The sequence below is a fragment of the Streptomyces sp. NPDC003379 genome, assembly GCF_053589195.1.
In genome coordinates this window covers 56,410-171,752 of the sequence record NZ_JBSFRK010000006.1, presented here as the reverse complement: position 1 = coordinate 171,752, position 115,343 = coordinate 56,410, and the positions used below count along the sequence as shown (strand labels likewise).

The following is a 115,343-nucleotide window of genomic DNA, read 5'->3' as shown; positions in this document are numbered from 1 at the left end:
GAGGCCGTCCGATGAGCGCGCTGGGCAAGGTGGTGCGATCGGGGGTGGGACGGCGCCGGGTGCAGACGCTGGTGATCGGGCTCGCCACGATGATGGCGGTGGCCGCCTCCATCCTCTGCGGATCGCTGCTCGTGGTCTCCGGCGCGCCCTTCGCCGACGCCTTCGCCGAGCAGCACGGCGCGCATCTGTCCGTGCAGTTCGACGCGGGCAAGGTGACTGCCGGGCAGCTGGCGAAGTCCAAGGACGCCGAAGGGGTGAGCGGTGCGGCCGGGCCGTTCCGCACGGCGACGGTCACCCCGCGGGTGGACGGCAGACCCGGGTGGCCGATGACCGTGGTCGGGCGGGGCGATCCCGGCCGGGACGTGGACGAGGTGACACTGCTCGACGGGCGGTGGCCCACGCGCTCCGGCGAGATCGCGCTGTCCGCCGACTCCTCGCTCTTCCCGACCATGGGCATGGAGATCGCCTTCCCCGATCTGTCCGGCGGTCCGACGCTGACGGTGGTCGGTGTGGCCCGCTCGGTCACGCGGACCGCCGACGCCTGGGTGGTTCCGTCCCAGATGGCGGCGCTCACCGCGCCCGGCGGCGGCGGCCACCAGATGCTCTACCGCTTCACCGGCGCGGGCACCGCCGCGCGCATCACCGCGGGCCGCGAGGCCGTGACGGAGTCCCTGCCGCCGGGAGCGGCCGTCGGCGAACAGTCATGGCTCACCGTCAAGACGTCCGCCGAGCGCGACACCGCCCTCTACGTCCCGTTCCTCATCGCGTTCGGCGCCCTGGGCCTGGTCATGTCGGTGCTCATCGTCGGCAACGTCGTCGCGTCGGCCGTCGGCACGGGGACGCGCCGCATCGGCGTCCTCAAGGCCGTCGGTTTCACCCCGGCCCAGGTCGTGCGGGCCTACGTGGGCCAGGCGCTGATCCCGGCCGCCGCCGGCACGGCCCTCGGTGTCCTCGCCGGCCATCTGCTCGCCGTCCCCGTACTGGCCGAGACCGGGGAGGTCTACGGCTCCTCGTCCCTGGCCGTCGCCCCCTGGGTCGACCTGGCGGTGATCGCCGGGGTACTCGGCCTGGTGGCGGCGACGGCGTGGGCGAGTGCCTGGCGGGCCGGCCGGCTGCGTACGGTCGACGCGCTCGCCGTCGGGCGTACCGCTTCGGCGGGGCACGGCCGGTGGGCGGCCCGCCTGGCCGGACGGCTGCCGTTGCCGCGGCCGGTCGCCCTGGGCCTGGCCCGGCCCTTCGCGCGGCCCGCCCGCGCGCTGGCCATGGGCACGGCGATCCTGTTCGGTGCCATCGCCGTCACGTTCACCGTGGGGATGGGCGCCTCGCTCGGCCAGGTGATGAAAGCGAAGGCCCACGACGCCGCCGATGTCGTCGTGCCCGCGCCCTTGCCGGACTTCGGGCCCCGAGGACCCCGAGGACCCGGCGCAGGCCCCGGCTCCGATAAGCGGACCGGGGACGGGGCCGATCCCGCCGCGGTCGCCGCGGCCGTCGAGGCCGCCACCGGAACCGGCAAGCACTACAGCGCCGCGACGGTACGGGCGACCGTGTCCGGCGTGACCGGCACCGTCGACGTGATCGCCTTCACCGGTGACGCCTCCTGGGGCGGCTACACCATGGTGTCGGGCCGCTGGATCGACAGGCCCGGCGAGGCCGTGGTCCCGACCCCCTTCCTGGCCGCCACCGGCACCCGCGTCGGCGACACCGTCACCCTGAACGGCCTGGCCGAGCCGGTCACGGTCCGGATCGTCGGTGAGGTCCTCGACCCCCATAACGACGGCATGCAGGTCTTCACCGACACCTCGGCCCTCGCGGCCGCACGGCCCGACCTGACGGAGACGAGCCATCACATCGCGGTCACACCGGGCACCGACGTGGACGGCTACGTCGACGCGCTGAACAGGGACCTGGCGTCACTGGGGGCCGCCGCTCAGGTCGGCGGGCTCGACGCCGGCAGCGAGATGGTCGTCACGCTCAACGCGCTGTCCGTGATCCTCACGCTGATGCTCGTCGCCGTCGCCGCGCTCGGCGTGCTGAACGGCGTACTGCTCGACACGCGCGAGCGCGTCCGGGAGATCGGTGTGCACAAGGCGCTCGGCATGACGCCCCGGCAGACCGTCGCGATGGTCCTGACCTCGGTCGTCGTGACCGGCCTCGGCGCGGGCGCCTTGGGCGTGCCGCTCGGCGTGGCTCTGCACGGCTGGGTCATGCCCGCGATGGGTGACAGCGTGGGGCTGCGCCTGCCCGATGCCGTCATCGCCGTCTACGACGGGGCCGAACTGCTCGCGCTCGCGCTCGGTGGCCTGCTCATCGCCACCCTGGGTGCGCTGCTGCCCGCCGGCTGGGCCGCCAGGGCCCGAACCGCCACGGCGTTGCGCACCGAATAGCAGTCGGGCTGCGCTGTCGCGCACTCCGGCAGCGCAGCCCCCGCGTTCGTCTCGTCGTCCGGCATCACGATCAGGACCACCAGCAGGGCCACGCCCAGCACGATGCCGACCGTCCCGCAGATGATGCCCGCCAGTGCCTGTCCCCCGTTCGTCGCCTCGCCGCGCCGCGCCCTCGCGCGCCCCACCGCGCCGAAGATCACCGCGAGGATGCCGAGCACGACGGCCAGCGGCCACAGGCAGAAGCCGACCGTCGCGATGACCCCGAGGATCAGCCCGGCGACGCCCATGCCGTTCGCGGGCGTCATCGGCATGGCGGGCCAGCCGTAACCAGGCATCCCCTGTGCCGGGTGACCCGGATAGCCCGGGTAGCTCGGGTAGCTCGGGTAGCTCGGATAGCCCTGATGTCCCTGATGGTTCGCGTATCCGTTCGCGTATCCCGGGTGCCCCGGCTGCCCCGCGTAACCCTCGTACCCATAAGGCATCCGCCCCGGCCCGTCCGGCGAAAGCGGAGGCGGCGGCACCGGCTCTCCCGGCGGCCCAGGCCGACCGGCCGGAGGCACTGGCGGAGGCGCTGGCGGAGGCACAGGCGCAGACGGCCCAGCCACCGGCGAGGCCCAAGGCCCCTGCTTCTCCGGCGGTACCAGCGGCACCGCGTCCTCCGGCGGCGGAGCCCACGGGTCCCGCTCCTCCGGCGCGCCGTCCTCAGATCCGGCGGGCATGACGGTCACCTCTTCCCTACGTTCCGTCATGCTACGGCCCCCGATTTGCCCGCGCCGACCGCGGCCTACGATGATCCCCGACCCGTCGATCAGCCGATCAAGTCCGTTCCTGGGGAGGAAACCGTGACCGAGCAGCAGCCCGCAGCCGCGACAGCCAGAGATACGCACGCCTTCATCGCCGGGCTGCCCAAGGCGGAACTGCACGTGCACCACGTCGGTTCGGCTTCCCCCCGCATCGTCTCGGAGCTGGCCGCCCGGCACCCCGACTCCGCGGTGCCGACCGACCCCGAGGCGCTCGCCGACTACTTCACGTTCACGGACTTCGCGCACTTCATCAAGGTCTATCTGTCCGTCGTGGACCTGATCCGCACCCCGGACGACGTACGCCTGCTCACCTACGAGGTGGCCCGCGACATGGCGCGGCAGAACGTGCGCTACGCCGAGCTGACCATCACCCCGTACTCCTCCGTCCGCCGCGGCATCGACGACCGCGCCTTCATGGACGCCATCGAGGACGCCCGCAGGGCCGCCGAGGAGGAGTTCGGCACCGTACTGCGCTGGTGCTTCGACATCCCGGGCGAGGCCGGGCTCATGTCGGCCGAGGAGACGCTCCGGCTCGCCACCACCGACAAGCTGCGCCCCGAGGGCCTGGTCTCCTTCGGGCTCGGCGGCCCCGAGATCGGCGTGCCGCGCCCGCAGTTCAAGCCCTACTTCGACCGGGCCATCGCGGCCGGACTGCACTCGGTGCCGCACGCGGGCGAGACGACCGGCCCCGAGACCGTCTGGGACGCCCTGGTCCACCTGGGCGCCGAGCGCATCGGCCACGGCACCACCTCCGCCCGGGACCCGAAGCTGCTCGCCCACCTCGCCGAGCACCGGATCCCGCTGGAGGTCTGCCCGACCTCGAACATCGCGACGCGCGCGGTGCGCACCCTCGACGAGCACCCGCTCAAGCAGTTCGTCGAGGCCGGGGTGATCGTGACGATCAACTCCGACGACCCGCCGATGTTCGGCACCGACCTCAACGCCGAGTACGCGGTGGCGGCGCGCCTCCTCGACCTCGACGAGCGCGGCATCGCGGCCCTCGCGAAGAACGCCGTGGAGGCCTCCTTCCTCGACCCGGCAGGCAAGGCGCGGATCGCCGCCGAGATCGACACGTACACGGAGACGTGGCTCGCCCCGTAACCCGGCACGGCTCCACAATGGGGCCATGCGCACCGTGACAGCTGTGGCCCACCGAGGCGATCCCTACCGCGTCCGCGAGAACACCGTCCCGTCCCTGCGCTCCGCGTTCGAACGGGGCGCGGACGTGGTGGAGATCGACGTCCGTCTGAGCGGCGACGGCGTACCCGTACTGCTGCACGACTCGACGCTCAAGCGCCTGTGGGGGTACGAGCGTCCGCTCGGCGCCCTGTCCCGCGCCGAGCTGGACGGCCTCACCGAAGGCGGAGTGCCGACGCTCGAAGCGGCCCTCGCGGCCACGGAGGGGCACCGGGTCATGATCGACCTGCCGGGTGCGACGCACGACGCCGTACGTACGGTCGTCGGAGTCGTCGCGGAGTGCGGGGCGGCCGAGCGTGTGTACTACTGCGCGGGCGGGCAGACGATGCTCGCCCTGCGCGACGCCGATCCCGCCGCGGAGACCGCGCTGACCTGGACGACCCTGGCCCCGCCCCGCCGTGTGCTCCTCGACGCGGTGAAGCCGCGCTGGCTCAACTACCGCTTTCCGCTGGTCGACCGCGAACTCGTCCTCCGCGTGCACCGCGAGGGCTTCCTCGTCTCGGCGTGGACGCCCGACACCCGCCGCTCGATGCGCCGTCTGATCGACGCGGGCGTCGACGCGATCACCACCAACCGCATCGACGTCCTGGGTGCGCTGCGCACCAGCTGAACCATCGGGGTACCCGCGCCGGATGGATGAGATCGGCGAGATTCTGGTGGGGACCTGTTCGTGGACGGACCGCGCGCTGCTGGCCAGTGGCTGGTATCCGCGGGGGTACAAGGACGCCGAGGGGCGGCTGCGGCACTACGCCGGGCGTTTCCCGCTGGTCGAGGTCGACGCGAGCTATTACGCGCTGCCGGGCAGCCGCAACTGCCAGTTGTGGGCGGACCGCACACCGGACGGCTTCCGCTTCGACGTGAAGGCGTTCTCCCTGCTCACCGGCCATCCGACCCGGCAGGCCGCGCTGCCGCCCGACCTGCGTGACCGGCCGTCGGGGCCCGCGCTGCTCGACGAGGTGTGGAAGCGCTTCGCCGAAGCGGTCGAGCCGTTGTGTGCGGCCGGCCGGTTAGGGACCCTGTTGTTCCAGTTCCCGCCGTGGTTCGCCCCCGGCGCGCGGGCGGAGCGCTTCCTCGCCGAGTGCGCGGAACGCACCTCGGGCTGGCCGGTGGCGGTGGAGTTCCGGCACCCCGACTGGTGGCGCGCGGACCATCGGGCCAACACGGCGGCGCTCCTGACACGGCTGGACGCCGCCGCCGTCGCGGTGGACGTGGCCCAGGGCCTGCTGGGCTCCCTGCCCCCTGCCACCCCGGTCGCCGCGCGGCGGCACGCGGTGGTCCGCTTCCACGGCAGGAGCCCCGCCTGGGGCACCGGTTCCAAGGAGGACCGCTTCCGCCACACGTACACGGCGGCGGAACTCTCCGAGTGGCTCCCCCGCGTCCGCGCCATGGCCGAGCGGGCCGAGGAGGTCCACGTCCTGTTCAACAACTGCTGCGGCGACGCGGCCGTCCGCGCCGCCGAGTCGATGAAGGGCCTCCTGGAGCGGGAGGGACTATTGACGGCGGACGGGACCCCCTAGGGGAAACCCCGCCGACTCCCCCGTCTTCTCAGGCTCGTTGGCCCCGATGGCAACCCGGGGCGCCGCCCTCCCCACGGATGATCCGCCCCGCCTCCGTGATCACCAGACTGAGAGCACCACACATCGGCGGCATCCCACCGCGCCCCGTCGCCCCACCGAGACCGTCCCAGGAGCCACCGTGAAGGTCCCAGCCCGCGCCGCGCTCGTCGCCGCCCTCGCCCTCGCCCTCACCGGTGCCGCGGCCGCCCCCGCCCTCGCGCACGCACCGACGCCCGGAGCGGCCGTCGAAGCCCCCTCGGCCAGACCCGACGGCAAAGCCCTGCGTGAGGCGATCAGCGGACTGCCGAACGCCGACGCGACCGCCGCTCTCGTCCGCGTCGGCGGCACGCACGGCACCTGGCGCGGCAGTTCCGGCGTCCACGACCTGGTCACGCACCGCAAGGCCGACCCGAACGGACGGTTCCGCGCCGGGTCCGTGACCAAGATCGTGACCGCGGCCGTGGCGCTGCAGCTGGCCGCCGAGGGCGAGCTCGACCTCGACAAGCCGGTGCAGCACTACATGCCGGACCTGTTCGAAAAGACGAAGGCGGAAGAATTCGCCCCCATCCCCGTCCGCAGCCTCCTCAACTACACCAGCGGCCTCCCGTACGGCGACGGCTTCGACGACGAATACGCCCACCGCTACGACACGTTGGACCCACGGACCGTCGTCGACTCCGCCATCGCCAAGGGACCCGAGCACGCCCCGGGCGACGAGCAGCACTACCGCAACATCGGCTACACCGTGCTCGGCCTGCTGATCGAGCGCGTCACCGGAGACTCGTACGCCCATCAGGCCCGTGAGCGGATCTTCAAGCCACTGCACATGCGTGCCACGTACTTCCCCGGCACCGACCTCCGCATCCGCGGACCGCACAACCGCGGCTACCAGAAGAGGGAGCGGCCGGACGGGACGACCCGGCTGGTCGACGTCACCGAGTGGAACCAGTTCGACCGCTTCGCGGCGGGCGACATGATCTCCTCCACGGCCGACCTGGAGACCTTCACGCGGTCACTGTTCGGCGGAGAGACCGTGCCGCGGTCGCAGTTGAGGGAGATGTTCACGCTGCCCCGCCTCGCGCCGGGCGTCCCTGAGGCGACCTTCGGTGGTGGACCGCAGTACATAAAGATCGGCGGCAAGGGGTTCTGGGGCAAGACCGGCTCCCGCTACGGCTACACGAACATCATCGCCACGACCGAGGACGGATCCCGGACCCTCGTCTACTCGGTCAACGCGACCGACGCGAAGGGGCACGGCATGAATCCGGTGGCCGAGCGCATCGTGGGGGCCGCGTTGGGGTGAGGTAGGTTCAGCGGGTTGCTTGGGTGAGATGTACGCGACGGGGGTTGCGGTATGGCGGGGAATCGTCCACGGGACTGGCACGTTCTGGATCTGGACAAGGACCCGACCCCCGGCGATCCGGACCGGGTCCGCAAGCTCGCCAAGGACCTGCATGACTTCTCCGACGATGTCGGCAAGGTGCTGCGGGACATCAAGGGGATGGCGGGCGAGGACGCCATCTTGCGGTGGGCGGGCAAGACCGCCGAGGCCTTCACCGAGAAGTTCGAGAAGGCCCCGGACAAGCTGAAGAAGCTCAAGAAGTCCTACGGGATGGCGGGCGACGCCCTCGCCGCCTACTGGCCGGAGCTGGAGCGCGCCCAGTTCCTCGCCGACAAGGCGCTCATCAAGGGCCGCGAGGCCCAGGCCGACCTGTCCTCCGCCAAGTCCCGCCTCACCTCGGCCGACTCATGGATGGAGAAGGCGGGCAAGGAAGCCGACAAGTACAAGGAGGACGGCGGCAAAGGCCCGGGCGGCGGCAAGGACGTACCCAAGCCCGACCCGGACAAGGTCAGGGCGGCCACCCGCAACGCGACCTCCGCCGAGAACGCCCAGAAGTCCGCCCAGTCCGACGTCACCTCCGCGCAGAGCGCGCTGGACGCGGCGAAGAAGATGGCCGCCGACGCCCGCAAGATGCGCGAGGAGGCCGCCGGGACGGCCAAGCGGAAGATCGACGAAGCGTCCGACGCGGGCATCCCGAACCGCAAGTGGTGGGAGGAGATCGGCGACTGGGTCACCGACAACTGGGACACCATCATCGCCGTCTGCAAGGTCGTCGTCGCCGTCGTCGGCATCATCGCGATGATCGTCGGCGGACCCATCCTCGCCGCGATCGTCATCATCGCCGGGGCCATCGTCCTCGCCGACACCCTCAACAAATACCAAAAAGGCGAAGCAGGCCTGATGGACGTGGCCTTCGCCGCGCTCGACTGCATCCCCGGGGCCAAGGCCATCTCCACCGGCGCCAAGCTCGCCAAGGGCATGAAGGGCCTCAAGGGGATGGGCAAGGGCCTCAAGAACGGCCTGCGGCGCGGCGCCGACGACATGGCCACCAGCAAGCCCGCCAAGGGCCGCTGCAAGAACGGCGACCCCATCGACATGGTCTCCGGCGAAATGCTCATGGAGAAGACCGACGTCGACCTGCCGGGTCTGCTCCCGCTGATCCTGCGCCGCACCCACCTCTCGACGTACGCGTACGGCCGCTCCTTCGGCCCGTCCTGGGCCTCCACCCTGGACGAGCGCCTCGAACTCGACGCCGAGGGAGCCCTGTTCGCCACCGAGGACGGCATGATCCTCATCTACCCGGTGCCCGCGCCCGGCGCCTCGGTCATGCCCCTGGAAGGCCCCCGGTGGCCCCTGGACTGGGACGGCGCCCCCGGCGCCCCCATCCGCGTCACCGACCCCACCACCGGCCTCACCCGCCACTTCGCCCCCACCCGCCGCACCGCGGCCGCCGACGAGGCGTTCACCATGCCGCTGGCCGCGATCACCGACCGCAACGGCCACCGCATCGACGTCGACCGCACCACCGACGGCACCCCCATGGCCGTACGCCACTGCGGCGGCTACCACATCGACGTCGACACCCAGGAAGACCGCGTCACCGCACTACGCCTGCGCGACGCCGAAGCAGGCCCCGACGGCACCACTCTGCTGCGCTACCGCTACGACGCCGACGGCAACCTCAGCGAGGTGTACAACTCCTCCGGGCTGCCCTTCGAGCTCACCTACGACGAGCTCGCCCGCGTCACTTCCTGGACCGACCGCAACGGCTCCTGGTTCCGCTTCACCTACGACGACGAGGACCGCTGCGTACGCGGTGAGGGCGCCGACTCCGCGCTCAGCTGCACCATCCGGTACGACCCCGAGCACCGGGTCACGCGCTACACCGACTCGCTCGGCCACACCACCGAGTACCACTACGACGAGCGGCTCCATCTCGCTCGTGTCGTGGACCCGTTGGGCTTCTCCGTGCACACCGAGCGCGACGCCTTCGGGCGGCTGCTCTCCCGCACCGACGAGCTGGGCCGCACGACCCGCTTCACCCTCGACCGGCACGGACAGCCGGTGCGCATGGACCGCCCGGACGGCACCACCGTGCACGTCGAGTACGGCGAAGGCCTGCTGCCGGTCACCCTCACGGAGGCCGACGGATCACGCTGGGCGTGCGCGTACGACGAGCGGGGCAACCTGCTCACCAGCACCGATCCGCTCGGCGCGGTGAGTTCGTACACGTACGACGAGCGCGGGAACCGGATCTCCCAGACCGACGCGCTCGGCAACACCTTCCGGTTCGAGACCGACGGGGCCGGGCTGGTGCTGCGGGCGGTCGATCCGCGCGGCAGCGTCGTGACCGTGGACAGGGACGCGTGCGGCCGGGTCGTGCGCATCGAGGACCCGGTCGGCGGGACCGTCCGCCAGGGCTGGAGCCCCGAGGGCCTGCTGCTGTGGCGGAAGAACGCCGACGGCACCCGTGAGACGTGGGCGTACGACGCGGAGGGCAACCTCACGGAGCACCGCGACGCGGGCGGCTCCACCACCGCGTTCGAGTACGGCGCGTTCGACCTGCCCAGTGCCAGGACCGACCCGGACGGCACCCGCTACCGCTTCGCCCACGACACCGAGCTTCGGCTCACCGCCGTGCTCAACCCCCGGGGCGACGAGTGGCGTTATCGCTACGACGCCGCGGGCCGTCTGACCGGCGAGACGGACTTCAACGGCCGCACGCTCACCTACGTCTGCGACGCGACGGGACATCAGGTCGAGCGGACCAACGGCACCGGTCAGACGGTACGGATGAGCCGCGACGCCGCGGGCCGCGTGGTGACCCGGAGCACCGGCGACGGCACGGTCACCTCGCTCGGCTACGACCCGCTCGGACGCCTCGTCGAAGCCGTGAGCCCCGACGGCAGGGTCGACTTCGCCTACGACGCGGTCGGCAGGATCCTCGCCGAGACCGTCGACGGCCGGACCGTCACCAGCGAGTACGACGCGCTCGGCCGTCGGGTGCGGCGGTCCACGCCGTCCGGCGCCACCTCCCGCTGGTCGTACGACTCCGCGGGGCTGCCCGCCTCGCTCGTCACCGCGGGCGGCGAGCTGACCTTCACGCACGACGCGGCGGGCCGGGAGACCTCCCGGAGCCTCGGCGGGGCCGCCACGCTGACGCAGACGTGGGACAGCGGGCACCGCCTGCTCGAACAGGTCGTCCGGTCAGGGGCCGCCGAGGGCGGCACGACGGTGCGGCAGTCCCGCACGTACTCCTACCGCGCGGACGGCCACCTCACCGCTGTCACGGACCGGCTCGGCGGCGGCCGCGGATTCGACCTCGACCGCGCGGGCCGCGTGACGCGGGTGTCCGCCGAGACCTGGACCGAGTCCTACGCGTACGACGATCTCGGCAACCTCACCACTACCGCGCACCCGGCCCCCGGCGGCCAGGACGCGCAGGGCCCGGTGCGGCACTCCGGGACGCGGGTCACCTCGGCGGGCCGTAGCGCGTACGAGCACGACGACCAGGGACGCGTCACCCGCGTGATCCGGCGCACGCTGTCCGGGCTGCGCCGCGTCTGGTCGTACGCCTGGGACGCCGAGGACCGGCTCGCCGAGGCCGCGACGCCCGACAGCGGCAGGTGGCGCTACCGCTACGACGCGCTCGGCCGACGTACCGCCAAGGCCCGGGTCACCGAGGACGGTTCGGTCGCCGAGGAGACCCTCTTCACCTGGGACTGCGCCAACCTCGCGGAGCGGCAGACCCTCCGGGACGGCGTGGTGGAGGCCGACACCTGGGACTGGGAGCCCGGCACCCACCGGGCCGCCGCCCAGACGCGCAGGCGCTGGCGCGCCGACGGCCAGGAGGATGTCGACCGGCGTTTCTACGCGATCGTCACCGACCTGGTGGGCACGCCCAGCGAACTCGTCGGCGAGGACGGCACGATCGTCTGGCGGGCCGCCACCAGTCTGTGGGGGCGGCCCCTGGGCGGCGAGGACGACGGGCTGTGCCCGCTGTCCTTCCCCGGCCAGTACCGCGACGCGGAGACGGGCCTGCACTACAACCTGGTCCGCTACTACGACCCGGACACCGCGAGCTACCTCTCCCCCGACCCGCTGGGCCTGGTCCCCGCCCCGAACCACCACGCGTACGTCGACAACCCCTTCCGCTGGACCGACCCGCTGGGCCTGGAGGGCGAGCCGACCCGCGTCTACGACGACTCGGAGTACAGCAAGCACGGTTCGGGCAGCAGTTCCTCGGCCAAGGGCGAGGTCAGCCGCGCGCCCTCCAACGGCCAGGCCGCGCTGGACCGGTCCCTCGACATGGACCCGAACAACCCGAACGTCACGCGGCGCCTCGGCGTGGACCACGTGAACAACGAGATCGTGGTCCTGGACCGGCACCGCGAGATCGTCGACAAGAACGGCAACGTCGTCAAGGAGATCTACCATGGCCACGTGCAGTCCTCGTACCCGTCGAAGAGCGTCACGCAGGGCGATCTGACCAAGCTGAAGAAGGCGGGCATGATCGACAACCTCAAGAAGCAGCGGGTGCTCCCGCCGCCTCCCTGCGACAGCTGACGGGTGGCGGCAGGACGTGACGAAGGAAAGCCGAAGGTCCGGTATGGCGTCCGAGTGGGACTGGCAGAGCGGCGAGGGCCTGATCCGTATCGACGACCCCGCCGACTGGGACGCCGCCTACGAACGCGGCGAGAACCATCTCGGCACGGCGGCGATCGGCCTCGCGTTCCACTGTCCGCTGGAGGAGGCATCCCCCCGCATCCTCAAGGCGATGCGGCTGCCCGACGCCGGCCAGCGCGGCTTCGCCTTCACGGCGGCGGGCACCGCGGCCCGGCTCCACGGCGAGCTGACGCCGGAGCTGTACGCGGCGCTGCGCGCGGTGGGCCATCGTGGCGTCGCCGAGACCGCCGTCGACGACACGCTGACGTTCGTGCCGTTCCGGAAGCTGCCGCTGTGGTTCAAGTGGCGCTATCTCGCCGCCTCGGTGCGGGGCAAGCTGGACGCATGGCGGCTGACCATCGCCGACGCGGCCGAGGAAGCGTGGAAGGCTGTGCGGCGGAGATGACGGGGCGGGGGCCGGGTGTGGCGTCCGGATGGGACCGGGAAAGCGGCCAGGGTCTGATCCGTATCGACCGGCCTCGCGTTCCGGTGCCCCTTGGAAGACGCCTCGCCGCGCATCATCAAGGCGACGCGGTTGCCGGACATCGCTCAGCGCGGTTTCGCCTACACCGCGGCGGGTGTCGCCGCCCGGCTCAACGGCGCGCTGACCCCGGAGTTGTACGACGCGCTGCGCGCGGAAGGGCACAAGGGGCTCGCCGAGTACGCCATCGACGACACGCTGGTCTTTGTGCCGTTCCGGCAGTTGCCACCGTGGCTCAAGCGGCGGAAGGTGCTGACGTATGTGCGCGACAGGCTGGAGGGCTGGTGGCTGCGGTCCGTGGAGGCGGTCCTGGACGCCTGGAAGGCCGTACGGCGCCGCCCTCCTGAGGCGGCGCCGTACGGCCTTCGTCGGCAGGGTTACTTCGCGGACTCCACCGCGTGGCCGCCGAACTGGTTGCGCAGCGCGGCGATCATCTTCATCTGCGGCGAGTCGTCCTGGCGGGACGCGAAGCGGGCGAAGAGCGAGGCGGTGATCGCCGGGAGCGGCACCGCGTTGTCGATGGCCGCCTCGACGGTCCAGCGGCCCTCTCCGGAGTCGGCGGCGAAGCCGCGCAGCTTCTCCAGGTGCTCGTCGTCGTCCAGGGCGTTGACCGCGAGGTCGAGCAGCCAGGAACGGATGACCGTGCCCTCCTGCCAGGAGCGGAAGACCTCACGGACGTCGGTGACCGAGTCGGCGGCCTCAAGGAGCTCCCAGCCCTCGGCGTAGGCCTGCATCATGGCGTACTCGATGCCGTTGTGGACCATCTTGGAGAAGTGGCCCGCGCCGACCTTGCCCGCGTGGACGTAGCCGAAGTCGCCCTCCGGCTTGAGGGCGTCGAAGACCGGCTTGACGCGGGCGACGTTCTCGTCGTCGCCGCCGACCATGAGGGCGTAGCCGTTCTCCAGGCCCCACACGCCGCCGGAGACGCCGCAGTCGACGAAGCCGATGCCGCGCTCGGCGAGCTCGGCGGCGTGCTTCTCGTCGTCCGTCCAGCGGGAGTTGCCGCCGTCGACGACGATGTCGCCCTCGGCGAGGAGGTCCTTCAGTTCGTCGACGGTCGACTGGGTGGGGGCGCCCGCCGGGACCATCACCCAGACCACGCGCGGGCCTTCGAGCTTGTCGACGAGTTCGGCGAGCGAGGCGACGTCGGAGACGTCCGGGTTGCGGTCGTAGCCGATGACGGTGTGGCCGGCGCGGCGGATGCGCTCGCGCATGTTGCCGCCCATCTTGCCGAGGCCGATCAGTCCGAGCTGCATGTCAGTTGCTCTCTTTCGCGGAGGTCGTTCGCAAGGGTGGTTCGCGGAGTCGATTGTCAGGACGTACGGCCGCGCAGGGCGCGGTACGTCGCGACCAGGGACTGCGTGGAGGCGTCGAGGCCGGGGACTTCGGCGCCTTCGGTGAGGGCCGGCTCGACGCGCTTGGCGAGGACCTTGCCCAGCTCGACGCCCCACTGGTCGAAGGAGTCGATGTTCCAGACGGCGCCCTGGACGAACACCTTCTGCTCGTAGAGGGCGATGAGCTGGCCGAGGACCGACGGGGTCAGCTCGCGGGCGAGGATCGTCGTCGTCGGGTGGTTGCCCTTGAACGTGCGGTGGGCGACCTGTTCCTCGGCGACGCCCTCGGCCCGTACCTCGTCGGCGGTCTTGCCGAAGGCGAGCGCCTGGCCCTGCGCGAACAGGTTGGCCATCAGCAGGTCGTGCTGCGCGGCGAGTTCGGTGCCCAGCTCGTCGACCGGCTGTGCGAAGCCGATGAGGTCCGCCGGGATCAGCTTCGTGCCCTGGTGGATGAGCTGGTAGTAGGCGTGCTGGCCGTTGGTGCCGGGCGTGCCCCAGACGACCGGGCCGGTCTGCCACTCGACCGGGCGTCCCTCGCGGTCCACGGACTTGCCGTTGGACTCCATGTCGAGCTGCTGGAGGTACGCGGTGAACTTGGACAGGTAGTGCGAGTACGGCAGGACCGCGTGCGACTGGGCGTCGTGGAAATCGCCGTACCAGATGCCAAGGAGGCCGAGCAGCAGCGGCGCGTTGGCCTCGGCCGGTGCCGTGCGGAAGTGCTCGTCGACGAGGTGGAAGCCGTCGAGCATCTCGCGGAAGCGGTCGGGCCCGATGGCGATCATCAGGGAGAGGCCGATGGCGGAGTCGAAGGAGTAGCGGCCGCCGACCCAGTCCCAGAACTCGAACATGTTCGCCGTGTCGATGCCGAACTCCGACACCTTGTCGGCGTTGGTCGACAGGGCGACGAAGTGCTTGGCCACGGCCGCCTCGTCCCCGAGGGAAGCCAGCAGCCAGGACCGCGCGGCCTTGGCGTTCGTGATCGTCTCGATGGTCGTGAACGTCTTCGAGGCGACGATGAACAGCGTCTCGGCCGGGTCGAGGTCGCGGACGGCCTCGTGGAGGTCGGCGCCGTCCACGTTCGAGACGAAGCGGAACGTCAGCTCCCGTGCGGTGTACGGGCGCAGCGCCTCATACGCCATCGCGGGCCCGAGGTCGGAGCCGCCGATGCCGACGTTGACGACGTTGCGGATGCGCTTGCCGGTGTGGCCGGTCCACTCGCCCGTACGGACCTTCTCCGCGAAGACCGCCATCTTGTCGAGGACGGCGTGGACCTTCGGCACCACGTTCTCGCCGTCGACCTCGATCACGGCGTCCTTCGGGGCGCGCAGCGCGGTGTGCAGGACCGCGCGGTCCTCGGTGGTGTTGATCTTCTCGCCGCGGAACATGGCGTCGCGCTGCCCGAACACGTCGGTGGCGGCGGCCAGCTCCTGGAGGAGGGCGAGCGTCTCGTCCGTGATCAGGTGCTTGGAATAGTCGATGTGCAGGTCGCCCACGCGGACGGTGTAGCGCTCGGCGCGGCCGGGGTCGGCGGCGAAGAGGTCGCGCAGGTGCGTGCCGTTGGACTTGGCGCGGTGGTCCTCCAGGGCGGTCCACTGCGGGCGGTGCTTCAAAAAGGGCTTGGTGTCCTTGGTGTTGTCAGACATGTTGAACGGACTCCTTGGCGCCGGAGGCGTCCCCGTGCAGCGCGACGGCGTACATCTCGTCGGCGTCGAGACGGCGGAGCTCTTCGGCGATCAGCTCGGCGGTCGAGCGGACCTTCAGGGCGAGGGTGCGCGCGGGCTGGCCGGGCAGGGACAGGGTGGCGAGGGGGCCCTCGGGGCGGTCGATGCGGATCTCTCCGTTCGCCGTGCCGAGGCGGACCGCCGTGACGACGGGCCCGGCGGTCGTGACGCGCTCGACGGCGACGCCGAGCCGGGCGCCCAGCCACCGGGCGAGCAGCTCGGCGCTGGGGTTGTCGGCCTCGGACTCGACGGCGGCCGACGTGATGTCGGCGCGGGCCTGGTCGAGGGCGGCGGCCAGCATGGAGCGCCAGGGTGTGAGGCGGGTCCAGGCGAGGTCGGTGTCGCCGGGGGCGTACGACTTGGCGCGGGCGGCGAGGGCGGCCAGCGGGTCCTCGACGGCGTACGCGTCGGTGATGCGGCGGGCGGCGAGCGCGCCCAGCGGGTCCTTTGCGGCGTTCTCCGGCGCGTCGACCGGCCACCACACGACGACCGGGGCGTCGGGCAGGAGCAGCGGCAGGACGACGGAGTCGGCGTGCCGGCCCACCTCGCCGTACAGGCGCAGGATCACGGTCTCACCGGTGCCGGCCTCGGAGCCGACGCGGACCTCGGCGTCGAGGCGGTTGCCCTGCCGGTCGCGCGGGGAGCGGGCGGTGCGCCGGATGACGACGAGGGTGCGCGAGGGGTGCTCGCGGGACGCCTCCTCGGCGGCCTTGACCGAGTCGTAGGCGTTCTCCTCGTCGGTGACGATGACCATCGTCAGGACCACGCCCACGGCGGGTGTCCCGATGGCCCGGCGTCCTTTCACGATGGCCTTATTGATCTTGCTTGCCGTGGTGTCGGTCAGATCGATCTTCATGGCCTGCGCCAGCTCCGTCCGTCTCGTGCGAGCATCTCGTCCGCTTCCTTCGGGCCCCAGCTGCCCGAGGCGTACTGGGCCGGTTCGCCGTGGGTGTCCCAGTGCTCCTCGATGGGGTCGAGGATGCGCCAGGACTCCTCGACCTCCTCCGTGCGCGGGAAGAGGTTGGCGTCGCCCAGCAGTACGTCCAGGATCAGCCGCTCGTACGCTTCCGGGCTGGACTCCGTGAACGACTCGCCGTACGCGAAGTCCATGGACACGTCGCGGATCTCCATCGACGTACCCGGGACCTTGGAACCGAAGCGCACGGTCATGCCTTCGTCGGGCTGGACGCGGATGACGATGGCGTTCTGCCCGAGTTCCTCGGTGGCGGTGGAGTCGAACGGGGAGTGCGGGGCGCGCTGGAAGACGACCGCGATCTCGGTGACGCGGCGGCCCAGGCGCTTGCCGGTGCGCAGATAGAAGGGGACGCCCGCCCAGCGGCGGTTGTCGACCTCCAGCTTGACCGCGGCGTAGGTGTCGGTCGTCGACCGGGGGTCGATGCCGTCTTCCTGGAGGTAGCCGCTGACCTTCTCGCCGCCCTGCCAGCCCTCGGCGTACTGGGCGCGGACCGTGGACGCGGCCAGGTCGTCGGGGAGACGCACTGCCTTGAGGACCTTGAGCTTCTCCATGACCAGCGACTCGGCGTCGAACGCGGCCGGCTCCTCCATGGCCGTGAGGGCCATCAGCTGGAGCAGGTGGTTCTGGATGACGTCGCGGGCGGCGCCGATGCCGTCGTAGTAGCCGGCGCGGCCGCCGATGCCGATGTCCTCGGCCATGGTGATCTGCACGTGGTCGACGTAGCTGCGGTTCCAGACGGGTTCGTACATCTGGTTGGCGAAGCGGAGCGCCAGGATGTTCTGGACGGTCTCCTTGCCGAGGTAGTGGTCGATGCGGAAGACCTGGTCCGGGGCGAACACCTCGTGCACGATCGCGTTCAGGTCCTGGGCCGACCTGGTGTCGTGGCCGAACGGCTTCTCGATGACGGCGCGGCGCCAGGAGCCCTCGGGGGCGTCCGCGAGGCCGTGCTTCTTCAGCTGCTTGACGACCTTCGGGAAGAACTTCGGCGGTACGGAGAGGTAGAAGGCGTAGTTGCCGCTCGTACCGCGCTTCTCGTCCAGCTCGTCGACGGCGTCGCGCAGCTGCTTGAACGCGGTGTCGTCGTCGAAGTCGCCCGGGATGAAGCGCATGCCGTCGGCGAGCTGCTGCCAGACCTCCTCGCGGAAGGGCGTACGGGCGTGCTCGCGCACCGAGTCGTGGACGACCTGCGCGAAGTCCTGGTCCTCCCACTCGCGGCGGGCGAACCCGAGGAGCGAGAAGCCCGGCGGGAGCAGACCGCGGTTGGCGAGGTCGTAGACGGCCGGCATCAGCTTCTTGCGGGACAGGTCGCCCGTGACGCCGAAGATGACGAGCCCGGAGGGGCCCGCGATGCGCGGCAGACGCCGGTCGCGGGGGTCCCTCAGCGGGTTCCGCGGGTTCAGCGGGTCCTGCCAAGCGGTGGTGCTCACTTGGCGTCAGCTCCCTTTGCGTCAGTGCCCTCTGCGGCAGTTCCCTTGTCCGCGAGGCGGTTCGCCACCGTGCCGAGCAGGTCGTTCCACGCGGTCTCGAACTTGGCGACGGCCTCGTCCTCCAGCTGCTGGACGACCTCGTCGTAGGAGATGCCGAGCTTCTCCACGGCGGCGAGCTCCGCGCGGGAGGCGTCGTAGGTGCCGGTGACGGCGTCGCCGTGGATGTCGCCGTGGTCGGCGGTGGCCTTGAGGGTGGCCTCCGGCATGGTATTGACGGTGCCGGGCGCGGCCAGCTCGTCGACGTACAGGGTGTCCTTGTACGCCGGGTCCTTGACGCCCGTCGAGGCCCACAGCGGACGCTGCTTGTGGGCGCCCGCGGCCTCCAGCCTGGCGGCACGGTCGGTGGCGAAGACCTGCTCGTACGCCTCGTAGGCGAGCCGGGCGTTGGCGAGGGCGGCCTTGCCCTTGAGCGCCTTGGCGCCGTCCGTGCCGACCGCGGCGAGGCGCTTGTCGATCTCGGCGTCGACGCGCGAGACGAAGAAGGAGGCGACGGAGTGGATGGTGGCGAGGTCGATGCCGCGCTCGTGTGCCTTCTCCAGGCCCGCGAGGTAGGCGTCCATGACGGCCTTGTAGCGGTCCAGGGAGAAGATCAGCGTGACATTGACGCTGATACCGAGGCCGATGACCTCGGTGATGGCCGGGAGGCCCGCCTCGGTCGCCGGGATCTTGATCATGACGTTCGGGCGGTCGACGAGCCAGGCGAGCTGCTTGGCCTCGGCGATGGTGGCCTCGGTCTCGTGCGCCAGACGCGGGTCGACCTCGATCGACACGCGGCCGTCACGGCCACCGGTCGTGTCGTACACGGGACGCAGCACGTCGGCGGCGGCACGCACGTCGGCGGTGGTCATCATGCGGACGGCCTCGTCGACGGTGACCTTGCGGGCGGCCAGGTCGGCGAGCTGCTCCTCGTAGCCCTCGCCGGAGCCGATGGCGGCCTGGAAGATCGAGGGGTTCGTGGTGACGCCCACGACATGGCTCTTCTCGATCAGCTCGGCGAGGTTGCCGGACTCGATGCGGGTGCGGGACAGGTCGTCCAGCCAGATGGAGACGCCTTCGTCGGAGAGGGCCTTGAGACGCGACGAGGAGGGGGTGGCGGGGGCAGCGGGTGCGGCGCTGGTCATGTTCTTCAACTTCTTTCAGGTGTTACGGGAGTCAGGCGCGCGGGGCGTCCGGACGGAGCGGACGCGCAGGGCGTACGGGTCAGGCGCGGGCCGCGGCGAGGGATTCACGCGCCTCGGCGGCGACGTTCTCGGCGGTGAAGCCGAACTCGGCGAAGAGGACGTCGGCGTCCGCGGAGGCGCCGAAGTGCTCCAGGGAGACGATGCGTCCGGCGTCCCCGACATAGCGGTACCAGGTCAGACCGATGCCGGCCTCGACGGCGACGCGGGCCTTGACGGCGGGCGGCAGGACGCTGTCGCGGTACTCACGCGGCTGCTCCTCGAACCACTCGACGGACGGCATCGACACGACGCGCGTGGCGATCCCCTCGGCCTCCAGACGCTCCCGCGCCCCGACGGCGAGGTGCACCTCGGAGCCGGTGGCGATCAGGATCACGTCCGGGGTGGCCTCGGACGCCTCGGCCAGGACGTAACCGCCCTTGGCGGCTTCCTCGTTGGCCTCGTACGTCGGCACGCCCTGCCGGGTCAGCGCCAGGCCGTGCGGGGCGGGCTTGTCCGAGCCGCGGCGCAGGATCTCGCGCCAGGCGACGGCGGTCTCGTTGGCGTCGGCCGGGCGTACGACGTTCAGGCCCGGGATGGCGCGCAGCGAGGCCAGGTGTTCGACCGGCTGGTGGGTCGGGCCGTCCTCGCCGAGACCGATGGAGTCGTGCGTCCACACGTAGGTGACGGGCAGCTGCATGAGCGCCGACATCCGCACGGCGTTGCGCATGTAGTCGGAGAAGACCAGGAAGGTGCCGCCGTAGATACGGGTGTTGCCGTGCAGCGCGATGCCGTTCATCTCGGCGGCCATCGAGAACTCGCGGATGCCGAAGTGGACGGTGCGGCCGTACGGGTCGGCCTCCGGGAGCGGGTTGCCCTTCGGCAGGAACGACGACGTCTTGTCGATCGTCGTGTTGTTCGAGCCCGCGAGGTCGGCGGAGCCGCCCCACAGCTCGGGGACGACCGGGCCGAGGGCCTGGAGGACCTTGCCGGACGCGGCGCGCGTGGCGAGCTTCGTACCGGCCTCGAAGGCGGGAAGCGCCTGCTCCCAGCCCTCGGGGAGGCGGCCCGCGAGGACACGGTCGAACAGCTTCGCGCGCTCGGGGTCGGCGGTGCGCCACTCGGCGAGCCGCTTGTCCCAGGCGGCGTGCGCCTCGGCGCCGCGGTCGAGGGCCTTGCGGGTGTGGGCGATGACGTCGTCCTCCACGACGAACGACTGCTCGGGGTCGAAGCCGAGGACGCGCTTGGTGGCGGCGATCTCGTCGGCGCCGAGCGCGGAGCCGTGCGAGCCCGCCGTGTTCTGGGCGTTGGGGGCGGGCCAGGCGATGATCGTGCGCATCACGACGAGGGACGGGCGCTGCGTCTCGGCCTTGGCGGCGGCGAGCGCCTCGTACAGGGCCTTGACGTCGATGTCGCCGTCGGCCTGCGGTGCGACGCGCTGCACGTGCCAGCCGTACGCCTCGTAGCGCTTGGCGACGTCCTCGGAGAACGCGGTGTCGGTGTCGCCCTCGATGGAGATGTGGTTGTCGTCGTAGAGGAAGACGAGGTTGCCGAGCTTCTGGTGTCCGGCGAGCGAGGAGGCCTCGGCGGAGACGCCCTCCTCCAGGTCGCCGTCGGAGACGATCGCCCAGATGGTGTGGTCGAAGGGGCTCGCGCCCTGGGGGGTCTCGGGGTCGAACAGGCCGCGCTCGTAGCGGGCGGCCATGGCCATGCCCACGGCGTTGGCGAGGCCCTGGCCGAGCGGTCCTGTCGTCGTCTCCACACCGGCGGTGTGCCCGTACTCGGGGTGGCCAGGGGTCTTCGAGCCCTGCGTGCGGAACGCCTTCAGGTCGTCGAGCTCCAGCTCGTAGCCGGAGAGGAAGAGCTGGGTGTAGAGGGTGAGGCTGGTGTGGCCGGGAGAGAGGACGAAGCGGTCGCGGCCGGTCCACTCGGGGTCGGCCGGGTCGTGCCGCATGGCCTTCTGGAAGAGGGTGTACGCGGCGGGCGCCAGGCTCATGGCCGTGCCGGGGTGTCCGTTGCCGACCTTCTGCACGGCATCGGCCGCCAGGAGGCGGGCGGTGTCGACGGCACGCCGGTCGGTTCCGGTCCACTCGAAGGGGCGCTCGAAGGGGTCGAGGCCGTCCGGTGTCTGCGTGCTCATCTGTATGACTTCCTTCGCATCCGTGGTGCATCAGCGGTGCCGCGAGGCACCGGCGGTCCGGGCCAAAGGCCCTGGTCCAGCCACTTACGAACTTAAAGGTCATACTTTTACGGAGGAAGGTGCCCCCGTGTCAGCGTTCGGTGAAAATGGGACACGCGCAGGGCGTGGAGACGGCCCTGGCCGACGGAGACGCAGGGAACACGCATGACGGAGCGGGACAGCGCACATCCGAGCGCACATCTGGGAGCCGCGGAGCACATCCGTACCTACCCCTTCGACGCGAGCGCGAGCGTCTCCGGGGTCGGGATGCAGGTCGGCCCGATGGGCACGGACGGCCCCTGGGCGGGCGGCGTCGGCCTCTCGCGGCGCGTGCACCGCATCGACTTCCACGTCCTGCTCTTCTTCCGCGAGGGCCCGGTCCGCCACATGGTCGACTTCACGGAGTACGAGGCGGGGGCCGGTGACGTCCTGTGGATCCGGCCCGGCCAGGTGCACGGCTTCTCGGCGACCGACAGCTACGTCGGCACGGCGCTCACGATGCAGCCCGGCTTCCTGCCGCGCGCGATCGTGGAGGCGACGGGCCTGTACCGCTACGACAGGCCGCCACTCCTGCACCCCGAAGAGCCCCAACTGGCCGCCCTTGAGGCCTCCTTGGGTCAGCTCCAGCGTGAGTACCTGGACACGGCGACGCTGCCGCTGAGCCTGCACACGTCGGTGCTCCGGCACTCCCTGACGGCCTTCATGCTGCGGGTGGCGCACGTGTCGGCGCAGGCGGCGGCGGACGAGTGCAGACCACTGCCGGACACGACGTTCTCCCGGTTCCGCACCGCGGTGGAGCGGGGCTTCACGACCAACCACAGCGTCAGCGCGTACGCCGACGAGCTCGGCTACTCGCGCCGCACCCTCGTCCGCGCCGTGCGCGCCGCCACCGGCCAGACCCCGAAGGACTTCATCGACCGCCGCGTGATCCTGGAGGCGAAGCGGCTCCTCGCCCACACCGACCTGCCGTCGGGCCGCATCGGAGTGGCCGTCGGCTTCGCGGACTCGGCGAACTTCTCGAAGTTCTTCCAGCAGCGCACCGGTGTGACGCCGGCGGGGTTCCGGGCGGAACAGGCCTGAGCGTCTACCGCTCCCCCGCGCCCGGGGCCGACGGCGGCGTCCGTGGGCGCAGCGGGGACTTGGCCGGTGGTGCGCCGCTGACCTGGGTGATGAGGCCGACGGCGACGTCGCGGAGTTTCATGTTGCGGTTCTGGGAGGCGCGGCCGAGGATCTGGAAGGCCCGTTCGGCGGTGCACCGCTGCTGGCCCATGATGACGCCAAGGGCCTGGTCGATGACGGTGCGGGAGACCAGCGCGGCCTGCAGATCGGTGCTGAACCGCGTCTGGTTGGCGATCTTCTGGGCGACGCCCAGGGCGCCCGCCGCGTAGCTGGCGAAGACCGCCGCCTGGTCGCGGACCGCCGGGGGAAAGGCGTCCTTCTCGGAGGCGTACAGGTTGAGGACTCCGCTGGTGCCCAGGCCGGGCGGGGTCAGCGGCAGCGCGAGCAGGCTGAGGATGCCGTGCGCCTGCGCGCGGGCGGGAAAGGAGCCGAAGCGTTCCTCGGTGCGCATGTCGGTGATCGCGTGGGCCTCGCCGCTGTGGAGGGTGGCCAGGCAGGGGCCTTCACCGAGGTCGTACTGGTCCTGGTCGAAGCGGTGGACCATGTCGTCGCTGGCGGCGGCGGTGCGCAGACGGTCCTCCGGGTTGAGGGTGATGGAGCAGGACAGCCGCATCGGCAGCAGCTGCGTGGTGAGCCGGACGAGGTCCTGGAGGAAGTCGTCGAGGCGGTCGGAGTCCAGGAGCAGCGCCTGGAGTTGGGCCAGGGCCTGCTCCCCGATGCCGGACGGGTCCGGTGGTCCTTCGGCGGTCATGGTGGGTCCCCACGACGATGACGGTGTCCCGGATCGCGTACCCACAAGGGGGACCGGCATGACCGGCCGGATTCCCGAACAGGGCTTCACCCGGCGACAGCGATCGGCTACTTTCGAGATGAGGTGCGGTCAGGCAGCGGCTGAACCCCGGTTCCACACTGCCCGGGAGCAGACCATGACCATGCCGACCCGCCGTGACCTGCCGGTGTACGCGTATGTGCGCGAGGTACCCCTGGCCCGATGAGCTCGGACCCGGCTGGAACCGCGCAGCGCCGACACCGGGCGGTTCCAACCCTCCGTCCCCACCCGCCCGCCCCAACCGGGTTGCACTCCCGCGCATCCCGGGGCCGGTGTGGGGACGACGAGCGCGCGAGGCCGCGAAGGGGAGCCCCGGCCTTCTCGCGCTCCCGGCCGCCGCCGACGCCGGCACCTCCGCCTCCGGCGGCGGCCGCCCCTACTCCTGCCGCCCCAGCACTGTGACCAGGCCTTGCAGTTGACACCAGGCCACATTCCTGGCCTGCGATGACGCCAAGCAGCTTCAGCAAAAGTCCGGACTCGACACCCCCATCAGGTCCCACCCTGCCAGGTCAGGCGACGAGACAACGAGCACCCGCCTGTCACGCACATACGCAAGACGACCGCCTCAGTCGGTGCCGGTGCCGGTGTCACTGCCGGGCGCCCCGGATCTCCTCAGTTTCCAGGATTGAATCTGATCTTGAAGGTGGTCGTACAAGGCATCCCAGTGATGTGGTGAGCAGGCGGCGACGGGCGGAGTGCGGCGGACGATGCTCTGATCGCGGGAGCACCAGAACGCCCGGCTCCGTACTCCGATGAATGGCGTTCCCCGTGCCACGGCCTGCTCCAGCGTCGTGTGCTGCAGGGCAGCCGTCCCTGGATCGCGGCCGTGCCCCGCCGCTTCGGTGCCCAGCCCGAACGACGGCATGCCCACGGGCTCCTTCGTGATCTTGGTGTGACCGGGCGGTTATGAGATCGCTTCCATGCATGGGGCAACCATTTGGAGTCATGACATTCCCCACATGACCACCAGGAGCCATTGAGCCTGTTTGACCCTTTCGCCGGTTTGCTCCGTGCCCTGGGGCTACGGATAGGTTCTGCCGGTTGCTTAAGAGAATCTTCATTTTTGGGGTGGGATGTGGTGATGGGGACGCGTACGCGGGTACGCGGCACCGGGGGCGTTCTGGCTTTCGTTGTGAGTGGAGCGCTGTCATGCGGGTTGCTGCCCGGGGGCAGTGCCCCGGCGGCCGCGCGGGAGGCGGCTCCGCCCGCCGCCGCGCAGGCCGAGCGGGAAGACCCAACTGTCGGCGGGTCGCTGTCGGAGGATCAGGCGAGGGCCCAGGCCGAGCGGACCGGCGAGAGCGTGGAAATCGCGGCGCTGCGCGGTGAGAGCAGTGACGTCTTCGCCACGCCCGAGGGTGACTTGGAGGCTCGTGAGTATCTGCGTCCGGTGCGGGCGCGGATCGACGGCCGCTGGCAGCGGATCGACACCGATCTGGCCCCGGTCGCCGGTGGCATGGTCGCCCCCAAGGTGACGACAGCGCGGCTGGCGTTCTCCGGCGGCGGGGCCGACGTCCCGCTGGTGCGCATGTGGAAGGCGGGCCGCGAACTGGAGCTCTCCTGGCCAGGAAAGCTCCCCGCGCCCGAACTCGACGACGCGACGGCCACGTACCGCGACGTGCTCGACGGGGTCGACCTGCGCATGGGAGCACAGCAGGACGGCTTCTCGCAGCTGCTCATCGTCAAGTCGGCCAAGGCTGCGGCAAGCCCGGAGCTGGCCGAACTCAAGCTGAGGCTGCGCACTGAGGGCCTGGACACGCGGGAGACGGCGGACGGTGGCCTCGAGGCCACCGACAAGGGCGCCAAGGGCGTCGTGTTCGAGGCGCCGCGGCCGATGATGTGGGACTCAGGCACCGGTGACTCCAGCGAGGCGGATGCCTCCGGCGCCTCCGGCGGGACGAGCGGCTCCGGCAAGACCCGTGTCCGCACGGCCCGTGTGGCCTTCGCACCGGCGGGCGCCCCCGATGCCGGCGCCCCGGCACCCGGTGCCCCAGAGCCTGGCGCCGCCGAGTCCGCGAAGCTCGCCCCCGTCGACGTGGACCTCCCCTCCCGACAAAACGCCTTGGTCCTCAAGCCCGACCAGGATGTCCTCAAGGGCGAGGACACCCGGTACCCGGTCTTCATCGACCCGCAGTGGTACTCACCGCGCGCGTCGACCTGGACGATGGCCTCGAAGTACTGGGCCGGCGCCCCGCAGTGGAAGTTCAACGGCAAGCACGACGCGGGCCTCGGCTACTGCGGCTGGGACTACTGCGCCCCGCACGACACGAAGCGGCTCTTCTACCAGATCCCGACCTCGAAGTTCGCGGGCAAGTCGATCTTGTCGGCGGAGTTCGTCGTGCGCAATGTGCACACGGCCTCGTGCTCGAAGCGCGAGGTGCAGCTGTGGCGGACCAAGGGGATCACCGGCAAGACCACGTGGAACTCGCAGAACGCCTCTGGCTTCTGGGTCAAGAAGCTGGCAACGGAGTCGTTCGCCCACGGAGCCTCCGGTTGCGGGGCCAGGGACGCGGAGTTCGACGTCAAGTCAGGAGTGCAGGAGGCCGCCGACAAGAAGTGGCCGGACATGACCTTCGGCATGCGGGCCACGTCCGAGAGCGACAAGTACGGCTGGAAGCGGTTCTCCGACAAGGCGTACCTGCGTGTGAAGTACAACCGGCCGCCGGCGCAGATCAAGATGTCTCAGTTGACGATGGAGTACGGCGGTGTCTGCAAGCGGCCCGGGGATGCGCCGCGCGTGCGCACGCTCGGAAAGATCTACGCCAATGACGTCACCGACCCCGACAAGGACAGCGTGTCGGTGCAGTTCGAGGCCCAGTGGGACGCGGGCGACGGCAAGGGCATGGTGCCGCGCTGGAAGCCATCGCGCACCGCGGCGAAGAAGTCCGGCTCACGTTTCGTGATCGACCTGCCGAAGTCGGTTCCCGCGAACAAGCCCGTCCACTGGTACGTGCGCTCCTACGACGGCGCGCAGTACTCGCCGTGGTCGTTCGCGGGCGACCCGACCGCCTGCTACTTCGTGTACGACACGAGCGTGCCGAAGGCGCCTTCGGTGTCCTCCGGCGAGTACCCGGCGTCCGACGCGGACAACCCGGACGACCCGTGGTTCGACGGGGTCGGCCAGTACGGTGACTTCAGCCTGAAGTCGTCGTCCACGGACGTCACCCGCTACCGCTACGGCGTCAACGGGGACCCGAGCGCCAAGAACGAGCTCTCCACGTCCGGTGGCGCGGCGAGGACCGCGAAGGTGCTGCCCGGCAAGCCGGGCCTCAACTTCGTCACCGCCCAGGCCTTCGACAAGGCGGGCAATGCCTCGGAGATCCACACCTACCAGTACCGCGTGAAGGCCGGACAGCCCGAACGCGCCACCTGGCAACTGGACGAGAGCGCGGGAGCCACCAAGGCCAAGGGATCGGCCCCCGCACGCACCGCGACGCTGCACGGCGGCGCGAAGCCGGGCGTGCCCGGCAAGAAGGGCACCGCACTGCACTTCGACGGCACCAGCGGGTACGCGGACACCGACACCCCGGTGGTGAACACCGACCGCGGCTTCAGCGTCTCAACGTGGGTGAAGCTCGACAAGCAGCCCGAAGCACCGGCGATCGCCGTGACCCAGCCGGGCAACCACCGGCCGGGCTTCGAGATCTACTACTCCAAGGACCTCGACCGCTGGGTCTTCAACCAGTACACGTCCGACGGCCCCGACGCGAAGATCGCGCGCGCGATGGCGGCCGGACCCACAGGCGTGCGGGTCGGTGCGTGGACGCACCTGGTCGGCTCCTTCGACGGCGTCGCGGGACGCCTGCAGTTGTACGTCGACAACAAGCTGGCCGGTGCGGCGGACCTGCCGAATGCCTGGAATGCTCGCCGCGGTCTGCGGTTCGGCGCGGGCTCGTACGACGGCAGGCCCGGCGCCTTCTTCCCCGGCGCCGTGGACGACGTGCAACTCTTCGACAAGCCCGTCGCCGCGGAGGAGGTCGCCGCACTGCACGACCTCAGGCAGGTCGGGGACCCCGGCCGCCCGGCCGTCGCGGTCTTCCCGCTCGACGACCCCGAATCGGCCACTGCGATCCAGGGCCACGCCGATGTGCTGCCCGCCGAGTTCCACGGCGGCGTGACGCCCGGCCGCGAGGGCGTGGCGGGCAAGGCCGTGCGGTTCAACGGAACCGACGGGTACGCGAGAATCGGGCGGACCAGCGGCCCCCATGTGAACACCGCACGCAGCTTCACAGTCTCCGCCTGGGCCAGGCTCGACAAGAAGCCGGACGCCACGGCGGTCGTCGCGGCCCAGGCGGGCAAGGCGCGCCCCGGCTTCGAGCTGTACTACTCCAAGGCCCTCGACCGCTGGGTGTTCAACCAGTACGCGGCCGACAAGGTGGACGCGGGCATCATCCGCGCCATGGGCCCCAAGGCCGGCACGGCGACCGTCGGCGAGTGGGTCCATCTGACCGGCGTGCACGATGTCGTCGCCGACACTCTCACGCTGTACGTCAACGGGCGGGCGGCCGGCTCGGCCAAGCTCGGCGGCTCCTTCTATGCCGACCAGTCGATGTACATCGGCGCGAGCAGGTACAGCGGCGGGCCCGACGCGTTCTTCCCAGGCACCCTGGACGACGTACGGCTCTACGACCGGCCCGTGTCGGCCGAGGAGGTCCGGCAGCTGTTCAAGGAGCGACCACTGGTCAAGGGCCGCTGGAAGTTCGACATCGCGGGCACGGGATCCCCGGCCACCACACCGGACGACTCGGAGTGGGGTCACCGGATGACCCTCGGCGGTGGCGCCCAGGTGGGCTCCGACGGCGCGTACATGGGCGACGGCGGTCTTGTCCTGAACGGCACCACCGGTCACGCCGCGACCTCCGAAGTGCCCGTAGACACCGGCGCCAGCTTCACGGCGACCGCGTGGGCGCAGGCCGCGTCGATACCGAAGGATGGAGTAACCGTCGTCAGCGCGGCCGGTGCCGAGCAGAGCGCGTTCGCGGTGCGCTTCGTGCCCGACCCCAAGGACCCCGAGGAGCGCGGGCGGTGGGAACTCGCGATGCCGGACCGGGACGGCGCCTCGGCGACGTACGAGCGCATGGTGAACACCGAGTTCTACGACGTGCGCGAGTGGAACCACCTGGCGGTCGTCCACGACGGCTTCGCCAAGCAGGCGCGGCTGTACGTCAACGGGGTGCTGCAGGAGACCACCTGCCCTGACGGCGAAGGCGCCTGCGAGGACCGCGGTGCCACCGGTGACAACGTCGTCGGCTTCACGGCCGGTGACACCTTGCAGGTGGGTCGAGCGCGGAACGACGGGTCCTGGGGCGAGTACTTCGGCGGCTCCATCGACGACGTCTGGGTCTTCCAGGGCGCCCTGAACGACAGCCAGGTCGAGGAGCTGGCGGGCTCCTGGTTCGACCTCCCGACACAGGTACCGGCGGGTTCGTCCTCGTAGGCCCCGGCGAACTCCCGGGCCCGCGCGGCGCCACAGCAACCACCTCTCCACACCGACCACCTCAACCACCCAACGGAAACACCCATGCACCTCATATCCGCGCGACGCAAACGCATCGCGCTGGCCCTCTCGGCCCTCATGGTCGGCGGCCTGATCCAGGGCGCGGCCGCGTCCCCGGTCGCGGCGCAGGGCAACGACCGCCCGGGCCTTCCGAGAACCGACAAGCCCGTACCGGGACGGGACGGCATCAAGGTCCGCCCCCGCAAGCTGACGTCGACGCCGCGCACCCCCGCCAAGGCCCCCGAGGCCGACTGGCCCGAACCTGCGACGGCGACGGTCGACCTCTCCCGGGAGTCCCGCCCCCGTGACCTGCCCGTGGGACTCGCCCCCGCCACCGAAGCGAAGAGCGCCCTCGACGGCAAGGTCGAGGCCAAGGTCCTGGACCGCGGCCGTTCCGAACGTGCGGGGGTGGACGGTCTTCTGTTCACCCTCGCGCCCAAGCCCGAGAAGCGGGCGGCCCCTGCCGGGGATGTGTCGGTGACCGTCGACTACCAGGACTTCGCCGCGGCCTTCGGCGGCGGCTACGCCTCCCGCCTGAAGCTGGTCCAGCTCCCCGGCTGCGTGCTCACCGACCCGGGCAGGGCCCAATGCCGCACCGGCACCCCGGTCACCGCGGAGAACAACACCGCCAAGCACACCCTCACCGCCGACAGGGTGTCCCTGCGTGCGGGCCGGGCCACCGTCTTCGCCGCCGCGGCCGAGACGAAAGGCGACAAGGGCGACTACAAGGCCACTCCGCTGTCCCCGTCGGCCACCTGGCAGACGAATCTCAACACCGGGGACTTCACCTGGGCCTACGACATGCCCGTGCCCGAGGTCCCCGGGGGTCTGTCGCCCGATGTCGGCCTCAGCTACAACTCCGGCACCGTGGACGGCCGTACCGGTGAGACCAACAACCAGGCGTCATGGGTCGGCGACGGCTTCGACCTCTCGCCCGGCTTCATCGAGCGCCGCTACCAGTCGTGCGCCGAGGACGGGGAAAAGGGAACCGGCGGCAACAAGCCGGGTGACCTGTGCTGGAAGTACGACAACGCCTTCGTGTCGTTCAACGGCAAGGGCGGCGAACTCGTACCGGCCGGCGACGACGAGTGGAAGCTCCAGCAAGACGACGGCACCAAGATCAAGCGCCTGAAGTCCACCGGCCGCGACAACGGGGACGACGACGGCGAGTACTGGCGGGTGACCGACCCCAACGGCACCCGCTACTACTTCGGCTACCACCGGCTGCCGGGCTGGAAGGACGGCAAGGAGACCACGGACTCCACCTGGACCGTGCCGGTCTACGGCAACAACGCGGGTGAGCCCTGCCACGCGGACACCTATGCCAAGTCGTGGTGCCGACAGGCCTGGCGCTGGAACCTCGACTACGTCGTCGACACCCACGGAAACGCGATCTCCTACCACTACGGCAAGGAGACCAACCACTACGGCCGCGACCTCAAGGCCGAGGACGACACCCCGTACACCCGCGGCGGCTACCTCAAGCGCATCGACTACGGTCTGAAGTCCTCCACGATGTACGGCACCAAGCCGGAGGCACGCGTCGTGTTCGGCAATGCCGAGCGGTGCCTGCCCGCCGACGGCGTCACCTGTGCGCCGGACACGATCGGCAAGCAGTCGTTCCACTGGTACGACACGCCCTGGGACCTGAACTGCGAGGCGGGCAAGAAGTGCGACGGCGCGCGCCTCGCCCCCTCCTTCTGGACCCGCAAGCGCCTGACCGAGGTCAGCACCGAGGTCCTCAAGGGCGACGGCACCTACGGCCAGGTCGACTCGTGGAAGCTCGGCCACCGCTGGGGCATGGCCGACACCGACTATCAGCTGCTGCTCGACAGCGTCCAGCACACGGGACACACCGCGTCCCCGGCGGTCACGTTGCCGAAGACCACCTTCGCGTACACGCAGCTCGCCAACCGCATGGACAAGACCGGTGACGGTTTCGCGCCGTTCATCAAGTCCCGTCTGTCGACCGTGGCCGACGAGTCCGGCGGGCAGATCGACGCCACGTACTCGGCGCCCGCCTGCGACGCGGCCAAGCTCCCCGAGCCCGAGACGAACACCACCCGCTGCTTCCCGCAGTACATCGGGGGCGACGCCCGGAACGCTCCGGTGCGCCAGTGGTTCAACAAGTACGTCGTGACCTCCGTGGTGGCAACCGACCGCACCGGCGGCGCCCCGGACCAGGTGACGAACTACGACTACCTGGACGGCGCGGCCTGGCACCACAACGACGACGACGGCCTGACCAAGGAGAAGCACAGAACCTGGTCCCAGTGGCGCGGCTACGGCCACGTCCGGGTCCGAACCGGTGGTCAAGGGGGCGCCTCGGCCATGGAGTCGCAGGAGGACACCTACTTCCTGCGAGGTATGGACGGTGACCGCAAGAACGCCTCCGGCGGATCCAAGAGCGTGCGCGTGTCCCTCGGCGACGGCGAGGGCGAGCCGCTCACCGACGACGCGGCACTCGTCGGCTACACCTACCGGACCGTCCAGTTCGACGGGCCCGGCGGCAAGGCCATCGGCAAGTCCGTCAACCATCCCTGGCACCACCTGACCGCGAAGAAGGTGCGCGACTGGGGCACCGTCACCGCCGGCTTCACCGGCACGTCCGAGACCCGGGCGTGGACCTCGCTCGACGACGGCGCGGGCGCCAAGTGGCGCACGGCGACCACCGTCACCACGTACGACAAGGTGGCAGGGCGCGTCACATCGGTCGACGACCGCGGCGACACCGCCGACGGCACGGACGACAAATGCACCCGCACCGAGTACGCGACCAATACCGGCAAGAACATCCTCAACCTGCCCTCGCGGGTGGAGACGGTCGCCAAGACCTGCGGCGTCGGCGCCGACCGGGAAAAGGACGTCATCAGTGACGTCCGCACGGCCTACGACGACGGTGGCTACGGCGCGGCACCCACGAAGGGTGACGTCACCGCGACGGCGACGCTCAAGGGCCGCCACGGCACCAAGGCCACCTACCTTGAGGTCGGCGCGACCTTCGACGGCTACGGCCGCGAACTGACGGCGACCGACCTCACGGCCGACGTCACGGTCACCGCGGACGGCGCCCCGGTGCGGACCAAACGCACCGACGGCCGCACCACGACCACGAGGTACACCCCGGCGACGGGCGTGCCCACCCAGACCACGACCACCTCGCCACCGGCCAAGCGGCTCGACCCGAAGAGCGCGCAGACGACCACGGCACAGCTTGACCCCCTGCGCGGACACACGCTCAAGGAGACAGACACCAACGGCAAAGCGACGCAGTTCGCCTACGACGCGCTCGGCCGCTCCACCAAGGTGTGGCTCGCCGACCGCAAGACGTCCGGCACACCGACGTACGAATTCGCCTACACCGTGACCGAGGGCAAGCCGGTGACCGTCGCCACCAAGCTACTCGACAACAACGGCGGCCAGATCACCTCGTACAAGCTCTACGACGGCTTCCTGAGGGAGCGGCAGTCCCAGGCCCCGGGCCCGGACGGCGGCCGCCTCGTCTCGGACGTCTTCTACGACGCGCGCGGACTCGTCGGCAAGACGTTCGCGGACTACTACACGGACGGCAAGCCCGTCACCGAACTCTTCAAGCCCGCCGACGCGCTGGCCGTGGAGTCGCAGACCCGCACCACGTTCGACGGCCAGGGACGCCCCTTGCGGGCTCAGGTGATCGCCGGCAACGGCGACGGCGGCAAGGTTCTGTCCACCACGACCACCAGCTACCACGGCGACCGGACCACGGTGATCCCGCCGGTGGGCGAGACCGCCACCACGACGCTCACGGACGTCCGCGGCCACACGGTCGAGCTGCGCCGACACCACGAGCGGCGGGCCGACGCGCCCTACGACGCCACCAGGTACACGTACACGCCCTCCGGACAGCTGTCGAAGGTGACCGACCCGGCGGGCAACAACTGGACGACCTCCTATGACCAGCTGGGCCGTACCGTCGAGACGAGCGACCCGGACAAGGGCACCACGAGGAGCGTCTACGACGACCACAACCAGCTGGTGTCCAGCACCGACGCCCGCGACGTCACCCTCGTCAACGTCTACGACAACAGCGGCCGCAAGACCGAGGTCCGCGAGGGCTCGGCCACCGGGAAGCTGCGCCTGAGCTGGACGTACGACACGATCCCCGGGGCCAGGGGCCAGCTCGCGGAGTCCACCCGCCACGTGGGGGACGCCACATACACGACCAAGGTCACCGGCTACGACCGCCTCTACCGCCCCGCGCGGACCGCGGTCGTGATCCCCGAGTCCGAGGGCGCGCTCGCCGGCACCTACCAGACCGGCACCGCGTACAAACCGTCGGGCAAGATCGCCGCAATCAGCTACTCGGCAGCGGGCTCACTGGCCGGCGGGTCGGTCAACTACGGCTATGAGCCGGACACGCTGCGTCCGACGTCCGTGTTCGGACAGGGCATGACAGCTTCGACCAAGTTCAGCCACACCGGCAAGCCGTTGCAGCACGAACTGGGCTCGACCGAGGGCGGGAAGAAGACCTGGATCACGAACACCTACGAGTGGGGCACCCAGCGCCTGGCCTCCTCCCGGGTGGACCGCGAGGACGTCAAGGGCGTCGACCAGCAGGTCGGCTACTCCTACGACGAGGCAGGCAACGTCCTCTCGCTCAAGGACGTCTCGCGCACCGGCACGGACAACCAGTGCTTCCGCTACGACTACCTGCGGCGCCTGACCGAGGCGTGGACGCAGGGCGAGCAGACGTGCGACCCGGCCCCGTCCGCCACAGCGCTCGGTGGCCCGGCTCCCTACTGGCACTCGTACACCTATGACAAGGTCGGCAACCGCCTCTCGGAGACCCGCCACGACCCCGCAGGCGACAGCGGGAAGGACATCGAGCGCGCCTACACATACCCCGAACCCGGCACCGCGAAGGCCCACGCGCTGACCTCGGTCACCGCGACCGGCCCGGACGGCACACACAAGACCGGCTACGCCTATGACGAGACCGGCAACACCACCGGCCGCGGCGACCAGAAGTTGACCTGGGACGCGGAAGGCAACCTCAGCAAGGTCACCGAGCCGGTCGCAGGCAAGCCCGACAAGGTCACCGACTACCTGTACGGTGCCGACGGCCAGCGGCTGATCTCCCGTACGGGGGAGCGGACGACGCTGCACCTCGGCCACACCGAGGTCACCCTGGACAAGGGCGCGGCCAAGGCCCGAGCCACCCGCTACTTCGACCTGGGCAGCGGCAACCAGGCCGTGCGTGCGGACGACGGTTCCTTCTCCTTCACGATCGGCGACCATCACGGCACGGGTGTGCTGGCCGTCGCGGCTGCCGGGCAGACCCTCACGCAGCGCCGGGTGCTGCCCTTCGGTGGCACCCGCGGGGACGCACCGAAGTCCTGGCCGGGAAGCAAGGGGTTCGTCGGCGGCACCGACGAGACGAGGAGCACCGGTCTGACCCATCTCGGCGCCCGTGAATACGACCCGGACACGGGCCGTTTCATCTCCGTCGACCCGGTGATGGACACCTCGGACGCCCAGCAGATGCACGGATACACCTACGGGAACAACAACCCGCTGGCGTATGCGGACCCCAGCGGTAAGTTCTTCGGCTGGTTCGTCAATCTCATGAACCGCGCCGTGGACACGCTCAAGACCGCGATGAGGGTTGCCAACAAGAATCCGGGGGCGTCGAGGCCGAGGGCGGCACGACCGCACGTCAGCAATACGAAACTGGCTGATGGGCTGAAGAACATCTACGCGAAGGACGCCGCGAAGAAGGTGTACGGCAACGGCAAGGCGGCGACGGCCATCATCTATGAGTTCAACAATGGGAAGCGGCTGGACAACAAGCAGCAGTGGCACATCCAGAAGGGGTGGGGCGCGTTGAAGAACATGTCGTCGATCCTGGAGCTGGACCGAAAGGCCAGGGAGACCGGCAAGGGCATGGGCAATCTGCTGGACGACCATGACCTCGCCATCGCCAAGGCCGAGGCGGAGGAGCTGTGGGAGGCGCTCAACTCCCGTGATGTCACCGGTAACGTCGCGAAAACGGTGAAGGCGGACCCGGCGATGAAGGCCCATATGCAGAAGAACTTCGATGACGTCATGAAGACGGCGGCCGTCAAGGACCTCACGGGCCAGAAGTTCGAGCCGGTCAAGCACAAGGGACCGCAGCCGGTCGGCCAGCCCTCACGCATCCGTGGTTTCGCCAGGTCGTTCGGCATCGCGGGCGGAGTGGTCTCGGCCGCACAGGCCCCCAGCTATGCGAGGGAGTACGGCTTGCAGCGCGGTGCGTGGGAATTGTTCAAGGACGTCTTCGACCCCTTCGGCGCCTCCAAGGGGCAAGACCCTTACTACCCTGAGAATGACGGCGGCGGCGGATCCATCTGCGATCCCTCGTCCGGGAACTGCGCGTAAGGGGAAGGACGATGATTGAGGTGAGTGACCTCGACCCGCTGGAAGTGCCCGCGCTGTTGCTGCGCATGGTGCCGGAGACGGCGACGTACATCGCCGAGCTGTACGAAATGCCCGCGGCCGAGGCCGTCAGGAGCGAGGCCGCCGAGTACGACACCTACGCCCTCCTGGACGAGGCATTCACGCGACCGGTCATCCAGCCGGAACTGAGGAAGGAGTCACCGGACGCCGAGCTCTTGGACAGGTGCTTCGCGTTCGTGGACCTTCTGGTGCGCAGCTCTACGCACGCCCTTACGGGACCTGTGTACTTCCAGGTCCTGGAGGCCCTCCTCGAAGAGGAGCCGTTCGTCGAGAAAGCCGCTCCCTTCATGCGGAAGAGGACGCGGGAGGAGACGGCCAGGATGCTGACCAGCAGCGAGAACCCGGTGCCTGACGCACTGCTTCGCTGACCTATACCCCACACGCAAGGGCCCCGCTCAAAAGGAGCGGGGCCCTTGTCCGCTTAACCGGGTGGCGACGCCGAACGAGAAGCGGCGGGTGATCAGGGCGGGCTTGAATGCCTGAGCGCCTTCTTGACCTCGATGCCACGCGGACAGGCGACAAGAGCGAACGGCAGACTCTGGGGAAGTTGCCTGTCGGGTGCGGGCAGGAGAGGGTGGAGAACGAGCCCGCCAGCTGAGCGTTTACAGTTCCCTGCGGATCGATCCGGGCAGAAGCCAGCCTGAATCTCTATGCGGCGCGGCTTGCCGACGCTTGCGATCGCAGTCACAGCGGCCGCCCCTACAGCCCCTACAGCCCCGCCAACGCGTTCCACCGCTTCGCGAACTCCGTGCGCTCCTTCGGGGTGATGTCCCGCGCGATGGCGAGCCGCTTCCGCATCGCGTCGTCCGGGAAGATCAGCGGGTCCTCGGCGAGTGCGGCGAGTTCCTTGTCCTTGGAGGAGGCGAGGACGTCGCGGGCCGCCGGGACGGGGCAGACGTAGTTGACCCAGGCGGCGAGCTCCGCGGCCACCTCGGGGTCGTAGTAGTAGTCGATGAGCCGCTCGGCGTTGCGCTTGTGGCGGGCGAGGTTGGGGACCATCAGGGACTCGGCCCACAGCTCGGCGCCCTCCTCGGGGACGATGAACTCGATGTCCGGGTCGTCCGCCTGGAGCTGGATGACGTCGCCGCTGTAGGCCTGGCAGGCAAGGACGTCTCCGCTGGAGAGGTCCTTGATGTAGTCGTTGCCGGTGAAGCGGCGGATGTGGTGGCTGTTCACCAGCTTCTCGACCTTGTCGCACATCCGGTGGAAGTCGTCCGCCTTCCACTCGGTGATGTCGACGCCGTCGCCCTGGAGGAGCAGCGCGAACGCCTCGTCGAGGCCGGAGAGGAGCGTGACCCGGCCCTTGAGGTCGTCGGCCCACAGGTCGGAGACGTGCTTGATCTCGCGGCCGACCTTCCTCCTGTTGTACGCGATGCCGGTGATGCCCGACTGCCAGGGCACGGTGGACTTCCGCCCGGGGTCGAAGTGCGGTGAACGCAGCAGCGGGTCCAGGTACTTGGTGACGTTGGGCTGGCGCGAGCGGTCCATCTCCTGCACCCAGCCGAGCCGCACGAAACGGGCGCACATCCAGTCGCTGATGACGATGAGGTCGCGGCCGGTCTCCTGGTGGTTCATCAGGGACGGGCTGATCTTGCCGAAGAACTCGTCGTTGTCGTTGATCTCCTCCGTGTAGCGGACGTCGATCCCGGTCCGCTTCTCGAAGGCGTCCAGCGAGGGGCGCTTCGTCTTGTCCTCGTCGTCGGTGTCGATGTAGAGCGGCCAGTTGGCGAAGGTCAGCCTCATGTCCTTCGCCGAGCGGTCACCGGCGGAGCGCTCGTCCGGCGCGATGTACGCGGCGGGCACACCGCACCCCGCGAGCGCGGTGGCGGCCGCGCCCCCGCCGAGGGTACGCAGCAGGGACCGGCGGGACACGGAGGCTATGGGGTTCGCTCGCACCCCGGCAGCATGCGCCCGCGCGTCCCCGCCGGGCAATGGACGCTGCGTCGAGCGCGACGGTCCTGACCCGACACCCTGTCGATCGTCACGCCCCCCGTCCCGCTCACCCGACCGGCTCACCCCCGACCGGCTCACCCGACCCGCTCACCCTGCGGGCTCCAGCCACGCCGCCAGGTCCCCCGCCGTGATCCGCTCCAGCGGCGCGGCGTCGACCGGGCCGGGGTAGAGGCGGTACACCGTGCCGGACGCGGCGTCTCCCGCGGCCGCCAACTCGCCGTGCAGCAGGGCGAGAAGCGCGCGGCGGCCCGTGAGGTCGGGCTCGGCGCGGAGGGCGTCCGGCTCCCAGCCGTCGCGGATGCGCAGCGCGAAGTCGGCGCGCGGTTCGTCCGCCGCGCGGCGGTAGCCCCACAGGGCGTGCCCGCGTCCGCGCACGTACACGTCGCCGTCGGTGCGGGCCGCGGCCGTCCAGCAGGCCAGCTCCCACAGGGTGGCGCGGCCGCGCGGCTGGAAGGTATCGAGCAGGTCGTTGCCCATGCGCCGGATCTGCTCGCGGTGGCGCCATACGTCGTGGCCGGTCCCCGTCGTGGCGAGGGTGACGTCCGTCCACCAGGCGCGCCGCGTCCGCAGGTCGACGATCATCGGGACGCGCAGCTTCGCGTCGCCCGCGAGGTCGAAGCGCTGCCGTACGGTCCGCGGGTCGTAGACGGCGCGTGCCTTGCCCTCGACCGCCATGAACCCCGCGAAGGCGTCGGGGAGTTCGTCGAAGGGCACGTCGTTGTACGCGAGGACCGCGGGCACGACGAACCGCACCCCGGCGTGCGCGAGCCGCGGCAGGTCGAGGTCCAGGTACTCGGTGGCGCCGTGCGGGGCGGGCGCCGAGGTCAGGTCCCCGGAGTGCCGGGCGGCGCCGCCCGCGTACTCCAGCTGCGTGTAGTCGCACAGGCCGACGAAGCGCCACAGGTCGTCATAGAGCGCGACGGACAGGTCGAGGTCGACGCGGGTGCCCTTGGGCTGCGTCCAGTGCAGGAAGAGCCGCACGGTCTCGCTGTCCGCGGGCATGGGCAGGGAGCTGCCGCGTGGCACGGCGACCAGGGAGGCCGCCGACGCGCGCTCGGCGAACGGCACGGGCAGGTCGGCGAGGGAGGCGTCGACGACGGCCACGTCGTACCGCTCCCCCTCGCGCGCGGTGAGGCGCCGCACGGCCTCCGCCTCGATCAGCTCACCGGCGCGGCCCGCGACGCGGGAGGGCAGCGGCGGCCGGTGGTCCTCGACGGCGAACGCCTTGGTGACGCGCCCGCGCGGGAAGAAGACGCGGCGGTGCGACGGGGCGGTACGGATCTTGAGCTGTCCGTACGCGCCGAGCAGCGGGCCGGGCGCGGTGCGCGGCAGGGCGTCCGCGAGTGCCTCGCCGACCGGTTCCGGGAGGGTCTGGGCGCCGGAGCGGGCCAGCAACAGGTCGAGTCGGCGCAGGAGTTCACCGGGACGCTCACGCAGAAGCCCTGCCGCGGCCGTGACGTCCCAGCGGCCGAGGGCCTCCTCGACGCGGCTGTGCCAGGTGACGACGCGCAGCCGGTCGCCCGCGAGCCGGACGCTGTCGTGCCGCGCGGCCTCGGTGAGCAGCAGCTCGTCGAGGGCGCGGTCGCCGAGGCGTGTCCCGCGCAGGACCGCGAAGGCGAGCGCCACGCGCGCGTGCCGGTGGGCGGCCTCGAAGGGGTGCAGGATCTCGCCGACCCGCTTCCAGGCGCGCGGATGGCGGGCCATGTCCTCGGCGAGGCGACGGAAGTCCAACCGGTCCAACAGCGCCAGGAGTGCACGGCGTACGGGACGCGTCAGACCGCGCAGGCGCCGCAGTTCGAGCAGGTCCGGGTCGCCCCCGGAACGTACGACGAGGATCCGCAGGACGTCCGTGGCGGTGTCCGCGTACCGCCCGACGAGCGCGCGCGCCTCGAGGAGGTCGAGGAGCGGCGCCAGGGCGAGCGCCTTGCTCTCGCGCAGCGGAATGGCGGCCTCGGGCAGCCAGTGGGCGGCGTCGGCCGGGTCGGCGTGCCCGAGGAGCAGGACCAGGTCGTCGTGGTCCTGGGGGCTCAGGGGCGTACGGCGGGCGAGCAGGGCGGCGAGTTCGGCGGCGGCGTCGCCGGGCGCGGCGAGGCGCAGGGCGCGCAGGACGGGGCCACCGTCACCGCCGAGTCCGGCGCCGGTGTCGATCCACGGGTCGGTGGGCCCGTCCGTCTCGTAGCGGTTCTCGCAGATCTGGCAGGCGTACCAGACGCAGCAGTCGTCGCAGCAGCCCCAGTCCTTCTCCTTGCGGTGGCAGTCGTCGCACAGCAGGTGCGCGCAGGGCGCGAGCGCGCGGACCCGCGCCTTGGTGCCCGCGCAGTTCATGCAGGGCTGGTGCGGCTGGGCGGCGAGGTGGGCGACGACGGCGGAGGTGTAGTGGTCGTACGCGTGCTGGTACGGGATCTCGTCGGGGAACCGCCGGAACAGCGGGGCGTGGTGGCGGTCGGAGCCCATCAGGGCGTCGACGTCGGCGAGCAGCTTCCGCCCGGTCGCGGTGAGGTCCCCGACGGACAGCGCGGTCAGCGCGCGGCGCAGCGGTGCGGTCAACAGGTGCCCGCGGTCGCCGAGTTCGGCTTCGAGTACGACGACCCCGGCGTCCGTCTCGGCGGACCGTCCGGCACCGGAAGGCACGTACACGCTCTGCCGGCGGCGCAGCAGGAGCCCGGCGAGGTCGTCGGTCGTCGTCATCAGGTCACACCCCCGTGAAGCGGAAAGGCGGGGGCGGGGAGTGGGTGCGCTACGGATCTTTTCGCATAAGAAGGGAGAAGGAAGCACACCACGGAGCCGCCCCCGCGTACGCAACGGTACGCGGGGGCGGCGGGCCCGGCACCTGGATTAGGCGCGGGTCAACTGTGGTGGGATTCAGCCCTCGATGGACGTCATCACGTGCTTGATGCGCGTGTAGTCGTCGAAGCCGTAACCCGAGAGGTCCTTGCCGTACCCGGACTTCTTGAAGCCACCGTGCGGCATCTCGGCCACGAGGGGAATGTGCGTGTTGATCCAGACGCAGCCGAAGTCGAGGACCTTGGACATCCGCATCGCCCGCGCGTGGTCCTTGGTCCACACGGAGGACGCCAGCGCGTACTCCACGCCGTTGGCGTACTCGACGGCCTGCGCCTCGTCCGTGAAGGGCTGCACGGTGATGACCGGGCCGAAGACCTCCTTCTGCACGATCTCGTCGTCCTGCTTGAGGCCGGAGACGACGGTCGGCGCGTAGAAGTAGCCCTTCTCGCCGACCCGCCGGCCGCCCGCCTCGACCTTGGCGTGCGCGGGCAGCCGGTCGATGAAGCCGGAGACCTGCGCGAGCTGGTTGGCGTTGTTGAGCGGGCCGTAGAGCACGTCCTCGTCGTCCGGCTGCCCGGTCTTCGTGTCGGCGGCGGCCTTGGCGAGCGCCGTCACGAAGTCGTCGTGGATGGACTCGTGGACGAGCACGCGCGTGGCGGCCGTACAGTCCTGGCCCGCGTTGAAGAAGCCCGCCACCGAGATGTCCTCGACGGCCTTGGCGATGTCGGTGTCCTCGAAGACCACGACGGGGGCCTTGCCGCCGAGCTCCAGGTGGACCCGCTTGAGGTCCTTGGCGGCGGACTCGGCGACCTGCATGCCGGCGCGCACGGAGCCGGTGATGGAGGCCATCGCGGGGGTGGGGTGCTCGACCATGGCACGGCCGGTGTCGCGGTCGCCGGTGATGACGTTGAAGACGCCGGGCGGCACGATGGAGCCGATGATCTCGGCCATCAGGACGGTCGACGCGGGCGTGGTGTCCGACGGCTTCAGGACGACCGTGTTACCGGCCGCGAGCGCCGGGGCGAACTTCCATACGCCCATCATCATGGGGTAGTTCCACGGCGCGACCTGCGCGCAGACGCCGATCGGCTCGCGGCGGACGATGGAGGTCAGACCCTCCATGTACTCGCCCGCGGCACGCCCCTCCAGCATCCGGGCCGCGCCCGCGAAGAAGCGGATCTGGTCGACCATGGGCGGGATCTCCTCGGACCGCGTGAGTCCGATCGGCTTGCCCGTGTTCTCGACCTCGGCGGCGATCAGTTCCTCGGCCCGCTCCTCGAACGCGTCGGCGATCTTCAGCAGGGCCTTCTGCCGCGCCGCGGGCGTCTGGTCGCGCCAGGCGGGGAACGCGTCGGCGGCGGCCTTCATGGCGGCGTCGACGTCGGCCCGACCCGACAGCGGCGCGGTGGCGTACGCCTCGCCGGTCGCCGGATTGATCACCTCGGTGGTCCGTCCGTCGGCCGCGTCCCGGAATTCTCCGTTGATGTAGTTGCGCAGACGGCGCAGCTCGGTGCTCACTTCCGGCCCTCCAGTCAGATGTCCAGTGGATGAGACACCCACCCTAGTCGCTATACCGACGCTTTCAACATACCCAGCGGCCCAGAACTGCGGAATCCGTGAAGATTGAAGCCACAGACAACGAATTTCATCGGTCTGGTCTTGCGGAAGTGACGAGACGTCGTGCAGAGTGAGGTCGTGGCCAGTCGCAGCGCAGACCCCAGCAGCCCCCGCGGCTCCCGTACCGGAAATCCGGGCGGCAGCGGCAATGGGAACGGCTCCCCTCCGGTGGACGCCGTCTCCCTGGCGATCATCGAGCAGCTCCAGGAGGACGGACGCCGTCCGTACGCCGCCATCGGCAAGGCCGTGGGCCTGTCCGAGGCGGCCGTGCGCCAGCGCGTCCAGAAGCTGCTCGACCAGGGCGTGATGCAGATCGTCGCCGTCACGGACCCGCTCACCGTGGGCTTCCGCAGGCAGGCGATGGTGGGCATCACGGTAGAGGGCGACCTCGACCCCGTCGCGGACGCACTGACCGCCATGCCGGAAGCCGAGTACGTGGTGATGACCGCGGGCTCGTACGACCTCCTGGCGGAGATCGTCTGCGAGGACGACGACCACCTCCTGGAAGTCATCAACAAGCGCATCCGCGCCCTCCCCGGCGTGCGCTCCACCGAGAGCTTCGTCTACCTCAAGCTCAAGAAGCAGACCTATATGTGGGGAACCCGATAGCCGTGAGCAAGGACCTCAGCCAGACCGCGTACGACCACCTGTGGATGCACTTCACCCGCATGTCGGACTACGAGAACGCACCCGTGCCCACCATCGTGCGTGGCGAGGGCACCTACATCTACGACGACAAGGGCAAGAAGTACCTGGACGGCCTCTCCGGCCTCTTCGTCGTCAACGCCGGCCACGGCCGTCACGAGCTCGCCGAGACCGCGTACAAGCAGGCGAAGGAGCTCGCCTTCTTCCCGGTGTGGAGCTACGCCCACCCCAAGGCCGTCGAGCTGGCGGAGCGCCTCGCCGACTACGCGCCGGGCGACCTCAACAAGGTCTTCTTCACCACCGGTGGCGGCGAGGCCGTCGAGACCGCGTGGAAGCTGGCGAAGCAGTACCACAAGCTGACCGGCAACTACACGAAGTACAAGGTCATATCCCGCGCGGTCGCCTACCACGGCACCCCGCAGGGCGCCCTGTCCATCACCGGTCTGCCGGCCCTCAAGGCCCCCTTCGAGCCGCTCGTCCCGGGCGCGCACAAGGTGCCGAACACCAACATCTACCGCGCCTCGATCCACGCCGACGACCCGGTGGCCTTCGGCCGCTGGGCCGCCGACCAGATCGAGCAGGAGATCCTCTTCGAGGGCCCGGAGACGGTCGCGGCCGTCTTCCTGGAGCCGGTACAGAACGCGGGCGGCTGCTTCCCGCCCCCGCCCGGGTACTTCCAGCGGGTGCGCGAGATCTGCGACAAGTACGACGTGCTGCTGGTCTCCGACGAGGTCATCTGCGCCTTCGGCCGCCTCGGCACGATGTTCGCCTGCGACAAGTTCGGCTACGTCCCGGACATGATCACCTGCGCCAAGGGCATGACCTCGGGCTACTCCCCGATCGGCGCGTGCATCATCTCCGACAAGATCGCCGAGCCGTTCTACAAGGGTGACAACACCTTCCTGCACGGCTACACCTTCGGCGGCCACCCCGTATCGGCCGCGGTGGGCATCGCCAACCTCGACATCTTCGAGAAGGAGGGTCTGAACCAGCACGTCCTCGACAACGAGGACGCGTTCTACCAGACCCTGCGCAAGCTGCACGACCTGCCGATCGTCGGCGACGTCCGCGGCAACGGCTTCTTCTACGGCATCGAGCTGGTGAAGGACAAGGCCACCAAGGAGACCTTCAACGACGAGGAGACCGAGCGCGTCCTGTACGGCTTCCTCTCCAAGGCGCTCTACGAGAACGGCCTGTACTGCCGTGCCGACGACCGCGGCGACCCGGTCGTCCAGCTCGCCCCGCCGCTGATCTCCACGCAGGAGACGTTCGACGAGATCGAGGGCATCCTGCGGCAGGTCCTCACGGAGGCCTGGACGAAGCTCTGACCGGCCGTCGTCCGCGCGTGATTGTCTGATCAGCACCGGCCCGGAGGCGTCCGTTCGAGTGAGAACGGGCGCCTCCGGGCCGCGTCCTTTCCAGGCAAGTCCACCCGAATCCTTAGCGTGCCAAGTGACCGATCGGCCCCGCCTTCGTTCCCCCGTACGGGGGAGGGCAAACTGATCCGAACCGAGGTGTACGCCATGGTGGCCCCGCCTGACAACGACATGCTGTGGGCACGCGCACTGCATGTCACACACAACGGCTCCCCCGCCCTCACCGGCGTCTCGCTCGGTGTCCGCGAGGGCGAGATCCTCGCCGTCAGCGGCCCACGCGCCAGCGGCAAAACGACTCTTCTGCGGTGTCTGTCCGGCCAGTTGCTTCCCCAGCAGGGCGAGGTGTGGTTCGACAGCACCCCCGTCCACACCATGCGCCTTCTGGCGCGTGAACGCCTGCGCCGCGACCGCTTCGGGTGGATCGACCCCGAGCCGCATCTCGTGCCCGAGCTGACCGTCTGGGAGAACGTCGCCCTGCCGCTGATGCTGCGCGGCACCTCGCACCGCGTCGCCAAGCCCGTCGCCCAGGAGTGGCTGGAGCGCCTCGACGTCGGCGCCTGCGCGAGCAAGCGCCCGCACGCGCTCCTCCAGGCGGAGCGCCAGCGCGTCGCCGTCGCCCGCGCGCTGGTCACCACACCGGCCGTGATCTTCGCCGACGAGCCGACAGCGCCCCTGCACCGCGCCGACCGCGCGCACGTCCTACGGACGCTGACGACCGCGGCCCGCTCCCACGGCATCACGGTGGTCCTGGCCACCCATGACACGGAACTCACCACCCTCGCCGACCGCACGGTCTCGCTGCTCGACGGGCGGCGGGTGCATACGGTGCATCTGCCGGGGGCGGATGAGGCTGCTCAGGAGACGGACGGGACGACGGAGACGGGCGGGACGCCTGAGGCTGGCGGGGCGCCTGAGGCGGATGCCGGGGCCAAGACGGCGGGCGGTACGGCCGAGACGGGCGGCGCTTCGCGGGTCGCGAAGGCGTCCAAGGCCAGACGGGCCCTGGCGGCGCGGGCCTTGGCGGCGCGTGCTTCGGCGGCCCGGGGGGCGGAAGCGCGGGCTCCAGAGGCTCATACATCGGCGACACAGGTCTCGGAAGCTCGGCCGTCGGCGGCTGTGGCGGTCGGCGCTTCTGGGGCCACTGAGGCCCCTGAGGTCTCGGAGGCCTCCGCCCCCGGCGACACCAGTACCGACACCGACACCGACACCGACACCTCAGAGGTCTCGGAGCTCTCAGAAGCCTCAGATACTTCAGAAGCCTCAGATACTTCGGACTCCTCAACGGCCGCCTCCGACGCGGAAGGTCGGGCCGCGTGCTCGCTCTCCGTCTAGCCCGCGGGGCCCATCCGCTCGTCCAGGTGCGGCGGCTGCTCGTCGCCGCCGCGTCCGCCGGTACGGGATTCCTGCTGCTGTGCACCCTCGCGTACGCGATGCGGCAGCCGGGAGCCGCGTCCGTGCTGCGCCTGGCCTGGTGTGTCGTGCCGATCACCGCGACCGTGTACTTCGCCGTCGCCGTGGCCCGCACCGACCCGGGGACCCGGCCGCGCGCCGGGCTCTCCGCGGTGGGTCTCGGCCCCGGCCGTCTGATGGTGCTCGCCGCGATCTCCACGGCCGTGGCCTGCACCCTCGGCTCCCTGCTGGCGCTGCTCTTCTTCCTGCATCTGCGCGGCGACCTGCCGGGCGTGCCCTTCGACGGAGCCGCCGCCGAAGTGCTCGCCGCCCACCGGCCCTTGCCGCTCGCCGCCGCGCTGACGCTGCTCACCGTGGTCCCGCTCGCCGCCTCGGTCGCCAGTGCCGTCGCGCTGCGGCCGCGGTCCGCCAAGGCCGGGGCGGCGACCGGCGCCGAGGACGGTGCCGACAAGCCGGACGACGCCCCGGCCGCCCCGCCCAGCGGCCTGCCCTGGGGCTTCGCGCTGATCGCGGCGGGCCTCGCCGTGGAGACGTACGCCAGCGGTGTCGGCCAGGGAATGCGGGCCGGCTTCCGCATCCCGGGAGGCGGCGCCACCGACAACCCCGCGGGCGTCCTCGCCGGATGGGCGCTGACCGCGCTCGGTCTCACGCTCGCCGGTCCCGGCCTCACCCATCTCTGCGGCCGGTTCCTCCAGGCCGCGCGGCCCGGCGCGGTACGGCTGCTCGCCGGGCGCGTCCTACAGGCGGAGGCCCGGCGCATCGGGCGGCCGCTCGGCGTGCTGTGCGCGGTGGTGTCGGGCACGTACGCCTGCGTAGTCCTGTACGCGGGCCCGCGCCCCGGCGTCGGCCCGCTCACCGCCCTCGGCGTGCTGCTCGTCGCGGGCTGCGCCGTGCTGACCCTGGCCACGGCGGCCGTCGAGGCCAGACAGTCCCGCGCGGACATGACCGCGGCGCTGCTGCGGCTCGGGGCGCCCGTGACCCGGCTGCGCGGCTCGGTGGTACTGCGGGCGGCCGCGCTGACCGCCGTCTTCACCCCGCTGACCTGGGCCGTCGCGGAACTGGCGGCACTGCCGCTGGGGCGTTGAAGAATTCGTGCGGAAAATTCGTGCGAAAAATTGGGCGACGACCGATGAGTTCGGCGCCGGGTACGCGTCCAACCTTCCGTACACAGCAGACACGTACGGCAGGCGCGTACCGCACGCACGCACCCCTTGGGAGACACGCTCATGTACCAGCAGATGATCTTCGTGAACCTCGCCGTGAACGACGTCGACGCCACGAAGAAGTTCTTCACGGAGCTCGGCTACACCATCAACCCGCAGTTCACCACGGACGACTGCGCCTGCGTTGTCATCAGCGACACCATCATCGCGATGATGCTGGGCAAGCAGCGCTACGCGGACTTCACGGAGAAGGAGATCGCGGACTCCACCAAGACCAGCGAGACGCTGCTGTGTCTGAGCGCCGAGAGCCGCGAGAAGGTCGACGAGATCGTCGACAAGGCGATCGCCGCCGGCGGCACGGCGGGCAAGGTCCAGGACTACGGCACGATGTACGGCCGCGCCTTCGACGACCTGGACGGCCACACCTGGGAGTTCATGTGGATGGACCCCTCGGAGGTCCAGGGCTGAGTGAACCCGCCCCCAGCGGTGCTGCTTAGCATGGGCGGATGCAGCCGACTCCCGAGCCCGGACCCAGGCCCGAAACCGCATCCGCATCCGCCCCGCGACCGACCGGCGAGGCCCGTGAGATCGAATCCCTCGCCGAGTTCGACGAGGCCTTGGGACGCGACGCGCTCGCCGGATGCCGCGTCCAGGCCGTCGACCTGACCGAGCGCACCTCCGCGCTCCTGACCGCCCATGTCGCGGGCGCCGTCTTCCTCGGCTGCCCGATGCGCGAGGACGCGGCGGCGAAGGTGCGGGCCTCGGGGGCACTGGTCTTCCCGCCCGTGCCGGGGCTGCCGTTCAACCCCTACCGGGGGCTGCTCTACACCCCCGACGACCTGTTCGCGGGCCTCGCCGACGGCGGGTACGACGCGACGCCCGACGCCCACGCGTACGACTGGTTCCAGCGGACCAAGGCCGACGGCGACGTCTTCTCGTCGATGCTGCGGGCCATACACGACGACTCCATCTCCGACGCCCTGGACGAGCTGCTCGCCGGGGCACGGGTGGTGGGCGTCATGGGCGGCCACGCGATGGCGCGCGGCACGGAGGCGTACGCGGGAGCGGCGCGGCTCGGCCGCTCGCTGGCCCGCGCCGGGTTCACCGTCGCGACGGGCGGCGGGCCGGGCGCGATGGAGGCGGCGAACCTCGGCGCGTACGCCGCCGTCCGCGCCGACGGCATGCTGGACGAGGCCCTCGAACTCCTGGCGAAGGCCCCGTCGTTCACGCCGTCCGTCACCGAGTGGGCGCGGGCGGCCTTCGCGGTCCGCGAGCGCTGGCCCGACGGTGGCGCGTCGGTCGGCATCCCCACCTGGTTCTACGGCCACGAGCCGCCGAACGCCTTCGCCTCGCACCTGGCCAAGTACTTCGCCAACGCCACCCGCGAGGACGGCCTGCTGGCCCGCTCGAACGCGGGCGTCGTCTTCCTGCCGGGAGCCGCGGGCACGGTCCAGGAGGTCTTCGACAACGCCACCCCCAACTACTACGAGTCGCGCGGCGAGCCCACCCCCATGGTCCTGGTCGACCGCGCCCACTGGACGGAACACCTCCCGGTCTGGCCCCTGCTCCGGTCGCTGGCCCGCGACAGGTCCATGGAGTCGCGGATCGCGCTGGTGGACCGGGTGGAGGACGCCCCGGCCGCGCTCGACTCCGTCCTGTCGGGCGTACGTCACGGCTCCAACAGCCCCGCCAGCACCTCGTAGGACCGCCCCCAGTCCCACTCCTGACGCACCCACGCCCGCCCCTTCTCCCCCATGGAGCGGGCCTGCTCGCGGTCGCGCAGCAGTCGTACGAGGCGGTCGGCGACGGCCGCGGGCGAACGGCCGTCGACGACATAGCCGCTCTCGCCGTCCCGTACGGCGTCCGGCGCGCCCCCGGAGTCGCCCACCACGACCGGCAGCCCGGCCGCGGCCGCCTCCAGGAAGACGATGCCGAGCCCCTCCACCTCCAGGCCGCCCCTGCGCGTGCGGCACGGCATGGCGAAGGCGTCGGCGGCGGCGTAGAAGAGGGGCATCTCGGGGTGCGGATGGCCGCCCGCGAAGACGACGCCGTCCAGGACGCCCCGATCCTCGGCGAGTTGACGCAGGCGCGCCTCGTACGGCCCGGCGCCGACCAGGAGCAGCGTGGCGTCGGTGACCGCCCTGCGCACCATCGGCCAGGCCTCGATCAGGGTGTCCTGGCCCTTGCGCGGGACGAGGCGCGCGGCGCACAGGACGACCGGTCTGCCGTCGGCGAGCCCGTACCGCTCGCGCACCGGGCGGCCGTCCAGGCCCGGCGTGAACGCCTCGGCGTCGACGCCGGGCACCAGGCGCGCGAGCCGCACCCCGGGGTCCATGGCCCGGCGGACGGGCTCCCGGGTGCTCGGCCCGAGACACGTGACGCAGTCGGCGCCCGCCCCGATCCTGCGCAGCAGCGCCCGCGCGCCCGGGGTGCGGGCCCACCACACCTCGTGGCCGTGCGTCGTGGCGACGACCCTGCGCACCGCCGCCTCCCGCCGCAGCCGCCCGGCGAGCAGCCCGAGCGGTGCCGCGGCCCCGAACCAGACGCTGTCGCAGCCGTACCGCCGGGCGAGGGCGACCGCCCGCTCGCCCGTGCGGCGCGTCGGCAGCAGGGTGCGGGCCCGGTCGCGTACGACGAGGTGGGGGAAGGTCCGGTCGTACGTCACGTCGCCCGGCTCCGCCGAGGTGTACACGACGGCCGAGCCGGGCGGGAAGCGGCGGACGAGGGCGTCCACGAAGGTCTCGATGCCGCCCTGGCGGGGCGGGAAGTCATTGGTGACGACAAGGGTGCGAGGCATGCTCCGACGCTAGGAACGCGCGGTGCCGGGCGCGTCGCACGAGGCTCCGGACCCGCGGGTCAACCCGTGGCATGACATCCGGCTCCGGTCTCCACCTGGGCGCCGACGCGTCCGCCCCGTCCGGACCGGAAGAATCAGCGGCATGAGCACGACCATCCCGGGGCCGCCGGGCCGCCTGCGCAGACCCCTGCACAGACGCCTCCACGGACGCCTGCGCGCCCTGACGGCCTCCCCCGCCTACCCCTGGCTCACGGGCGCGGCCCTGACCGTGGGCGCGGCCGCCGAACTCGTGGGGTTCCCCGGCTCCGTCACCAACACGACCGCGATCCTCGTCTCCACGGCCTCCCTGATGTGGCGCCGCGTCTTCCCGCCGGTCGCCCTGGTGACCGTCGCCGCCGGGCTGCTGAGCTTCGGCGCCGACACGTCGCTGTCCATCGCCGTGATGATCAGCGGTCTCGTGGGCTGCTACGTCCTCGGCCGGCATCGCGTGCTGCACCCGGCGCTGCTCGTGGCGGGCGGCGCGCTCGGCGCCGTCGCCGCGAACCTCTGGCACATCCTGAGCTGGGCCCGCGACGACCGCCTGCCCGACGTGCCCGCGCTCGGCAACGCGGGCTCCCTCGGCCTGTTCGCCGAGGGGTTCGGCCTGTGTGCGGTGATTCTCGGCGCCGTCAGCATGGGCGACGCGGTGCGGGCCCGCGAGGAGACGCGGCGCGAACGGGCCCTGGCTCACGACCAGTTGATCGCCATGGAGCGCAGACAGGCGGCCGAGGCCGAGCGCGCGGCGATCGCCCGCGAGCTGCACGACATCGTCTCGCACTCGGTGTCGATGATCGCGGTGCAGGCGGAGAGCGCGACGTACACGACACCGGGCCTGACCCCGCAGGCCCGCGACGGCTTCCAGCAGATCGCGGGGACCGCCCGCGCCTCCATGGCCGAACTGCGCCGCCTCCTCGGCGTCCTGCGCACCCCGCAGCACGCCGAGGCCGCCGCGACCACCCCGCAGCCCACCCTCGCCCACCTCGACGGGCTCCTCGACCAGCACCGCGCGGTGGGCGGCAGGGCGGAGCTGCGGATCAGCGGGGAACGGGTGCCGCTGGCCGCGGTGTGGGAGCTGTCGGCGTACCGCATCGTCCAGGAGTCCCTGACGAACGCGCGCAAGCACGCCCCCGGCGCCCGCGCGATCGTCGAACTGGGCTACCGCCACGACCGTCTGACGCTGCGCGTCGCCGACGACGGCCCCGGCCCGCCGCCTGCCGCCTCCGGCGGGGGCGGCGCGAGCGGTCACGGTCTGACCGGCATGCGCGAGCGCGCCGCCCTGGTCGGCGGCAGCCTCACCGCGGGCGCGGGCCGGGACGGCGGCTTCTGCGTGGAGGCGGAACTCCCTTGGTGACTCCTTTGCCGTCCCCTTTGGTGACCCCTTCGGTGACCCCTTTGGTGACAACGGCTTTTGACACCCTGGAAAGGGGCGGACGCAGCGTGATCAGAACCCTCGTGGCCGACGACCAGGCCGTCGTCCGCACCGGATTCGTGAACCTCCTGAACACCCAGGACGACATCCAGGTGGTCGCCGAGGCCGAGGACGGCGTCCAGGCCGTCCGCCTGGCCGCCGAGCACCGCCCCGACCTGGTCCTCCTCGACATCCGTATGCCGCACAAGAACGGCATCGACGCGGCCCGCGACATCCTCGCCGCGTCCGGCGGCGCGACGAAGGCGCTGATGTTGACGACGTTCGGACTCGACGAGTACGTGTACGAGGCGCTGGCCGCCGGAGCCTCCGGGTTCCTGCTCAAGGACGCCACGTTCCCCGAACTCCTGCACGCCGTGCGGGTCGTGGCGGCCGGCAACGCGCTGCTGTCACCCGAGATCACCAAGCGCCTCGTCGCGGAGTTCACGCGCCAGCGGGCCGCCGCGCCCCCGGCTCCGGCGGGCGGCGTCGACGGGCTGACGGCCCGCGAGGCCGAGGTGCTCGTCCTCATCGCGCAGGGCCTGTCGAACGCGGAGATCGCCCACCGGCTCACCATCAGCGACCACACCGTGAAGACGCACATCAACCGCCTCTTCACGAAGATGGGGCTGCGCGACCGGGCGCAGGCGGTGATCCTCGCGTACGAACTGGGTCTGGTGAGAGCCGCTTCAGCTCACGGGGGCTCGGTCCAGGCCTGAGGCCGTCACCCGAACGTGGCCCGCTCCAGCCAGAAGTCGAGCAGCTCCCGCTCGCCCAGCACCTCGACGCTCCCGCCGTCCAGCGGACGCCGCCGGTAGAAGGCGAGCAGCACCTCGGTCAGCGGGCCGCGCAGCGCGACCGTCGCCTTGGCGTGCCCGCGCCGCCAGGTGAAGCCGTCCTCGCCGAACTCGATGAGCCACTCGGCGTTCAGCCCGGGCGGGGCGTCGGTCGCGTGCAGATGGATGGAGCGCCCGGCGCCCTTGAGCTCGGACGCGCTGTCTTCGGGGTCGCTGACCTGCGTGAACCGTACGAGGTCCAGCCATTCGTCGATCGCGTCGGCGGCGACGTCCGGCGCGACCTCGTAGGCGACACCGGTGGCGATGGCCGCGTCCGCGCGGTGGATCGCCAGCTCGTGGGTCATGCGCCGCGCCCAGAACCCGGCGGTGTGGTCGCCGGCCCACGACCACACCTTGGCGTCGGCCCCCGCGGCGCGGAACGTCCCCTCGCCGAGCGCCGCGGTCCGGGCCAGCCAGTCGTCGAGGGCGGCCGGGTCGTCGCCCTCGGGTCCCCCGGCGTCCGGGACCTCCTCGTCCGGGATGTTCCGCTCGGCGCGCGTCGCGACCAGGCGCTCGCTCCAGCGCACCGCCCCGCCCATGTGCCGGGCGAGCTGCGACAGCGTCCAGTCGGGGCAGGTCGGCACGGTGACGGAGAGGTCCGCTCCGTTCAGCGTGGCTCTCAGGAGGTCGATCTGCGTGGAGACTTCGGCGCAGTAGCGGTCGTGGCTCAGTGTCGTCATGGTCGAACACTAGAGTGATTTACGGGTCGGTGGCATCTGCGTTTCCGGCACGGGCCACGCCCATGACTCACGGCGCCGCCTCGCCTGTGCCTCCGAGGATGACCACGTCCCCCGCGTCGAAGCCGGCCCCGACGGCCTCCCCCACCTCCGGCGCCTGACGCAGCGCGCACGCCGCCTCCAGGCGCGGCCCCTCCTTCGGCTGGAGGTGCAGGGCGACATGGGTGCCGCGGAAGGTGCGGGCCGTCACCTCGCACGCCAGCCCCTGGTCGGCGGGGAGGAGCCGCACCCCGGCGGGGCGCACCAGGATCTTGTGCCGGCCGACGGGGGCGCCCGCCGGTACGGGGATCCTGCCCCACGGCGTGTCGGCCGTCCCGCCGGTGACCGTCGCGTCGACGACGTTGTCGAAGCCGAGGAACCGCGCGACGAACTCGTCCGCCGGGCGCTGCCACACCTCAAGAGGCGTGCCCGACTGGGCGATCCGCCCCTCCCGCATGACGACGACCCGGTCCGCGAGCGCGAAGGCCTCGCCCTGGTCGTGCGTGACGGCGAGGACGGTCGTACCCAACTCGTCGAAGAGCTCCCGCAGTTCGACGACGAGCCGCTCCCGCAGCGAGCGGTCGAGCTGCCCGAGCGGCTCGTCCAGCATCAGCAGCCGCGGCCGCGGAGCCAGCGCACGCGCGAGCGCCACCCGCTGCTGCTCGCCGCCGGAGAGCGAGGCCACCGCGCGCCGCTGCGCCTTCGGCAGCCCGACGAGCTCCAGCAACTCCGCGACGCGGTCGGCCTGTTCGGCCCGCGACGCACCGCGCATGCGCAGCCCGAAGGCGACGTTGCCCGCCACGTCGCGCTGCGGGAAGAGCTGGTGGTCCTGGAACATCAGGCCGACGCCCCGCTTGTGCGCGGGCACCCCGCGCTGGTCGCGGCCGCCGAGCTCGATCCGCCCCGCGTCGAGCGACTGGAGCCCGGCCACCACCCGCAGCAGCGTCGACTTGCCGCTGCCGCTCGGCCCGAGCACACAGACGATCTCGTGCTCGGCGACCTCCAGGTCCACGGCGTCGAGCGCGGCCCGCGCCCCGAACCGCACCGTCGCGTCACGCAGACTCAGCAAGGCGGTCGTCATCAGAACTCCCCCGAGGTGCGGTCGGTCCGGATGCGTTCCAGGAGCAGCAGGGACACCGCGCACACCACCATGAGAATCGTCGAAAGGGCCATCGCCTGCCCGTAGTTGATGTCCCCGGCCCGCCCGAGCAGCCGCGCCACGGCCACCGGCAGCGTCGGGTTGTCGGGCCGCGCGATGAACACGGTCGCTCCGAACTCGCCGAGCGACACGGCGAAGGCGAACCCGGCGGCGATCAGCAGCGCCCGCCGCACCATCGGCAGGTCCACCTCCCGCCAGGCCCGCAGCGGGGAGGCCCCGAGCACGGCCGCCGCCTCGCGGAGCCGTCCGTCGACCGCGCGCAGGACGGGCAGCATGGTGCGTACGACGAAGGGAACGCCCACCAGGGCCTGGGCGAGCGGGACCAGGATCCAGGTGGCCCGCAGATCGAGCGGCGGCTCGTCCAGCGTGATCAGGAACCCGAAGCCGACGGTCACCGCCGACACCCCGAGCGGGAGCATGAGCAGCGCGTCGAAGCCCCGTACGAGCCGACCGGCACGGCGGGTGAGGGCGGCGGCCGCAAGACCTCCGACGACGACCGCGATGGCGGTGGCCACGACCGCGTACTGGAGCGAGTTCCAGATCGCCTCGATCGGCGGCACGAGGAAGGCGCCGCCGTCCGCCGAGGTCAGCTCCTTGTAATAGGCGAAGCCGAAGCCGTCGGGACCGTCGAAGGAGCGCTGGACCAGCACCCCGAGCGGCAGCAGGATCAGCACCGTGACGGTGGCCATGACCAGGCCGAGCAGCGACCACTGCCCCGCCCCGCGCGGGCGCCGCGCGACGGCCGAGGCGTCGACCAGCTTCAGCGCGCTCTCACGCCGCCGCACCGTCCACGCGTGGACGGCGAGGATCAGCCCCACCGCCGCGAACTGCACGATCGTCAGTACGGCGGCGGTCGGCAGGTCGAGCAGCTGCGCGGTCTGCCGGTAGATCTCGACTTCGAGCGTGGAGTACGCGGGTCCGCCGAGGATCTGCACGATGCCGAAGGAGGTGAAGGTGAAGAGGAAGACCATGAGCGCGGCCGCGGCCACGGCCGGTCCGAGGGCGGGCAGCGTCACCGTCCGCCAGGCCGTCCAGCGCGAGGCGCCGAGCACCCGCGCGGCCTCCTCCTGCCGCGGGTCGAGCTGCGACCAGAGCCCGCCGACCGTGCGGACGACGACGGCGTAGTTGAAGAAGACGTGCGCGAGCAGGATCGCCCACACGGTGGTGTCCAGGCGCACGCCCCACAGCTCGTCGAGGAGCCCGCCGCGGCCGAGCAGTGCGAGGAAGGCCGTGCCGACGACGACCGTGGGCAGCACGAACGGCACGGTGACGACGGCCCGCAGCACCTGCTTGCCGGGGAAGTCGAAGCGCGCGAAGACATACGCGCCGGGGAGCGCGATCAGCAGCGTGAGCGCGGTCGACGCGAGCGCCTGCCAGGTGGTGAACCACAGCACGTGCCGGATGTCGGACTGCCCGAGCACGTCCGCGATCCGCCCGAACCGCCACACTCCGTCGATGTGCAGTCCGCGCGCGACGATCGCCGTGACCGGGTAGGCGAAGAAGACCGCGAGGAAGGCGACGGGCACGGCCATCAGACCGAGCCGCGCCGCGCTCCCGCGGTTCAGGCCCCTGCGGGGCCCCGCCTTCACTTCAGTACGAGCGAGGTCCACGACTTGATCCACGGCTCACGGTTGTCGGCGATCTTCTTCGGGTCCATGGTCTCCGGCTTGTCGACCGTCACGCCGTGCTCCGTGAACAGCTCGGGCAGCTCGGCGTCCTCGCGCACCGGGTTCACGAACATGTTCAGCGGCATGTCCTCCTGGAACTCCTTGCCCGCGAGGAAGTCAAGGAGCGCCTTGCCGCCCTTGGTGTTCTTGGCGTTGCTGAGCAGACCCGCGTACTCGACCTGCCGGAAGCACGTGCCGGTCGCGACGCCGGTCGGCGCCTCCTTGGGCTGCGGCTTCGCGTAGAGCACCTCGACGGGCGGGGAGGAGGCGTAGGAGACGACGAGCGGCCGGTCACCCTTGGCCTTCTTGCCGCCGGCGGACCCGGAGAACTCCTCGTTGTAGGCCTGCTCCCAGCCGTCGACGACCTTGACGCCGTTGGCCTTCAGCTTGTTCCAGTAGCTCTGCCAGCCCTTGTCGCCGTACTTCGCGGCGGTGCCGAGCAGGAAGCCGAGCCCGGGCGAGGACGTCGCGGCGTTCTCCGTCACGAGCAGGTTCTTGTAGGCGGGCTCGGCGAGGTCCTCGAAGGTCTTCGGCGGCGCCAGCTTCTTGTCGGCGAAGTACTTCTTGTCGTAGTTGACGCAGATGTCACCGCTGTCGACGGGCGTCACCCGGTGCTTGCCCTGGTCGACCCGGAACTCCGGCTTGGTCTTCTGCGAGCCCTTGGCCTCGTACGACTGGAAGAGGCCGTTGTCGAGCGCGCGCGAGAGCAGTGTGTTGTCGACGCCGAAGAAGACATCGCCCTGCGGGTTGTCCTTGGAGAGGATCGCCTTGTTCACGGCGGCGCCCGCGTCACCGTCCTTGAGGACGCGGACCTTGTAGCCGGACCGCTTCTCGAACTCCTTCAGTACGTCCTTGGAGACGTTGAAGGAGTCGTGGCTGACGAGCGTGACGCTCTTGGAGCCGGCCTCGGTGGCATCACTGTCGGAGCCGCCGCACGCCGAGACCGCGACGAGCCCGACGCCCACCGCGATGGCGGTGAACGTGACCTTCTTGGTAGTCCTCACTGAAAAATTCCTCCTGGGAGACCAGGAAGAGACGCGGCCCTGCCCGCCGACCGGAGAGGCCCGCAGGCAGGGCGCAACAGCTTGAGTCGTGCCCGAACTTCCTACCCAGAATGACCTGGGCGAGGTTCAGAGGGTCTGCGGCCCACCTGTCCAAGGTGCCGCACTCTCAGCGCTGTGGCGCTCCCCTGTCGGAATATGCAGATGTGTGTACGCCCGCCAGACTACCTCTCGGCCGCGGCGAGCTGACCGCACGCCCCGTCGATCTCCTGGCCCCGGGTGTCCCGAACCGTCACCGGCACACCATGGGCGGCGATGGCCTCCACGAACGCCTTCTCGTCCTCGGGCCGCGAGGCCGTCCACTTGGAGCCCGGCGTCGGGTTCAGCGGAATGAGATTGACGTGCACCGGCTTGCTCTTGAGCAGCCGGCCCAGGCGGTCACCGCGCCACGCCTGGTCGTTGATGTCGCGGATCAGCGCGTACTCGATGGAGAGGCGGCGCCCCGACTTGGCGGCGTACTCCCAGCCCGCGTCGAGCACCTCCCGCACCTTCCACCTCGTGTTGACCGGTACGAGGGTGTCGCGCAGGTCGTCGTCCGGCGCGTGCAGCGAGATCGCGAGGCGGCACTTGAAGCCCTCGTCGGAGAACCGGTGGATGGCGGGCACGAGGCCCACCGTCGACACGGTGATCCCGCGCTGCGAGAGGCCGAGGCCGTCCGGCTCCGGGTCGGTGAGGCGGCGGATGGCGCCGGTCACGCGGTTGTAGTTGGCCAGCGGCTCGCCCATGCCCATGAAGACGATGTTGGAGAGCCGCGCGGGCCCGCCGGGGATCTCGCCGTCCCGCAGCGCGCGCATGCCGTCGACGATCTGGTGCACGATCTCGCCCGTCGACAGGTTCCGGTCGAGGCCGGCCTGCCCGGTGGCGCAGAACGGGCAGTTCATACCGCAGCCCGCCTGGGAGCTGATGCACATGGTGACCCGGTCGGGGTAGCGCATGAGCACCGACTCGACGAGCGTCCCGTCGAAGAGGCGCCACAGCGTCTTGCGCGTGGTGTCGTCGTCACAGCTGATGTGCCGCACCACGGACATCAGGTCGGGCAGCAGCGCTTCCCGCAGCTTGTCGCGCGCACCGGCGGGGATGTCGGTCCACTCGGCCGGGTCGTGGGCGTAGCGCGCGAAGTAGTGCTGCGAGAGCTGCTTGGCACGGAACGGCTTCTCGCCGATGGCGGCGACGGCTTCCTTGCGCTCGGCGGGCGTGAGGTCGGCGAGGTGCCGCGGGGGCTTCTTGGCTCCGCGGGGCGCGACGAAGGTGAGTTCTCCGGGTACAGGCATGGTCCATCCAGTGTCGCAGACATACGACAAGGGGCCCGCCGCCCTGTGGACAACGAGCCCCTCACACACATCTACGCAGGTCAGACGGTCAGCCGGAGCCCACGAACACCACGAGCAGCAGCCACACCACCGGCGCCGTCGGCAGCAAGGAGTCCAACCGGTCCATGATTCCGCCGTGGCCCGGCAGCAGCGTGCCCATGTCCTTGATGCCCAGGTCCCGCTTGATCATCGACTCGCCGAGGTCACCGAGCGTGGCGCTCGCCGCGACCGCGAGGCCGATGAGCAGCCCCTGCCACCACGTCCCGCCGTCGATCAGGAACTCCATGCACAGCGCGCCCCCGGCCATCGCGAAGGTGACCGCGCCGAGCAGGCCCTCGCGGGTCTTGCCGGGGCTGATGCGGGGCGCCAGCTTGTGCTTGCCGAAGCGCCAGCCGATCGCGTACGCCCCGGTGTCGCTGACCACGGTGAGCAGCAGGAACGTCAGCACCCGCTGCGGTCCGTCGTCCGCGGTGAGCATCAGCGCCACGAACGTCGCGAGAAAAGGAACGTAGAAGGCCGCGAAGACCCCGGCCGTGACGTCCTTCAGATAGCCCTCAGGGGGCTCGGTCATGCGCCAGACCAGGACCGCGAGCGCGGTGAGCGCCATCGCCACCCAGGCGCCCTCTGGCCCGCGCACATACCCGGCGACGACCATCGCCGCGCCGCCGACCGCGAGCGGCACCAGCGGCGGCTTGATGCCCTTGCGCTCGTCGAGCCGGGAGGTGAGCTCCCAGAGGCCGACCACGACGGCGACCGCTATGACACCGATGAAGACGGCCTTGACGATGAACAGCGACGCGACGATCACCGCGCCGAGTCCCACACCGACTCCTATGGCCGCCCCGAGATCGCGGCCCGCGCTCTTCTTCGGCGGAGGCTGCGGCGCTGCCGGGGCTGGCTGTGGTGCGCTGGGCATGGGCTCCTGCGGAGGCTCGTCACGGAACGGGGGGCCGCCCGTCCGGGTGACCCCCCGGTCCTCGTCCTGAGCTGAGCCGCTCACGGGTACGTCGGGCCCGACGGGCATGGGCTGCGTCCCGGACGGAAGCAGCGCGTCCTGCGCATCGTACGCGGGACCTGCCGGGGGCGCCCCCCGACCAGGTCCCTGGTCGGACGGCCCCCAATACCCGGTTCTGGGCGGCGCCCCCCAGGAAGAGTCGTTCACGGATCGGTTTCCTGATTCCTCGGACTCGAGCCTCAGACTTCGAGCAGCTCGGCTTCCTTGTGCTTGAGCAGCTCGTCCACCTGAGCGACGTACTTCGCGGTGGTGTCCTCGAGCTCCTTCTCCGCGCGGCGGCCCTCGTCCTCACCGATGTCGCCGTCCTTGACGGCCTTGTCGATGGCTTCCTTGGCCTTGCGGCGGATGGAGCGGATCGAGACCTTGGAGTCCTCGGCCTTGGTCTTGGCGACCTTGATGTACTCCTTGCGACGGTCCTGCGTCAGCTCGGGGAACGTCACCCGGATGATGTTTCCGTCATTGCTCGGGTTGACACCGAGGTCCGAGTCGCGGATCGCCTGCTCGATGTTGCGCAGCGCGGTCTTGTCGAACGGGGTCACCACCGCCATCCGCGGCTCCGGCACCGAGAACGAGGCCAGCTGGTTGATCGGCGTCAGCGCGCCGTAGTAGTCAGCCACGATCTTGTTGAACATCGCCGGGTGCGCACGGCCGGTGCGGATCGCGGCGAAGTCCTCCTTGGCGACCACGACGGCCTTCTCCATCTTCTCCTCGGCCTCGAGGAGGGTCTCTTCGATCACCACTTGCTCCTGCGTGTCTGAGTAGGCCCGGCCGGCACGGGGCGGCCGGCTGCGTCGCGTGTCTTTCCTGCACGGTGTCCGACCGGCAGGGCTTTGTCCATCCCCTCAAGTGACGTCTCGCGTCCATCCCTTGAGACTGGGCCAGGTCCCTGGGGTCAGTCCCGGCTTCCCTGGTCGCCCACGAGAGTGCCGATCTTCTCACCCTTGACGGCCCGGGCGATATTGCCTTCGGAGAGCAGCTCGAAGACGAGGATGGGCAGCTTGTTGTCCCGGCACAGCGTGATCGCGGTCATGTCGGCGACCTTGAGGTCGCGGGTGATGACCTCGCCGTAGCCGAGGGCGTCGAACTTCACCGCGTCGGGGTTGGTCTTCGGGTCGGAGTCATAGACACCGTCCACGCCGTTCTTGCCCATGAGCAGCGCCTCGGCGTCGATCTCCAGGGCGCGCTGGGCGGCGGTGGTGTCGGTGGAGAAGTACGGCATGCCCATACCGGCACCGAAGATGACCACACGGCCCTTCTCCAGGTGGCGCACGGCGCGCAGCGGGATGTACGGCTCCGCGACCTGCCCCATGGTGATGGCGGTCTGGACGCGGCAGTCGATGCCTTCCTTCTCCAGGAAGTCCTGCAGCGCGAGGCAGTTCATGACCGTGCCGAGCATGCCCATGTAGTCCGAGCGTGCCCGGTCCATGCCGCGCTGCTGGAGCTCGGCGCCGCGGAAGAAGTTTCCGCCGCCGATGACGATGGCGATCTGGGCGCCGTCGCGGACCACGGCCGCGATCTCCCGGGCGATGGCGTGCACCACGTCGGGGTCGACCCCGAGGCCGCCCCCGCCGGCGAACGCCTCACCGGAGAGCTTCAGCAGGAAGCGTCCGGCGCCTTTGTCGTCGTCACTCTTCGAGTCGGCCTTGGTGGTCATGGTGTTCTCGCTTCTCTTACTTGACACACATACGAAGAAGGCCACTGCCGGTGGGGTGTCGTTCGCATCCCATGCTCGGCAGTGGCCTCCTCGTCAGATCCTGCGGTCGTACATCGCGTACGGAATTCCCTGGAGAGGGCCTTCCCACGCGGGCGACCGCTGTCGACCCTAGCGGGGTCTACCGTCGATCGCGGTACGGACTCAGATGCCGACCTTGATGCGCGAGAAGCGCTTCAGGGTGACACCGGCCTCGGCGAGAACCTTCTCGACCGACTTCTTGTTGTCCAGCGCGTACGGCTGGCCGAGGAGCGTGGCTTCCTTGAAGAAGCCGTTGACGCGACCCTCGACGATCTTCGGGAGCGCGGCCTCGGGCTTGCCCTCGGCGCGGGTGGTCTCCTCGGCGACACGACGCTCGCTCTCGACGACCTCGGCCGGGACGTCCTCGCGGGAGAGGTACTTCGGCGCGAAGGCGGCGATGTGCTGCGCGACACCCTTGGCGACGGCGGCGTCGGCCTTGTCCAGCTCGACGAGGACACCGATCTGCGGGGGCAGGTCGGGCATCGTGCGGTGCATGTACGCGGTGACGTAGGCGCCCGAGAACTGCGCGAAGCGGTCCAGGACGATCTTCTCACCGAGGTTGGCGTTGGCCTCGTCGACGTACGCCTGGACGGTCTTGCCGGCCTCGATCTCGGAGGCGAGCAGCGTCTCGATGTCGGCCGGGGAGGTCTTGGCGATGTGGGCGGCGAGGTTGTTCGCCACGGCCTGGAACTTCTCACCCTTGGCAACGAAGTCCGTCTCGCACTTCAGCTCGACGATGACACCGGAGGTGTTGTCGTCGGCGATGAGGGAGACCACGGCGCCGTTCTCGGCGGAGCGGCCCTCGCGCTTGGCGACGCCCTTCTGGCCCTTGATGCGGAGCGCCTCGACGGCCTTGTCGACGCTGCCCTCGGCCTCGTCGAGCGCCTTCTTGCAGTCCATCATGCCGGCGCCCGTGAGCTCACGGAGCTTCTTGACGTCAGCGGCGGTGTAGTTCGCCATGATCGAAAATTCTCTCTCGAAGTCTGAAAGATCTACGGAGGTCTACGGGTGAACGGCGGGGGCCGATCGGGCCCCCGCCGTCAACTACCGAACCTGTGAGGTCAGGCCTGCTCGGCGTCCGCGGCCGGGGCCTCGGCGGACTCGGCGGCCTCAGCCTCGGCGGCCGGGGCCTCGGCGGCCGGAGCCTCAGCGGCCGGAACCTCGGCGGCGGCCTCAGCCGGCGCCTCCTCGGCCTTGGGGGCCTCGGCGGCCTCCTCGGAGTCGGCCTTCTTCTCGCCCTCGAGCAGGTCGCGCTCCCACTCCGCGAGCGGCTCGCCGGCGGTCTTCTCGCCCGGCTTCGAGTCGCCGGTGGCGGCGCCGGAGCGGGCGATGAGGCCCTCGGCGACGGCGTCGGCGATCACGCGGGTGAGCAGCGTGACGGAGCGGATCGCGTCGTCGTTGCCGGGGATCTTGTAGTCGACCTCGTCGGGGTCGCAGTTGGTGTCGAGGATGGCGACGACCGGGATGTTGAGCTTCCGGGCCTCACCGACCGCGATGTGCTCCTTCTTGGTGTCCACGATCCAGACGGCGCTGGGCACCTTGGACATCTCGCGGATACCACCGAGGGTCTTCTCCAGCTTGGCCTTCTCGCGCGACAGCACGAGAAGCTCCTTCTTGGTGAGACCGGAAGCGGCGACGTCCTCGAAGTCGATCTGCTCGAGCTCCTTGAGGCGCTGCAGACGCTTGTAGACGGTCGAGAAGTTGGTGAGCATGCCGCCCAGCCAGCGCTGGTTGACGTAAGGCATGCCGACGCGGGTGGCCTGCTCGGCGATGGCCTCCTGCGCCTGCTTCTTCGTGCCGACGAACATGACCGTGCCGCCGTGGGCGACGGTCTCCTTGACGAACTCGTAGGCGCGGTCGATGTACGACAGCGACTGGAGCAGGTCGATGATGTAGATGCCGTTGCGCTCCGTGAAGATGAAGCGCTTCATCTTCGGGTTCCAACGACGGGTCTGGTGACCGAAGTGGACGCCGCTTTCCAGCAGCTCCCGCATCGTGACGACGGCCATGGCCGTTCTCCTTGAGATTCTCGGTTGTGCCGCGTGTGCCGGACGGCACTCGCGCCTGACGCCCGCTGTGCGCCTTGCCCGCGAGGGACCGAGGGGCGCTGACACCGGATTTTTCATGACCTGGTGTCGGGGCGTGCGAAGTCGACCCGGTGACCCGGATCGCCACAAGAAGTGTACGGGACCCGCGGGGCGCCCGGTGACGCCGCCGCCCGTGACCTGGCGACGGAGCCGTTCGGGGGGTGCCCCGAGCGGGTGACGGCACTGTCCACAACCGGCCGGTACTCCACAGATCCGGACCATGATCCCCACGGAACGCCGGGACGCGGGACGGTTCTCACATGCGCCTGGAACTGCTGCTGACGACACTGGCCGCACTGCTGGCCACCGCTCTGAGCCCGCCCTCGATCCGGACCCCGACCCCGTCCCCGGTCCCGTCCCTCGTCCCACCCCTCCCCGTGGCGACGGCGTGGCCGGTGGGCACGCACCCTCCGGTCGTACGCGCCTGGGATCCGCCCTCGACCGCGTACGGCACGGGCCACCGGGGCGTGGACCTCGCCGCGCCGCCGGGCACTCCGGTCCGGGCGGTGGCACCCGGCCGGGTCTCCTTCGCGGGCCGGGTGGCGGGCCGAGGTGTGGTCTCGGTGGAGCTGGACGGCACCGGTGATCCCCCGCTGCGCACGACGTACGAACCGGTGCGGCCCACGCTGAAGAAGGGCGCCGAAGTCACCGCGGGAGAGGAGGTCGGCGTCCTGGAAGCCCCGACCGGCCACTGCCCCGAAAGCTGCCTGCACTGGGGCCTGCTCAGGGGCGAGGCGTACCTGAACCCGCTGACGCTGCTCCCGCCCTGGCTACAGCGCCGAGGCCCGTCCCGCCTGCTCCCGCCGCACGGACAGCCACCGGGCCGATGAGCGGAGACTCAACCCCGGACTCCGCGCAGGGCCATGGAAACCGCCGCCTCGGTGATGGCAGCGGGGTCCTCCGCGGCGCCCAACTCGATCCGCCGCACGGCCGCGTCCACGATGCCCTGGAGCAGCATCGCCGCCATCCGGGGCTGCTCGTGCCCCAGCTCTTCCAACGCCTCGACGATCATCGCGATGAGCCCGCCGTGCGCGGCACGGATCTTCTCCCGGGCCCCGGCGTCCAGCTCACTGGCGGAGATGGCGACCACGGCCCGGTGCCGCCGGTCCCCCACCAGGGCCAGCTGCCGCCGCACATACGCCTCGACCTTGTCCTCGGCCGACGCCGCGCCCTCCATGGCCGCCGACACCTCGGCCGCCCAGACGGGAAAGTCGACCTCGCACAGCTCTTCCACGACGGCCGCCCGCGAGCGGAAGTACTCATACACGGACGACCGGGCGAGCCCGGTGCGCTCGGCGAGGGCGGGGAAGGTCAACGCCTCCGTACCGCCTTCGGACAACAGGGACCGCGCGGCGTCCAGCAGGGCCCCGCGCTGCATCGACCGGTGCTCGGCCACAGAGGCCGCTCGAATCCTTGGCACAGCCCCACCTTACGGACGGGACGCCCCGCGCGGGAGTCGTGGCTGTGCGCACATGCCTCGGGCAGGGACGATTCAGCTCACTCGACGCGCCACGTCAGCGGCCAAAACTCGCCAGCTTCGCCCGCAGCTGCAGCACCGACTTGGTGTGGATCTGACTCACCCGGCTCTCGGTCACCCCGAGCACATTGCCGATCTCGGCGAGCGTGAGCCCTTCGTAGTAGTAGAGCGTCACGACGGTCTTCTCACGCTCGGGAAGTGTGTTGATCGCCCGTGCCAGCAGCCTGCGCAGCTCCCGGTCCTCGGCGACCTCCACGGGGTTGTCGGCCGCGTGGTCCTCGAGCGTGTCCATCAGGCTCAGCCGGTCGCCGCCGTCACCGCCGACGTGCAGCAGCTCTTCGAGCGCCACCACGTTCGCCAGTGACAACTGGCTGAAAACCGCGTGCAGTTCCTCCAACGCGATCCCCATCTCTGCGGCGACCTCGCCCTCCGACGGAGTGCGCCGGAGCTGCGCCTCCAAGGTGGCGTAGGCCCGCTCGACGTTGCGCGCCTTCTGCCGTACGGACCGCGGGATCCAGTCGAGCGCCCGCAGTTCGTCGATCATCGCCCCGCGAATGCGGGTGATCGCATAGGTCTCGAACTTGATCGACCGCTCGATGTCGAACTTCTCGATCGCGTCGATCAGCCCGAACACCCCGGACGAGACGAAGTCGGCCTGCTCCACGTTGGGCGGCAGCCCCACGCTCACCCGGCCCGCGACGTACTTCACCAGCGGCGAGTAGTGCAGGATCAGCTGCTCCCGCAGCCGCCCGTCCCCCGTCTCCTTGTACGAGCGCCACAACTCGTCCAGCGACGAGGGGGCGGGAGGCCGCTCCCGCTCGCCGCTACGGGCAGCGGGAGGAACCGCCGCCCGGTCGGACCCGGAGGTGTGCTGGGGCATTCGTCGCCTTGAGCCGTTCTGCCGTGAAGTGGTGAGGTCGTGTGAGTCGGTGGGGTCTGCGGGGTCTGTGGGCTCAGTGAGGTCGCTGAGCCCAGCGAGGTCAGTGAGGTCGGGAAGCTTGCGTGGATTGAATGAGGTTGTCCGTCTGTTGCCTGTCCGCGTCGGAACCCTTGTGAGCGTAGCGTGACTGGAGTGTCGCAGTGTGCGAAGACTATGGGATCGTGCGTGCGCAGATACGTTCCGCTGGGTGCCCCGCGGCGTCGGCCCCGTCGCCGACGTAACGGCGTCGACGCATCAACTGCGCGTTTTCCCAAGGTCTTCCAGGGTCATCCGTCCGGCGGAACACGCTAGGTCACGATTCACCTCCAGTGGCGAAGACCGACCGAAACACCTGGCGTGTCAACTGCCAGCCGTCGCCGTGTCGTTCGACGAACCCCAACGACTGAAGTTCGTACAGGCGCCCTACCGCGTCGTCCCCGGTCGTCCCCGCGCCGACCGCGATGTCCCCAGCCGTCGTGCGTCCTCGCGCGGGCAGCGCGGCCAGGACGCGGGCTGCCTCCGGGGCGAGCAGATCGCGCGGTATGACGGGCCCGCGTCGCTCCGGGGCCAGCTCACCCATGCCGCCGACCAGCTCGACGACTTCCGCGGCGTCGGTCACCAGGACTCCGTCACCCCGCAGCAGTTCATGCACCCCCGCGGAGAGCCCGCTGGTCGCGGGCCCCGGGACGCCCATGGTGAAGCGCCCCAGCTCCTGGGCGGACCGTGCCGTGGCGAGCGCCCCGCTGCGGTACGCGGCCTCCACCACCACCGTCCCTCGGGTCAGCGCGGCGTTCTCTGGGGGTTCGGCGGGTGTGGTGTGACGTGGCATAGAGGGCCCTCGTAGAGTCACCTGCGGCGGTTCTCAGGGGGTGCAGCTCTGCGGTGGATCGTTGCGATCTACTTGTGGAGGGGTACACGTGCGGGTTTTCCGCGTACGGCTGCCTTCGGGTGCCAGCTACTGGACCGTGCTGGACGAGGAGTTCAGGGTCTTCCAACCTGCCGACCGCTTCTTGCGGGAGGTGCGCCTGGCCCAAGGCCGGGCGGAGTCAACGACGAAGGCGTATGCCCACGCCATCGTCCTCTTGCTTCAGTGGTGCTCGGCCACCGGCCGCGACTGGAGAACTGCCACGCGGGACATGGGACTTTTCATCCTGTGGCTGAGGTGGACGCCAGGGCGGGGAGGTCAGCACCGAGTCGTGGTGCCCGGCCCCGGCGCCAAGCCGGTACGCGGCGACCGGCGAATCAACAAGGTGCTGACCGGCGTGCGGATGTTCCTGCTCCACGCGATCGCCAACGAGGAGGCACCGGCCTGGGTGCTGGAGCAGATCTACGAACCGGGCGACTCGAGGGACCTGCCGCAGGAGGCCAAGGGCGAGAGCGGCGGAATGCAGGTCCGATTGCGGGCCCGGCACCGGCTGCAGGAGCCAGAGACCGACATTGACCGGGCCAGCGACGAAGAGGTCGTCGCAATGTTCCTGGCCTGCCGTTCGGCCAGGGATCGGCTGACTCTGCTGTTGCTCTCCCGGGTCGGGCTCCGGCCGGGCCAGACCGCGGGCCTGCGCCGCAGTGATCCGCACCTGATGATGGACTCGCGGGTTCTGGGCTGCAACGCCGAGGGCGCCCACATCCACGTCGTTCGGCGGCAGAACGAGAACGACGCCTGGTCAAAGTCGAAGCAGTCATGGGTCATGCCCGTCGACTTTCTGGTGGTGCAGGCTTTCGACCAGCACGCGGTCGAACGGCACGAGGTCCTCGGCGAGGACGACGGCAGTGACTTCCTGCTCGTCAATCTGTTCCGGCCGCCCTACGGCTCACCGATCACGACCGATGCGATCGGTGAACTCTGCGAGTCGTTGTCCCGCCGGGCCGGCCTGGACCGGATGGTTACCGCGCGGATGTGTCGGCATGCGATGGCCAGCAACGTCGCTGACGCAGGCGGGAAGCTCGACGAGGTCCAGGCCCTGCTCGGGCAGAAGCACCCTTCGTCGCCTCGCCCCTATATCCACCCCAAGGCGACACGACTGCGCGACGCGGTCGATCGGGTGCCGTCCCCGCGGTTGCCCCGCGAGGGAGGCGAGCGATGACCGCGCTTCTCGCTCCGTCCACCAGGACGGACATCGACCAGCTGACTGCCGACCTGATGGCGTCAGTCGCCCCGGGGTTCCTCTCGCTGATGGGCTGGGATCCTGAGATCCGCGTCCTGCAGTTCCCGCCAAACGACCCACTGCTGAGCGGGCCCGCGTGTGTTCTGGCCGGCTGCAGCAACCCCGCCTTCCAGGCTCGGCACCGCGGGCTCTGCCGCGGCTGCACGGTCCGGATGGAGAAGAGCGGCCAGAGTTTCGACCAGTTCGTCACGACGGTGAAGCGCAACTGGCGAGGCATCGGTGTCGACTCGTGTCGCGTCAACGAGTGCGAACGGCCATGGATGACCGCGGCGATCGCGCTGTGTCGCGCCCACCGCTGGCAGCAGCAGAGGACGTTCCAGCTGCCGCTGGAGGAGTTCCTTCTCCTCCCCGATCTCGTGCCTTTCCCGACCTTCGGCCCCTGTCAGGCCGTCGCCTGCACCCGGCAGCGGCACGGCCACGGCCCCTACTGCCAGGCCCATCAACAGATGTGGAAGATCGCCTGCCGAGTCGAGGAGCCTCCGGAGGAAGAACGCTGGCGGCGGACGGCGCCGGCGGTCGCAGAGACCGGCAAAGTCAGTCTGCGCGGCCTCCCGGACCGCGTCGTGGCCGAGATCCTCTACAGCCTCCAACAGCGCTACGGCGAGGGAATCCGCCAGCTCGACTTTCAGCTGCGGCCGTTGAGCGACCGCGCTCGCGCGCATCAAGTCGCCTCACTCTCCGAGCTCGATGTCTCCGACCTGCCCAAGGCTCTGCGCGGCATGGCTAACACCATGCTCAAGCACATACGCCGATTGAACTTGTCGCCGGAAACCGAACGCCACAAGGAGGTCTGGGACGGGGCGGCCTTCGGTCTCAAGGGCTACCTCCACTTCGAGGGGATCACACAGTCCTGGTTGCGTGACGCCGTTCAGGCATGGGCTCTGGATGACGTTCCCAAGCGTCGCGGTGACAAGGCTCTGCGGGTCGTCCAAGACAGGATCAAGTCCCTCGTCCAGCTGTCGAAGAGCCTGCGGGTCACCCGGGTCGACGGAGGGTCCGACCCGCATCTACTGGGCCGGGACGACATCGTCAGCTTCCTCAACCGGCTCCTCTTCCTCCAGGAGAAGGAGGAGGTCAGCGCTCTGCGGCGGGTCATCCACGTTCGCGACACCCGCCGACTGCTCAACCGCATGAGAACCATGGGGCTGACGCGACCGGGCGAGCCACTCCACGGGCTCCCCTCCGACTTCGCCGTCCTCGCGGAAGACATACCCGACGATCCCGAAGACGCCGAAGCCGGCCGTGACCTCCCCAACGAGGTCATGCGCCAGCTCTGCGAGCACCTGGAGAAGCTGGAGTCCGACAACGATCCCGAGATCCGCACGGCCGTCGAGCTCCTCATCGACACCGGCCGCCGCCCGAACGAGGTCAACACTCTGCCCCTGGACTGCCTGGACCGGGACAGCGACGGGAAGCCGGTGCTGGTTTATGACAACCACAAGGAGTTTCGCCTCGGCCGCAGACTGCCCATCGCCGAGGCTACCGCGGGCCTGATCACGGCCCAGCAGAAACGGACCCGCGCCCGCTTCCCCAACACCCCGCCCAAGGAGCTGAAGCTCCTGCCGTCCAGCAAGAACAACCCGGCCGGCACCAAGACGTTCACCGACGGATGGATCACTGAGCGGCACCGCGCCTGGGTCGACTCGCTCCCCGAGTTCCTGGTCGCGATCGTGATCGAGCGCGACGGCAAGCGGACCACCGAGATGGTGCCGTTCGACAAGTCGAAGATCTTCCCCTACGCCTACCGGCACTCCTATGCCCAGCGTCATGCCGACAAGGGCACCCCTATCGACGTCCTCAACAAGCTGATGGACCATCGCCAGCTAGACACCACCCAGCGCTACTACCGGGTTGGAGAGGAACGGCGACGGGAGGCCGTCGACCGCGTCACAGCGATGCAGTTCGACCGGCATGGCAACCGAGTCTGGCGCCAGGCCCAGGCCCTGCTCGACGACGAACATACCCGCCGCGGCCTGGGTTCGGTCCAGGTTCCCTACGGAATCTGCACCGAGCCGACCAACGTCGCGGCTGGCGGACACGACTGCCCGGTCCGCTTTCGCTGCGTCGGCTGTGATCATTTCCGGTCCGATGTGTCCTATCTGCCGGACCTGGAGGCATACCTCGCTGATCTCCGGCGCGGGCGGGAGCGTCTGGCGGCGTTCGCCGCCGACTCATGGGCCAAGAGCGAGGCGATGCCGTCGGACGAGGAGATCACCCGCGTTCGGCGGCTGATCCAGCGGGTTCGCGCCGATCTCGATGACCTCACCAATGAGGAACAAGCTCAGATCCAGGAGGCCATCACGGTGGTCCGCCGAAGCCGTCGAGTCGTCTCGCTCGGCATGCCGCGGCATGCTCCGCCATCACCGCACGATCTTCGTCCTGAGAGGCCCTCTGCATGACCAACCGCATGATCGAAGGCAAGCAGGCAGATTCCGCCCGCCGCCGCGAACGCGTCATCAAGGCTCTGGATGGCATGTTGAAGCAGCGCCAAGACATCACGGTCTCCGCGGTCGCACGAGCAGCGCGGGTCGATCGCACCTTCCTCTATCGGCACCGCGATCTGCTCCAGCGCGTCCATGCCGCCGCCACAACCCCGGTCGGCGAGGGCCAGCTGGCGGCAGTCAGCCGAGCCTCCCTGCAAACCGACCTCGCCAACGCACTCGGGCGGAACATGCGGCTGACTACGCGAGTCCAGCAGTTGGAGAAGCGTCTCTCCGAGACGCTCGGTCAGGCCGTCTGGGACGAGTCCGGGCTCGGGGCGGCCGCCGACCTAGATCAACTCCAGCGGCACATCACCCGCCTGGAACAGGAGCTCGTCGAGACGCGAGCCGAGCTCGACGAGCGGACGGAGGAGCTTGAAGCATCACGAGCAGCTAACCGCGAGTTGACCCGCGCTCTGAACCAGGGGCCACCCCGCCACAGCTGAGGTCACGACCCCCACCTTCCTCGCCTGAAAGAGACCTAGCACCACAGCTGTTGCAATGGATAGAGTCAGCCACGCCAGCGTTGAGCTGCATCAATGCGAGTCACTGGCCACCGCAACAGCTGGGACCCCCAGAGAATCGGCGATCACCCTGTTCCGCAGGATGAACCGGCTCGGCGTCGGATGGTCCCCCGGCGGCAACTCCCCGACCACGAGTCCCTGTTCCGCGATCCGTCCGATCAACTCGGCGTGCCCGCGGGGATAGGGCCGGTCCACCCCGCAGGCCAGCACGGCCACGGTGGCACCGCCCGCGCCGAGCGCTCCCCGGTGCGCGGCGCCGTCCACGCCGTACGCCCCTCCGGAGACCACGACCCAGCCGCGCTCCGCCAGCCCGGCGCCGAGGCAGGCCGCCATGTGTGCGCCGTACTCCGTGCAGGCCCGGGCTCCGACGACGGCCACCGACCGCAGTGCCCATATCCGTAAGGACGGCCGCCCCCGCACCCAGAGCCCGATCGGCCGCGCGTCCCCGAGGTCGTCCAGCGGCGAGGGCCACTCCACGTCCCCCGGGCACACGAACCGCGCCCCGGCGTCCCGCGCCGTCTCCAGGTCGCGCCCCGGCCGCACCCCCGCGGCCCGCGCCCGCAGTCCTTCCCACCGCCGACCGGTCACTCCCGAGAGCCGCCTCTCCTCACCACCGAGCCTGCGCAGCACCTCGACGGCCCCGGCCTCCCGCAGCCACCGGCCCCCGACTTCGTCCCCGGGCTCCAACACCCGCGTCAGGGCGACCCTGGCCATGCGTTCCTCCTCCGCCGGGGGCCCGACGGTCACCTCGGCGCTCCGATCACCATCGGCACGCCGCGCGAGATCCCCGTGCGCAACTGAAGCGCCAGCGCGACGTCTTGCGCGCAGGGCCGGTCGTGCCCGGCCAGGTCCGCGACGGTCCACGCCACCCGCAGGACGCGGTCGAGTCCGCGGGCGGTCAGGAAGCCGCGCTCCAGGTCCATCTCGGCCGCGTCCAGTGCGCCCGGGGCGGCCGGCCATCGCGTGCGCAGCGCGTGGCCTGGCACTTCGCTGTTGGTCCGCCAGCCGGTGCCGGAGAGTCTGGCCGCCGCTCTCTCGCGCGCGGTGCGCACGCGGTCGGCGACGGTCCGCGTGGACTCTCCGGGCGCGCCGTACCCGGCCAGTTCGGAGCGGGTGACGGCCTCCACCTGGACCTTGAGGTCGACCCGGTCGAGCAGCGGTCCCGACAGACGGGCCTGGTAGCGGCGGACGACGGAGGCCGGGCACTCGCAGCCGTCGCCGAGCAGCGTATGCCGCCCGCAAGGACAGGGGTTGGCCGCCAGCACCATCAGGAACTTGGCGGGCAGCCGCACCACTCCCGCGCTGCGGGCGATCACCACATGGCCCGACTCGAGCGGCTGGCGCAAGGAGTCGAGGGTCTGGCTGCTGAACTCCGGCGCCTCGTCCAGGAAAAGCACCCCGCGGTGAGCCAGCGAGACCGCTCCCGGCCGCGCGAGCCCTTTGCCGCCGCCCACGAGCGACTGCATCGTCGCGGAGTGGTGCGGCGCGCAGTACGGCGCGATGTCCACCAGCGGCCTGCCCGGAGGGAGCATGCCCGCCACCGAGTGAACAGCCGTCACCTCCAGGGACTCCTCGCGGGTCAGCCGGGGCAGGATCGCCGGCAGCCGCTCCGCGAGCATCGTCTTGCCCGCGCCCGGCGGCCCTTGCAGGAAGATGTGGTGCGCCCCGGCGGCGGCCACCTCCACGGCGGTCCTCGCCGACGCCTGCCCGACGACGTCGGCCAGGTCCAGCGCGTGGGCGTCGTCCATCGCGGCGCCGAGGCCCGTGCCCACACCGGTGCCCGGCACGCAGAGCCCGGCGAGCAACGGATCGGGCCGCCCGGGCTCGTCCGGCTCCTCCTGCGGCACCGGCTCGTCGGTGAGCACCGCGATGAGCTGCCGCAGGCTGCGCACGCCGAGGACCGAGACCCCCGGCACCAGCGAGGCCTCCGCGGCCGTGCACTCCGGGACGACCACCTGTTCGTACCCCGCGTCCGCCGCGGCCAGGACCGCCGGCAGCACTCCCCGGACCGGTCGCACCCGCCCGTCGAGGCCCAGCTCACCGATCATCACGATGTCGGCGAGCACCCGCGGATCGATCCGCTCGGCCGCCCCGAGCACCGCGCACGCGACAGCGAGATCGAAACCGCTGCCGCCCTTGGGGACCGATGCCGGGCTCAGCCCCACCGTGAGCTTCTTCTGGGGCCACTCTCCACCCGAGTTGACCACGGCGGCGCGGACCCGGTCACGGCTCTCCGTCAGGCTCTTGTCCGGCAGTCCCACCAGCGTGAACGCCGCCACGCCCGGCTCCAGGTCGGCCTGCACCTCCACGACGACGCCCTCGACGCCGACCAGGGCCACGGAACACGTACGCGCGAATCCCATCAAGCCACCCCCCGCGCATGCTCGACGACGGGAGCGCCGCGCCGCGGGAGCAGGACACCGACCAGGTCGATGCGGACGCCACCCGGCGGTGGGCCGCCGCGCTGCTCGATCCAGCGCTGCGCCAGGCGCCGCAGCCGCTCCGCCTTGGCCCGGCCGACGGCCGCCATCGGATGCTCGAACAGCGCGGTGCCGACCAGGCCCGCCCTGCGCGTCTTGACCTCGCAGACGACGAGGGCCTCGCCGTCCATGGCCACGATGTCGATCTCACCGGTCCTGCCCGCGCGCCAATTGCGCTCCAGGACCGTCATCCCCGACTCGACCAGCCGCCGCGCGGCCAGGTCTTCGCCGTACTTGCCGAGTGCTCCCCGTGCGTTCATGTCGGCACCACCTCCGGCACCCACAGTCACGGACCCGGCCACACCTATTGGATCTTGGTGCATTACTCGCCGGTTGTGGAAAACTCCGCCACCCCGGCGAGTGAAGCCGCCCGCGCCCGAACGCCCGGCCTCAGCCCCCGGGCAGCTCCAGGTCGCTCTTGTTGAGCTCCTCGATGTTCACGTCCTTGAACGTGAGCACCCGCACCTGCTTCACGAACCGAGCAGGCCGGTACATGTCCCACACCCAGGCATCCGCCATGGACACCTCAAAGAAAACCTCGCCCTGGACCGAGTGAACCTGCATCTCGTAGTCATTGGTGAGGTAGAAGCGCCGCTCGGTCTCGATCACGTATTTGAACAGACCGACGACATCGCGGTACTCCCGGTAGAGCTTCAGCTCCATCTCGGTCTCGTACTTCTCGAGGTCCTCGGCGCTCATGGCATGTTCCCCTTCAGCCGTGCGTCCCCCTATTGTGCGTCAGCCCCGCGAACCCCTACACGATTTCCGTGTCGAGGATCTCGGGCCGGACCGGGGGCCCCTCGTCGAGCAGTCTGCGGAACAGCTCGGCGAGCCTGGTCGGGTACACCGTCTCATGAGCCTCGGTCAGTTCTCGGCACGTCCACCAACGTGCTCCGGCGACACTGCGGCGCTCCAGCTCCGTCAGCCCCTCGGCGACGGTCACCGTCTGCGACGTACGCGCCAGGTAGTACCACTCGTCCTGGTCCCAACGGCGCCCGGCGAAGGGGAAGGAGCAGACCCGGCGCCACAGCACCGGGCCGAGCTCGACCTCCGTGATGCCGGTCTCCTCGCGCAGCTCGCGCAGGGCGGCCTGTTCCCGCGTCTCGTCGCCCTCCAGACCGCCGCCCGGCGTGAACCACCAGTCGTCCGCGAGGTCGCCGGGCTCATGGCCGTGCAGCAGGAGAATGCGGTCGCTCGGGTCGAGCAGCACCACCCGGGCGACCCTGCGCAGCCGCTCAGGCGGCACCGACGGCCTCCCTCGTACGGCCACTGCCGCGTCCGCGGCCCAGGCGCCTGGCCACCGGGCCGTACGCGGCGCCGCCCAGGACGAGGCCCATGCCCACCACGACCGCGGTCACCACCATGCGCAACGGACCGGGCGCGGAGAGGCCGCCCGGCATGTCCGCGAAGCCCTCGGGGCGCTCCAGCATGCCGAACTTGTCCATCGGCCAGGCCACCGCGTCGACCCGCGCCTGCACCGCGCCGCGCGGCACCGAGCCGTTCTCCCCGTCGCTCAGGTGCACGCTGGAGTCCAGGGAGCCGCTGCGCTCGTCGCCGAGCAGGAACAGGCGGCCCTCGGGGACGGTCGTGGTGGGGATGCCGGTGACCGCGGCTCCTTGGCCCTCGAGGAGATACGGTTCTGCGACTTCCTTGCCATTGACGGTCAGCTTGCCGTCCTTGCAGCAGGCGACCTTGTCGCCGCCCACGCCGACCACACGCTTGACCATCGGCAGGTCGCCCCAGGTGGCCTGCTTGAAGACGACGACGTCACCGCGGCGCACCTCGTCGCCGTCGATCCGCTGCGCCAGGACCCGGTCGCCCGAGCCGATCGTCGGCGTCATCGACCCGGTGGGCACCGTGTACGGCTGGTACAGGACCGCGCCCCAGACGAACCCGCCGAGGAAGAGCACACAGCCGAGGGCCACGGCCACACCCGACAGCACGCTGCCGAGCCGGCCCCGGCCCTCGTCCGTACGACGTGTCCTGCTCATCCCGGTGCTCCCCCGTCTTGGAGACGACTCCGCCGCCCGTGCGTACGGACGGCGGAAGATCGGCGATCTGGGACGGCACCCTACCCGGCGGTACTGCCGCCAGAAACCCTCGCGTTCCGCGCGGCCGTGACCGTCAGCCGCCGCCGACGCCACAGCACGATCGGCACGGCGCCCGCGAGGCCGAGGACACCGGGAGCGGCGCTCGACAGCGCGTTGATGCCCGGCTGGTCGAACGTGTCCGGCTTGGGCAGCGTGGCCCAGCGGGTGGGCGGCCAGGCGATCACGATGGCGCGGCCCACGACGTTGTCCACGGGGACGGCGCCGCCGCCGGGCTGGTTCTGGTGGTAGCGGGAGTCCAGCGAGTTCTGCCGGTGGTCACCCATGACCCAGATTTTGCCCTTGGGCACGGTGACCTTGAACTGGCCGCCCTGGTCGTCGACCGTGCACGGGGTGTTCCCGGCGAAGACGTACGGCTCGTTCAAAGCCTTGCCGTTGACCTTCACCGGGCCGGTGCCCTTGCACTCCACGGTGTCGCCGCCGACCGCGATGACGCGCTTGATCAGGTCCTTCTCGTCGGCGGACGGCATCAGGCCGATCCAGCCGAGGACCCGCTGCACCGCGTTGGGGTCGGGCGTGGGCTCCCCGTCCAGCCAGTGGCCGGGATCCCTGAAGACGACGACTTCGCCGCGCTCGGGTTCGGAGCCGAACCACGGTGTCAGCTTGTCGACGAGGACGCGGTCACCCTGCTGCAGGGTGTTCTGCATCGAGTCCGAGGGGATCGAGAACGCCTGGACCAGGAAGGACTTGATCACCAGCGCCAGAACCAGAGCGATACCGATGAGGAGCGGCAGCTCCTTCCAGAAGGAGCGCGGCTTCTTCGGCTGCTTGGTGTCCTGCTCGCTCTTCGCCTGCTCGCTCTTCGCCCGGTCGCCGTCCGCGGCGTCACTCCCGGGGTTCGTACCGCCCGCGACGGCCTCGACGCCCGGCTCGTCGGATCGTCCCGGCCGCTCCTCGGGCCCCTCGTGTCCGGATCGTGCGCCGACCGCCAAATCCCCCACATCCACTCCTCAGTCCGTGTCGCCGCCTGCCCCAGATGCGATGCAAGCCCACCACTCCCATAACGAGCGGGAGTTCCGCAGGGGTCGGGAGTCGGATCAATCCGTATCGATCGCCGTGTGCCACCCTATGCGACGCTCCTGTGGCGGTGTCCGATGCCGCACGCGCGTCGGGTACGGACGCGTATGTGTCCGGCTCCTCCAATTCGCGCCAGTGGCCGAAGGGCCAGGCGATGACGAGGGCGCGCCCGACGACCTGGTCCTCGGAGACCGTTCCGCCGAACTTCTCCGTGCGGTGGAAGCGGGAGTCGGCCGAGTCGCTCCGGTGGTCGCCCATCATGAAGAGGCGCCCCTCGGGGACCTTCACCTTGAACTCGAACGCCGACGGCTTGTCACCGGGGTGGATGTAGGGCTCGTCGAGCGGTACGCCGTTGACGGTGACCTTGTCATTCTTGTCGCAGCACTTCACGGTGTCGCCGCCGACGCCGATCACGCGCTTGATCAGGTCCCGCTCACTGTCGGACGGCAGCAGACCGATCTGGGTCAGGCCCTCCTTGACCTGCTTGACGACTACCGGGTCGTCCTTCTTCCTGCCCTGTTCCTCTTCGAGCCAGTTGCCGGGGTCCTTGAAGACGACGACGTCGCCGCGCTCCGGCTTCGCTCCGAACCAGGGGGTGAGCTTGTCGACCAGGACCCGGTCCCCGATGCGGATCGTCTGCTCCATGGAGCCCGAGGGGATCACGAAGGCCTGCACCAGGAAGGTCTTCAGGACGAGGGCTATCAGCAGCGCCACACCGAGGAGGAGGGGTATCTCCTTGATCGCCGAGCGCCGCCTGCGCCGCTTGACCTTCTTCGCGAGCTTGCGCCGCTCCGCCCGGCCCGGCAGTACGGGGCCGCTGGTGGGCCAGGACCCCGTGGGCAGCCGGGGGTCGGCCCCGTGGCCCGAGGCGGCGCGTGTCCGCCCGCGGTTACCCATGCGCGCCGCCGGGTTCGGGCACGCGCGCGTAGCCGTCGGGACGCTTGAGGGAGGTCCAGTGGCCGATAGGCCAGGCGATCCAGTCGGCCCGGCCGATGACTTCGTCGACGGGGATCATGCCGCCGCCGGGCTGTCCCAGGTGGTCCCGGGAGTCACGTGAGTCACTGCGGTGGTCACCGAGCAGGAAGAGGCTGCCTTCGGGGACGACGACGTCGAAGGGCACCTGTGAGGGGGTGTCCCCGGGGTAGAGGTACGGCTCGTCGACGGGCTCGCCGTTCACCTTGATCCTTCCCCGCCGGCAGCAGACCACCCGGTCTCCCCCGGTGCCCACGACCCGCTTGATGTAGTCGGCATCCCCGAAGTAACCGCTGCCGTCAAAGACGACCGCGTCACCCCGCTGCGGCTCGGAACCGAAACGGTACGCCAACTTGTTGACGAGTACCCGGTCCCCGACGCGGAAGGCGGGCTCCATGGAGCGGCTCGGGATCTGGAAGGGCTGCACCACGAAGGCGCTCACCAGGAGCAGGGCCCCCACGCACAGCAGGAACGTCAGTGTGTACCCGCCGCCCGGCAGCCGGGAGACGAGCGACATGAAAACGGAGCGCGACCGTTCCTCCGTCTCCTCGGATGCTTCGGCGACGTGCGGGACGTCTCCGGAATCGGAGGGTGGGGAGGAGCGGTCGCGCTCCGTGTGCTGTGCTTCGGTGTCCATCGGAGCCAGATGCTATCCGGCGCCGCCGTGGACCCGCGCGGGAGCTCAGCGCTCGCGCTTCTCCTTGATCTTCGCGGCCTTGCCGCGCAGGTCACGGAGGTAGTACAGCTTCGCGCGACGCACGTCACCGCGGGTGACGAGCTCGATCTTCTCGACGATCGGGGTGTGCACCGGGAAGGTGCGCTCCACGCCGACGGAGAAGGAGACCTTGCGGACCGTGAAGCTCTCGCGCACGCCGGCACCCTGGCGACGGATGACTACGCCCTTGAACTGCTGCACACGGGAGCGGTTGCCCTCGATGACGCGGACGTGGACGTTGACGGTGTCACCCGGGCGGAAGGCCGGGATGTCGCTGCGCAGCGACGCGCTGTCGACGGCGTCGAGCAGGTTAGCCATGATCGTCTGCTTTCTTCACTGATGCCACAGGTCATCAGCGGTACGGGGAGATGAGGATTCGGTAGCTGATCGCGTCGGGCGGGCGTCATTCCCCCTGTGGCAGGGGCGCACGCTGGACGTACAGCAGCGGCCTATTCTTCCACGGCTTCGGGGTCAGGCCCAAATCGGCCGTCGGGCCCCGGCCGCCACCCCAGAATCGAGAGCATCTCGCGGTCCTTCTTGTCGAAGACCTTGGGATCGCAACGCTCGATGAGGTCGGGCCTGTTGCGGGTGGTGCGGCGCAGCGCCTCGTCCCGTCGCCAGCGCGCGATCTTGCCGTGGTGGCCGCTGAGCAGGACGTCCGGGATGCCGTGACCGCGCCACTCGGGGGGCTTGGTGTAGACGGGGCCTTCGAGGAGGTTGGCCATGGCGCCGGGGGCGAAGGAGTCGTCCCGGTGGGATTCGGCGTTGCCCAGGACGCCGGGCAGCAGCCGGGCCACCGCCTCGGTGACGACCAGGACGGCCGCTTCCCCGCCCGCGAGGACGTAGTCGCCGATGGACACCTCGTAGACGGGCATGCGGGTCGCGTACTCGTCCATGACGCGGCGGTCGATGCCTTCGTAGCGCGCGGGCGTGAAGACCAGCCAGGGGCGCTCCGAGAGCTCGACGGCGAGCTCCTGGGTGAAGGGGCGGCCGCTGGGCGTGGGGACGACCAGGACGGGCCCGTGGGCCCCGGACTCGTACCCCTCGGCGAGCACGTCGTCGAGGGCCGCGCCCCAGGGGCCGGTCTTCATGACCATGCCGGGGCCGCCGCCGTAGGGGGTGTCGTCGACCGTGTTGTGGCGGTCGTACGTCCACTCCCTGAGGTCGTGCACGTGCACGTCGAGCTGCCCACGCGCGCGTGCCTTGCCGACGAGGGAGACGTTCAGGGGTTCCAGGTACTCGGGGAAGATCGTGACGACGTCGAGCCGCATTACGCCTTGTCCTCCGAGGCTGCCTTGGGCGAGGCCGCCTTGGCCCGCGAGGCCGCCTTGGCCCGCGAGGCCGCCTCGTCCCCCGAGGCCGCCTCGTCCCCCGAGGCCGCCTCGTCCCCCGAGGCCGCCTCGGCGTCCCGGGCGGAGGCGATCTCCGCGCGGTCGTCGATGAGTCCCGGAGGCGGGTCGATGATCGCCCGCTGCTCCTCCAGGTCGATCTCGGTGACGATCTCCTCGACGAAGGGGATCATGACCTCTTCGCCGTCGGGCCGCTCCACGATGAACAGGTCCTGCGAGGGCAGGTGCGAGATCTCCGTGATGCGGCCGACCTCGACGCCGTCCTTGGTGACCACATCGAGGTCCATCAGCTGGTGGTCGTAGTACTCCTCGGGGTCTTCCGGGAGCTGCTCCGGGTCGACCTCGGCGATCAGGAGGGTGTTGCGCAGGGCCTCGGCGCCGGTGCGGTCGCGTACGCCCTCGAAGCGCAGCAGCAGCTTGCCGCTGTGCACCCGGCCCGTCTCGATGGTCAGCGGCCCCACGGATGCGGGGTCGGTGGCGAGCACGGCGCCGGGGCCGAGCCGCAGCTCGGGCTCGTCGGTGCGGACCTCGACGGTGACCTCACCCTTGATGCCGTGGGCACGGCCGATACGGGCGACTACCAACTGCACTGCGTTCTCTCCTCGGTATACGACTGCGGGCCGGGGACGGCTCGAAAGCCCTCCCCGGCCCGAGCCGGTGCTGCTGTGGTTCTACGAACCCGGTTCAGCGAACCTGGTCCACGTCGACGAGGTCGACGCGGACACCGCGGCCGCCGATGGCGCCCACGACGGTCCGCAGAGCGCGCGCGGTGCGGCCGTTACGGCCGATCACCTTGCCGAGGTCGTCGGGGTGGACCCGGACCTCGAGGACGCGTCCACGGCGCAGGTTGCGCGAGGCGACCTGCACGTCGTCGGGGTTGTCGACGATGCCTTTCACGAGGTGCTCGAGAGCCTCCTCGAGCATGCTCAGGCCTCGGTCGACTCGGTGGACGCGACCTCGGCCTCGTCCGCCTTCTTGTCAGACTTCTTGGCCTTCTGGGTGATGGCCTCGCCCTTGGCGTCGTCGCCCTCGAAACCCTTGGTGAAGGCTTCGAACGCGGCGCGCTTGTCCTTGGGCTCGGCGACGAGCAGCGGCGCCGGGGCCGGCAGGCCCTTGTGCTTCTGCCAGTCACCGGTGAGCTTCAGGATGGCCATGACCGGCTCGGTCGGCTGGGCGCCGACGGACAGCCAGTACTGGGCACGCTCCGAGTTGACCTCGATGCGCGAGGGGTTCTGCACCGGGTGGTACAGGCCGATCTCCTCGATGGCCCGGCCGTCACGGCGGGTACGGGAGTCGGCGACGACGATGCGGTAGTGAGGCGAACGGATCTTGCCCAGACGCTTCAGCTTGATCTTGACTGCCACGGGAGTGGTGTCTCCTGGTCTTGACGTGGGTGGGCACAACGGTGATGCCGCGTGGGGTTGCGGTACTCGAGTGCCCGATGGACGCGTCAGCCGGAGGAGAGAGGGGTCCTATGCGACTGTCGAGTACAGCTAGCCATTGTGCCATACGTCGCCGGGGCACCCGCACCCCGGCCCGGGCGCCCCGGTCCAGCTCAACCCACGCCCGCGCCGATCGCTTCCGGGATCCGGAAGGGCTTGCCGCAGCCGCCGCACATGATGGGGGCCTGGGCGAGCACGGACGGGACCACGCGGACATTGCGCCCGCAGTCGCAGACGGCCTTCACGCGCACGCCGCCCCCGGAGGAGCCGTGCCGGGCGGCCGGGCCCCTGAAGCTGCGCGCGGTGTCCGCGGTCGTCGCCGCGGTGTGTGCCTTCAGGGCGCGCTGGAGTCGCTCGATCGTCGGGCGATAGCGCTTCTTGGCGTCGGGGTTGAGCGTGACCAGTGAGAAGCCGCTGCTGGGATGCGGTTCCTCGGGATGGTCCAGGCCCAGCTCCTCGGCGATCGCGAGGAACCGACGGTTGTGATAGCGGCCGGCGCGTGAGGTGTCGCGTACGCCGCGCGAGGCGGCGATGCCATGGACTGCCTCGTGAAGCAGTCGCTCGAAGGAGAGCTCGGCGCCACACGCGGACGACGACTCTCCGATCAGGGATTCGGGCGCGGCAAGATCGGGCAGCTCGGGGTGGTGCCGCTGAATGTCGGCCCACGCCTGTGCCAGCTCTGCGGCGAGAACAGGTGGTGTCGTGCTCACGTCGTGACAACGAGCCGGGCGCCTCGGGGGTTCCATTCCGGGGCATCCCAAATAATTTGCACGTACCCGTCAGTTGCCGTTGATGCGTCCGGACGAGGGCGGGTGCGCTGATCTGCGGAGAAGCCTCACAGCTCACATCAAGCCGGTACGTAGCGGCGCGTACGCCCCGGCGCGTAGGGAAAGCCCTCACGCCGGGGCTTGTGTTGCCTCTACAGGCGTACGAGCCGAAAACGGGCGCTTCGCACCGGGGCCGCGCTCCTCAGTAGGAGCGGGCCACGAGAGCGACGTTACCCGGGGTGTCCTCCGCGTCCGGCACCGCCCCGTCCTCGGCGACCAGACACCGTACGGTCACGGAGTGCTCGGCCAGCCCGGCCTCGCCTTCTTCGCCGAGCGAGGCCCACGGGATCCGCGCCCAGCCGCCGCCGGCGGTGGCCTCGACGGCCTCCTCGACGGTGCTCACGTCCGAGGTCCGGGACGCGCGGCGCGCGCGGGCCTGGGTGAGCAGCAGCGCCTGGTCCTCCTCCAGGACGGTGGGCAGCAGCGCGGCGAGGGCGCCGATCGCGACGGGCCGCTTGCCTCCCGCGATGCGGCGGGCGAGCATCGCGGTGCCGTTCTCCAGGTCGCGCGGGCCGACCTCGACGCGGACGGGCACGCCCTTGAGCTCCCAGTCGACGGCGCGCCTCCCGAAGGGGATGTCCGTACGGTCGTCGACCTGGACGCGTACGCCCGCGGCCCGCAGGGCGGCGCCGATCTCGCGGACCTCGGCGAGCACCGCGTCGTCGCCCTTGACGGCGAGGACGACGGCCTGGACGGGCGCGAGGCGGGGCGGCACGCGCATGCCGTTGTCGTCGCCGTGCATCATCACCAGGGCGCCGATCAGCCGTGTCGTGCTCCCCCAGGAGGTCTGCCAGACCAGCTCCTGCTCGCCCTTCTTGGACAGGTACCGGGTGTGGAAGGCCTTGGCGAAGTTCTGCCCCAGCTCGTGGCTGATACCGAGCTGGAGGGCCTTTCTCCCAACGGACGACGTTCACCCACTGGTTGATCAGCAGGGGCAGGTCGCGGTAGCTCTGCACCCACTTGGAGAAGTACTCATTGACGATCGTCTCGGAGGTGGGGCGCACGACGACCGGCTCCTCAAGTCCTGGTACCAGCGCGGAAAGTCGTCCGCCTGGGGCGTGAGCACGGGGGTCTTGGCCATGGCGCGCATGGTAGGGGCGAGCCTGCGGGGAGCGTAAATCGTTTTCCCCCGGGGGGCGCACAACGGTGGCACGCAAGCATTGGCCCACAACCTCTGGACGCCGCGACGGATGCGGAGTTCTCTGGCATACGGGGGGAGTGCGAGCGCACTACACGGGGGCGGACGAACCGTTGACTTCCGGCACGGCTTTAACTCTCGGCGGAATGGGGCGCTTTCGATGACACCAACACTCGTGCAGTCGCACCTCCCTCGCGCGGGCACGGCGCCCCGTGTGGACCTGTGTGCACGCGCGCGTGACTGGGCGGAGATCCAGGAACGGATGCTGGTCCCGCTCTATGAAGCGGTGTACGAACGGCTCGACGTGGGCAACGGCACCCGGCTGCTCGGCCTCGGCTGCGGATCGGGACTCGCCCTGTTGATGGCGGCATCCCGTGGCGCCGCGGTCACCGGTGTCGACGCGTCGGCGCCCGAACGGCTGGCCCTCGCGCGCGAGAGGCTGCTGTCGGACGCCACGTCGCAGGCGCGCGCGCGTGCCCGGGCCCGGCTCGTCGAAGGCGGCCCCGCGGACGCGGCGGACCCGGACGTGCCCGCGTACAACCTCGTCACCGCGTTCCAGCCGATCGGCTGCATGGGGGGCGACTCCGAAGGGCTCTCCAGCCTTCTGGAGGCGGCGGCTCCGCTCACCGGCCGGGGCACCCCTGTGGTGCTCGCCGGATGGGGTCCTCCGGAGCGTTGCACCACGTCCACGGTCATGAGGGTGGCGACCAAGCTCACCGACCCCTTGCGGGCCGCGGGCAGTTGGCGCCCGGCGCTGCGGGACGACCTGGAGGAGGTCGCCCAGCGGGCGGGCCTCAAGCCGGACGGCTCGGGGCGGGTCGCGTGCCCCTTCGGATACGCGGACGTGGAGAGCGCGGTCCGGGGGCTGCTCTCGACGGGCCTGTTCGACGCGGCGGTGGGCGCGACGGACAAGGTGCAGGTCGACAAGGAGCTGACGGAGGCGCTGCATCCGTACCGGCGCCGTGACGGGACGGTGTGGATGCCGAACGTCTTCCGGTACTTGATCGCGCGTACGCCCTAGCGGTTCCGGTACGCCTTCCGTGTGACGCCGGCGACGCGGTACGCCTCGGCCTCCTCCAGGGTCTCGTTCTCAAGGAGCGCCGCGGCCAGCGCGTCCAGTTGGCCCCGGTGCTCGCGCAGCTGGCGGCAGGCGTTCTCATAGCACTCGTCGACGATCCGCCGCATCTCGCCGTCGATCGTGTCGAGCGTCTGCGGGGCGGCCGACAGTCCGTACGCCTGCTGGGCGTCGCTCGGCAGGGCGGAGAGGCGCCCCACGAGTTCGCTCATGCCCCAGCGGCCGACCATGCCGCGGGCGATGTTGGTGACCTGCTCCAGGTCGTTCTCGGCGCCGGTGGTGATGACTCCGTAGACGACGTGTTCGGCGGCCATGCCTCCTAGGGCGCCGATGATGCGGCCGCGTAGGTACTCCTCCGTGTAGGCGTACTTGTCGGAGTCCGGGGTGGACAGCGTGACGCCGAGGGCGCGGCCGCGCGGCACGATCGTGATCTTGCGGACCGGGTCGGCGCCGGGCTGCAGCATGCCGAGCAGGGCGTGACCGCTCTCGTGGTACGCCGTACGCCGACGCTCCTCCTCCGGCATGACCAGCGGCCGCTCGGCGCCGAGCTGGACCTTCTCCATGGCTTCGGAGAGGTCGGACTGTGTGACCACCTTCCGCTTGCGTTTGACGGCGAGGAGGGCGGCTTCGTTGGCGAGGTTGGCGAGTTCGGCGCCGGTCATGCCCGGTGTCGTACGGGCGACCTGGGCGAGGTCGACGTCGTCGGCCAGCGGGATGGCGCGCGTATGGATCCTGAGGATGGCCTCGCGGCCGCCGCGGTCGGGGGGCGAGACGTTGACGACGCGGTCGAAGCGGCCGGGCCGGGTGAGGGCGGGGTCGAGGACGTCGGCGCGGTTGGTGGCGGCGAGCACGATGACGCCTTCCGCCCCCGAGAAACCATCCATCTCGGTGAGGATCTGGTTCAGGGTCTGCTCGCGCTCGTCGTGACCGCCCATGCCGCTGCCGCCGCCCCTCGCGCGCCCGATCGTGTCGATCTCGTCGATGAAGATGATCGACGGCGCGACCTTGCGGGCCTCGGCGAAGAGTTCCCGTACGCGTGAGGCGCCCACGCCCACGATCATCTCGATGAACTCCGAGGCGGAGGCCGAGAAGAAGGGCACGCCCGCCTCGCCCGCGACGGCGCGCGCCAGCAGGGTCTTGCCGGTGCCGGGCGGCCCCGAGAGCAGCACGCCGCGCGGCATCTTGGCGCCCATCGTGCGATAGGCGTCGGGATTCTTGAGGAAGTCGACGACGTCGTTCAGCTCACCCTCGACCTCGTCGATGCCCGCCACGTCCTCGAAGGTGGTCCGCTTCGCGCCGGGCTCCAGCTCGACCGGCTTGGGCGGCGTCTTGCGCCCCAGCATGCCGCCCCCGCCGCCCATGCCCGCGCTCATGCGCCGGGCGATGAAGATCCACAGCACCACGAGGAGCAGCATCGGGGCGAGCGAGATGAGCAGGTTGGAGAGGAAGCTGCGCTCCTGCACGACGGGCTCGGCGGTGACGGTGACCTTGTGCTCGGTCAGGTCGTTCCAGAGCTTGTCGTCGGCGAAGGCGGGCCGCTGGGTGGTGAACTTGGTGTAGTTCCCCTTGGCGTCACCGGGCTTCTCCTGCTCCTTCTTGAGCTGCCCCTGGATCGCGTCGCCCTTGGAGTAGATCTTCGAGACGTTGCCGGAGTCGACCTGCTTGCTGAACTCGGTGTACGAGATGGTCGGCTCGTCGCCCTCGTTGAAGAAGGACAGCACGAGGTTGGCGATGAGGTAGACGATCAGAGCCGTCAGGATCAGCCCGCCCCAGCCGCCCGGCATCTTCTTCTTCGGCGGCGGCGTGGGGGCGGGCGAGGGCGCGCCCTCGGAGCGCCACGGCCGGTCGGGCGCCTGGCGCGGCGGCACAGGGTTACTCATATCCGGACGTTACGTCAGAACACGGACGGAGGCACCCGCTCCACGCCCCCCACCCCATGCCCCTGGAAACGCCTGGGGCGCCCCCTTAGAGGGACGCCCCAGATGTCATACGAGATGAGCTCGCACGGCGGACCGGCGGGCCGGCGAACCGGCTCAGCCCATGAACTTCTTGAACTCGTCCGGCAGCTCGAAGTTCTGCGCGGCCTGGCCACCGGGAAGGCCGAAGGCGTCCCCGGACTGACCGGCCTGCTCACGGCGCGTGGCCGCCTCCAGCTCCTCCTGCTTGCGCTTCATCGGGTTGCCGGAGCGCCGCTTGCCCTTGGCCTGCTTCTGCTTCTTCTTCTGCTTGCCGGCGCCGCCACCCATGCCCGGCATCCCGGGCATACCCGGCATGCCGCCGCCCTGGGCCATGCGCGACATCATCTTCCGCGCCTCGAAGAACCGCTCGACGAGGTTCTTCACGGCGCTGACCTCGACGCCGGAGCCCTTGGCGATACGGGCCCGACGCGAGCCGTTGATGATCGTCGCGTCCTCCCGCTCGGCGGGCGTCATCGACTTGATGATGGCGGCGGTGCGGTCGACGTCCCGCTCGTCGATGTTGTTGATCTGGTCCTTGATCTGCCCCATGCCGGGCATCATCCCGAGCAGCTTGCTGATGCTGCCCATCTTCCTGACCTGCTCCATCTGGGCCAGGAAGTCATCGAGTGTGAAGTCCTTGCCCTTGCTGCTCGCCAGCTTGGAGGCCATCTTCTCGGCCTCTTGCTGGGAGAAGGTCTGCTCCGCCTTCTCGATGAGCGTGAGCATGTCGCCCATGCCGAGGATGCGGGACGCCATGCGGTCCGGGTGGAACGCGTCGAACTCGTCCAGCTTCTCGCCGTTCGAGGCGAACATGATCTGGCGCCCGGTGACCTTCGCGATCGACAGCGCGGCACCGCCGCGGGCGTCGCCGTCCAGCTTCGAGAGCACCACGCCGTCGAAGCCGACGCCGTCGCGGAATGCCTCCGCCGTGTTGACGGCGTCCTGACCGATCATGGCGTCGACGACGAACAGGACCTCGTCGGGGCTGACCGCGTCGCGGATGTCCGCAGCCTGCTGCATCAGTTCCTGGTCGATGCCGAGGCGGCCGGCGGTGTCGACGACGACCACGTCGTACTGCTTGGTCCGCGCGAACTCGATGGAGTCCTTGGCGACCTGCACCGGGTCACCCACGCCGTTGCCCGGCTGCGGGGCGTACACACCCACGCCGGCGCGCTCGGCGACGACGCTCAGCTGGTTGACGGCGTTGGGGCGCTGGAGGTCGCAGGCGACGAGGAGCGGCGCGTGGCCCTGCCCCTTCAGCCAGAGGCCGAGCTTTCCGGCGAGGGTCGTCTTACCGGCACCCTGCAGACCCGCGAGCATGATGACGGTCGGCGCGGTCTTCGCGAACCGCAGGCGCCGGGTCTCGCCACCCAGAATGCCAATGAGCTCCTCATTGACGATCTTGATGACCTGCTGGGCGGGGTTGAGGGCCTGGGAGACCTCGACGCCGGCCGCGCGCTCCTTGATCTGCTTGATGAAGGCGCGTACGACGGGCAGGGCGACGTCCGCCTCGAGCAGGGCGATGCGGATCTCGCGCGCCGTGGCGTCGATGTCCGCCTCGGACAGGCGGCCCTTGCCCCGGAGGTTCTTGAATGTCGCTGCGAGGCGGTCGGAGAGAGTATCGAACACGGCGGTCGCGAATCCTCGAGTTGGGGGCGGGCTGACAGGTCGCCTTCCAGAGTATCTGGCGTGTGGCGGTGCCTGGGGCTCCGGGCGGTTCTTCCCCCGGCGACCCGGCCCTGCCAGTTGCCCTGCGCCCCGCGACTGTCCTCCCGTCACAAGCAGTCCCGCCGCTCCGCGGCGGATGTCTCCCACCCACCCACCCGTTTGCCCCGCGTTGCAGGGTGGGCGTAGGCACACAGGGCGGGCGGGGGACCCCCGCGCTGCGAGGGCAGGCGTGGGAATACGGGAGGGCGGAGGGGCTCCCCGCGTTGCAGGGCGGGCGTCAGGAGCTGGAAATCCGCGACGGCCCGCAGTCGCCAGCGCTCCCGAGGGGACGTGGGGGTATGTGCGAGCGGAGCACAGTGGAAGAAGTAGCCCAGCAGCACATCAACGCCCGCACCAAGATGGCGAGCACGCACATACCCCCGCGGCCCCGCCCCACAAACAGAGAGAAGGCGCAGACGGCACCGCTCAAGGCGCCCCCGCCAGCTCCCTCAGAGCCGCCTCCACCCCCCGAGCCACCTCCACCGCCCCCTCCCCCGACAGCGGCCCCCCATCCAGCCCCGTCACATAAAAGGCGTCCACCGCGTTCGCGCCCAGCGTCGAGGCGTGTGCGCTGCGCACCACCACCCCCGCCGCCTCCAACGCCCGCCCGATCCGATGCAGCAGACCCGGCGCGTCCTGGGCGCGGACCTCGATGACCGTCGCGAGGCGTGACCCCGACGGAGCCACCGTGACGCGCGGCGGCGGCGCCACGGTTCCCCGCCGTCGGGGATACGCGGCGTCCCGTTCCCGCAGCCGCCCCGCGATGTCCAGCGACCCGTCGAGCGCCCGCACCAGATCGGCCCGCAGCCGCGCGGCCTGCGGCAAGGAGCCGTACTCCGCCGCGACCCGCCAGTCGAGCAGCAGCACCGAGCCCGCCGCGCCCTCGATCCCGGACGGCAGCGCGATCTCCCGCAGCTCCGCCGTCCGCACCGTGAGCCGGTGCACGGCCAGGACCCCGGCCACGGCGGACAGCACCCCGGTCTGCTCCGGCACGGCGATGAGCAGTTCGACACCGAGCGGCTCAGGCGCCGGCGTCGGCGCCGGCTCCCGCTCCCGCTCCCGCTCTCCGGGAGACTCCTCCGCCCGCGCCCGCAGAGCCAGCACCGGCCCACCCGTACGGAATGCCTCGACCGCCAGCCGCTCCTGCTCGGCCGTGGGCGCCGCCCCCTCCGAAGACGCCTCGCCCGGCTCGTCCCCGGAGAGCACCGCCGCCACCCGTTTCACCAGATCGGCGACCAGCGCGCCCCGCCACGCCGACCAGGCCGCGGGCCCGGTGGCCAGCGCGTCCGCCTCGGTCAGGGCGTGCAGCAGCTCCAGCGTCCCCACGGAACCGACGGCCTCGGCGACCCCCCGTACCGTCGCCGGGTCGTCGAGGTCACGCCGCGTGGCGGTCTCGACCAGGAGCAGATGGTGCCGTACGAGACAGGCGACGACGGCCACGTCCCCGGCGTCGAAGCCCACCCTCGCCGCGACGTCACGCGCGATGATCTCCCCGGCCACGGAGTGGTCCCCGGGCCAGCCCTTGCCGATGTCGTGCAGGAGCGCCGCCACCAGGAGCAGGTCGGGCCGCCCGACCCGCCGCGTCAGCTCGGCGGCCCGTACCGCCGTCTCCACCAGGTGCCGGTCGACCGTCCACGTGTGGACGGCGTTGCGCTGCGGCCGGCACCGCACCCGCTCCCAGTCGGGCAGCAACTGCGTGATGAGGCCCTCCGCCTCCAGCGCCTCCCACACCTCGACGGTCGGCCGCCCCGCGCCGAGCAGCGTCACCAGTTGCTCGCGCGCCTCGGCGGGCCACGGAGTGGGCAGGGGCCGCACGGAGGCGGCCAGTCGACGCACGGCGTGCAGGGAGAGCGGCAGTCCCGCCTGCGCGGCGGCCGCGGCGGCCCGCAGCGGCAGGACGGGGTCCCGTTCGGGCCGGGCGGCGCGGGCGAGCACGACCTCCCCGTCCTGCTCCACGACCCCCTCGGCCAGCGGCGACCGCTCGGCCACGGCCCCCCGGCCGCCGCCCAGCATGGCCCGCAGCCGCGGCCGCACGGACCGGGCCCGCAGCACCCGTCCGACCTCGCGCCAGGTGACGTCGCTGGCGTAGGAGACGACGCGAGCGGATTCGTACACCTCGCGCAGCAAGGTGTCGGCGTCCAGCAGGCCGAGCGCGGCCGCGACCTGGTCCTGCTCCTGAAGGGCGAGCCGGTCGGTGGCCCGCCCCGTGGCGAGGTGCAGCGCGTCGCGCACGTCGAGCAGCCGGCGCCGGGCGTCGGCGAGGCCCTCGCGCGGGGCGTCCGCGAGCCAGGAGGCGGCGACGGCCCGCAGCGCCGTGGCGTCGCGCAGTCCGCCCCTTGCCTCCTTCAGGTCGGGTTCGAGGAGGTGGCTCAACTCGCCCTGGCGGGCGGCCCGCTCCTCGCACAGCTCGCGCAGCTCGGGCAGCCGCTTCGGGGCAAGGTTGCGCCAGTCGGCGAGGACGGCGGTGCGCAGCCCCGCGGTCAGCCCCAGGTCCCCGGCGACGTGCCGCGCGTCAAGGAGCCCGAGGTGCACCTTGAGGTCCTCCCCGGCGGTCTTGCGCGCCTGGGACGGCGTACGCACGGAGTGGTCGAGGGCGAGCCCGAGGTCCCAGACGGGGTACCAGAGGCGGTCGGCGAGGGCGGCCACCTGCGTGGCGTCCGTGTTCCCGTCGTGCAGCAGGAGCAGGTCGAGGTCGCTGCGCGGCGACAGCTCCCCGCGCCCGTACCCGCCCACCGCGACGAGCGCGACGCCCCGGGGCACGCTCTGGGAGCCGGAGCCCGCCTGGAAGAGCCCGGCCAGCCAGTCGTCCGTCAGCTCCGAGAGGGCGGAACGGCGCGGCGGCCCGGACCGCGACTCCTCCTGGAGGAGCCGCAGCCGGGCCGCCGCGTAGCCGCTGGGTCCGGAGTCTTCCGCTTCCGATTCGGTTCGTACGTCCACACTCGTCACCCAGCAGCTCCTGTTCAGTCCCGCTCAGTTCCGCTCAGTTCCGCCCCGTCACTGCCCGGTCGGCGCCGGTTCACAGCGCGTCGGGTCCGCGCTCGCCGGTGCGCACCCGGATGGCCGTGTCGACCGGGACGCTCCAGACCTTGCCGTCGCCGATCTTGCCGGTCCGGGCGGCCTTGACCACGACATCGAGGACCTGGTCGGCGTCGTCGTCCTCGACGAGGACCTCGATGCGGATCTTCGGTACGAGGTCCACCGTGTACTCGGCGCCCCGGTAGACCTCGGTGTGTCCGCGCTGGCGTCCGTATCCGCTGGCCTCGGTGACGGTCAGGCCCTGCACGCCGAAGGCCTGCAGGGCCTCCTTGATCTCGTCGAGCCGGTGCGGCTTGACCACCGCGGTGATGAGCTTCATGCGTCCACCTTCTTGTTCTTCTGAGCCTGCGCTGCCGCCGTGCCCTGGACCGGCCCCGGGAGAGGGGTGCGCGGGACGGTGCCGCCGCCCGCGCCGCTGAAGTCGTAGGCGGTCTCCGCGTGTTCGACCTGGTCGATGCCCGCGACCTCGTCATCTTCGCTGACGCGCATCCCGATCGTCTTGTCGATGAGCAGGGCGAGGACCGCGGAGGCGATCAGGGAGTACGCGAGGACGGCGCCGACACCGGCCAGCTGCTTCCACAGCTGTTCCAGGCCGCCGCCGTAGAAGAGGCCCTGGGCCTTCGACTGCCCGCCGCCGGTGGCGAAGAAGCCCACGAGGATCGAGCCGACGACACCGCCGACCAGGTGGACGCCGACGACGTCGAGGGAGTCGTCGAAGCCGAACCGGAACTTGAGGCCGACGGCCATGGCGCACAGCAGACCGGCGATCGCGCCGATGGCGATGGCGCCGAGCGGCGAGCAGGAGCCGCCGGACGGGGTGATGGCGACGAGACCGGCGACGGCGCCCGACGCGGCGCCCAGCGTGGTGAACGCGCCGTGGCGGATCTTCTCGTAGACGAGCCAGGCGAGCATGGCGGCGGCGGTGGCGACCTGCGTGTTGACGAACATGAGCGCGCCGACGCCGTCGTCGTTGCCGAGCCACGACCCGGCGTTGAAGCCGAACCAGCCGAACCACAGCAGCGCCGCGCCGAGCATCACGAGCGGCAGCGAGTGGGGCCGCATCGGGTCCTTCTTGAAGCCGACGCGCTTGCCGATGACGAGGATGACGCCGAGCGCCGCGGCACCGGCGTTGATGTGGACGGCCGTGCCGCCCGCGAAGTCGATGACGCCGAGCTCGAAGGCCCAGCCGCCGGTGCCCCACACCCAGTGCGCGACGGGGAAGTACACGATCGTGGCCCACAGGGCGACGAAGAGCGCCCAGGCCGTGAACTTCACGCGGTCCGCGAGGGCGCCGCTGATCAGCGCGGGCGTGATGACGGCGAACATCAGCTGGAAGACGGCGAAGACGTAGACCGGAATGGTGTAGCCGTCCCAGAGCTGGTTGATGCCGAGGCCGCTGAGTCCGACGTAGTCGCTCTCCCACCCGAAGAGGCCGCCGTGGTCGGTGCCGAACGCGACGGAGAAGCCGTACAGCACCCAGAGGATGGTGACGATCCCCAGGCTGATGAAGCTCATCATCAGCATGTTCAGGGTGCTCTTGACGCGGACCATGCCTCCGTAGAAGAAGGCCAGTCCCGGCGTCATGAGCATCACCAGGGCGGAACAGATGAGCATGAACCCGGTGTTTGCGGCAGACAGCTCGGGGGCGTCTGCGGCGATCGTGATGCCTGGGGGCATCGGCGTCTCCTCGTCGTCGTATGCGGCCCGTGCGGGCGAAGCCTGTGCGGTACCGAGGGGGCCCGTGCTCCTGGGGAGGTCGGGGCTGTGGGCCGGTTATGCGCCAAGAGATTGACGCAGCGCGGTTTCGGCGGGCGCCCCTCGGTGTTTCGCCGCAATGACGAAGAGGTCGTACGTGTTACGCGTCCATGAACTGCCGGGTCACGCGGGGCGGGATTTCCTACCCTGCGCACGGCACACGAACCGGCCGCGGCGGCCATCCGGATGACTTGGCGTGGGGGGAGCCGAGTCGGGTTGTTCGGGATGGACGCCGCGGCCGGAGCCGGTCGTGCCGGGTCTCAGACCGCCTCCGCGGTCTCCGGCATCTCGATGGCGAGCCGCTCGGTGATCTGTACGACCTCGGCGACGTCCCCGAAGTCCCGTACGGCGGTGTCGACGGTCTTGCGCAGGCGGGTGTTGACCCGCTCGGAGCGGACCTTCTTGGCGATGTCGAGGGCCTGCCCGGCAAGCACCGTGCTCTGCTCGGGCTCGCGCTGGAGCAGGTGGACGGTGGCCTTGCCGATGAGGTTCAGGGCGTACGAACGCTGGTGTTCGGCGTCCTCCCCGAAGAGCCGCACGGCGCGCTCCATGACCGGCTCGGCGAGCGAGGCGTAGGCGGGGCTGCGGCCCGCCACGTAGGCCAGGTCGCGGTACGAGTGGGCGTTCTCGCCGTTCAGCTCGGCCTCGGAGAAGAAGCGGATCCAGTCCGGATCGGGCTCGTCGAACTCCTCGGCGTCGGCGAAGGTGTCCTCGGCCATCCGGACGGCCCGCTTGCACTTGCCGGGCTGGCCCATGCTGGCGTACGCGCGGGCCTCCATCGCATACAGCATCGCCTGGGTGCGGGGGCCGGCGCAGTCACGGCTGCCGTACTGCGCGAGGTGGATCAGTTCGAGGGCGTCGTCCGGCCGGCCGAGGTGGATCATCTGGCGGCTCATGCTGGAGAGGATGTACGACCCGAGGGGCTTCTCGCCCGCTTCCTTCGCGGCGTGCAGGGCGAGGACGAAGTACTTCTGGGCGGTGGGCTGCAGACCCACGTCGTAGCTCATCCAGCCCGCCAGTTCGGCCAGCTCGCCCGCGACCTTGAAGAGGCGCTTGGCGGTCGCTTCGGGCTGGGGCTCCTGCAGCAGGTCCGTCACCTCGTGCAGCTGGCCGACGACGGCCTTGCGCCGGAGCCCTCCCCCGCACTGGGCGTCCCACTGGCGGAACATCACCGTCGTGGACTCCAGGAGGTCCAGCTCCGGCTTGGACAGACGCGCCGGGCGGCGCATCGCGGCGGGCTCCGGCTCCTCGCGCGGCGTCGCCGGCGAGGGAACCAGCCAGCGCTGCATGGGCTCGATGAGGGCGGGACCCGCGGAGAGCGCGAGCGAGGTGCCGAGGAAGCCGCGGCGGGCCAGCATCAGGTCGCTGCGCGAGAACTCGCTGATCAGCGCGACGGTCTGCGGGCCGGTCCAGGGCAGGTCGACCCCGGAGGAGGCGGGTGTGCGGTGGGCGGCGCGCAGGCCCAGGTCCTCGACGGCGACGACGCAGCCGAAGCGCTCGGAGAACAGCTCGGAGAGAATGCGCGGAATCGGCTCGCGGGGGTTCTCACCGTCCAGCCAGCGGCGCACCCGTGAGGTGTCCGTGGAGATGTGGTGGGCGCCCAGCTGCCGTGCTCTGCGGTTCACTTGGCGCGCCAGCTCGCCCTTGGACCAGCCGCTGCGCACGAACCAGGACGTGAGCATCTCGTTGGGGCGCTTCTCAGCGTTCATACCGCTTCCGCCACTGCCGCCCACTGGAACGCCCCCATCCTTCACGACACGTGCGCGCCGACCACGCCGCGCGTTCCCTCAAGCCCTAACAGAATGCCGCCTGTTGCGGCCGTCCGTCCGGAGAATGTCACCCGTCGAACAGGAAACCGACTTGCCTCCGGCATACCCACGAGTGCTCGAAATCCAAGGGCCGTGTACTGAACGTAATCCCACGATCACCCCTCCCGCGAGGGCGATCCCGGAAACGCCACCATTCGCCACCCCTTCGTATGAACTCCCGCCCCGCTACACGCGATTGACTTGACACGGGACGACGGAAACTGGCGGAACGGAGTGCGCCGGGGCGCATATCGCCGAGCGCACCACCCGTGAGACCACCAAGCGCCGTCTCAAGAACAGAGGGTCACGTTCCGATTCCTTCACGTAACCGCGGCACGCTCGACCCGTTGGAGGGGGCATGGGCTTCACGATCGGCGGCACCCGGGGGACCGAAAAGCTCCGGACCGGATCCAGGCGGCGTGGCCGCCCGTCGGACTGCACGGCAGTGGCGGAGTACACCGGCCTGTGGGGCTGGGACACGGTACCGGGCGCCCGCGCCCTGGACGGCGCCTGCTCGTGCGGCGTCACCGACTGCGCCGCACCCGGCGCGCACCCCTTGGGATTCGCCCCGGAGATCCCCGCCGGAGCCACGCTCGACGAAGTGGCGGCGGCCTGGGCCGAGTTCCCCGGAGCGGCCGTGCTGCTGCCGGTGGGGCGGGCCTTCGACGTGATCGAGGTGGCGGAGACCGCGGGGCGGCGCGCCCTGGTCCGGCTTGAGCGGATGGGCCTTCCCCTGGGGCCGGTGACGGTCACGCCCGACGGCCGGGCGCAGTTCTTCGTCGCCCCGGGCGCCGCCGCTGAACTTCCCCGGCTGCTCTACCGCATGGGCTGGGACGACCCCGCCCTCGACCTGCACGGCCTGGGCCCGGGCGATCACATCACGGCGCCCCCGTCCGACCGCGGCGGCCGCGGCCCGGTCCGCTGGCTCCGCTGCCCCGCGCTCGACTCGGCGACGGAACCACCGCAGGCGCGGCTGCTCCTCGGGACCTTGGCGTACGTGGCTCATCGCTCACGGGCGTAGGGCGGCGGACGAACGTACCTACGTACGTACGAAAGGGCCCCGCGTCGGCACCGTGCGACGAAAGGGCCCCCTCGCGCCTGCACCATGCGAGGGGGCCCTTCTTCACGCGCGTACGAGAGTTTGCCGTAGGTACGAGTTTCGCGTGCGTACGAGAGTGCGAACCCTCAGTCTCCGATGAGCGCGTCCACGAACGCCTCCGGCTCGAACGGCGCCAGGTCGTCCGCGCCCTCACCGAGGCCCACGAGCTTGACCGGCACACCCAGTTCGCGCTGGACGGCGACGACGATGCCGCCCTTGGCGGTGCCGTCGAGCTTGGTGAGGACGATGCCCGTGATGTCGACGACCTCGGCGAAGACCCGCGCCTGCACCAGGCCGTTCTGCCCGGTCGTTGCGTCCAGGACGAGCAGCACCTCGTCGAGCGGGGCGTGCTTCTCGACGACGCGCTTGACCTTTCCGAGCTCGTCCATCAGGCCCGTCTTGGTGTGCAGCCGGCCCGCGGTGTCGATGAGCACGACGTCCGCGCCCTCCGCGATGCCTTCCTTGACGGCGTCGAAGGCGATCGACGCCGGGTCGCCGCCCTCGGGGCCGCGGACCGTGCGGGCGCCGACGCGCTCGCCCCAGGTCTGCAGCTGGTCGGCGGCGGCCGCGCGGAAGGTGTCGGCGGCGCCGAGGACGACCGAGCGGCCGTCGGCGACGAGGACGCGGGCGAGCTTGCCGGTGGTGGTGGTCTTGCCGGTGCCGTTGACACCGACGACCATCACGATGCCCGGCGTCTCCAGGCCCGACTCGGTCCTCACCGTGCGGTCGAAGTCCGTGCCGGAACCCGTGCCGAGGAGCGCGATGAGCTCCTCGCGCAGCAGCGTGCGCAGCTCGTCCGGCGTGCGGGTGCCAAGGACGCGGACGCGCTCGCGCAGCCGCTCCACGAGCTCCTGGGTGGGCGCGACGCCGACGTCCGCGGTGAGGAGCGTCTCCTCGATCTCCTCCCAGGTGTCCTCGTCGAGGTGCTCGCGGGACAGCAGCGTGAGCAGTCCCTTGCCGAGCGCGTTCTGCGAGCGGGAGAGCCGGGCGCGCAGCCGGACCAGGCGGCCGGCGGTGGGCTCGGGGGTCTCGATCTCCGGGGCGGCCGGTTCGGCGACCGGCTCCTCGACGACGACCGGGGCCGTGGCCGACGGCTCGGCGAGCGGGAGTTCCACCTCCTCGATCGTGCGGCGCGGTTCGTCGCGCGGCGTCTCGGCCTCGTCGCCGACGTGCGGTTCGGCGGGAGGGGCGGTGATGGTGGGCGTGCCGGACGGGGCCTGCGGGGGCAGCTGCTTCTTCTTGCGGCTGCCGATCACGAGCCCGCCGAGCGCGCCGATCACGACCACGGCGATGACTACAGCAAGGATGACGATTTCCATAACTCACCCAGTATCCGCCATGGCCCTTCCGGAGGCCCAGATTGTGTCTTCCTCCAAAGAACATATGCCACCGGAAGGTACTACTCAGATTAAAGTACGATAGAGGTCCCGCATCAACGCGCGTAGAGTCCATCGCAATCACCCCCACCGACGGATCGCGACGTTGCGAGCCGAGCGAGAGGCACGGACCCACCCCCATGAGCAGTACCACCGCCGAATCCGAAGGCGCCCTGGAGACGCGCGGCCTTGAGCCCGTCCCCGACGCCGAGCGCACGGGCCGGACCCGCGAACTGTTTCCCACCTGGGTAGCGGCGAACATCAGCGTGCTGCTGCTCACCATGGGCGCGGGCCTGATCGTCTCCAACGGCCTGAACTTCTGGCAGGTCCTGGTCGTCGCGCTCGTCTCGCCCCTGCTGAGCTACGGCCTCGTCGGTCTCATCTCCATCGCGGGCAAGCGCGGCGGTTCGCCCGGCATGACGCTCTCGCGCGCGGTCTTCGGCCAGCGCGGCAACCTCTTCCCGGGCGCGCTGATCTGGGTCGCCCGCTGGGGCTGGGAGACGATCAACGCCGTCACCGGCGCGTACGCGATCATCACGGTCCTGAACATCTGCTTCGACGTCGAGGCAAGCACCTGGCTGACCGTCGTCACCCTGGTCGCCTTCGTCACCTGTACGTTCCTGATCAGCGGCCTCGGCCGGAAGATCCTGCACATCTGCAGCACGTGGTCGACGTACGCCTTCGGCGCGTTCAGCGTGCTCGTGCTGGTCTACCTCCTCGCCGAGACCGACTGGTCCGCCGTCTTCGACAAGCCCGCGGGCTCCACCGCGATGATGATCGCGGGCGTCGGCACCATCGCCGCGGGCGGCATCAGCTGGGTGCCCACGGGCCCCGACTTCACCCGCTACCTCCCGCGCACCGCCTCGAACAAGCCGCTCATCGGCCACGCCATCGGGGGCGCCGGCATCGTCGTCGTCCCGATGGTCCTGATGGGCGCCGTCATGGCGGTCTCCGCGCCGAAGCTCTCCTCGGCGCAGGACCCGGTGTCCTTCCTCGGCTCGCTGCTCCCCACGTGGATCGCGGTGCCGTACCTGATCATGGCCCTGGTCGGCATGCTGCTGATCAACTCGATGTCGATGTACTCCGCCGGCTTCACCGCCATGACCCTCGGCATCAAGGTCCCGCGCGCGTGGGCGGTCAGCGTGAACGCCGTCATCAGCCTGATCTTCGGCTACATCCTGATGAACGTGGCGACGAGCTTCATGGGTTCGTTCATCTCCTTCCTCACGCTGCTCGCGGTCGCCTTCTCCGCCTGGATCGGCGTCTTCGGCGTCGACATGCTGCGCCGTACGACGTACGACGGCGAGGCCCTGATGGACACCAAGCGCACCAGCGCCTACTGGTACAAGGCGGGCTTCGCCTGGCAGGCCATGACCGCGTGGGCTCTCGCCCTGATCTCGGGTCTGCTCTTCACGAAGGTCGACTGGTTCAGCGGCCCGCTCGCCACGTCCTGGATCGGCCGCCACGGCCTGGGCTGGCTCGCCACGATCGTCGTCGCGGCGGTGCTGTACGCGGTCCTGCCGAAGACGCCGCTCGTCGAGAAGGACGCGGCTGTCGGCGGCAAGGGCGAGGGCGACACCGAGCTGGTCTCCGCCTGATCCTCGCCAACTTCCGTACGGACTGCCCCAACTTCCGTACGAGGCTACCAATCTGACATCACGTCAACTAACGTCCCCCTTCGCCGCCCACGCACGGTGAAGGGGGACGTTTCCATGCCCACCACAGTCGTACGGTTCAACCTCGTCGATCCCGCGGCCACGCCCGCCTCGCTGAGCGAGCGCTACAAGACCGCCCTGGAGATGTCCACGTACGCGGACGACCGCGGCATCTCCACCATCCAGACCGAGGAGCACCACGGCGCCGGGAACAACTGGCTGCCCTCTCCCCTGGTCTTCGCGGGCGCGGTCTTCGGCGCGACGCGGCGGATCGCGGTGACGGTGTCCGCGGTCATCGGCCCGCTGCACGATCCGCTGCGGCTCGCCGAGGACATCGCCGTACTCGATCTGCTGAGCGGTGGCCGCCTGGTCACCGTGGCGGGGATCGGCTACCGGCCCGAGGAGTACGAGCGGACGGGTATCGACTTCAAGCGCCGCGGCGAGCTCCAGGACGAGCTGGTGGAGACGCTGCTCAAGGCCTGGACGGGTGAGCCCTTCACCTTCCGCGACCGCACGGTGCGCGTGACCCCGCGCCCCTTCACCCAGCCGCACCCGATGCTGCTGGTCGGCGGCTCCTCCAAGGCGGCGGCCCGGCGCGCGGCCCGGTTCGGCCTGCCGTTCTTCCCGAGCGCGCACCTGCCCGACCTGGAGGCGTACTACAACGAACAGCTCGCGGCGCACGGCACCGAGGGCTGGACGATGATGCCCGCCGCCGAGACCCCGCTGCTGCACATCGCCGACGACCCCGACCGCACCTGGGCCGAGCACGGCGAGCACTTCCTGCACGAGGCACGTACGTACGCCTCCTGGCAGGCGCGGTCGAACGGGGCCATCCGCTCGGCGGTGAAGTCGACGGCCACCACGGTCGGCGAGCTGCGCGCGGAGGGCATCTACCGCGTCGTGACGCCGGAGGAGTGCGTGACGTACGCGAAGGGCGGCACCGGCAGCCTGATCCTGCACCCGCTCGCCGGCGGGATGCCCGTGGACGAGGGCTGGCGCAGCCTGCACCACTTCTGCGAAAACGTACTGCCCCGGCTCAAGGACAAGTGAGCACGAGTCCTTCAGCCGGGGCAGCTTCCTCAAGAGGAGGGGGCAGCGGGGTTTAGCCCATCTCCTCCAGGGCCTTGCCCTTCGTCTCCTTGACGAACTTCATGACGAAGGGAATCGAGATCGCGGCGAAGGCGCCGTAGATGATGTACGAGCCGGACAGGGACCACTCGGACATGCTCGGGAAGGTCTTGGTGATCGCGAAGTTGGCGAGCCACTGGGCCGAGGCGGCCACACCGAGCGCGGCGGCGCGCAGCCGGTTGGGGAAGATCTCACCGAGCAGCACCCAGACGACCACACCCCAGGACAGGGCGAAGAAGAGCACGAAGGCGTTGGCGGCGATGATCGCGACCAGGCCCTGCGTGTTCGGCAGGGAGACGCTGTCACCGGAGCCGGTCCGGTACGAGAACGCCCACGCCATGGTGAACAGCGCCGCGGCCATGCCCGCCGAACCGATGATGGCCAGCGGCTTGCGGCCGATGCGGTCGACGAAGATCATCGCGATGACCGTGCCGATGATGTTCACGATCGAGGTCTCGAACGAGTACAGGAACGAGCTGGACGGGTCCTTGCCGATCGACTGCCACAGCTGGTTCGAGTAGTAGAAGATCACGTTGATGCCGACGAGCTGCTGGAAGACCGAGAGCCCGATGCCGATCCAGACGATCGGCAGGAAGCCGACCTTGCCGAGCAGGTCCTTGAAGGACGGCTTGTGCTCCCTGTGCAGGCCCCGCTCGATCTCGTCGACGCGCGCGTCGAGGTCGATGGCGTGGCCCTCGACCTCGCCGAGCACCTTCTTGGCGTCGGTGTGCCGGCCGGCCGAGACCAGGAAGCGCGGCGACTCCGGGATGATGAAGGACAGCAGGCCGTAGAGGAGCGCCGGGATCACCATGACGCCGAGCATCCACTGCCAGGCCTCCAGGCCCATCAGCTTGCCGCGCTGGTCGCCGTCGGCCATGTTCAGGATGCCCCAGTTGACCAGCTGGGAGACCGCGATGCCGATGACGATGGCGGCCTGCTGGAAGGAGGCGAGCCGGCCGCGGTAGGCGGGGGGCGCGACCTCGGCGATGTACGCCGGGCCGATCACCGAGGCCATGCCGATGCCGATGCCGCCGATGAAGCGCCACATCGTCAGGTCCCAGGCCGCGAAGGGCAGGGCCGAGCCGACGGCGCTGGCCGCGAAGAGCACGGCGGCGATCTGCATGCAGCGGATGCGGCCGATGCGGTCGGCGATGCGTCCGGCGACGGCGGCACCGACGGCACAGCCGAGCAGCGCGGTGGCGATGATCCAGCCGAGCACGTTGGCGTTGACGTCGAAGCGGTGCTGGATGGCGACGGTCGCGCCGTTGATCACCGAACTGTCGTAGCCGAAGAGGAAGCCACCCATCGCGGCGGCCGCCGTAATGAAGATGACATGGCCGAGATGGTCCGGGTGGGCCTCTCTGGCTCCGGACTGAGGCGCCTGCGATGTGCTGGTCACGTGTACTCCTCGGGCCACCGGCTGCACTGCCGGGGGTGGGGGCGAGCTCTTCAAGTGGCGCACAACTTCGTGCCGCCCACCACCTGAAGGTAAAAGCAACGTTGCAGAGACTATGCCTTCAAGTTTCGAAGTCAATAGTTGGTCTGCTGTGAATTTTCAGGCAACGTGAGGCTGCTCATGTTCAAGTCTTGAAGACGTAGAAGGTACGGCCGCGGGCGGCTACCGGAGCCGCTGGCTGATCACCTTCGAGACGCCGTCACCCTGCATGGCCACGCCGTACAGCGCGTCCGCGACCTCCATCGTGCGCTTCTGGTGCGTGATCACGATGAGCTGCGAGGCCTCCTGCAGCTCCTGCATGATGCGGATGAGCCGCTGCAGATTGGTGTCGTCGAGGGCCGCCTCGACCTCGTCCATGACATAGAACGGGCTGGGCCGCGCCTTGAAGATCGAAACGAGCAGCGCCACCGCCGTCAGCGACCGCTCACCGCCCGAAAGAAGCGAGAGCCGCTTGACCTTCTTGCCCGGCGGCCGGGCCTCGACGTCCACGCCCGTGGCGAGCATGTTGTCGGGATCGGTCAGGACGAGCCGCCCCTCACCGCCCGGGAACAGCCGCGAGAAGACGCCCTCGAACTCCCGGGCCGTGTCCCGGTATGCCTCGGTGAAGACCTGCTCGACGCGTTCGTCGACCTCCTTCACCACTTGGAGGAGATCCGTCCGCGTCTTCTTCAGGTCTTCCAGCTGCTCGCTGAGGAACTTGTGACGTTCCTCCAGCGCCGCGAACTCCTCCAGGGCCAGCGGGTTCACTTTTCCGAGCTGCTGGTACGCCCGTTCGGCTGACTTGAGGCGCTTCTCCTGCTCGGCGCGGACGAACGGCACCGGCCTGTTCCGCGGGTGCTCAGGGTCTTCCGGCAGCTCCTCGCCCTCGGCGGGGGGCGAGGGCGGCACGGGCTGATCGGGGCCGTAGTCGGCCACGAGTCCCGCCGGTTCCACACCGAGTTCCTCCAGCGCCTTGGCCTCCAGCTGCTCGATCCGCAGCCGCTTCTCGGCGCCGAGTACCTCACCGCGGTGGACCGAATCCGTCAGCTTGTCGAGTTCCGCCTTGAGATCGCGGCCCCGGCCACGCTCGGCGGCCAGCTCCCGCTCCCGTACCTCCTTGGCACGCTCGGCCGCGGCGCGTTCCTCATCGGCGCGTACGAGGGAGACCTCGACGTGGGCGAGCAGCTGCCGCCCACCGGAGGCGACGGCCTCGGCGACGGCGGCCTCGTGGCGCAGCCGCGCCGTGCGCCGCTCGGCACGCGCGCGTGCCTCACGTTCGGCGCGCGCGGCCCGGTCCAGGGCGTCGGCCCGCCCGGCGAGCGCCTTCACCCGCTCCTCGTGCGTACGTGCCTGGAGCCTGGCCTCCATCTCGGTCTGGCGCGCGTTGGCCCCGTCGGCGGCGAGGCGGTCGCGCACGGAGGTGTCGGGCTCCTCCTCCCCTCTCTCCCCGCAGGGGGCCGCCTCTTCCGCGACGGCGAGCCGCTCGGCCAGCTCCTCGGCCTCCTCCACCGCCCGGTCAAGGGCGTCCTGCGCCCTGGCCGCCGCGGCGGCGGACCGCTCGGCCTCGCCGGAGGCGCCCCGCGCCTGCCCGGCGAGGCGTCCCAACTCCTTGGCGACGGACGACTTCTCCCGGTCGGCGGCCCTGCGCCGCTCCCCCAACTCCTCGACGAGCGCCGCACATTCCTTCCGCCGCTGTCCCGCCCGTTCCTGCTCCCGCGCCAACTCCTCGCAGCGCACGGCGAGTTCGGCGAGTTGGGCCGCGGCCTCGTCGACGGACGCCTGCACCTCCAGAAGGCTGGGCGCACCGGCGGACCCGCCCTGCGCGAAGTGCGCCCCGAGCAGGTCGCCCTCCGCGGTGACGGCGGTCAGCTCCGGATGGGCGTAGACCAGATCCTCCGCGTCCTCCAGCGTCCCGACGGCGACGATCCAGCGCAGCAGTCGCCGCACGGCGGGCATCAGCTCCTCGGGTCCCCGCACCAGATCGGCGACGTACGGCGGCCCGCCGGGACGCTCCGGCCGTACGTCGTCGGGCGCGCCGCCGAGCAGCAGCGCCGCACGCCCCGCGTCCTGCTTGCGGAGCAGGCGGATGGCCTCGGCGGCCGTGCTCGGACCCTGCACGGCGATGGCGTCGGCCCCGGCGCCGAGCGCGGCCGCGACGGGCAGCTCGTAGCCGGGGTCGACGGTGAGAAGCGCGGCGGCCGGGCCGAGCAGCCCGGTGAGCTGGTCCTTGGCGCCGAGCAGTGCGCCGGTGCCGTCCTTGCGTCGCAGGCCGAGGGCGAGCGCCTCGTGCCGGGCGGCGACCGCGGCCCGCTTGCGCTCGGCGGCGGTCGCCTCCTCACGTGCCGCGGTGAACGCGGCCTCCGCATCGGCGAGGTCCCGCTTGGCCGCGTCGTGCCGCTCACCGAGCTCCGCGTCGTCCGCGTCCAGCCCGTCGACCTCGGCCTTGAGCTGCTCGTACTCCTCCTGCGCGGCGACCGCGCGTTCGGCTGCCTCGTCGCGCGCGAGGGCGAGCCGGTCGATCTCCGCCCGGGCGGAGGCGGCGCGCGAACGGGCCGCGTTGACCTGGCCACCGAGGCGTGCGAGCCCTTCACGCCGGTCGGCGATGGCCCGCGCCACGTCCTTGAGCCGCCGCTCCTCGACCGCCAGCTGCCGTTCCAGTTCGGCCCGGTGGGCGACCGTGTCGTCCAGCGCGTGCTCGGCCGCTTCCAGGGCGGCTGCGAGCTCGGCCTCCTGCTCCCGGATCCGCGCGGCCTCCCGCTCCATGTCCTCCGGGTCGCGTCCGCGCCGCTCGTCGGGGGGCGCGGCGGTGGCGCTCTTGACCCGGGCGTCGGCCAGCGAGACGGTGCCGCGCACCCGCTCGGCGAGCTGCGACAGCTCGTACCAGGTCTGCTGGGCCCGCTGCAGGCGCGGCGTGAGGCGTCGTACCTCTTCTTCGAGCCGGGCCTCGCGCTGCTGGGCGGCCTTCAGCTCGGCCTCGGCGTGCTCCTTGCGCTCCTTGAGGGCGGCCTCGTCGGCGACCTCCGCGTTCAGCGCCTCGCGCAGGTGTACGAGGTCGGCGGCGAGCAGACGCAGACGGGCGTCGCGCAGATCGGCCTGGATGACGGCGGCCCGGCGCGCCACGGCGGCCTGCCGCCCGAGCGGCTTCAGCTGGCGCCGCAGCTCGTCGGTCAGGTCCTGGACGCGCGCGAGGTTGGCCCGCATGGCGTCGAGCTTGCGCAGCGCCTTCTCTTTGCGCTTGCGGTGCTTGAGGACGCCCGCGGCCTCCTCGATGAAGGCACGGCGCCCCATCGGGTCGGCGTGCAGCACGCCGTCGAGCTGACCCTGTCCGACGATGACGTGCATCTCACGGCCGATGCCGGAGTCGGAGAGCAGTTCCTGGATGTCGAGGAGGCGGCAGGTGTCGCCGTTGATCTGGTACTCGCTGCCGCCGTTGCGGAACATGATCCGCGTGATGGTGACCTCGGCGTACTCGATGGGGAGCGCGCCGTCGGAGTTGTCGATGGTGAGGGAGACCTCGGCGCGGCCGAGCGGGGGCCGCCCGGTGGTGCCGGCGAAGATGACGTCCTCCATCTTGCCGCCGCGCAGCGACTTGGCACCCTGCTCGCCCATGACCCAGCTGAGCGCGTCCACGACGTTGGACTTGCCGGAGCCGTTGGGTCCGACGACGCAGGTGATGCCCGGTTCGAACTTCAGCGTCGTGGCCGACGCGAAGGACTTGAATCCGCGCAGGGTCAGGGCCTTGAGATGCACGCCGTCGGACTCTACCTTTCGCTTGCCGTTTCACCGATGAAGGTGCAGGGCACATCAGACGGTAAAGGAAGCAGCGTACGTGGGGGCAAGAAAGAAGGGACGCCGAAGCGTCCCTTGCAGATCTGGAGACAGCGGCTGACAGGACAGCCTGACCACGTGCTTATTGCGAGGTGCCTTTACGGGAAGGCCCCGGTGCTTACTTCATCAAGTGGTGGTCAGGTGAGCGCAGGCTCCGCCTGGGGTACGTCGATGCTCTCCATGAGCGATTCGTGAGAAGCGGCAGCCGCGAGCGCGTCGTTCTCCTGCTGGATCCGAACGAGTTCGGATTCCAGATCCTGGACGCGCTGCTGGAGCCGTCGCATCTCGGCGAGGAGTCGCGGGTCGCTGCCGCCGACGTAACCGAGAAGCGCCTTTGCCATGATGGATGGTCCTCCACACTGAGTGACCGACCGAAGCGGTGTGGGTCGTGAGGGAATCGCACCCGCGGTGCTTGGCACTCATTGTTTTGCTGGTCTTGCTGGCCGTTCTCACATGCCAAACAGCTAAGGTGCGCGGGGCTTCCAGAGTCTCACCAAAAAGTTTGACGGTCAACACGATCACGCCCCGTATTGGCGGGCGGCCCGGGGGCGCGCGGCCTTCGAACGGGCGGCGCGGCTTCTCCTTCGGGGCCCTGGGGGCGTGGAGATCATCCTTACTCGGGGAGCCTGCCACGACAAGCCGTTCTTGGCAACCACCAGGTCTTTTCTGCCCCAGGCAGTTGCCTGAGACACCCGCACGGGGCCGTCGCGCGACCCGTCCGGTGACGTCCGCCCGGGTCACGGTCAGCGGATGGCGAAGGTCTCGTATATGCCACGTGGTGTGTCCCAGATCTCTGTGACTCCGTCGACCCGGCCGGGTGTGTCGCCCTCGCGAAGCCAGTCGAGCAGTTCCTGGCAGCCGGCGCGGGGCCCTTCGGCGACGACTTGCACGCGGCCGTCCTCCAGATTGAGAGCAAAACCACTCAGGCCGCCGATCTCCAGCGCCTTGGCCCGCGTGAACCAGCGGAAACCCACGGCCTGTACGCGCCCTCGTACCCAGGCGGTGAGTCGCACTTCTTCATTCATGGGTGCACGCTAACCGGCCAATTGCTCTGGGAGCACTTCGTCCCCATAGGCCATCGCGTACAGTCGCGACTCGATGAACTCACCCGTATGGGTGAGTCACGTTGATCATAAACGTTGATCACGGAAATCGATCATAAAGATCGTGGAGAACGAAAGGCCAGGAGATGGGACGCCACCGACGCTCCGGCGCTGGGCGGGCCGCCGCCACCCCTGAGAACCACCCGGGGTCGGTGTCGCACCGCCGCGGGGGCCGGTCCGGCCGGGCCTACGCCCCGGTGCGCACGGGTCTGCTCGGCGTCTCCGCGGCCGTCGCGATGGGTGCCGTAGCGGTCGCCTCGGGCGTACTGCCCGGCAGCGACGGCTACCGCCTCGACCGCGCCGACGAGCCCGGCAAGGCGCACTCCGCGAGCGCTCCCGCCGAGGTCGACCCCCAGGGTGGCTCGGGCGGCGGCGCCGACCGCGGTGAGCCGTCGCCGAGCCGTGGCACCGGCCGCACCGAGGCCCCGAAGCCCACGCCTTCGAAGGCCGACCCGAAGCCGTCGAAGACGCCCTCCCGGAAGCCGTCGTCCCGGGCGCCGAAGCCGGACACCGACAGGACGTCAAAGCCGACTCCCTCTCGTACGCCTCGTCCGCCCGAGGAGAAGCCCAAGGCTCCCCCCGCGAGCACGCCGTCGCCGTCCGGCGAGAGCGCGGCCGAGGCCGCGGTGCTCACGCTGGTCAACGAGGAGCGGGCCAAGGTGGGCTGCCGCCCGGTGACCGCCGACAGCGGGCTCGCCGCGCTGGCCGGCCGGTTCAGCTCGGACATGGCCGAGCGCGGCTTCTTCGACCACACCGACCCGGACGGCGCGACGCCGTGGGACCGCGCCGAGAAGGCCGGCATCCCGGATCTGGGCGGCGAGAACATCGCCCGCGGCCAGGCCGACGCCCAGTCGGTGATGGACGCCTGGATGAACAGCACCGGCCACCGCGCCAACATCCTCAACTGCGACTACAAGACCATGGGCGTCGGCGCGCACTTCGCGCCGGGCGGCCCCTGGTGGACGCAGGACTTCGGCTTCTGAGCCGCTCTCCCCCGCACAGCGCTGACTTCTGGTCAGCGCTGTGCGGGAGTACGGTGTCCGCATGGATTCCACGGACCTGGCGTACGACGTGTTCTCCCGGCAGTGCCCCTCGCGGAGCACGCTGGAGCACGTCACGGGACGCTGGGGCGCGCTCACCCTCGGCGCGCTGTACGACGGCACGTTCCGCTTCAACGAGCTGCGCCGCCGCGTCGACGGCGTGAGCGAGAAGATGCTCTCCCAGACCCTGCACGCGCTGGAGCGCGACGGCCTGGTGCACCGCGACGCGCAGCCGACCAACCCGCCGCGCGTGGACTATCGGCTCACCGAACTGGGACGGGAGATCGCCGAGCGGCTGCTGACCCTCATCCGCTTCGTGGAGGGCCGGCAGGGCGATGTGCTGAAGGCGCAGGAGCGTTACGACGCCACACGCGGCGCCCTCTGACAGCTCGGGCAGAAGTAGCTGGACCGGTTCATCCAGGGGCGGCGGCGGATCGCGGTACCGCAGCGGCGGCAGGGCAGGTTCTCGCGGCCGTAGGCGTCCAACGACCGCTCGAAGTACCCTGATTCGCCGTTCACATTGACGTAGAGGCTGTCGAAGCTGGTGCCTCCGACGGCGAGCGCCTCGTTCATGACATCCCGTACGTGGCCGAGGAGTTCGGCCGTGCGTGGGCGGGTGAAGGTGGCGGTGGGCCGCTCGTAGTGCAGCCGGGCCCGCCACAGCGCCTCGTCCGCGTAGATGTTGCCGACGCCGCTGATCAGCGACTGGTCGAGCAGGGCCCGCTTGATCGTCGTACGGCGGCGGCGCAGCGCGAGGTGGAAGGCGTCGTCGTCGAACGCGGCGTCGAGCGGGTCGCGGGCGATGTGCGCGATGACGTCCGGCAGCCCGTCGGCGGTGTTGTCGTGCAGCGAGAGCCCGCCGAAGGTCCGCTGGTCGACGAAGCGCAGCTCGGTGCTCTGGACGTCGTCGAAGCGGACGCGGATCCGCAGATGCTTCTCGTCCGCGGCGTCGTGCGGCTGGACCAGGAGCTGGCCGCTCATGCCGAGGTGGGCGAGGATCGACTGCCCGGAGTCGGCGAGCGGCAGCCACAGGTACTTGCCGCGCCGCTGGGCGAGCCCGATCCGGTGCCCCTTCAGACGGGCACCGAAGTCCTCACCGCCCGCGAGATGCCGCCGCACGGCACGCGGGTGCAGCACCCGCACATCGGCGACGACCCGCCCGCTGACCCAGCGCTCCAGGCCACGGCGGACGACTTCGACTTCGGGCAACTCAGGCATGGTTTCCTCCAGCACGATGCCGGCCGCCCCGTGGGGGCGACCGGCATCAAAGGACAGACGGCCGTCAGACCGAGGGGGTGTCGGCGATCCCCCCGGACTGCGCGGCAGCGACAGCGGCTTCCGCCGCCTTGATCCGCTCGTCCGCCGCGGCGCGGATCGCGCGCCACGCGGACTCAGCGGCTTGCTGCTCCGCTTCCTTCTTGCTGCGGCCGGTGCCGGTGCCGTACGAGACGCCTCCGACGCGGGCGGCAGCAGTAAAGGTCTTCTCGTGGTCGGGGCCGCTCTCCGTGACGAGGTACTCGGGCACGCCGAGGCCCTCCGTCGCGGTGAGCTCCTGGAGACTGGTCTTCCAGTCCAGGCCCGCGCCCAGGTTCGAGGACTTTTCGATCAGCGGGTCGAAGAGCCGGTGCACCAGCTCACCCGCCGCGTCCAGACCCTGGTCCAGATAGACCGCGCCGATCACCGCTTCGAGGGTGTCGGCGAGGATGGATGCCTTGTCCCGGCCACCCGTACCCTCTTCGCCCCGGCCGAGCCGGATGAAGGAGCCGAGTTCGAGGCCGCGGCTGACCTCCGCCAGCGCACGCGAATTGACCACCGCGGCCCGCAACTTGGCCAGCTGGCCTTCGGGCAGGTCGGGGTGGGTGCGATACAGCGTGTCCGTGACGACGAGGCCGAGGACGGAGTCACCGAGGAACTCCAGACGCTCGTTCGTCGGCAGGCCGCCGTTCTCGTACGCGTACGAACGGTGGGTCAGCGCACGCACCAGAAGGGCGGACTCGAGCTTGTACCCGAGCCGCCCTTCCAGAAGCGTGTGGGACGAGGCCGTTGTCTCCGCCAATTTCTTGGCGTCTTCCGCCTTCTTGGGGCTAGACACGGTGCCTCTCACCAGCCGCTCAGACCTCGAGGACCTGGCGCTTGTTGTAGGTGCCGCAGCTCGGGCACGCGATGTGCTGCTGCTTGGGCTCCTGGCAACGCTCACACGAAACCAGGGTGGGGACCGCAGCCTTCCACTGCGACCGGCGGTGGCGCGTGTTGCTGCGCGACATCTTCCGCTTCGGAACAGCCACGGCTACTTCTCCTGCTTCTCGTCGACGCCCGCATCGCCGGCGCCGCTCATCTCGTCCTTCTCGCCGTCCTGGATGGTCCCGGCGAGTCCCTGCAGTGCCGCCCAACGAATGTCGACGGCGTCGTGGTGGTGGTCCGGGTCGTCCGCGAGCCGTGCCCCGCACTGGGAGCACAGGCCCGGACAGTCGTCCTGGCACACCGGCTGCATCGGCAGTGCGAGCACCACCGCATCACGCAGCACAGGCTCGAGGTCGAACATGCCGTCCTCGAGATAGAGCCTGCCCTCGTCTTCCTCGGCGTCGTCGGCCGGTTCCGCGGTGCGGCTCCGGTCGTCGGCGTCAGGGTACGAGAACATCTCCTGGAAATCCGCGTCGAGCTGCAGCTCTAGCGGCTCCAGACACCTTACGCACTCCCCCTCGGCCGATGCACGGGCGGTGCCTGTGACAAGCACCCCTTCCATGACCGACTCAAGGCGGACCTCCAGCTGGACCGGGGCGCCCTGCGGCACTCCGATGACCCCTTCGATGCCGAAGGCGCTCGGCGGACCGGGCGCCTCGATCTCACGGGTGAGCCGCTGCAGCGCACCGGGACGCCGACCCAGCTCGTGTGTGTCGAACACGAGAGGGTTGCGGTGGTCAAGGCGAGCACTCAGGGCTTTTCCTGCTTTCGAATCCTGGAAGTTCATGAGGAGGGGGCCGCCTCACCGATGCGTCACACATGACGCTGGGGCGGGCAGCCCGAGCCGCGGACGTATGCGCGACCGAAGAGCCAGGATACTGGACCTTTCGCTCACGGCCCAATCCGGCCCGGTGTCCTCTCCTGGCGCCCCTGCTCGTACTGGCGCAGCTGTTCGGCGCTGATCATGGTCGTGTCGAAGAGGCTGGCCTCCTCCAGCGCCGCGGGTGCCTCGTACTGGGGCTGCTCGTAGCTCTGCTGCGCGTATCCGTACTGGTGCTGCTGCTGGTCCTGGTGCTGGTACCCGTAGGGGTCCTGCTGGCCGTACGGCTGCTGGTACGCGTACTGGTCCTGCTGCTGGTATCCGTACGGGTCGGGCTGCTGGGGCGGCTGCTGCGGGGCGTACGGCGGGGGCTGGGGCGGCTGCTGCGGAGGCGGGGCCTGCTGGGGTGCCGGAACCCGCGGGGGTGCCGGGGCGGCGGCCGGGTCCGCGAGGTCCGCCAGGAACTCGGCGTCGGTGGTGTGGCCCTGCGTGGTGGCGCCCTCGCCGAGGGTGCCCAGCTCGTCGGCGGGGGCCCGGCCGTGCAGGGTCTGGCGGCCGCGGCCGACCGCCTCCAGGGTCTTGGCGAGGACCGCCTCGAAGGCGCCGAGTTTGGCGTCGACGTACGCGTCGGCGTTGCGGCGCAGGGTCTCGGGGTCGTGGCTGCGCTCGGGGGCGTCCTCGTCCTCGTAGCCGTGCTCGTCGAGGCCGGGACCGGTGCCGAGGAGCTTCTCGCGGCCGCGGCCGACCGAGCCGAGGGTCTTGGTGAGGACGACCTCGAAGTTGGCCAGCTTGCTGTCCACGTAGTCGTCGGCCTCGACGCGGACCTCCTCGGCGGCCTGGCGGGCCTCGGCGAGGATGCGTTCGGCCTCGCCCTGGGAGCGGCGGGCGACCTCCGTGTCCGAGATCAGGGAGCCACGCTCGGCGTGCGCGCCCTCGATGATCCGCTCCGCCTCCTGGCGGGCCTGCTCGACCAGCTGCTCGCGGCCGCCGATCAGCTCCTGGGCCTGGGCGAGGGAGCCGGGCAGGGCCTGGCGCACCTCTTCGAGCATCGAGAGCAGATCGGCGCGGTTGACCACGCACGAGGCCGACATGGGCATGGACCGGGCGCTGCCGATCGCCCGGACGATCTCGTCGATCTTCTTCTGCACGTCCACCGTGTGCTCGCCACTCTCTACAGCTGGTTGGGAGACGGACGGGACGACTGTAAGGCCAGGGGACGCCCGCCCGACAGCTGGTGACGAGGTGTCAGTACACCTGCGGGTGGGTCACTTCTCGCCCAGGCGTTCGACGAGGGCCTCGTGGACCACCGGCGGCAGCAGGTGCGCGACGTCGCCGCCCCAGGCGGCGACCTCCTTGACCAGCGAGGAGGAGAGGAAGCTGTAGGTGGGGTTGGTCGGGACGAACAGCGTCTCGACGCCCGAGAGGCCGTTGTTCATCTGGGCCATCTGGAGCTCGTAGTCGAAGTCGCTGACCGCGCGCAGGCCCTTGACGATGGCCGGGATGTCGCGCTGCTTGCAGAAGTCGACGAGGAGGCCGTGGAAGGACTCGACCTCCACGTTGCCGAAGTCGGCGGTGACCTGGCGGATCAGCTCGATCCGCTCCTCGATCTCGAACAGGCCCTTCTTCGACTGATTGATCATCACCGCGACGTGCACCACGTCATACAGCTTGGAGGCGCGGGCGATGATGTCGAGGTGTCCATTGGTGATGGGGTCGAAAGACCCCGGACAGACGGCGCGGCGCAACGTGAGTCCCTCGCTCTCCGGTCCGGTCATGGCGCGATCACTGAGTCGTCGCACGTAGAGGCGGCGCGACCGTACCAAAACGTCCCTTCGCCGTAGCGACGGGACCTGAGGGCCTCGAAACCCTCCGGCCAGCCGAAGACACCGCCTCTTGTACTGCGTTCAACGGTGACGAGCGCGTCGTCCGTGAGCCAGCCTTCCGAGCGGAGTGTGAGCAGTATCTCCCGAAGATCGTCATCGGTGACGGCGTAGGGCGGATCGAGAAACACCAGGTCGTACGGGGTGGAGGGCGTCCCTTGCTGGACGATCTGGGCTGCTTTGCCCGCTCGTACCTCGGCGCCGGGCAGACCGACCGCCTTCACGTTCTCCCTGATGGTGCGGGCCGCCCTGGCGTCGGCCTCGACGAGCAGGGTGTGCGCGGCGCCACGGGAGAGGGCTTCCAGGCCGACGGCGCCGGAGCCCGCGTACAGATCGAGTACGCGCGCCCCGTCGAGCGTGCCCTGGAGGGCCTGCCAGGTGGAGAAGAGGCCCTCGCGCGCGCGGTCGGACGTGGGGCGGGTGCCGTTCCCTGGCGGGACGGCGAGGCGGCGTCCGCCGGCCGCACCGGCGATCACGCGGGTCATCTGTGTCCTTCTGGCTGGGCGGTGGTCCCCCCACGATATGGCGTGCGCGGGCGTCAGCCCTTGTCACCCCTTGTCGAGGTACTGCTCGCGCTCGGCGTCGAGCAGGGCGTCCAGGGCGGTGCGCAGCTCCGGCAGGTGCTCCAGGTCGGGGTCCTTCGCGACGACCGTGACCGCCTCCTCGCGGGCGGCGGCGATGACCTCCTCGTCCTCGATGACCGCGAGCATGCGCAAGGAGGAGCGGACGCCGGACTGGGCCTGGCCGAGCACGTCGCCCTCGCGGCGCTGCTCCAGGTCGATGCGGGAGAGCTCGAAACCGTCGAGCGTGGAGGCGACGGCGCCGAGGCGGGCGCGGGCGGGACTGGCCTCGGGCATGTCGGTGACCAGGAGGCACAGGCCGGGGGCGGAGCCGCGGCCGACGCGGCCGCGGAGCTGGTGCAGCTGGGAGACGCCGAAGCGGTCCGCGTCCATGATCACCATGGCGGTGGCGTTCGGGACGTTCACCCCGACCTCGATGACCGTCGTCGCGACGAGCACCTGCGTCTCGCCCGCGGCGAAGCGGCGCATCACGGCGTCCTTGTCGTCGGGCTGCATGCGCCCGTGCAGGACCTCCACCCGCAGGCCGCTCAAGGGGCCCTGGGCGAGCTGCTCGGCGACGTCGAGGACGGCGAGCGGGGGGCGCTTCTCTGCGGTGGCCTCTTCCTCGGCCTTCTCGGTCTTCTTCTTGGCCTTCTTCGGGGCGTCGCCCTCGTCGCCCTCGTCGCCGATGCGCGGGCAGACCACGTACGCCTGGTGTCCCTTCTCCACCTCTTCGCGCACGCGCTCCCACGCGCGGGCGAGGAAGTGCGGCTTGTCCTGGGCGGGCACGACATGGCTGGCGATCGGTGAGCGCCCGGCGGGGAGCTGGTCGAGGACGGAGGTCTCCAGGTCCCCGAAGACCGTCATCGCGACCGTGCGGGGAATGGGCGTGGCCGTCATGACCAGGAGGTGCGGGGGCTGCTTGCCCTTGCCGCGCAGGGCGTCGCGCTGCTCGACACCGAAGCGGTGCTGTTCGTCGACGACGACCAGGCCGAGGTCGTGGAACTGCACCTTGTCCTCGATCAGCGCGTGCGTGCCGATGACGATGCCGGCCTCGCCGGTGACCAGGTCGAGCAGGGCCTGGCGGCGGGCGGCCGTGCCCATGGAGCCCGTGAGCAGCGTGACCTTGGTGGCCTGCTCGGCGCCACCGAGCATGCCGCCCTCGGCGAGCTCGCCCATCATCTCGACGATCGAGCGGTGGTGCTGCTGGGCGAGGACTTCGGTGGGCGCGAGCATCGCGGCCTGTCCGCCCGCGTCCACGACGGCGAGCATGGCGCGCAGGGCGACCATCGTCTTGCCCGATCCGACCTCTCCCTGGAGGAGGCGGTGCATCGGATGCTCGGTCGCGAGGTCGTCGAAGATCTCCTTGGAGACCTTCTCCTGGCCTTCGGTTAGCGTGAAGGGCAGCTTGGCGTCGAAGGCGTCGAGGAGGCCGCCGTCCTTGGGACGGCGGGCGACGGCGGGCAGTTGCGCGTCCGCGTACCGCCGCCTGGCCAGGGCTACTTGGAGGACGAACGCCTCGTCCCACTTGAGGCGGTCGCGGGCGGCGGCGATGTCCGCCTTGGAGTGCGGGCGGTGGATCTTCAGGAGCGCTTCGGGGAGCGGGATCAGGGCGCGGCCCTCCCTGAGGGCGGGCGGCAGCGGGTCGAGGGCCTCCTGGGCGCTGGGCAGGACCGTCTCGACGGACTTGGTGATCTTCCAGGACTCCAGCTGCTTGCAGGCCGGGTAGATCGGGATGAGCGCGCCCGCCCAGCTGTCCACCGCGTCCGGGTCGCCGCCGCGCAGCAGTTCGTACGCGGGATGGGCGAGCTGGAGGCGGTGGTTGAAGACGGAGACCTTGCCGGCGAACATCGCGCGGGTGCCGGGCAGCAGCTCCGTGTGCGGCTTGTGCACGCCGCGGCCGAAGAAGACCAGGCGCAGCTCGCCGCTGCCGTCGGTGATGGTGACTTCGAGGCGCTGGCCCTGGCCCCGGGGTGCCTTGGGTGACTTGAACGTGTGCAGGCGCGCGGTCGCGACCTGGGCGACCACCGTGACGTGCTCGTCCAGGGGGAGGTCGGCGAGGCGGGTCAGCTCGCCCCGCTCGGCATACCGCCGGGGGTAGTGGTGCAGAAGGTCGCCGACCGTGTGCAGGTCGAGATGCTCGGCCATCACCTTCGCGGTGGCGGGACCGACCACTTTCTTCAGGGGTTCTTCGAGCGCGGGCACGAGATCCATTGCACACCACGCCACTGACAATCCGCCGCAGGTCCCCCGGATCGACCGTTCGCAGGCGGCGCTACTCCACGCCGATCAGCATCAGCGCGGACTGGCGGCCGCCGCGGTAGACGACCGTGTCGACGGCCAGGTACGTCTTGCGCACATGCTTCTCCAGCCGGTCGGCGACGGTGTCGGGCACCGATTCGCCGAGCACGAGCGTGACCATCTCGCCGCCCGCCGACAGCATGCGGTCCAGGACGGAGGCTGCGATGTGGGCGACCTCCGAGCCGATCACGGCGACGTCGCCGTCGATCAGGCCGAGGACGTCGCCGGCCTGGCAGATGCCCGCCATGGTCCACGACTGCCGCTCGGCGACGGTCAGTTCGCCGTAGCGGGTCGCGCCGGCCGCCGATGTCATGGCGACGACGTCCTCGTCGAAGCGGCGGTCCGGCGCGTGCACGGCGAGGGCCGCGATGCCCTGGACGGCGGAGCGGGTGGGGATGAGGGCGACGCGCACGCCTTCCGTACGGGCCTGTTCCGCCGCGGCGGCCGCGGTGTGGCGCAGCTCGGCGTCGTTGGGCAGCAGGACCACCTCGCGCGCGTGCGCCCGCCGGATGGCGTCGACGAGCTCGCCGCTCGCGGGCGGCTCCCCCACGCGCGTGGGCACGGTGGTCGCCCCCGCCTCGGCGTAGAGCCCGGCGAGCCCTTCGCCGGGTACGACGGCGACGATGGCCCGCTGCGTACGTTCCCGGGGCGGCTGCGCGGTGGTGTGCGCGTCGCCCGCTCCGAAGTGGGTGATGCGGATGCGGTGCGGGCGGCCCGCCTCGACGCCCGCCTCGACGGCGGCTCCCGCGTCGTCGACGTGTACGTGGACGTTCCAGAGCCCGTCGCCGCCGACCACGACGAGCGAGTCGCCGAGCCCGTCGAGCCGGGACCGCAGGCGAGCCACCGCGCTGTCTTCGGCCTCCAGGAGGTAGATCACCTCGAACGCGGGCCCGCCCCCGTCGGCCGCCGGGAGGTCGTCGCACTCGGTATCGCACTCGGCGTCGCACTCGGCGTCCGCCACGCGCGCGTGGCGGCTGTCGGCCGACCTGTGCGCCACCGTCTCGCCCGACAGCGCCCCGACGAGGGCCCCGAGCACCGCGACGAGGCCGCGCCCTCCGGCGTCCACCACTCCGGCCCGCCCGAGGACGGCGAGCTGCCGAGGTGTGTCGTCCAGGGCGGCGCAGGCGCCGTCGTACGCGGCTCGTGCCACGGCCTCGCAGTCGGCGGCGCCCCCGGCCGCCCCGGCCGCCGTGGCCGCGGCGGTGGCCACCGTCAGGACGGTGCCTTCGACGGGGTGCGCGACGGCTTCGTACGCGGACTCCGAGGCCCTTCTCAGGGCGAGCGCCAGGGTCCGCCCGTCGGCGTGATCCGTGTCACGGGCGTCAAGGGCTTCACGGGTGTCTCGGGCGTCGTCGCTGTCGGGGCCGCCGAGGATCTGCGCCATCCCCCGCAACAGCTGCGACAGGATCGTGCCCGAGTTGCCGCGGGCCCCGATGAGCGCCCCGTGCGCCATCGCGCGCACGGTCTCGGCCAGCGAGGGAAGGTCCGGGTCATGGCCCGTGAAGGCCGCGTCGACCGCCTGGGACGCCGACTCCACCGTCAGATAGAGGTTCGTGCCGGTGTCCCCGTCCGCGACCGGGTAGACGTTGATGGAGTCGATCTCCTCGCGGGCCCTGCCGAGGGCGTCCAGAGCCAGTCGGCACCAGGCGCGCACCGCGACCGCGTCGAGGTTCTGCGGCACCTGTTCGCCTCCTTGACCATCCGGAATGGACGCAGCGTAGACCCAGGGTGAACACGGGGCCCGGGGCGGGGGCCGGGCGAGCCGTGGTAGTTTCGTTGTACCGAAGCAGTCGTTGTATGCTGCTCCGGTTGCCCGATACTCATCGGGACATTCCTCCTGGCAACGCCACTTCGATCATTGCACTGATCTCGGCATGCCGGGATTAACCGTAAGTGCATCTGAAGTCTTTGGAGTGACCCGTGGCTGCCAACTGCGACGTCTGCGGCAAGGGGCCGGGCTTCGGCAACAACATCTCGCACTCGCACCGCCGTACGCCCCGTCGCTGGAACCCGAA

General features: G+C 70.6%; 88 protein-coding genes and 4 pseudogenes (2 of these 92 only partly in view). 31 read left to right on the top strand and 61 right to left on the bottom strand.

All coding sequences use genetic code 11. The features are described 5' to 3' along the window. The 8 genes from ACWDVB_RS08105 to ACWDVB_RS08070 form a co-directional block, all read left to right on the top strand. Positions 1-15: the 3' end of an ABC transporter ATP-binding protein gene (locus tag ACWDVB_RS08105; protein WP_451515844.1), read on the top strand. 699 nt of this gene lie to the left of the window's left edge; the window shows 15 of its 714 coding nt (coding positions 700-714); the start codon falls outside the window, past its left edge; the stop codon is at positions 13-15. Beyond that, positions 12-2,384 (top strand): ABC transporter permease, encoded by a 2,373-nt coding sequence (locus ACWDVB_RS08100; RefSeq protein WP_451515843.1) that lies wholly within the window; start codon positions 12-14, stop codon positions 2,382-2,384. The genes ACWDVB_RS08105 and ACWDVB_RS08100 overlap by 4 nt, the downstream gene beginning before the upstream one ends. A gap of 842 nt (positions 2,385-3,226) precedes the next feature. Then, positions 3,227-4,288 carry an adenosine deaminase gene (locus tag ACWDVB_RS08095; RefSeq protein ID WP_451515842.1) on the top strand — a complete coding sequence of 354 codons (1,062 nt, stop codon included), beginning with the start codon at positions 3,227-3,229 and terminating at the stop codon, positions 4,286-4,288. 25 nt (positions 4,289-4,313) lie between these two features. Next, positions 4,314-4,994 carry a glycerophosphodiester phosphodiesterase gene (locus ACWDVB_RS08090; protein WP_451515841.1) on the top strand — a complete coding sequence of 227 codons (681 nt, stop codon included), beginning with the start codon at positions 4,314-4,316 and terminating at the stop codon, positions 4,992-4,994. Positions 4,995-5,025: 31 nt separating this feature from the next. Then, positions 5,026-5,901, top strand: coding sequence for a DUF72 domain-containing protein (locus tag ACWDVB_RS08085; protein WP_451515867.1), 876 nt, complete (start codon positions 5,026-5,028; stop codon positions 5,899-5,901). Positions 5,902-6,079: 178 nt separating this feature from the next. Further along, a complete protein-coding gene (locus tag ACWDVB_RS08080; RefSeq protein ID WP_451515840.1) occupies positions 6,080-7,243 on the top strand; it encodes a serine hydrolase domain-containing protein in 1,164 nt (387 codons plus the stop codon). 51 nt (positions 7,244-7,294) lie between these two features. Continuing rightward, positions 7,295-11,848, top strand: coding sequence for a DUF6531 domain-containing protein (locus ACWDVB_RS08075; protein ID WP_451515839.1), 4,554 nt, complete (start codon positions 7,295-7,297; stop codon positions 11,846-11,848). A 43-nt stretch (positions 11,849-11,891) separates the two neighbouring features. Further along, positions 11,892-12,353, top strand: coding sequence for a hypothetical protein (locus ACWDVB_RS08070; RefSeq protein ID WP_451515838.1), 462 nt, complete (start codon positions 11,892-11,894; stop codon positions 12,351-12,353). A 452-nt stretch (positions 12,354-12,805) separates the two neighbouring features. Here ACWDVB_RS08070 and gnd read toward each other — a convergent pair whose 3' ends face one another. The 6 genes from gnd to tkt all read right to left on the bottom strand — a co-directional run bounded on the left by gnd (position 12,806) and on the right by tkt (position 21,243). Next, positions 12,806-13,738 (bottom strand): phosphogluconate dehydrogenase (NAD(+)-dependent, decarboxylating), encoded by a 933-nt coding sequence (gnd, locus tag ACWDVB_RS08065; protein WP_451515866.1) that lies wholly within the window; start codon positions 13,736-13,738, stop codon positions 12,806-12,808. Between the two features lie 2 nt (positions 13,739-13,740). Then, the gene (pgi, locus tag ACWDVB_RS08060; RefSeq protein WP_451515837.1) at positions 13,741-15,405 is read right to left on the bottom strand and encodes a glucose-6-phosphate isomerase; all 1,665 of its coding nucleotides are present in this window, start codon (positions 15,403-15,405) and stop codon (positions 13,741-13,743) included. Next, the gene (opcA, locus tag ACWDVB_RS08055) at positions 15,398-16,339 is read right to left on the bottom strand and encodes a glucose-6-phosphate dehydrogenase assembly protein OpcA (protein ID WP_451515836.1); all 942 of its coding nucleotides are present in this window, start codon (positions 16,337-16,339) and stop codon (positions 15,398-15,400) included. Before opcA ends, pgi begins: the two co-directional genes overlap by 8 nt. Beyond that, positions 16,336-17,886 carry a glucose-6-phosphate dehydrogenase gene (zwf, locus tag ACWDVB_RS08050; RefSeq protein WP_451515835.1) on the bottom strand — a complete coding sequence of 517 codons (1,551 nt, stop codon included), beginning with the start codon at positions 17,884-17,886 and terminating at the stop codon, positions 16,336-16,338. Before zwf ends, opcA begins: the two co-directional genes overlap by 4 nt. Continuing rightward, positions 17,883-19,067: a transaldolase gene (tal, locus tag ACWDVB_RS08045; RefSeq protein ID WP_451515834.1), complete on the bottom strand. Its 1,185-nt coding sequence runs from the start codon at positions 19,065-19,067 to the stop codon at positions 17,883-17,885. Before tal ends, zwf begins: the two co-directional genes overlap by 4 nt. A gap of 79 nt (positions 19,068-19,146) precedes the next feature. Beyond that, positions 19,147-21,243, bottom strand: a complete 2,097-nt coding sequence (gene tkt, locus ACWDVB_RS08040) for a transketolase (protein WP_451515833.1) — start codon at positions 21,241-21,243, stop codon at positions 19,147-19,149. 204 nt (positions 21,244-21,447) lie between these two features. Between tkt and ACWDVB_RS08035 the strand changes: the two genes are divergently transcribed. Then, positions 21,448-22,362, top strand: coding sequence for a helix-turn-helix domain-containing protein (locus ACWDVB_RS08035; protein WP_451515832.1), 915 nt, complete (start codon positions 21,448-21,450; stop codon positions 22,360-22,362). Between the two features lie 4 nt (positions 22,363-22,366). Here the strand turns inward: ACWDVB_RS08035 and ACWDVB_RS08030 are convergent, their stop codons facing one another. Continuing rightward, positions 22,367-23,152, bottom strand: a complete 786-nt coding sequence (locus tag ACWDVB_RS08030) for a GAF and ANTAR domain-containing protein (RefSeq protein ID WP_451515831.1) — start codon at positions 23,150-23,152, stop codon at positions 22,367-22,369. Positions 23,153-23,795: 643 nt separating this feature from the next. Beyond that, positions 23,796-24,095, bottom strand: coding sequence for a hypothetical protein (locus ACWDVB_RS08025; RefSeq protein WP_451515830.1), 300 nt, complete (start codon positions 24,093-24,095; stop codon positions 23,796-23,798). Positions 24,096-24,311: 216 nt separating this feature from the next. Here ACWDVB_RS08025 and ACWDVB_RS08020 point away from each other — a divergent pair, with 216 nt between their 5' ends. From ACWDVB_RS08020 to ACWDVB_RS08010, 3 genes are all read left to right on the top strand, one after another. Continuing rightward, positions 24,312-28,664, top strand: a complete 4,353-nt coding sequence (locus ACWDVB_RS08020) for a LamG-like jellyroll fold domain-containing protein (protein WP_451515829.1) — start codon at positions 24,312-24,314, stop codon at positions 28,662-28,664. An 84-nt stretch (positions 28,665-28,748) separates the two neighbouring features. Then, complete coding sequence (locus tag ACWDVB_RS08015) at positions 28,749-35,120, top strand: RHS repeat-associated core domain-containing protein (protein ID WP_451515828.1); 6,372 nt, start codon at positions 28,749-28,751, stop codon at positions 35,118-35,120. 11 nt (positions 35,121-35,131) lie between these two features. After that, positions 35,132-35,566, top strand: a complete 435-nt coding sequence (locus ACWDVB_RS08010; protein ID WP_451515827.1) for a hypothetical protein — start codon at positions 35,132-35,134, stop codon at positions 35,564-35,566. Between the two features lie 340 nt (positions 35,567-35,906). Here the strand turns inward: ACWDVB_RS08010 and ACWDVB_RS08005 are convergent, their stop codons facing one another. The 3 genes from ACWDVB_RS08005 to ACWDVB_RS07995 all read right to left on the bottom strand — a co-directional run bounded on the left by ACWDVB_RS08005 (position 35,907) and on the right by ACWDVB_RS07995 (position 41,453). Continuing rightward, positions 35,907-37,070: a polyamine ABC transporter substrate-binding protein gene (locus ACWDVB_RS08005; protein WP_451515826.1), complete on the bottom strand. Its 1,164-nt coding sequence runs from the start codon at positions 37,068-37,070 to the stop codon at positions 35,907-35,909. A gap of 168 nt (positions 37,071-37,238) precedes the next feature. Beyond that, complete coding sequence (locus ACWDVB_RS08000; protein ID WP_451515825.1) at positions 37,239-39,839, bottom strand: MXAN_6230/SCO0854 family RING domain-containing protein; 2,601 nt, start codon at positions 39,837-39,839, stop codon at positions 37,239-37,241. A 174-nt stretch (positions 39,840-40,013) separates the two neighbouring features. After that, positions 40,014-41,453, bottom strand: a complete 1,440-nt coding sequence (locus ACWDVB_RS07995) for a gamma-aminobutyraldehyde dehydrogenase (RefSeq protein WP_451515824.1) — start codon at positions 41,451-41,453, stop codon at positions 40,014-40,016. A gap of 162 nt (positions 41,454-41,615) precedes the next feature. Between ACWDVB_RS07995 and ACWDVB_RS07990 the strand changes: the two genes are divergently transcribed. From ACWDVB_RS07990 to ACWDVB_RS07965, 6 genes and pseudogenes are all read left to right on the top strand, one after another. Continuing rightward, the gene (locus tag ACWDVB_RS07990; protein WP_451515823.1) at positions 41,616-42,161 is read left to right on the top strand and encodes an Lrp/AsnC family transcriptional regulator; all 546 of its coding nucleotides are present in this window, start codon (positions 41,616-41,618) and stop codon (positions 42,159-42,161) included. Beyond that, the gene (locus tag ACWDVB_RS07985; protein ID WP_451515822.1) at positions 42,146-43,525 is read left to right on the top strand and encodes an aspartate aminotransferase family protein; all 1,380 of its coding nucleotides are present in this window, start codon (positions 42,146-42,148) and stop codon (positions 43,523-43,525) included. Before ACWDVB_RS07990 ends, ACWDVB_RS07985 begins: the two co-directional genes overlap by 16 nt. 195 nt (positions 43,526-43,720) lie before the next feature. Beyond that, positions 43,721-44,425: pseudogene (locus ACWDVB_RS07980) on the top strand (ABC transporter ATP-binding protein); the annotation flags it as partial. 461 nt (positions 44,426-44,886) lie between these two features. After that, complete coding sequence (locus ACWDVB_RS07975) at positions 44,887-46,068, top strand: hypothetical protein (protein WP_451515821.1); 1,182 nt, start codon at positions 44,887-44,889, stop codon at positions 46,066-46,068. A gap of 141 nt (positions 46,069-46,209) precedes the next feature. Further along, positions 46,210-46,614, top strand: a complete 405-nt coding sequence (locus ACWDVB_RS07970) for a VOC family protein (protein ID WP_451515820.1) — start codon at positions 46,210-46,212, stop codon at positions 46,612-46,614. Between the two features lie 38 nt (positions 46,615-46,652). After that, the gene (locus ACWDVB_RS07965; protein WP_451515819.1) at positions 46,653-47,849 is read left to right on the top strand and encodes an LOG family protein; all 1,197 of its coding nucleotides are present in this window, start codon (positions 46,653-46,655) and stop codon (positions 47,847-47,849) included. On the opposite strand, the gene ACWDVB_RS07960 is transcribed toward ACWDVB_RS07965, so the two are convergent. Then, the gene (locus ACWDVB_RS07960; RefSeq protein ID WP_451515818.1) at positions 47,816-48,943 is read right to left on the bottom strand and encodes a glycosyltransferase family 4 protein; all 1,128 of its coding nucleotides are present in this window, start codon (positions 48,941-48,943) and stop codon (positions 47,816-47,818) included. The genes ACWDVB_RS07965 and ACWDVB_RS07960 overlap by 34 nt on opposite strands. A gap of 142 nt (positions 48,944-49,085) precedes the next feature. On the opposite strand from ACWDVB_RS07960, the gene ACWDVB_RS07955 reads away from it, so the two are divergent. Both ACWDVB_RS07955 and ACWDVB_RS07950 read left to right on the top strand, forming a co-directional pair. Beyond that, positions 49,086-50,333 carry a sensor histidine kinase gene (locus ACWDVB_RS07955; RefSeq protein ID WP_451515817.1) on the top strand — a complete coding sequence of 416 codons (1,248 nt, stop codon included), beginning with the start codon at positions 49,086-49,088 and terminating at the stop codon, positions 50,331-50,333. An 86-nt stretch (positions 50,334-50,419) separates the two neighbouring features. Beyond that, positions 50,420-51,106 carry a response regulator gene (locus tag ACWDVB_RS07950; protein ID WP_451515816.1) on the top strand — a complete coding sequence of 229 codons (687 nt, stop codon included), beginning with the start codon at positions 50,420-50,422 and terminating at the stop codon, positions 51,104-51,106. Between the two features lie 5 nt (positions 51,107-51,111). Here the strand turns inward: ACWDVB_RS07950 and ACWDVB_RS07945 are convergent, their stop codons facing one another. The 10 genes from ACWDVB_RS07945 to rpsB form a co-directional block, all read right to left on the bottom strand. After that, positions 51,112-51,903: a maleylpyruvate isomerase family mycothiol-dependent enzyme gene (locus tag ACWDVB_RS07945; protein WP_451515815.1), complete on the bottom strand. Its 792-nt coding sequence runs from the start codon at positions 51,901-51,903 to the stop codon at positions 51,112-51,114. A 67-nt stretch (positions 51,904-51,970) separates the two neighbouring features. Next, positions 51,971-53,020, bottom strand: coding sequence for an ABC transporter ATP-binding protein (locus ACWDVB_RS07940; RefSeq protein WP_451515814.1), 1,050 nt, complete (start codon positions 53,018-53,020; stop codon positions 51,971-51,973). Continuing rightward, the gene (locus ACWDVB_RS07935) at positions 53,020-54,708 is read right to left on the bottom strand and encodes an ABC transporter permease (RefSeq protein ID WP_451515813.1); all 1,689 of its coding nucleotides are present in this window, start codon (positions 54,706-54,708) and stop codon (positions 53,020-53,022) included. Before ACWDVB_RS07935 ends, ACWDVB_RS07940 begins: the two co-directional genes overlap by 1 nt. Beyond that, positions 54,684-55,769: a thiamine ABC transporter substrate-binding protein gene (locus ACWDVB_RS07930; RefSeq protein WP_451515812.1), complete on the bottom strand. Its 1,086-nt coding sequence runs from the start codon at positions 55,767-55,769 to the stop codon at positions 54,684-54,686. Before ACWDVB_RS07930 ends, ACWDVB_RS07935 begins: the two co-directional genes overlap by 25 nt. Positions 55,770-55,990: 221 nt before the next feature. Beyond that, positions 55,991-57,097 (bottom strand): 23S rRNA (adenine(2503)-C(2))-methyltransferase RlmN, encoded by a 1,107-nt coding sequence (rlmN, locus tag ACWDVB_RS07925; RefSeq protein WP_451515811.1) that lies wholly within the window; start codon positions 57,095-57,097, stop codon positions 55,991-55,993. A gap of 88 nt (positions 57,098-57,185) precedes the next feature. Further along, on the bottom strand, positions 57,186-58,298 hold the full coding sequence (locus tag ACWDVB_RS07920; protein WP_451515810.1) for a phosphatidate cytidylyltransferase: 1,113 nt from the start codon (positions 58,296-58,298) through the stop codon (positions 57,186-57,188). Positions 58,299-58,330: 32 nt separating this feature from the next. Then, on the bottom strand, positions 58,331-58,888 hold the full coding sequence (gene frr / locus ACWDVB_RS07915) for a ribosome recycling factor (RefSeq protein ID WP_451515809.1): 558 nt from the start codon (positions 58,886-58,888) through the stop codon (positions 58,331-58,333). A 155-nt stretch (positions 58,889-59,043) separates the two neighbouring features. Then, entirely contained in the window at positions 59,044-59,805 is a 762-nt protein-coding gene (gene pyrH, locus ACWDVB_RS07910) for a UMP kinase (protein WP_451515808.1), read from the bottom strand. Positions 59,806-60,006: 201 nt separating this feature from the next. Next, positions 60,007-60,843 (bottom strand): translation elongation factor Ts, encoded by an 837-nt coding sequence (gene tsf, locus ACWDVB_RS07905; RefSeq protein ID WP_451515807.1) that lies wholly within the window; start codon positions 60,841-60,843, stop codon positions 60,007-60,009. 101 nt (positions 60,844-60,944) lie between these two features. Continuing rightward, positions 60,945-61,892, bottom strand: coding sequence for a 30S ribosomal protein S2 (gene rpsB / locus ACWDVB_RS07900; RefSeq protein ID WP_451515806.1), 948 nt, complete (start codon positions 61,890-61,892; stop codon positions 60,945-60,947). Positions 61,893-62,230: 338 nt separating this feature from the next. On the opposite strand from rpsB, the gene ACWDVB_RS07895 reads away from it, so the two are divergent. Next, positions 62,231-62,800 (top strand): murein hydrolase activator EnvC family protein, encoded by a 570-nt coding sequence (locus tag ACWDVB_RS07895; protein ID WP_451515805.1) that lies wholly within the window; start codon positions 62,231-62,233, stop codon positions 62,798-62,800. Between the two features lie 8 nt (positions 62,801-62,808). Here ACWDVB_RS07895 and ACWDVB_RS07890 read toward each other — a convergent pair whose 3' ends face one another. The 3 genes and pseudogenes from ACWDVB_RS07890 to ACWDVB_RS07880 all read right to left on the bottom strand — a co-directional run. After that, complete coding sequence (locus ACWDVB_RS07890) at positions 62,809-63,366, bottom strand: TetR/AcrR family transcriptional regulator (protein WP_451515865.1); 558 nt, start codon at positions 63,364-63,366, stop codon at positions 62,809-62,811. Between the two features lie 118 nt (positions 63,367-63,484). Further along, on the bottom strand, positions 63,485-64,327 hold the full coding sequence (gene whiG / locus ACWDVB_RS07885) for an RNA polymerase sigma factor WhiG (protein ID WP_362339986.1): 843 nt from the start codon (positions 64,325-64,327) through the stop codon (positions 63,485-63,487). Positions 64,328-64,679: 352 nt separating this feature from the next. Then, positions 64,680-65,156 (bottom strand): annotated as a pseudogene (locus tag ACWDVB_RS07880) (DNA-processing protein DprA); the annotation flags it as partial. 127 nt (positions 65,157-65,283) lie between these two features. On the opposite strand from ACWDVB_RS07880, the gene ACWDVB_RS07875 reads away from it, so the two are divergent. From ACWDVB_RS07875 to ACWDVB_RS07865, 3 genes are read left to right on the top strand one after another with little or no spacing between them, the layout of a single operon-like run. Then, positions 65,284-66,450, top strand: coding sequence for a tyrosine-type recombinase/integrase (locus ACWDVB_RS07875; RefSeq protein WP_451515804.1), 1,167 nt, complete (start codon positions 65,284-65,286; stop codon positions 66,448-66,450). Next, the gene (locus ACWDVB_RS07870; protein WP_451515803.1) at positions 66,447-68,930 is read left to right on the top strand and encodes a tyrosine-type recombinase/integrase; all 2,484 of its coding nucleotides are present in this window, start codon (positions 66,447-66,449) and stop codon (positions 68,928-68,930) included. Before ACWDVB_RS07875 ends, ACWDVB_RS07870 begins: the two co-directional genes overlap by 4 nt. After that, the gene (locus ACWDVB_RS07865; RefSeq protein WP_451515802.1) at positions 68,927-69,457 is read left to right on the top strand and encodes a DUF6262 family protein; all 531 of its coding nucleotides are present in this window, start codon (positions 68,927-68,929) and stop codon (positions 69,455-69,457) included. Before ACWDVB_RS07870 ends, ACWDVB_RS07865 begins: the two co-directional genes overlap by 4 nt. Before the next feature lie 138 nt (positions 69,458-69,595). On the opposite strand, the pseudogene ACWDVB_RS07860 reads toward ACWDVB_RS07865, so the two are convergent. From ACWDVB_RS07860 to ACWDVB_RS07785, 16 genes and pseudogenes are all read right to left on the bottom strand, one after another. Further along, positions 69,596-70,249: pseudogene (locus ACWDVB_RS07860) on the bottom strand (DNA-processing protein DprA); the annotation flags it as partial. 29 nt (positions 70,250-70,278) lie between these two features. Then, positions 70,279-71,898 carry a YifB family Mg chelatase-like AAA ATPase gene (locus tag ACWDVB_RS07855; protein ID WP_451515801.1) on the bottom strand — a complete coding sequence of 540 codons (1,620 nt, stop codon included), beginning with the start codon at positions 71,896-71,898 and terminating at the stop codon, positions 70,279-70,281. Further along, positions 71,898-72,275, bottom strand: coding sequence for a YraN family protein (locus ACWDVB_RS07850; protein WP_451515800.1), 378 nt, complete (start codon positions 72,273-72,275; stop codon positions 71,898-71,900). The genes ACWDVB_RS07855 and ACWDVB_RS07850 overlap by 1 nt, the downstream gene beginning before the upstream one ends. 130 nt (positions 72,276-72,405) lie before the next feature. After that, a complete protein-coding gene (locus ACWDVB_RS07845; RefSeq protein ID WP_003965949.1) occupies positions 72,406-72,714 on the bottom strand; it encodes a DUF2469 domain-containing protein in 309 nt (102 codons plus the stop codon). 55 nt (positions 72,715-72,769) lie between these two features. Further along, positions 72,770-73,261 (bottom strand): NUDIX hydrolase, encoded by a 492-nt coding sequence (locus tag ACWDVB_RS07840; protein ID WP_451515799.1) that lies wholly within the window; start codon positions 73,259-73,261, stop codon positions 72,770-72,772. Continuing rightward, positions 73,251-74,006 (bottom strand): signal peptidase I, encoded by a 756-nt coding sequence (gene lepB / locus ACWDVB_RS07835; RefSeq protein ID WP_451515798.1) that lies wholly within the window; start codon positions 74,004-74,006, stop codon positions 73,251-73,253. Before lepB (ACWDVB_RS07835) ends, ACWDVB_RS07840 begins: the two co-directional genes overlap by 11 nt. A gap of 80 nt (positions 74,007-74,086) precedes the next feature. Next, positions 74,087-75,064 carry a signal peptidase I gene (gene lepB, locus ACWDVB_RS07830; RefSeq protein ID WP_451515797.1) on the bottom strand — a complete coding sequence of 326 codons (978 nt, stop codon included), beginning with the start codon at positions 75,062-75,064 and terminating at the stop codon, positions 74,087-74,089. Next, positions 74,949-76,037: a signal peptidase I gene (lepB, locus tag ACWDVB_RS07825; RefSeq protein ID WP_451515796.1), complete on the bottom strand. Its 1,089-nt coding sequence runs from the start codon at positions 76,035-76,037 to the stop codon at positions 74,949-74,951. Before lepB (ACWDVB_RS07825) ends, lepB (ACWDVB_RS07830) begins: the two co-directional genes overlap by 116 nt. After that, entirely contained in the window at positions 76,030-76,749 is a 720-nt protein-coding gene (gene lepB, locus ACWDVB_RS07820; protein WP_451515795.1) for a signal peptidase I, read from the bottom strand. The genes lepB (ACWDVB_RS07825) and lepB (ACWDVB_RS07820) overlap by 8 nt, the downstream gene beginning before the upstream one ends. Before the next feature lie 45 nt (positions 76,750-76,794). Further along, complete coding sequence (rplS, locus tag ACWDVB_RS07815; RefSeq protein WP_451515794.1) at positions 76,795-77,145, bottom strand: 50S ribosomal protein L19; 351 nt, start codon at positions 77,143-77,145, stop codon at positions 76,795-76,797. A 131-nt stretch (positions 77,146-77,276) separates the two neighbouring features. Then, entirely contained in the window at positions 77,277-78,098 is an 822-nt protein-coding gene (gene trmD, locus ACWDVB_RS07810) for a tRNA (guanosine(37)-N1)-methyltransferase TrmD (RefSeq protein WP_451515793.1), read from the bottom strand. Continuing rightward, a complete protein-coding gene (gene rimM / locus ACWDVB_RS07805) occupies positions 78,098-78,766 on the bottom strand; it encodes a ribosome maturation factor RimM (protein WP_451515792.1) in 669 nt (222 codons plus the stop codon). Before rimM ends, trmD begins: the two co-directional genes overlap by 1 nt. 94 nt (positions 78,767-78,860) lie before the next feature. Then, the gene (locus ACWDVB_RS07800) at positions 78,861-79,100 is read right to left on the bottom strand and encodes an RNA-binding protein (RefSeq protein ID WP_014176063.1); all 240 of its coding nucleotides are present in this window, start codon (positions 79,098-79,100) and stop codon (positions 78,861-78,863) included. Between the two features lie 2 nt (positions 79,101-79,102). Further along, positions 79,103-79,540, bottom strand: coding sequence for a 30S ribosomal protein S16 (rpsP, locus tag ACWDVB_RS07795; protein WP_451515791.1), 438 nt, complete (start codon positions 79,538-79,540; stop codon positions 79,103-79,105). A gap of 191 nt (positions 79,541-79,731) precedes the next feature. After that, positions 79,732-80,328: a hypothetical protein gene (locus tag ACWDVB_RS07790; RefSeq protein ID WP_358590353.1), complete on the bottom strand. Its 597-nt coding sequence runs from the start codon at positions 80,326-80,328 to the stop codon at positions 79,732-79,734. Between the two features lie 259 nt (positions 80,329-80,587). Then, positions 80,588-81,467 (bottom strand): annotated as a pseudogene (locus ACWDVB_RS07785) (His/Gly/Thr/Pro-type tRNA ligase C-terminal domain-containing protein); the annotation flags it as partial. Between the two features lie 276 nt (positions 81,468-81,743). Here ACWDVB_RS07785 and ACWDVB_RS07780 point away from each other — a divergent pair. Then, the gene (locus tag ACWDVB_RS07780; protein WP_451515790.1) at positions 81,744-82,604 is read left to right on the top strand and encodes an SAM-dependent methyltransferase; all 861 of its coding nucleotides are present in this window, start codon (positions 81,744-81,746) and stop codon (positions 82,602-82,604) included. Here the strand turns inward: ACWDVB_RS07780 and ftsH are convergent. The 6 genes from ftsH to nsdA form a co-directional block, all read right to left on the bottom strand. Further along, positions 82,601-84,538 carry an ATP-dependent zinc metalloprotease FtsH gene (gene ftsH / locus ACWDVB_RS07775; RefSeq protein WP_451515789.1) on the bottom strand — a complete coding sequence of 646 codons (1,938 nt, stop codon included), beginning with the start codon at positions 84,536-84,538 and terminating at the stop codon, positions 82,601-82,603. The genes ACWDVB_RS07780 and ftsH overlap by 4 nt on opposite strands. 153 nt (positions 84,539-84,691) lie before the next feature. Continuing rightward, a complete protein-coding gene (gene ffh / locus ACWDVB_RS07770; RefSeq protein ID WP_451515788.1) occupies positions 84,692-86,245 on the bottom strand; it encodes a signal recognition particle protein in 1,554 nt (517 codons plus the stop codon). 504 nt (positions 86,246-86,749) lie between these two features. Continuing rightward, complete coding sequence (locus ACWDVB_RS07765; RefSeq protein ID WP_451515787.1) at positions 86,750-89,269, bottom strand: [protein-PII] uridylyltransferase; 2,520 nt, start codon at positions 89,267-89,269, stop codon at positions 86,750-86,752. Between the two features lie 70 nt (positions 89,270-89,339). Beyond that, positions 89,340-89,678 (bottom strand): P-II family nitrogen regulator, encoded by a 339-nt coding sequence (locus ACWDVB_RS07760; RefSeq protein ID WP_451515786.1) that lies wholly within the window; start codon positions 89,676-89,678, stop codon positions 89,340-89,342. Then, entirely contained in the window at positions 89,675-91,036 is a 1,362-nt protein-coding gene (locus tag ACWDVB_RS07755) for an ammonium transporter (RefSeq protein WP_451515785.1), read from the bottom strand. Before ACWDVB_RS07755 ends, ACWDVB_RS07760 begins: the two co-directional genes overlap by 4 nt. A gap of 338 nt (positions 91,037-91,374) precedes the next feature. Then, entirely contained in the window at positions 91,375-92,847 is a 1,473-nt protein-coding gene (nsdA, locus tag ACWDVB_RS07750; RefSeq protein WP_451515784.1) for a transcriptional repressor NsdA, read from the bottom strand. Between the two features lie 433 nt (positions 92,848-93,280). Here nsdA and ACWDVB_RS07745 point away from each other — a divergent pair, with 433 nt between their 5' ends. Next, positions 93,281-93,943, top strand: coding sequence for a bifunctional DNA primase/polymerase (locus ACWDVB_RS07745; RefSeq protein ID WP_451515783.1), 663 nt, complete (start codon positions 93,281-93,283; stop codon positions 93,941-93,943). A 164-nt stretch (positions 93,944-94,107) separates the two neighbouring features. Here ACWDVB_RS07745 and ftsY read toward each other — a convergent pair whose 3' ends face one another. Beyond that, the gene (gene ftsY, locus ACWDVB_RS07740; protein ID WP_451515782.1) at positions 94,108-95,340 is read right to left on the bottom strand and encodes a signal recognition particle-docking protein FtsY; all 1,233 of its coding nucleotides are present in this window, start codon (positions 95,338-95,340) and stop codon (positions 94,108-94,110) included. Between the two features lie 197 nt (positions 95,341-95,537). On the opposite strand from ftsY, the gene ACWDVB_RS07735 reads away from it, so the two are divergent. Both ACWDVB_RS07735 and ACWDVB_RS07730 read left to right on the top strand, forming a co-directional pair. Then, a complete protein-coding gene (locus ACWDVB_RS07735; RefSeq protein WP_451515781.1) occupies positions 95,538-96,995 on the top strand; it encodes a purine-cytosine permease family protein in 1,458 nt (485 codons plus the stop codon). Positions 96,996-97,109: 114 nt separating this feature from the next. After that, positions 97,110-98,102 (top strand): LLM class flavin-dependent oxidoreductase, encoded by a 993-nt coding sequence (locus tag ACWDVB_RS07730; protein ID WP_451515780.1) that lies wholly within the window; start codon positions 97,110-97,112, stop codon positions 98,100-98,102. 52 nt (positions 98,103-98,154) lie between these two features. On the opposite strand, the gene ACWDVB_RS07725 is transcribed toward ACWDVB_RS07730, so the two are convergent. The 4 genes from ACWDVB_RS07725 to ACWDVB_RS07710 all read right to left on the bottom strand — a co-directional run bounded on the left by ACWDVB_RS07725 (position 98,155) and on the right by ACWDVB_RS07710 (position 104,468). Then, positions 98,155-99,579, bottom strand: coding sequence for a sugar porter family MFS transporter (locus ACWDVB_RS07725; protein ID WP_451515779.1), 1,425 nt, complete (start codon positions 99,577-99,579; stop codon positions 98,155-98,157). A 219-nt stretch (positions 99,580-99,798) separates the two neighbouring features. Next, positions 99,799-103,365, bottom strand: coding sequence for a chromosome segregation protein SMC (gene smc, locus ACWDVB_RS07720; protein ID WP_451515778.1), 3,567 nt, complete (start codon positions 103,363-103,365; stop codon positions 99,799-99,801). A gap of 215 nt (positions 103,366-103,580) precedes the next feature. Then, positions 103,581-103,784 (bottom strand): hypothetical protein, encoded by a 204-nt coding sequence (locus ACWDVB_RS07715; RefSeq protein WP_030787543.1) that lies wholly within the window; start codon positions 103,782-103,784, stop codon positions 103,581-103,583. A 402-nt stretch (positions 103,785-104,186) separates the two neighbouring features. Continuing rightward, entirely contained in the window at positions 104,187-104,468 is a 282-nt protein-coding gene (locus ACWDVB_RS07710) for an acylphosphatase (RefSeq protein WP_451515777.1), read from the bottom strand. Positions 104,469-104,632: 164 nt separating this feature from the next. On the opposite strand from ACWDVB_RS07710, the gene ACWDVB_RS07705 reads away from it, so the two are divergent. Together ACWDVB_RS07705 and ACWDVB_RS07700 are read left to right on the top strand one after the other, a co-directional pair. Then, positions 104,633-105,529, top strand: a complete 897-nt coding sequence (locus ACWDVB_RS07705) for a CAP domain-containing protein (protein ID WP_451515776.1) — start codon at positions 104,633-104,635, stop codon at positions 105,527-105,529. Between the two features lie 61 nt (positions 105,530-105,590). Then, entirely contained in the window at positions 105,591-105,971 is a 381-nt protein-coding gene (locus tag ACWDVB_RS07700; RefSeq protein ID WP_451515775.1) for a winged helix-turn-helix transcriptional regulator, read from the top strand. Here the strand turns inward: ACWDVB_RS07700 and mutM are convergent. The 9 genes from mutM to ACWDVB_RS07655 all read right to left on the bottom strand — a co-directional run bounded on the left by mutM (position 105,944) and on the right by ACWDVB_RS07655 (position 115,009). Further along, positions 105,944-106,804 carry a bifunctional DNA-formamidopyrimidine glycosylase/DNA-(apurinic or apyrimidinic site) lyase gene (mutM, locus tag ACWDVB_RS07695; protein ID WP_451515774.1) on the bottom strand — a complete coding sequence of 287 codons (861 nt, stop codon included), beginning with the start codon at positions 106,802-106,804 and terminating at the stop codon, positions 105,944-105,946. The two genes, ACWDVB_RS07700 and mutM, sit on opposite strands and share 28 nt — an antisense overlap. Before the next feature lie 64 nt (positions 106,805-106,868). Continuing rightward, on the bottom strand, positions 106,869-107,690 hold the full coding sequence (rnc, locus tag ACWDVB_RS07690; protein ID WP_451515773.1) for a ribonuclease III: 822 nt from the start codon (positions 107,688-107,690) through the stop codon (positions 106,869-106,871). A gap of 7 nt (positions 107,691-107,697) precedes the next feature. Beyond that, positions 107,698-107,871, bottom strand: coding sequence for a 50S ribosomal protein L32 (gene rpmF, locus ACWDVB_RS07685; RefSeq protein ID WP_026165248.1), 174 nt, complete (start codon positions 107,869-107,871; stop codon positions 107,698-107,700). 2 nt (positions 107,872-107,873) lie between these two features. Beyond that, positions 107,874-108,554: a YceD family protein gene (locus ACWDVB_RS07680; protein WP_451515772.1), complete on the bottom strand. Its 681-nt coding sequence runs from the start codon at positions 108,552-108,554 to the stop codon at positions 107,874-107,876. A gap of 104 nt (positions 108,555-108,658) precedes the next feature. Then, positions 108,659-109,741 carry a cell division initiation protein gene (locus tag ACWDVB_RS07675; protein ID WP_451515771.1) on the bottom strand — a complete coding sequence of 361 codons (1,083 nt, stop codon included), beginning with the start codon at positions 109,739-109,741 and terminating at the stop codon, positions 108,659-108,661. Between the two features lie 111 nt (positions 109,742-109,852). After that, positions 109,853-110,332 carry a pantetheine-phosphate adenylyltransferase gene (gene coaD, locus ACWDVB_RS07670; RefSeq protein ID WP_451515864.1) on the bottom strand — a complete coding sequence of 160 codons (480 nt, stop codon included), beginning with the start codon at positions 110,330-110,332 and terminating at the stop codon, positions 109,853-109,855. Positions 110,333-110,358: 26 nt separating this feature from the next. Continuing rightward, the gene (gene rsmD / locus ACWDVB_RS07665) at positions 110,359-110,952 is read right to left on the bottom strand and encodes a 16S rRNA (guanine(966)-N(2))-methyltransferase RsmD (RefSeq protein WP_451515770.1); all 594 of its coding nucleotides are present in this window, start codon (positions 110,950-110,952) and stop codon (positions 110,359-110,361) included. A 63-nt stretch (positions 110,953-111,015) separates the two neighbouring features. Continuing rightward, positions 111,016-113,241: an ATP-dependent DNA helicase RecG gene (recG, locus tag ACWDVB_RS07660; protein ID WP_451515769.1), complete on the bottom strand. Its 2,226-nt coding sequence runs from the start codon at positions 113,239-113,241 to the stop codon at positions 111,016-111,018. 61 nt (positions 113,242-113,302) lie between these two features. After that, complete coding sequence (locus ACWDVB_RS07655) at positions 113,303-115,009, bottom strand: DAK2 domain-containing protein (RefSeq protein ID WP_451515768.1); 1,707 nt, start codon at positions 115,007-115,009, stop codon at positions 113,303-113,305. 239 nt (positions 115,010-115,248) lie between these two features. On the opposite strand from ACWDVB_RS07655, the gene rpmB reads away from it, so the two are divergent. Further along, a protein-coding gene (gene rpmB, locus ACWDVB_RS07650; RefSeq protein ID WP_016642993.1) for a 50S ribosomal protein L28 crosses the window boundary here: on the top strand, positions 115,249-115,343 show its 5' portion. It continues 91 nt past the right edge of the window; 95 of the gene's 186 nt are visible here — the first part of the coding sequence; its start codon is at positions 115,249-115,251; its stop codon lies beyond the right edge, outside the window.

Coding starts and splice junctions, on each gene's coding strand:
- ACWDVB_RS08100 (WP_451515843.1), top strand. CDS start 12: ATGAGCGCGCTGGGCAAGGTGGTGCGATCGGGGGTGGGACGGCGCCGG.
- ACWDVB_RS08090 (WP_451515841.1), top strand. CDS start 4,314: ATGCGCACCGTGACAGCTGTGGCCCACCGAGGCGATCCCTACCGCGTC.
- ACWDVB_RS08075 (WP_451515839.1), top strand. CDS start 7,295: ATGGCGGGGAATCGTCCACGGGACTGGCACGTTCTGGATCTGGACAAG.
- ACWDVB_RS08070 (WP_451515838.1), top strand. CDS start 11,892: ATGGCGTCCGAGTGGGACTGGCAGAGCGGCGAGGGCCTGATCCGTATC.
- pgi (WP_451515837.1), bottom strand. CDS start 15,405: ATGTCTGACAACACCAAGGACACCAAGCCCTTTTTGAAGCACCGCCCG.
- opcA (WP_451515836.1), bottom strand. CDS start 16,339: ATGAAGATCGATCTGACCGACACCACGGCAAGCAAGATCAATAAGGCC.
- tal (WP_451515834.1), bottom strand. CDS start 19,067: ATGACCAGCGCCGCACCCGCTGCCCCCGCCACCCCCTCCTCGTCGCGT.
- tkt (WP_451515833.1), bottom strand. CDS start 21,243: ATGAGCACGCAGACACCGGACGGCCTCGACCCCTTCGAGCGCCCCTTC.
- ACWDVB_RS08035 (WP_451515832.1), top strand. CDS start 21,448: ATGACGGAGCGGGACAGCGCACATCCGAGCGCACATCTGGGAGCCGCG.
- ACWDVB_RS08030 (WP_451515831.1), bottom strand. CDS start 23,152: ATGACCGCCGAAGGACCACCGGACCCGTCCGGCATCGGGGAGCAGGCC.
- ACWDVB_RS08025 (WP_451515830.1), bottom strand. CDS start 24,095: ATGCCGTCGTTCGGGCTGGGCACCGAAGCGGCGGGGCACGGCCGCGAT.
- ACWDVB_RS08020 (WP_451515829.1), top strand. CDS start 24,312: ATGGGGACGCGTACGCGGGTACGCGGCACCGGGGGCGTTCTGGCTTTC.
- ACWDVB_RS08015 (WP_451515828.1), top strand. CDS start 28,749: ATGCACCTCATATCCGCGCGACGCAAACGCATCGCGCTGGCCCTCTCG.
- ACWDVB_RS08010 (WP_451515827.1), top strand. CDS start 35,132: ATGATTGAGGTGAGTGACCTCGACCCGCTGGAAGTGCCCGCGCTGTTG.
- ACWDVB_RS08000 (WP_451515825.1), bottom strand. CDS start 39,839: ATGACGACGACCGACGACCTCGCCGGGCTCCTGCTGCGCCGCCGGCAG.
- ACWDVB_RS07970 (WP_451515820.1), top strand. CDS start 46,210: ATGTACCAGCAGATGATCTTCGTGAACCTCGCCGTGAACGACGTCGAC.
- ACWDVB_RS07965 (WP_451515819.1), top strand. CDS start 46,653: ATGCAGCCGACTCCCGAGCCCGGACCCAGGCCCGAAACCGCATCCGCA.
- ACWDVB_RS07960 (WP_451515818.1), bottom strand. CDS start 48,943: ATGCCTCGCACCCTTGTCGTCACCAATGACTTCCCGCCCCGCCAGGGC.
- ACWDVB_RS07955 (WP_451515817.1), top strand. CDS start 49,086: ATGAGCACGACCATCCCGGGGCCGCCGGGCCGCCTGCGCAGACCCCTG.
- ACWDVB_RS07945 (WP_451515815.1), bottom strand. CDS start 51,903: ATGACGACACTGAGCCACGACCGCTACTGCGCCGAAGTCTCCACGCAG.
- ACWDVB_RS07940 (WP_451515814.1), bottom strand. CDS start 53,020: ATGACGACCGCCTTGCTGAGTCTGCGTGACGCGACGGTGCGGTTCGGG.
- rlmN (WP_451515811.1), bottom strand. CDS start 57,097: ATGCCTGTACCCGGAGAACTCACCTTCGTCGCGCCCCGCGGAGCCAAG.
- pyrH (WP_451515808.1), bottom strand. CDS start 59,805: ATGACCACCAAGGCCGACTCGAAGAGTGACGACGACAAAGGCGCCGGA.
- tsf (WP_451515807.1), bottom strand. CDS start 60,843: ATGGCGAACTACACCGCCGCTGACGTCAAGAAGCTCCGTGAGCTCACG.
- rpsB (WP_451515806.1), bottom strand. CDS start 61,892: ATGGCCGTCGTCACGATGCGGGAGCTGCTGGAAAGCGGCGTCCACTTC.
- ACWDVB_RS07895 (WP_451515805.1), top strand. CDS start 62,231: ATGCGCCTGGAACTGCTGCTGACGACACTGGCCGCACTGCTGGCCACC.
- whiG (WP_362339986.1), bottom strand. CDS start 64,327: ATGCCCCAGCACACCTCCGGGTCCGACCGGGCGGCGGTTCCTCCCGCT.
- ACWDVB_RS07870 (WP_451515803.1), top strand. CDS start 66,447: ATGACCGCGCTTCTCGCTCCGTCCACCAGGACGGACATCGACCAGCTG.
- ACWDVB_RS07865 (WP_451515802.1), top strand. CDS start 68,927: ATGACCAACCGCATGATCGAAGGCAAGCAGGCAGATTCCGCCCGCCGC.
- ACWDVB_RS07855 (WP_451515801.1), bottom strand. CDS start 71,898: ATGGGATTCGCGCGTACGTGTTCCGTGGCCCTGGTCGGCGTCGAGGGC.
- ACWDVB_RS07850 (WP_451515800.1), bottom strand. CDS start 72,275: ATGAACGCACGGGGAGCACTCGGCAAGTACGGCGAAGACCTGGCCGCG.
- ACWDVB_RS07845 (WP_003965949.1), bottom strand. CDS start 72,714: ATGAGCGCCGAGGACCTCGAGAAGTACGAGACCGAGATGGAGCTGAAG.
- lepB (WP_451515798.1), bottom strand. CDS start 74,006: ATGAGCAGGACACGTCGTACGGACGAGGGCCGGGGCCGGCTCGGCAGC.
- lepB (WP_451515796.1), bottom strand. CDS start 76,037: ATGGGTAACCGCGGGCGGACACGCGCCGCCTCGGGCCACGGGGCCGAC.
- lepB (WP_451515795.1), bottom strand. CDS start 76,749: ATGGACACCGAAGCACAGCACACGGAGCGCGACCGCTCCTCCCCACCC.
- rplS (WP_451515794.1), bottom strand. CDS start 77,145: ATGGCTAACCTGCTCGACGCCGTCGACAGCGCGTCGCTGCGCAGCGAC.
- trmD (WP_451515793.1), bottom strand. CDS start 78,098: ATGCGGCTCGACGTCGTCACGATCTTCCCCGAGTACCTGGAACCCCTG.
- ACWDVB_RS07800 (WP_014176063.1), bottom strand. CDS start 79,100: ATGCTCGAGGAGGCTCTCGAGCACCTCGTGAAAGGCATCGTCGACAAC.
- ACWDVB_RS07780 (WP_451515790.1), top strand. CDS start 81,744: ATGACACCAACACTCGTGCAGTCGCACCTCCCTCGCGCGGGCACGGCG.
- ftsH (WP_451515789.1), bottom strand. CDS start 84,538: ATGAGTAACCCTGTGCCGCCGCGCCAGGCGCCCGACCGGCCGTGGCGC.
- ACWDVB_RS07760 (WP_451515786.1), bottom strand. CDS start 89,678: ATGAAGCTCATCACCGCGGTGGTCAAGCCGCACCGGCTCGACGAGATC.
- ACWDVB_RS07755 (WP_451515785.1), bottom strand. CDS start 91,036: ATGCCCCCAGGCATCACGATCGCCGCAGACGCCCCCGAGCTGTCTGCC.
- ACWDVB_RS07745 (WP_451515783.1), top strand. CDS start 93,281: ATGGGCTTCACGATCGGCGGCACCCGGGGGACCGAAAAGCTCCGGACC.
- ftsY (WP_451515782.1), bottom strand. CDS start 95,340: ATGGAAATCGTCATCCTTGCTGTAGTCATCGCCGTGGTCGTGATCGGC.
- ACWDVB_RS07735 (WP_451515781.1), top strand. CDS start 95,538: ATGAGCAGTACCACCGCCGAATCCGAAGGCGCCCTGGAGACGCGCGGC.
- ACWDVB_RS07730 (WP_451515780.1), top strand. CDS start 97,110: ATGCCCACCACAGTCGTACGGTTCAACCTCGTCGATCCCGCGGCCACG.
- ACWDVB_RS07715 (WP_030787543.1), bottom strand. CDS start 103,784: ATGGCAAAGGCGCTTCTCGGTTACGTCGGCGGCAGCGACCCGCGACTC.
- ACWDVB_RS07710 (WP_451515777.1), bottom strand. CDS start 104,468: ATGAATGAAGAAGTGCGACTCACCGCCTGGGTACGAGGGCGCGTACAG.
- ACWDVB_RS07705 (WP_451515776.1), top strand. CDS start 104,633: ATGGGACGCCACCGACGCTCCGGCGCTGGGCGGGCCGCCGCCACCCCT.
- ACWDVB_RS07700 (WP_451515775.1), top strand. CDS start 105,591: ATGGATTCCACGGACCTGGCGTACGACGTGTTCTCCCGGCAGTGCCCC.
- mutM (WP_451515774.1), bottom strand. CDS start 106,804: ATGCCTGAGTTGCCCGAAGTCGAAGTCGTCCGCCGTGGCCTGGAGCGC.
- ACWDVB_RS07680 (WP_451515772.1), bottom strand. CDS start 108,554: ATGAACTTCCAGGATTCGAAAGCAGGAAAAGCCCTGAGTGCTCGCCTT.
- rsmD (WP_451515770.1), bottom strand. CDS start 110,952: ATGACCCGCGTGATCGCCGGTGCGGCCGGCGGACGCCGCCTCGCCGTC.
- recG (WP_451515769.1), bottom strand. CDS start 113,241: ATGGATCTCGTGCCCGCGCTCGAAGAACCCCTGAAGAAAGTGGTCGGT.